Consider the following 108,271-nt stretch of genomic DNA (forward strand, 5'->3'; position numbering starts at 1 on the left):
ATCGAAGACGGCGAGGTCAAGCCGCACGTGAACGTGCTGAAAAACGGGCGCGAGGTGGTCCACCTCGAGGGGATGGCCACGACGCTCGACGACGGGGACGCCGTGAGCGTCTTCCCACCGGTCGCGGGGGGCTGACGTGGCGCGCCGACAGCGAGCGTTCCGCGGCATCTCGCCCCGACTCGCGATTCAGTACCTCGAAGGGCTCGGCGGCGAGGCCGACGGCGACGGCCGCGTGGTCGGTCCCGACTGGACCGTCGACATCGAGACCGAGGAGGTCACGATAACGAGCAGTATCCAACTCACCGAGGTGCAACTCGCGTTCGAGGGCGACGAGGAGACGCTCGACGACCTTGTCGAGCGGTTCGCCCGCAAGGCGATGCGCGCGGGGGGATGACCGTGGGTGCCGACGGCGACCGGCGGCCGGGGCGCGAACGACTCAGCGAGCGCCTCGCGCCGGACGGCGACGACGGCTCGCCCCGCGGCGGTGCCATCGACGGCACGGCCATCATGCTCGCGGCCGCGAAGGCGAGCGTCCCCGCCAGCAGCCTCCCGCTGTTGCTCGACCGAGCGCAGGCGTACCTCGACGGTCGGGCGGGCGAGTACGCACAGGGGTTCGAATGCGTCCACGAGGACGACAAGACGGCGGTGTTTCTCGTCCCGCTGGGCCACTGGGACACGAAGGGGCTCGACCTCGAGTTCTCGCATCGCGAGGTCGACGCGGTCCGCCGGGCGCACGCCGAACACCTCCGGCGCGTCGGCGCGGACGCCGACCGCCGCGACGAGTTCGAGACGGCGCTCGAAATCCGCGAGGTCGCCGTCGTCAGGCGGTAGGCCGAAGAGCCGGCAAACCGCCCGACGATAGACGGCTATTTCGGGGGCGGCGACCTGCTACCGACAGATGCCAACCGTTTCCTCCGACCTCCTCGACGGCGTCCGGGCCGCGGGGCCGCTCCAACTCGGCATCGCGCCGTTCGGCCTCGTCGCGGGCGTCGCGGCCGTCGAACAGGGGCTTTCGGTCGCGCACGCCCTCGGCTTCTCCAGTCTCGTCTTCGCCGGCGCGTCGCAACTCGCGATGATAGAACTCCTCGGCGCGGACGCGCCGCTGGCCATCGTCGTCGGCACGGCCGTCGTCATCAACCTCCGGACGATGATGTACTCGGCGTCCATCGCGCCCTACTTCCGCGACCTGACCGCCCGGTCGAAGGCGCTCGCGTCGTACCTCCTGACCGACCAGGCCTACGCGGTCTCCATCGCCCGCTACGGCCGCGACGGCGAGACCGACCGCTTCGCGTACTACGTCGGCGCGGGCGCGTCGCTGTGGCTCGTCTGGCAGGTGACGACCGTCGCCGGCGCGCTCCTCGGCTCCGGCCTCCCGCCGGAGTGGGGCTTCGACTTCGCCGCGCCGCTGGTCTTTCTCGCCCTGCTCGTCCCCACGCTGAAAGACCGCGCGTCCGGCGCGTCGTGTCTGGTCGGCGGCCTCGTCGCCACCGGCGTCGTCGTCGCGGGCGTCCCGTTCCACCTCGACATCATCGTCGCGGCCGTCGTCGGCGTCCTCGCCGGCCTCGGCGTCGAATCACTCGGAGGCGACGCCTGAATGCCGACCGGCTACGACTCGGCGACCGTCTGGCTCGTCATCGCCCTCGCGGGCGTCCTCACGTTCGCCATCCGCGGGTCGTTCATCTACCTGTTCGGCCGCATCGACGACGTGCCGCCGGCGGCCGAGTCGGCCTTGGAGTACGTCCCCGCGGCCGTGTTCGCGGCGCTCGTCTTCCCCGCGCTCCTCGCCCCCTCCGGCGACCTCGCGGTCTCCGTCGGCAACGACAAACTCGTCGCGGGCGCGCTGGCCGCGCTCGCCGCGTGGTACACAGAACGCGTGCTCGCCACCATCCTCGTCGGCATGGGTGCGCTCTGGGTCCTCCGGTTCGTCGTCTGAATCGTCGCCCCCAATGGTCCGGTCCGTCGCCTCCCCCAAGATACTCGTCTCACGGGCGACCACGACCGCACACATGCCCTCCCCGTCCCCGCGCCTCTACTCGCTCCCCCGCGACGACGAGGGTCGCGCCCTCCTGCCGACCGGGTTCGCCGCCGGCGTCGCCGCGTTCGTCGTTGGCACGCTCGCGGTCGCCGCCTGGCTCGCCCTCGCTACCGACGGCTCGTTTTCTACGCTCGATGCTGCGACCGAGATGACCGCCGGGAAGCCCGTCCCGTCAGCCTTCGTCCCCGTCTGGACGTTCGGCGGCGCGGTGGGGCTGCCCGTTCGACTCGTCGAGACGACCGGCCCCGGTCGCGCGGTCGTCCTCCGCAACCTCGTCGATGGACTCGACGGCCCGGCCGACTCGTGGTACTGGCTGGGCGCGCTGCCGGCCGCCTGCCTCTTTCTCGCCGGGGTCGTCACGGCGCGCCTCACGGCGTGGTCCCGACGCCCCGCCGAGGGATTCGTCACGGGGGCGTCTGTCGCGCTCGGCTTCGCCGCCGCAGTCGCCGTCGCTGCGGTCGTCGCCCGCGTCGGTCTCGGCGACGTGCCCCCGAACGCGGACGGGTTCGTCCGAGTCGGTTCGACGGGGTTCCGCCCGCCCGACCTCGACGGCGACTCGGTCGGACTCCCGCTTTGGGGGGCGTTCTCCGGACTGGTGTTCGGCGTCGGCTTCGGCGGCCTCGGCGGGGCCGCCGCGGCGCTCGTCGAGAGACTCGTCGCCACGACGGTTCGAAATCGGTCGAAAAACGCGTGAATCGGTGGGAGTCGAGTGCGACCGACTCGGGCGGTCGCCTCAGTCGTCGGCGGGCGCGGGCGAGTCGCCGCGGGAGACGCCCGTGCCGGGGCCGATGTCGATGCCGAGTTCGTCGAGACGCTCGTCGGGGACGACGCCGTCGACCCACTGGCGGCGGGCGTAGTACTCTTCTTTCATCTCGTCGAGTTCGCACAGCTGGCCCTCGGACGCGCCCTGTCCGGGCATCGCCTCGTCGCCCTCGACGAAGCGTCCCGGCAGCGAGTCGTCGGCACCGTCGAAGCCGACGAGGTTGTTGTAGTACCGCTCTAACGTGTAGATTCGGTCGCCGGTTTCGAGCAGTTCCTCCTCGCTCACGTCTCGGCCGGTCATGCCGTTGTACTGCAGGACGTACTCCTCGATGCCCTCCGCGAACGCGTTGAACTTGCAGATGTCGAACGAGTCCGAGATGGCGTGCATGTCCTGGAACAGCGCCACGAGTTCGCCCTTCCCGCGCCACTCGTGGGGGTCGTGTTTCTCCGGAATGCCGAGAATCTCGGCGGACGGCGTGTAGCCGCGGAGGTGACACGCGCCGCGGTTCGAGGTGGCGTAGCCGATGCCCATGCCCTTCATGCAGCGGGGGTCGTACGCCGGGATGGTCTGACCCTTGACGGCAAGCGAGTTGTCGTGGGCGTCGAAGCGCTCGGCGAGGCCGTTCGCGCCCTCCGCGAGCGCGTCGGCGAGGTCGCCGTCGCGGTTCGCGACCTCGGTGATGAGGTCGATCATGCGCTCGGTGTCGCCCCAGTCGAGCTGTTCGCTCAGTCCGTCGAGTTTGCCCTGCTCGGACATCTCCATCGCCATCGCCATCATATTGCCCATCTCGATGGTGTCGACGCCCATGTCGTTACACCGGTCGATCATGACGGCGATTTCGTCGCGCTCGGTGTGTCCGGAGTTCGGGCCCAGCGCGTAGGCTGACTCGTACTCGTAGGACTCGCCGCGGACGTTCATCTCTTCGCCTTTGTGCATCACCGACACCTCGACTTCCTTCTTACAGGCGACGGGACAGGAGTGACAGGTCGGCTCGTCGACGAGGATGTTCTCGCGGACGTTCTCGCCGGAGACGCGCTCGGAGTCGATGTCGACGCCCTCGGCGTCTCGCATCGCCGCGGTCGAGGTGTACTTCCCGTTTTTCGTCGGGAGACCGTCGAGCTCCTCGCCCGCGTTCATCAGGACGTTCGTCCCGTACAGCGACAGGCCGCCCTCGTTGGGCGCGGTGACCTCGGACTCGCGGATGAGCTGCATCGCCTGCTGGTAGCCCTGCTTGAACGTGTCGGCGTCGGCGGGCTTCGGCATCCGCGTGCCGGACTTCACGACGATTGCCTTGAGGTTCTTCGAGCCCATGACCGCGCCCGTGCCGCCACGGCCGGACGCGCGGTCGTCTTCGTTGACGATGCAGCCGAACTTGACCTCGTTTTCGCCGCCGGGGCCGATGGCCATTATCGAGAGGTTCTTGCCGAGGCTCCCGTCGACCTCGCCTTCGAGTTCCTCGATGGTGTCGTGGACGCCCCGGCCCCAGATGTGCTCGGCGTCGTGGAGCGTCAGTTCGCCGTCTTCGACGACCGCGTAGACCGGGTGTTCGGCTTTCCCTTCGAACAGCAGGCCGTCGAAGCCAGACCACTTGAGTCGCGCCCCGCTCCAGCCGCCGTGGTGCGAGTCGGTGACGGTCCCCGTGAGCGGGGATTTCGTCACGACCGCGATGCGACCGCTCATCACCGTCTGCGTGCCGGTGAGCGGGCCGGTCATGAACGTGAGGAGGTTGTCCGGTCCAAGCGGGTCCACGTCCGGTCCCTGGTCGAAGACGTACTTCACGCCGAGGCCGCGGGCCCCGATGTACTTCCGCGCGTCCTCGTCGTCGATTCCCTCGTACGCGATGTCGCCGGATGACAGGTCCACCCGAGCGACCCTGTCGTGATAACCACCGAATTCAGTCATTGTAATCCTCGTTGATTATATACGGACGCTGTCGGGTTAGTGATTCCCACCACCATGTAACCGTTCGAGGTTACCCCGTCGCGAGCCGACGCGGAACCGTCAGGGGATTGCGGCAATCCGTGCGACTTATCCCGGTTGCGGGCCGGCGACCCGCAACGAGACGGTTCCGGTGGCGTCGACGACGACGCTCGCGGGGCCGCGCGGCGGGCACGACCACCACGTTCCCGACACCGCTGCCCCGGTTTCGAGGCTCGCCGACACGGCGTGCGCTCCGGAGGTCGTCACGGGGACGAGTTCCCGGACTTCGCCGGGGGCGAGGGCGAGCACGCGGTCGAACGACTCGTCGCCGCTCGCGGCGTCGACCCGGAGCGAGAGTCGGTGGGGTTCGTCGTCGCGGTTGGCGATTGTGAGCGTCGTGTTCGACGGTCCACAGCCCGTCGCTCCGCTCGACACGTCGACGTACTTCGTCGGCTCGTCGGGTACTGGCCACCCCGTCTCGACGCGTCGCTCGTCGGTCTCGACGGCGACGCGGTAGTCCCCGCTTCGGTACGTCACCGGAATCGACAGCCGCGCCCCCGACGGGACGCGGTACGCCTGGTCGACGAGCACCGTGTTCCCGAGGTCGATGCGGAGCCGAGCGGTCGTCTCGGGGCCGGGGTTCTCCACGACGACGCCAGCGGGTGCGTACCACCGTGAGGAGCCGTCGCCGACGAGCGGGAGGTCGATTCTCGGCCCGTCGTCGGGGGTCGCCGCCGCGAGCGAGCACTCTCCCCGGGCGTCGCACGAGACGGTCCGCCAGAACTCCGCGCTCCCCCGGCCGAGGACGACCTCCAGCCCTTCGAACGCCGCGTCGACGGTCCACGTCGAGCGGGCCCGCAGGCCGGTGTCCGTCTCGACGAGCACCGCCGTCTCCCCGGTCGGGACCGCGACCGATAGCCCGGCCCGCTCGCCGGGCAGCAGGTCGCGGTTCTCGAAGAACACGTCGCGGTCGTCGCGGACGCCGACGACGGTCGTGAAAATCGGGTCCGGCGTCGGGTTCCAGAGCGTCAGCGACCGCTCCACGCGCGCTTCGGTCGTCGGCGTCTCGATCGGCGCGTCCGTCCCCTCCTCGGGGGTCGGCGTCTCCGTCTCCCCCTCGGGCGTCCCGCACCCGGCGAGGCCGGCGAGGCCGCCCGCGAGAAGCGAGAGGAGCGTGCGGCGCTCCATGGGCCACCTACGGGCGCGACGCATATGAACGTCTGTCGCTGCGGTCCCGTGTTCGGCCGCGGCGGCACGGTCGCACCCCCGACCTCCAAAACAGCTATTTCGTCGGCGGTCAGTCGTTTCCACGAACCAGATGGGACTCGACAGTTTCCTCGGCGCGATTGACACCGCGAGTCGGTCGCTTTCGGTGGTCAATCGCTCGGCTCCCGACCCCGTCCAGCGGATGCTCGAAACCACGTTCGCCGACCAGCCGGTCGGCGTCGACGAACTGTCCGACGACGCTCACGGCGACGACGTGGTCGTGCTCACCGAGCAGACGCCTGAGGGACGAGAGGTCGTCGCGACCTCGCCGCTGGAGGAAGTGATGAACGCCGTCCTCCTCGTGAACTCGGACCTCTACAAGACGGGACAGGCGAACCTCGCCGAGTTCGAACTCCCGTCGGTGCTCACGCGACTCGACGACGTGCCGTTTTCCCTCCGCGGCTACCCCGAATCAGACAAGGAGAAACTGCTGCTCGTGGCGATTTCGCGGTACATCGAGCGCCACGCGTGGCGCGCCGGCGACGGGAGACTCCGGTCGTCGTTCCAGCGGCTCTCCCGAATCGAAGACGAGCGGGGGACGCGGGCAGTCTACCAGAAGGTCGCGTCGACCGACGTGCAGACGCACATCTACGGAATTCCGGACTGGACGCCGCCGTTCAACTCCAAACTCATGAGCCACGGCGGCTACACCGATGACTTCTGCGACTCGTGGTTCGTGGTCTACACGCCGCCGGACGGTGGGTTGGACGGAACGACCGGAACCGGCGGTGCGGCCGACGGGGAGAAGGCGGGTGACGAGCGGAGTATCGACGGCGTGGCCCCGGGCCACCCCGTCGCCCTCCTCGCGCTCGAGACCGAACCGAAGCGCTGGGAGGGCTACTGGACGTTCCGCCCGTCGCTCGTCGCCGACATCGACCGGTACATCTCGCGGAACATGTGAGGGCCGGCGGCCGCTGCCGCCCGCCGCCGAAGCCAGACGAAGCCGCTTTACGCGCCCGTCCGATACGGGTATCCAATGAGTAAGCCGAGCCCCGAGGTCTACGAGCGGGGACGCGGGATGGACGCGCACAACAAGGTGATGCGCGACATCCGTTCGCGGAAGCAGAAGACCTACGACCCCCACGAGCCCACCCGGGTGTGGATAGACGAGGACAACACGCCCGACGGCGTCTACGACTCGCTGACGATTATCCTCAACACCGGCGGCTGCCGGTGGGCGCGCGCCGGCGGCTGTACCATGTGCGGCTACGTCGCCGAGTCCGTCGAGGGCGGCACCGTCGCCCACGAGGCGCTGATGGACCAGATTCGGGTCTGTCTCGACCACGAGGTCGAAGAGATGGACGACGGCGAGAAAGCGGGCCTGATCAAGATTTACACCTCCGGCTCGTTCCTCGACGAGCGCGAGGTGCCCGCTGAGACCCGCGACGCCATCGCCGAGACGTTCGCCGACCGCGACCGCATGGTCGTCGAGTCGCTCCCCGACTTCGTCACGCGCGAGAAGCTCGCGGACTTCACCGACCGCGGCCTCGAAACCGACGTGGCAGTCGGTCTCGAAACCGCCACCGACCGCGTCCGCCACGACTGCGTGAACAAGTACTTCGACTTCGCCGACTTCGAGGACGCCTGCGAGGAGGCCGCCGCGGCCGGCGGCGGCGTCAAGGCGTACCTCCTGATGAAGCCGCCGTTCCTCTCGGAGCCCGAGGCGCTCGACGACATGAAGTCGTCCATCCGCCGGTGTGCGGCGGTCGACAACTGCCACACCGTCTCGATGAACCCGACGAACGTCCAGCGCTACACGATGGTCGACGAGCTGTTCTTCAACGGCGGCTACCGCCCGCCGTGGCTCTGGTCGGTCGCCGACGCGCTCCGAGAGACGGCCGACGTGGACGCCATCGTCGTCTCCGACCCCGTCGGCGGCGGCCAAGAGCGCGGCGCGCACAACTGCGGCGACTGCGACGAACTCGTGTTCAAGGCGGTCAAGGACTTCAACCTCCGGCAGGACCCGACCGTCTTCGACCAGGTGTCCTGCGACTGCGAGGCGACGTGGGAGTTCGTCCTCGATAACGAGACGAGCTACAACATGCCGCTGGTCAAGTAGGTCGGCGCGTTCCGCGCCACCCGGACTCACGCCGCTCGCGCGGGCGAACGACCCTTCGACCCGGGCCGGGCCGTCGCCCGCCTGCATCTCCGACCGTTCGTCCAGTATCCCGGCTCGTTTTCTCCGATTCGACCGCGTTAGGTAGTGCTATCGGAGAGTAACTGCCCCCTAACCGTCGGATAGGATATTCGTATCAAAGAGGGTGTGAGTCGTTGTCATATTCGGTGGTTCGGACGTGTCCATCCGAGCCGCCCGCCATCATGACGAAACACACGTACAAGACCGTCTACTACGCGGATGGGTGGTTCGAGATTCGCGAAGAGGAGAACGCCGAGGCGTGGATCGCCACGGACGCTCCCTGCGCTCTCGCCCCATAGCACGCGGTACGCGGGTCGGAAACCTCGACACTCCAACATCGCTCATCGTGTACGCCGCTCCGTTCGCCAACCGACCCCGTGCCGCCCGCCACCGCGGCGGACGGTCTTTTTATACCCTATCCCTCGAAGCCCGCCAGTACACCCCGACCGTCGGTGTTGCCGAGCTGCGGTAGCGACGCCCGTTCGGGGTGCGGCATCAGCACCGCGATGGACTCGCTGTCGCCGAGGATACCCGCGACGTTCCCGAGCGAGCCGTTGGGGTTCGCCTCGTCGGTGACGGTGCCGTCCTCGTCGCAGTAGCGGAAGAGAATCCGGTCGTCGGCTTCGAGCTCCTCGTAGCGGTCGGCGTCGAGTTCGAAGCGTCCCTCGCCGTGGGCGATGGGGAGTTCGATGACCTCGCCTTCCTCGTACGCTGCGGTCCAGCGGGTGTCCGCGTTCTCGACGCGGAGGTAGACGTGTTCGCACTGGAAGCGGGCGCTCGCGTTCGTCGTGAACGCGCCGGGGGTGAGCCCGGACTCACAACCGATCTGCGCGCCGTTGCAGACGCCGAGGACGGGGACGCCCTCTGCGGCCGCCTCGCGGACCGACTTCATGATGGGCGAGCGGGCGGCCATCGCGCCGCCGCGCAGGTAGTCGCCGTACGAGAAGCCGCCGGGGAGGACGATGCCCGTCGTCTCCTCGGGGAGGGGGTCTTCGTGCCAGACGCGCTCGGCCTCGAAGCCGAGGTCGGACAGCGCGCGCACGGCGTCGCGGTCGCAGTTCGAGCCGCCGAACTGCACGACTGCGATCATCTCAGGCCTCGACGACCGCGACCTCGTAGTCGTGGATGGTCGGGTTCGCCAGCAAGCGTTCTGCCATCTCGTCGGCGCGGGCCTCGGCCTCGTCGGCGTCGGCCGCGTCGAGGTCGACTTCGTACCGTTCGGTAAAGCGCAGCGCGTCGAGTTCGAACCCGAGTCGTTCCAGCGCGCGCTTCGTGGTCTCCGCCTCGGGGTCGAGCACGCCACGCTTGAGGCGCACCGTCACCGTCGCGGTGTAGGTGGTCATCAGGTGGCGATGCGTGGTGATGTGCAAAAACGGTTTTGGGTCGTGTTTGTTATACACGAATGTGTCTACTGGTTATCGAACCGGCGACGACACCGGCAGAGACCACGCTCCGTCGTAGATGCGACAGTACTCACTAGCTGACGGCGCACCGCGAACGCATCTCGACAACTCATTTGATTACACGTCGAAATAGTTTATTACTTCATATAACTATATAAAAAATAATTACACATATGATATATGATAATCATTTTTATACCCCGAATGAGATGGCATCTCACGCATGGCAATCGAATTCGCACAGAGTCCGCTCTTGACGTTCGTCGTCGGACTCGCGTTGGTCGTGTTGTTACTGGTCGTCTTGGACCTCCCGGCGTTCGTCGGCTTGGCGATAGCCGCGTTCGCGGTCGGCCTCGTCAACGCGGCGTTCGTCCCCGACTTCGCGCTCGCCGATGCGGCGACGAGAACGGCGACGGCGTTCGGAAACGGGATGGCCGGTATCGGGATTCCCATCCTGATGGCCGCCATCATCGGGAAGTCGATGCTCGAAAGCGGCTCCGCCCAGCGCATCGTCCGCTCCTTCCAGTCGCTCGTCGGGAGAGAAAACAGCGACATCGCGCTGTGGGGGAGCAGTACGGTGCTCGCCATCCCCGTGTTCTTCGACAGCGTGTTCTACCTCATGGCCCCCCTCGCGCGGTCGATGCGGGCGCGGATGGGCGACAACTACGCGCTGTATCTCGTCGTCGTCGGGGCCGGTGCGGCGACGGCCCACGTGTTCATCCCGCCGACGCCCGGCCCGCTCGCGGTCGCCAGCGAAATCGGGGCCGACATCGGCACCACGATGCTCATCGGCGTCACCGTCGCCGTCCCGTCGGCCACCATGGGCGGCCTCGTCTACGGCCGCTGGATTAACCGCCGCATCGACATCCCCCTCCGCGACGCGATGGGGACGACCACGGACGAACTGCAGGAGCGCGCCCAGCGCGACGTGTCGTCGCTTCCGAGCTTCCTCGAAGCCACCGCTCCCATCGTCATCGCCGTCGCGCTCGTCGGCTCGCTCACCGTCGTCAACGCCCTCGAAGGCGTGACGGTGGCCGAACCGCTCCGGCCGTTCGTCGGGTTCGTCGTCGACAACCGCCCGTTCGTCGCGTTCATCGGCGACAAGAACGTCGCGCTCACGGTCGCCGCGCTCGCCGCGGCGTACACGTACTACCGCTGGTCCGACCTCTCGCGGTCCGAGTGGGAAGACGAACTCACCGAGGCGCTGAAAAGCGGCGGCAACATCGCGGCTATCACCTCGATGGGCGGCGCGTTCGGCGCGCTCCTCGCGGCCTCCGGAATCGGCTCGTACCTCGCCAACGGGCTCGAAGGTTTCGGCATCCCGCTTCTCGTGACCGCGTGGCTCATCGCTGCCATCGTCCGCATCGCGCAGGGCTCCGCGACCGCGGCGATGCTCACGGCCGCCGGCATCATGGCCCCGCTCACCGGCCAACTCCCGGTCCACACCGCGTATCTGGTGATGGTCATCGGCGCGGGCGGCAACATCTGCTCGTGGTACAACGACTCCGGCTTCTGGCTCGTCAAGGAAATCGGCGGCCTCACGCAGGCGGAGACGCTGAAGACGTGGACGGCGCTGACGACGATTATCTCCGTGACTGGGCTCGTCGTCGTCCTCGTCGTCTCGTCGGTGCTCCCGCTGGCGTAGCGGCCTCACGCTCACGCTGGCTTTTCCTTTTTGCGGGTGATTCACGGTCGTTCCGGAGGGATTCGCTTGCGGAGAACGACAGCGGTTTACCGCTCGCCGACGCAGGACGCTATATGTTCAGCTTCGAACAGCTGGAGGTGACGGTATGACTCGCGAACTCACCGAAATCACGGTCATCGGAGGAGACAAGACCGGACTCATCGCGAACGTGACCACCCTGCTGTTCGAGCGCGGAATCAACGTCGAGGACTTAGACCAGGCGGTCCGCGAGGGAATCTTCCGGATGACCCTCCACGCCGACACCTCGGAGATGACCTGCTCCCGCGACGAACTCCGGGAGGCGCTTTCGGACCTCGGCGACGACCTCGGCGTCGACGTGCAGGTCCGGTTCCCCTCGGACCGCGAGACCCGCGAAATCGCCGTCCTCGTGACGAAGGAGTCCCACTGCCTCGAAGCGCTGTTCGAGGCGTGGGCGAACGACGACCTCGGCGCGGAGATTTCGGTCGTCATCGGCAACCACGACACGCTCGAACCGCTGGCGAGCCACTACGACGTGCCTTTCCACGACATCGGCGACCAGAAGGGCACCGCCAACGAAGAGCGCATGCTCGACCTCCTCGAACAGTACGACGTGGACCTCATCGTCCTCGCGCGCTACATGCGCATCCTCGGCCCGAACGTCGTCTTCCGCTACGAGGACCGCATCATCAACATCCATCCATCGCTCCTCCCGTCGTTCCCCGGCGCGGCGGCCTACCGGCAGGCGAAAGAAGAGGGCGTCCGCATCGCGGGTGTCACCGCCCACTACGTGACGACCGACCTCGACCAGGGTCCCATCATCGCCCAGCGCGCCTTCGACGTGCCCGACGACGCCACCATCGACGAAATCAAAGAGCGCGGCCAGCCGCTGGAGGCCGACGCGCTCCTCGAAGCCGTGAAGCTCCATCTCAACAACGATATCTCGGTCCACCGCGGGCGCACCAGTCTCCGCGAGAGCGCCGACCCCGAGCGCTACCAACTCGGCCTCACCCGCGAGGCGCAGGCGTCGAACCCCGACCGCCCGGTCGACGGCATCATCGACGCCCTCGGCGAGCGCGAGGCGCTCGCGCCCGAACCGTCCGAGGACTGAGTCGTCTCCGAGCGGGGCGACCCCCGCCAGACCTATTTTTCCGGCGACGCGACTCGGAGCCGTGCCCGTCTCCCGCCGGTATCGCGTCGCACTCGGCTGTTACGCGCTGTGGCTCGTTGCGACGGTCCTCCTCGTCGCGCACGAACTCGGCATCATCCCGCTGCTTCCCGGCGTCGAACCGGGCGTCGTGACCGGCGCGGCGGTGTTCGTCGCGCTCGGTCTCGGGAGAATGCTCCGCCGAGGCTGGCGGTTCCTCGTCGGTGACGACGCGTCGTGAGAGGGGAACAGACGAAAAACGGGGTTCTCGCTCCGCGACCGACTACAGGTCCCGAACGCGCGCCACGGCGTCCTCGATGGCCGGCGCGTCGAACCAGTCGTGGTCGACGTAGGCGTTGGTGCCGGCGCAGTAGAGGTCAGCCAGCGCCTCGACGATGTCGGCGGGGAGGTGCTCGGGTTCGACCGCGCAGTTCTCGCGCCAGTTCGGCTCGCCCGTCTCGATGGCCTCGGCCTTCGCGTCTTTCACGGCCTCGACCCACTCGGGCTGGACGCGCTTGTAGTACTGGCGGACGACCTCCTTCGAGACCTGCTGGCCGCCGTAGGAAAACCGGTTCTCGTCGAAGGTGCCGACCACGTCGCCGACCTTGACGGTGCCGTCGTGGTACAGACACTCGATTTTGCCGTCCTCGTGGTCGAAGCCGGCCCTCTCGGCGCGCTCTGTCAGTACGTGGTTCACGGCGAGCGCCAGCTCTTCGAGGCGGTCGAGGTCGACTTTCCCGGCGATGTCGTCGGCCTCCTCGCGGGAGAGATAGCGGTCCTGTTCTTCGTACTTCGTGGAGAACTCCACGACCGGCTCGGGGAGGGAGACGGCCTCGTCGGGCCACTCGTCCAGTTCGAGGCCGTAGTCAGCGGGCTCGCCGCGCCGCCGGAGGCTCGACCCCACGGGGACGGTGTTGCGGAAGACGATTTCCAGCGGGATGAGGTAGTTGTCGCCGGCAGTCTCGTGATAGGCGTCGTAGTCGTACGCGCCGTCCTCGTGGGGGAGGTCGGGAACCTGCGTGAGTTCGATGGCCATCTCCGTCGGCGGCGACTCGCACTCGCCGAGCTCCTTGACCTCGCCGTCTTCGACGACGCCGAGGTAGTGGGTCGGGACGTGGTTCACGTCGAGCAGTTCGAAGTTGTACGCGCCCATGAGACAGAGGCTCGCGCCCTTGTTCGGGATGTGGTCGGGCATCTCGCCCCAGTCGAACACCGAGTAGCGGTCCGAGAAGACGAAGCGGCCCCGCCCGAGGTCGGTCGCCGTCGGCTCCTCCTCGACGCGGAAGTCCTTCACGCTGGTCATGGTCGTCCTCTGGACTCATCCCACTAAGAAGCTTCCACTTCCGTGCGCATCTCGGCACCCGAACAAGGGAATATATACACGAACGCGCTCACCAAACGAATCGTATCGCTTTTTCGCGGCTGTACCCTCCGTTCGGCTATGGACGCTGCCCTCGAATCAGACGCCGCGTGGGTCGCCCGGCGACTCCGCGAGGCCGACACCGCCGTCGCCTTCACCGGCGCGGGGATGAGCACGGCCTCGGGGATTCCCGACTTCCGCGGCGACGACGGCATCTGGGAGACCGAGTTCGACCCGGCGTCGTTCCACCGCGACCGCTTCGTCAACGACCCCGCGGGGTTCTGGCGGGACCGCGTCCGCCTCCAAGAGCGCATGTTTCCCGACGGCGTCGAGCCGAACCCCGGTCACGACGCGCTGGCGGCCCTCGAATCGCGGGGCGTCCTCGACGCGGTCGTGACCCAGAACACCGACGGTCTCCACCGCGAGGCGGGTTCGGACCGCGTCGTCGAACTCCACGGGAACGCCGCGGAGGTCGTCTGCGAGGACTGCGGCGCGCGAACCGACGCCGACCCCGCGTTCGAGGCGGTCCGAGCCGGCGACGCGCCGCCGACCTGCGAGGACTGCGGCGGCCTGCTCAAGCCCGGCGTCGTCCTGTTCGGCGAGCGCCTTCCCCGCGTCGCCTACAGCGAGGCGAACCGTCTCGCCGGCGACGCCGACGTGTTCCTGTCGCTCGGGTCGTCGCTGACGGTCCACCCCGCGGCTGGCCTCGCCGGCCGGGCCGCCGAGAGCGGTTCGCTGGTCGTCGTCAACTTCGACGCGACGCAGTACGACGACCGCGCCGACCGGGTCGTCCGCGGGGACCTCGCGGCGTTCCTCCCCGAAGTCGAAAAACGAGTCAAGCGAGTCTGAGCGCGACCGCGCAGCCGCCCCGTCAGGAGTCGAACGGCTCGCCGTCGCGGTGGTTATCGACGTTCTCCGTCTCGGCCGCCTCCTGTTCTCGCATCTCGTCTTCGGCGTCTGGTTCTTCCCCTTCGCTCGGACGCTCGGCATCGACCTCCTCGGACTCCTCGGGCGACGACGCGCCGGCGTCGCCGCCGCCGTCGACCGTGACGCCGTGGCCGTCGTCGTCTTCGACGCTCGGTTCGCGGTCGGTCACGTCCGCTTCGGTGTCGTCGGACATCGGGGCGCTAGCTCACGTCGCCCGCGGCAAATAGGTGGTGGCCGAGTGCACGAACGCCCACCCGGTTACACTCACCAATCAATTGATGCTCTCTCCCCGTCATGTCGGTGCATGACTCGGTCTCCCTCGCCGGGGGCGTCGGCGGGGACGGCACCGTCCGTTCTCTTCGTCGCACCCGACCGCACACGGGCGGACGCCGTCGCGGCCGCGCTCGACCGCCACGACGTGTCCGTCACCGTCGAGTTCGACCTCGGTGCCGCGCTCGACCGCATCGACGACCGGACGGTCGACTGCCTCTTGGTCCCGCGGCAGTTCGGTCAACACACCGCCGCCGACGTCGTCGCGCTCGTCCGCGACCGCCATCCCGAAGTTCCGGTCGTTCTCCTCGGCCCCGACAAGGCGGGCGACGACGGTGGTGGTGGCGGTGGCGGTGGCGACCCGCTCGCGACCGACGCCGCCGTCTACCGGTTTTCGGACGACGTCGACTCTATCTCCTACGACCGCCTCGCGGACCGCGTCCGGGCGGCGGTCGCCCGCTACCGAAGCTCGCAGGCCCAGCGCACCGAACGCGACATCGTCTCCCGACTCGAACGCCGCATTCAGCGCACCGAGCGGAAGATAACGTCGCTCCACGGCGTCGCCATGCGGCTCGCGTCGGCCTCCGACGCCGACGATATCTACGAGGAGACCGTCGAGGCGGCGGAGCGCATCCTGAACCTCGACATCTGTTTCGCCTTCGAGGCCGAGGCGGACCGGTTCGTCCCGAGGGCGCAGTCCTCGACGCCGACCGACCGCGAACTCCGGCCGGTCCCGAAGGACGCGGGCGCGATGGGCGAGACGTTCCGCACCGGCGAGTCCCACCGCACGGTCGACATGGAACTCCACGCGTTCGGCCGCCCCGAGTTCGGCGACTACCGCTCCGGGCTCAGCGTCGCCATCGGCTCCTTCGGCGTGTTTCAGGCGGTCTCCGAGCAGACCGGCGCGTTCGACGAAATCGACCTCGAACTCGCGGAACTGCTCGTCGCCCACACGAACGCGGCGCTCCAACGGCTCAGCTTCGAGCGCCGGCTTCGGGTCGAACGCGACCAGTACGCTGCCCTGTTCGAGAACAGCGCCGACTGCATCATCGACTCGGAGTTCGTCGACGGCGAGTCCGTCATCCGCGCGGTGAACCCGGCGTTCGAGGCGACGTTCGGTTACGACGAATCCGAGGTCGTCGGCCGCGCCATCGACGACGTGGTCGCGCCGGACGACCGCCGCGAGGAGGCCGCGGAACTCACCGAGATGGTCCGCGCCGGCGACTTCGTCCAGACCGAGGTGCGCAGGCGGACCGCCAACGGCGAGAGGGACTTCCTCCTCCGGTCGGTTCCGGTCGGCGAGAACACCATCTACGCGGTCTACACGGACATCACGGCTCGCCGGGACGTCGAACGCGAGGTCGAAGCCCAGAACCGCCGGCTCGACGAGTTCACGAGCGTCGTCTCCCACGACCTTCGCAACCCGCTTTCGGTCGCCACGGGTCACCTCGACATCGCTCGCGAGGAAGTCGACAACGACCACCTCGCGGCGGTGGCGCGGGCGCACGACCGGATGAACGCACTCACCGAGGAACTGCTCGTCCTCGCGCGGCAGGGAACCGACGCGTTCACCACGACGCCCGCGTCTCTCGCGGAGACCGCAGAGCGGTGCTGGGAGAACGTCGAAACCGGGGACGCGACGCTCGTCGTCGCGTCCGACCGGACCGTCGTCGCCGACGCGGGCCGGCTTCACCAACTGTTCGAGAACCTGATTCGCAATGCTGTCGAGCACGGCCCGTCGGGTGACTCCGGGGCTACCGACGGCGGCGACGAAGCCGAGGACCGCCTCACCGTCACCGTCGGCGCGCTCGACGACGGCTTCTACGTCGAGGACGACGGCGCTGGCGTCCCGCCCGAACTCCGCTCGCGCATCTTCGACAGCGGCTTTTCGACCGGCACCGCCGGCATCGGCTTCGGACTGACAATCGTCTCGAACGTCGCCGACGCGCACGGCTGGACGGTCTCGGTCGGAGAGAGCGACGCGGGCGGCGCTCGCTTCGAGTTCACCGGTGTGGAATCCGAGTCCTGAAGCCGGGTCGAAGGGGCGTGGACGTGTTCAGGCGAACTCCTCGTGGAGGTACGCGCCGAGGTAGCCGCCGAGCGCGCCGAGGCCGACGGTGTAGACGAGCAGCAAGGCGAGGCCGAACAGCGCGACGATGGCGATGCCGAGGATGCCGAGGCCGAACCCGCGCGGGTTGACGCCGATAGCGAAGATGCTGAAGAAGCCGAGGACGACGACGCCGAGGACCACGCCGACGAGACTCACGAACAGCCCGGAGACCGCGCCGGATTTCACGCCGAGTTCGCGGTCGCTTCCGGTCAGGTAGCCGGAGATTGCGCCGCCGAGGACGGTCGACCCCGGAAGCGGCGAGAGGACGATGCTGGCGACCGCGCCGACGAGCGCCGAAAACAGCAGGCTCTCGCGGTCGTCGCCGGGAGACGAGTCGGTCGTCGAAGACGGGGAGTGTTCCATGCCCGACACAACACGGCGGGGCGGCCTAACGCTTTCTCCGCCGCGGCGTCCCGCGGTCGGAGTTCCGGTACCGCCCCGTTTTTAGGACCGTGGCGCGTTTCAAACGAGCATGACCGGTGCCGCCCACGACGACTTCGGGTTCGACCACGTCCCGGAGACAGACCAGTCGTTCGAGAACGCCTTGGCGAAGGCGCGAGCGGGCGAGCGCCTCACGGTCGACGACGGCGTCGAACTCATCACGACGGGCACCGACCGCGAGGGAATCGACGCCGCGCGCAAGGAACTCGTGCTCGAAGCCGCCGACCGGCGGCGCGCCGAGATGGTCGGCGACGACGTGACGTTCGTCGCCAACCTCAACAACAACGTGACGACGGCCTGCAACACCGGCTGTCTGTTCTGTAACTTCAAGAACACCGCCCACCTGTTCGAGTCCGACTCCGACGCCGACCACGGCGGCTTCACGAAGACGCCCGCCGAGTCCCGCGACATCGTCGCCGACGCGGTCGAGATGGGCATCTACGAGGTCACGTCCGTCTCCGGGCTCCACCCCGCGCTCGTCTTAGACGAGGAACACCGCGAGATTCTCGAATCCTCCGACAACCCCGCCGCCGAGGTGAACTACAAGCCGCCCGAGGCGTACGACACCGACCCCGCGAGCTACGCCGAACAGCTCTCGGCGATGTCGGTCGACGGCGCGCACGTCCACTCGATGACGCCCGAGGAGGCCCACCACGCCAAGCGCGGCACCGACTGGAGCTACGAGGAGGTCTACCGCCGCCTCGCCGACGCCGGCCTCGACAGCGCGCCCGGCACCGCCGCGGAGATTCTCGTCCCCGAGGTGCGCGAGGTCATCTGCCCCGGCAAAATCGGGACCGACGAGTGGGTCGCCGGGATGGAGGGCGCGATGGAAGCCGGCCTCGACGTGACGGCGACCATCATGTACGGCCACGTCGAGACCGAGAAACACCGCGTGCTCCACCTCGACGTGATTCGGGACCTCCAAGACCGCTACGGCGGCATCACCGAGTTCGTCCCGCTGTCGTTCATCCACCAGAACACGCCGCTGTACGACCGCGGCCTCGTGACCGGCGGCGCGTCCGACGACGAGGACGAACTGCTGGTCGCCGTCTCGCGCCTCTATCTCGACAACGTCGAGCACATCCAGTCGTCGTGGGTGAAGTTCGGGAACGCGAAGGCGCTGAAGCTCCTCAACTGCGGCGCTGACGACCTCATGGGCACGATTCTCTCCGAGGAGATAACGAAGCGCGCCGGCGGCGGTTTCGGCGAGTTCCGCTCGTTCGACGACTACGTCGACATGATAACCGCCATCGGCCGCCGGCCGGTCGAGCGCTCGACCGACTACCGGACTCGCCGCCCCATCGACCCCGACGACGGCCCGCATGGCCCGATGCTCGGGCCCCGCGCGGACGGGACACCCCTGCTCGACGGCCGCCGCGACCCGGCGACCGCCGACGACTGAGATGATGGCGACCACCCACGCGGCCGTGGGGCTGACCCTCGCGGCCCCGCTCGTCTTGGTCGCTCCCGAACTCGCGACCGCGGCGGCCGTCGGCGCGCTCGCCGGCGGCGTCTTCCCCGACGTGGACCTCTTCGTCGGCGTCCACCGCAAGACCCTGCATTTTCCCGTCTACTACAGCGTCGCCGCCGCCGTTTTCGGCGCTGTCGCCGTCGCCTCGCCCTCGACGGTCACCGTCGGGCTCGCCTTTTTCTTCCTCTCGGCGGGGCTCCACTCCGCGTCCGACTGGTTCGGCGCGGGCGACGAACTCCGGCCGTGGGACCGCACCTCCGACCGAGCGGTGTACGTCCACCCGGCGCGGCGGTGGCTCCGTCCCCGCTACCTCGTCCGCTACGACGGCGCGCCGGAGGACCTCGCGTTGACGCTCCTGTTTTCGGTCCCCGGCTTCCTCGCCTTCTCCGGCGGCGTCCGGGTCGCCATCGCGGTCGGCGTCGTCGTCGCGCTGTTCTACACGGGCTTCAGAAAGCGGATGCCCGAGTGGTTCGGCATCTGAGACGCAGTCTCCGAGGTGGCGACCGCGCCCGCAGGCGCTCGTTCTGACCACGAAACTCATACGTCTCGGTCGCCGAGTAGGCGAAACGATGACGACTCGACGACGCCGACCGGCGCGGGGGGTGTTCGCCCCGTGATGGCCCCGACGCACGTGGCGATGAGCCTCGCGCTCGCCGCCGCCGTCGTGTTCGTCGCTCCCGCGACCGCGCCGCTCGTCGTCGCGGCGGCGCTCGTCGGCGGCGTCTGTCCCGACCTCGACATGGTCGTCGGCGTCCACCGCCGGACGCTCCATCAGGTCGAGGCGTTCGTCGTCGGCTCGGTCGGGTTCGGCGCGGCCGCGCTCCTGACGGGCGACCCGCTGGCCGCGGCCGCGGCGACGGGGTTCGGCGCGGCGGCGCTCCACTGCGCGGCCGACTACCTCGGCGGCAGCAGCGAGGCTCGCCCGTGGGAGGCGCGGACCGACCGCGGCGTCTACGTCCGCAGTCTCGGCGGCTGGGTCGAACCCCGCCGACTCGCCACCTACGACGGCTCGCCCGGCGACCTCGCGCTCGCCGCGGCGCTCTCGGTTCCGGGCCTCCTGACGCTCGGCGACGGCCCGCGCGGGATTCTCCTCGCCAGCCTCGCCGTCGGCGTCGGTTACACGCTCGTCAGAAAACGCGTGCCGCAGCTCTCGGGCCGCGCGCCCGCGGTGACCGCCGCGGTCGTCGCGCTCTACTCAGTTCTCGTTCGCCGTCGGTAGAAAACTACCCCAAACCGGCCGACGGCCGCGTCGCTCTCACCGCGGAATCGACAGCGGACCGTCGCCGCGAGCGACGTTCCGGAACCGTCGTCCGTGCACGTCGTCGGCGCTGAGCCGGTCGGTAATCGGCTCGCGGAGCCACTCGCGGTCCCGCTCGGCTCCGTGCGCACCGTCGGGCTTCTCGTCCCGGTCGCGGACGCTATCGCCGTCGGGGAGGAACCGCTCGTAGACGGGCAGTCGCTCGCGGAGCGGGACGCCCGCCTCGTCGGCGATGTCGGCGAGTTCCCGGAGCGCCGGCCACTCGTAGTCGGGGTTGACGTAGTCGTCCGTGACCGGCGAGACGCCGCCGAGGTCGTCGACACCGCAGGGGACGAGGTCGGCCGCCGCCGAGAGGTTCGGCGGCACCTGCACCGACACCTCCTCGGGGAGCGCGACCCGCGCCATCGCGACGACCCGGCGCATCGTGTCGAGCGACGGGCGCTCGTAGTCCGACCGCTCGTTGGGGACGACGTTCTGGACGATGACCTCCTGAACGTGGCCGTAGCGCTCGTGGAGCGCGCGGATGGCGAGCAGACTCTCGGCGCGGTCGCGCCAGGTCTCGCCGATGCCGACGAGGATGCCCGTCGTGAAGGGGACGCCCACTTCGCCCGCGGCGCGGATGGTGTTGAGCCGCTGGCCCGGCGTCTTCCGCCGGTTGCCCGAGTGGGCGGCCACGTCGGCGGTCGTCTCCAGCATCACGCCCATGCTGGCGTTCAGGGGCGCGAGGTCGGCGAACTCCTCGCGGGTCAGGTCGCCGGGGTTCGAGTGCGGAAGGAGTCCCTCGTCGAGGGCGACTTCGCAGGCCGCCGCGAGGTAGTCGAGGATGTCGTCGTAGCCCCACTCGTCGAGCTGGCGGTGAACCTCCGTGTAGCGCTCGTCGGGGGCGTCGCCGAAGGTAAACAGCGCCTCCGTGCAGCCCGCGTCAGCGCCCGTGCGAACCGTCTCGCGGACCTCGTCGAGGGACATGAGCGTCGCCTCGCCGGGCACGTCGTAGTAGGTGCAGTAGGTGCAGGTGTACCGACAGGCGGTCGTCAGCGGGATGAACACGTTCCGCGAGAACGAAAGCACCGCCGGCGCGTCGGCGTCATCGGGGGTGACGGCGAGCAGTCGCTCCACGTCGGCGTCGTCGATAGTCAGGTCGACTCCGTACTCGTCGGCACCCGCGAACATATCTCCCGGTGCGTGACGAGCCACTAAAAGCGTGTCACTCGCGGTCGATACGGCGGCGATTGGGGTCGCACGGAGAGACGGTAACACGGAAGTCGAGCTCGGGGCCGGATAGTTGGTGCCAGACACGTCTCCGGCCCGTCCGAGGCGCCGTCAGGCGCTCGCCCCGATTTGGTTGCGAGTGTGACTCGCGTCGTCGTCGCGACGTTCGGACTCCACTTCGACTCCCACGTCGTCTTCGCGACGCGGAAGCGCGCGGCGCACGTTGCCTCAGTTCCCGCCGGGCAGACGGACAACCGCGCCAGTCAATGTTTATCGTGGACCGTTAAGGTCTTATCGGCGCTCGCGGACGGCCTCAACTCTGCCCGACCCGCCTTCGAGGCGGACGCCGGCGTCGACCAGCCACTCGCGGGCGCGGCCCTCGCCGTGGACGAGCACTTCGACGAGGTCGGTCGGCTCGTCCACGTCGACGGCGAGTCGCATCGAATCCACCTCCGCGAACGAACAGCCGGCGTCGCGGGCGATTCGCCGGTGGTCGAGGATGGACGCGCCGTGGTAGTCGACGGAGAAGTCGGAATGGCGGACGACGAGCGCGTTCGTGCCGCCACCGAGGCCGGGCGCGGCGACCACGTCGGCGTCGGTCTCGAACAGCCGCGCGAGCGCCGTAGGCGTCGCGAGCGCGAGGTCGGCCATGACGACCGCGACCGGGTCGTCGCCGCCGAGTTCGTCGCCGACGACCTCGGTGAGCGGTCGGTCGTCCACGGTGACAGGCGCATCGACCGAAACGGGCGCGTCAGCGACGACTGTCGGGTCGCCGTCGGCCGCGCGAACGGCGTCGAGCACGTCCCGGAGCATCGCGACGGCGAACTCGCGTCGCTCGTCGGCGTCGAAAAACGGGGCGAGTCGGGTCTTCGGCGTTCGTCCCCCGAAGGGAACGACGACTCGCACTGAGAATCAGCCCAGTTTGTCGTAGGTCGTCTGCTGGGACCGCCAGTAGAGGAACCCACCGGCGATGAGCGCGACGACGAGCAGGCCGCCCGCGGCGTAGATGAGCAGTTGGGTCGTCTGACTCGACTGCTGTGCCTGGTTCGCGCTGGTCTCGGCTTCGTTGGCGAGGTTCGTCGCGAGGTTGAACTCTTCGCCGTTGAACGCTTCGACAGCGTTGTTGAACGTCTGCTGGGCTTGTTGCGTGTTGGCCCCACTCGCACTCTGAATCGCGGCCTGCGCGCTGTCGAGTTCGGCGCGCGCGGCGGCGCTGTCTTCGGTGTAGTGGTGGGCGGTCCACGTGTCGATATCGTTACTGGAGCCACCTTCGCGGGTCTGGTCGAGCGAGATAAGCGTGAACGTCTGCGCGGGGTCGTAGGAGTACGCCTCGACCTCGGGGACGGTCCCCGTCACGGAGATTTCCACTTCGCTCGTGCCGTCGCCAGCGGCGACTTGCGCGCCGCTGAAGTTCTGCCCGTCGAAGGACTGCTGGTCGACTTTCGCACCCGTCTGGTCGTAGTACGTGACGGTCCACGTCACGTCTTCCAGGTCGGTCTCGCCCGCGAGCGTCCACGATTCGAGTTGCGGATTCCTGTACAGTTCATCGAGGGTGGCCGTCGCGGTCACCTGTGAACCGACCTGCGACTCGTTGGGAACGTTCTCGGACGCGACGCTCACCGCCCCCACCGGGCCCGCGAGGGCCGACAGGAGCACGACGAGCGCGAGCGCCAGCTTAGAAAAGCGACTCCAGTTCGTCTTCGTCATCGTTTATGAGGTTCTCCAGATTCGAATCGCTCTCTTGGCGGATCTCTTCGATGTTATCCTGCGCTTCGATGGCGACCTGCTGCAGTTCCTTGATGCGCGGGACGTTCGTCACGCCCGACAGGAGGATGACACTCGCCACCTTCCCCGCGCCCGGAATCGGGTAGTCGCCGCCGCGAACTTCCATGGAACCGGTCTGCTCCTCGATCCATTTCCGCCCGCGCTCTATGCCTTTCCGGTTCAGATGCTCCGGCGGACCAGCGAGTACGAGCAGCGCGCGCTCCGCGCCTTCGATCTCACACGGGAGCGTGAGTCGACCGAGCGCGGCCTTGCGAACGAGGCTCGTGATTCGGTTGGTCGTGTGCGCGGTGTCGAGGTTGTCGTCGGGCTCGTCGCCGCCCGTCAGCCGGGACAGGAGGCCGCCGCCCTTGTTCTTCCGCGGTTCGACGCCCTCGGAGGCGTAGCCGACGGTCGAGACGCCGCCGCCGGCGAGCGTGTTGATAATCTCCGACGAGTCGACGACGGACTCCGCGACCTCCTGTCCGTCTTGGACTTCGCCGGCGCCGAAGAGCACGCCGAATCGGTTGACGATCTCCTCGTTGATCTCGTCGTATCCCCCCTGTACCGACTCGCCGGTCTTCCGCCAGGCGTCGTTGTCGAACACGAGGAGGTTGTCGACCTCGCGGACGAACGTCTGGAAGGAGCGCGCGGCGTTGAGCGTGTAGATGCCACCCTCGTCGGACCCCGGCAGGATGCCGATACCGTAGACGGGTTCGGTGTAGATGCGCTTGAGGTGTTTCGCGAGGACCGGCGCGCCGCCGGAGCCGGTGCCGCCACCGAGCCCGGACACGACGAGGAAGGCGTCGACTTCGTGGACAGGGATGCTGTCGATGGCACCCTGTACCTCGTCGATGTCCTCCTCGGCGATTTCGGCACCGAGTTCGTTGTCCGCACCGACGCCATGTCCCTTCACGCGGGACTGGCCGATGAGGACGCGCTGGTCCTTCGGTATGTTCTTCAGTCCGAGCAAGTCAGCTTTCGCGGAGTTCACCGCGACCGCAGCGCGGACGATTCCGGCGTTGCGTTCCCGGTCGTACTCGACGAACTTGTCGACTACTTTTCCCCCGGCTTGCCCGAATCCGATCATTGCGAGCTTCATAGGTTCGGTCCCCTCGCCATTGCGTGAATTGCAGTACGAACGCAGACATAAGCGTTGTGATGGGGAAGTGTATACCAATCGTCAGATTATCGGCGAAAAACGGCGACACGAAACCGGTGTTAATCGGACATTATCCCGTAAGAACGGCTAATACCGGCGAAATGAGCCGGAGTTCACAACCGATTAATTCCCGCCAAACGTCGGACGACCGTCAGTTTCGCTCGGCGAGGTACGCGCCGAGTGTCTTCATCGACGAGGTGTCGATGCCGAAGACGCCCACGTCGTTCTGGTTGGTCGTGTTGTCGAACTGGAGCGAGCGGTACTGGTCTTTCCCCATCGGGAAGCCGGGGACCGCTCCGAGGACGGTCAGGCCGACGCCCGCGAGACTCATCGGCAGCGGAACGATGGTGATAGACTTGTTCTCGGCGTCGTACACCATCTCCGTGATTTCCCGGAGCGTGAGCTTTTCGGGGCCGCCGATGCGGTAGGTCTCGCCGACGTGGTCGTCGTCCTCGACGCCGTCCGCGAGCATCGGGACGAGATCGCCGACCCAGATGGGCTGGAAGCGCGTCTTCCCGTTGCCCGGAAGCGGGTACAGCGGGACGCCGGGGGCGAACATCCCCTTGAGCCGCTTCGTGAAGGAGACGAACTCGCCGCCGTCGCCGAAGACGACCGACGGCCGGAAGATGACCCAGTCGAGGCTCGACGACTTAAGCGCCTGCTCGGCTTTCCCCTTCGAGCGGATGTAGGCGGTGTCGCCGTCGGTGTCGGCCCCGAGCGCGCTCATCTGGACGAGTCGGGGCACGTCGTTGGCCTCCGCGGCCTTCACGACGTTTTCGGTCCCCTGCCAGTGGACGATGTCGTGCATCCGGTTGCCGCCCTTCGGCTCGAACAGCGGCGAGAGCGCGACGAGGTTCACGACAGCGTCTTTCCCCTCGAACGCGCCCGCGATGGAGTCGTAGTCCGTTACGTCCCCCATCGCCTTCTCGACGCCGTCGGGGAGATCCTCGCTGTTCGGACTCCGCGACATCGCGGTCACGCTGTGTCCCCGCGACTGCAGTTCGCGGCAGAGATGGCTCCCGATGAATCCGCTTCCGCCGACGACAAGGACTTTCATGGCGTAATATTCGGCGGAATGAGGGTAAAGCTAACGGGGGATAGAGGTCGATTTCGCCGGGGAACGCTCCGATGGGAACGACGCTCCTCGAACGGGTGTGTTCGACTCTCCGACCCGCGGCGACGGTTTCCACGCGGACCCGCTCAGAAGAGAACCGAAGGCGCGACCGAGCCGTCGGTGCGCTTTACCATCCGACCGATTCGGTCGTAGACGACTATCTCCGCGGTCGCCTCGGGACACTCGTCGGGCGCGTCGCTCGGGTGGTCGACCTCGGACTGTTTCGTCGCGAACGACGTGTCAGTCGGGGGGACGCTCTCGTCGAAGCGGACGACGCTGTACGGTTTTTCCCTCGGTAGGAGGTCGTTCCACCACTCTCGGGTGGCCGTCACTGACTCACGTATCGGCTTGCGTTGACATTATCATTGCGGCGGCTCGCTTCGGCGCGCTTTTTCCGGAGCGCCGAGTTGGTAGGGTATGCTCGTCACGCTCGAAGGGCTCGACGGGAGCGGGAAGACGACCGTCTGGGAGGCGCTCCACGACGCGTACCCCGACGCCGTCTTCACGCGCGAGCCCACGTCGGACTCGTGGTACGGAGAGGCCGTCAACCGCGCTATCGCCGACGACGACGCCGACCCGCTCGCCACGCTGTTCCTCTTTACCGCCGACCACGCGGACCACCTCTCGCGGGTCGTCCGTCCGGCCCTCGCCGACGGCGACCTCGTCATCTCCGACCGCTACTCCGACTCGCGGTACGCCTATCAGGCCGCCTCGCTCCGCGACAGCGACCTCCGCCGCCCGATGGAGTACATCAGGGGCATCCACACGGCGTTCACTCGGCCGCCGGACAAGACCATCTACCTCGACGTGGACCCCGAGACGGCCGCCGCGCGCAGCGGCGCGACGAACAAGTTCGAACAGGCGGCGTACCTCGCGGACGTGCGCGCCAACTACGAGCGACTCATCGAGGCCGAACCGGAGCGGTTCGTCCGCGTCGACGCGACGCAGTCGCCCGAGGACGTGCTCAACGCCGTCGAGGCGGCGCTCGAAGAGATTCTCGCGGAGAACTAAACTAGTCACCGACCGGCTCACGCCTCACCGCGAGTTCGGGAGGTTCTCGTACTCCTCCGGCGGCGGGACGTAGAGCGTGTCGATGGTGAACCCGAGCGCGAGTGGCATCCCTATCATCACGCCGAGCGCGGCCGTGGGGCTGCCGAGGTCAACGCCGATGCCGAACACGCCGGAGAACACCAGCGTCGAGACGAACAGCACGAGCGGGATGAGAAACACGGCGTACAGGATGTAGCCCCACTGCGTCTTCAGTCGAAGGCGGAAAAAGCGGGTCATGACCGCCGCGATGAGCGTGTGGAGGGCGATGACCGCGCCCATGAGCACGAGGTTGACCACCGAGACCATAGCCGACCTACGGAGGCGGTGGTCTTTGGCCTGTCGCTCTCGGTGGCCCGCTCGTCCCGCGCCGCCGTCGGTCGAACCGCCCGCCGCGGCCGCCCCGCGGACGGGTGATATTTATCACGAAGGACCGTGACTCACCGCCATGCACCGACTCATCGCAGAGCGCGGGCTGGACGACACGGGCTTCACCGCAGACGACGCCCGCGCCGCCCTCCGCGACATGATTCGAGCGCGACGGTTCGACGAGCGTGCACTCGCCCTCCAGCGACGCGGGTGGATGAGCGGCTACCCGCCGTTCCGCGGACAGGAGGCCTCTCAAATCGGGGCCGCCCACGCCATGCGCGACGACGACGTGTTGCTGCCCACCTACCGGTCGAACGCCCTCCAACTCGCCCGCGGCGTGCCGCCGAGCGACATCCTCCTCTTTCGGCGCGGCCACGCCGAGTACGACTCGGACCACGACGTGCCCGTGTTCCCGCAGGCGGTCCCCATCGGGAGCCAGATTCCCCACGCCGCCGGCGTCGGCATGGCCGCGAACTACCGCGGCGACGACTACGGGGCGCTGGTCTGCTTCGGCGACGGCGCGACCTCCGAGGGCGACTTCCACGAGGGGCTGAACTTCGCCGGCGTCTTCGACGCGCCGGTCGTCTTCTTCTGCGAGAACAACGGCTGGGCGATTTCGCTCCCCCGCGAGCGCCAGACAGCGAGCGAGTCAATCGCGGCGAAGGCCGACGCCTACGGGATGGACGGCATGCAGGTCGACGGCAACGACCCGCTGGCGGTCAGGGAGGCCGTCGAGCGCGGCTTCGAGAAGGCCCGCGCCGGCGAACCGGTGCTCATCGAGAGCCTCACCTACCGACAGGGGCCGCACACGACCGCCGACGACCCCTCGCGCTACCGCGACGACGACCCGGGGCTCCCCGAGTGGCGGACGCGCGACCCCCTCGACCGCTTCGAGTCGTTCTGCCGCGAGCAGGAGGTCGTCGACGACGCGGCGCTCGACGCCATGCGTGACGACGCCGACGAGGAACTGCGCGAGGCCGTCGAGCGCGCCGAGGCAACGCCCGAACCGGGGACCGACGAGCTGTTCGACAACGTCTACGAGGAACTGCCGCCGGAGCTCGCCCGCCAGCGCGAGGAACACGTCGCGTTCGTCGAGCGCAACGGACCGTTCGACATCGAGCGCTGAGCGCGCGGTCCCTCAGTCGTCCAGCGAGATGTACGTCTTCGTGTCGGCGACGCCCTCTAAGCTCTGGACGCGGCTCGACGCCGTCTTCAGCACCTCGTAGACCGCGTCGGTGTCGACCTCGGCGATGATGTCGTACGCGCCCGCGACGATGTGCGCCTCCGTCACCGTCTCGAAGTCGCGGATGGGACCGAGAAGCTGTTCCGACTCGCCGGCTCCGGTCTTCACCATGATGAACGCGTGAACCATGCGTGAGATATTCTACCACGGTCGTCAAAAGCCTTGCTTCGACCGAGCGCGGCCCCTTCGGTCGAATCGGGGGAAGGTTATTTGCCTCCGCCGACATACCGTCTTATCATGCGGTTCGTTATCATTGGTGCTGGACGGGTTGGGCTGCGCACCGCTCGCGTCCTCCGCGAGGAGGGTCACGACATCGTCCTGGTGGAGTTGGACCGCGACCGGGTCAAGCGGGCCCGCGAAGCAGACTTCGAGGTGGTCGAAGGCGACGGCTCCCGCGAGGAGGTGCTCGTCGACGCCGGTATCGAGGCGGCCGACGCCCTCGGCGCGCTCACCGCCGACCTCAACGTGAACTTCGCGGCGTGCATGATCGGCAAGCACTTCGGCTGTCGGACGGTGCTCCGGGTCGACGAGGACTACCGCGAGGAGGTGTACCAGAAGTACGCGAAGGAAGTGGACGAAATCGTCTACCCCGAGCGCCTCGGCGCTATCGGCGCGAAGAACGCGCTTCTCGGCGGGTCCATCCGCGCCATCGCGGACATCGCCCAACACCTGCAGGTCATCCTCGTGACGGTGACGGAGGCGTCGCCGATGAACGGCTACAGTATCGAGGAGGTTGCGCTCCCGGCGAACGCCCGCGTCCTCGCGTTCGGGAAGAAAGACGGTCCAATGGGCATCCCGCTTTCCGACGACTCGCTGGAGACGGGTGACCGCGTGGCCGTCCTCGCGGACTTCGACGTGCTCAACGACGTGCGACAACTGCTCGTCGGCGACGAGGTCGTCACCACGGCGGGAGGTGCGTGACGATGGTCTACGCGTACATCATGGTCAAGGCCGCGCCCGTCTCCGACGGTATCGACCAGCTGAAACAGGAGCTGTTGGCCGTCTCGGACGGCATCGTCAGCGCCCACATCGTCGCCGGCGACGTGGACTTCATCGTGAAAGTCGAGGTGGACACCCCCGCCGACGTGAAGGACATCGCCGGCGGCATCCAGTCGGTTCCGGGCATCGAGGACACCCAGACGTACATCGCGATGGACTGAGTCGGAAGCGACCGCGCGGGTTCGCCGACCCGTGCTCGAACCGAGCCGACGCGTTCGTTGCCTGTTTTCAGAAGCCCGCGCCGGCGGCGTCTCGCGCGTTCTGGATGAGGCTCGTCACCGGTTCCTCGTAGTCGTAGCCCGGGATGATGCCCTCGACGAACGTGCCCTCGACGTAGTCGATGACCGCGCCGGCGTCGTCGACGCCGCGGCGCTCGTTGACGTCGGCGAAACTCGCCCGGACGACCGCTTCGTCGCCCGCCCGCGTCACGTCGGGGTCGAGGCCGTGGTCGCCGGCGACGACGCCGTTCACGTCTTCGAGGCGGAGTTCGAAGGTGTCGTACCAGCCGTCTTCGACGACGGGTGCCACGTCGTCGGCGACCGCCGAGAGCATCGGGACGCGGACCTCCACGCCGAACTCGACGTGGCCGTTGTCCCGCGCCGCGACGCTGACGGTGCCGTCGAACGGCGTCGTCACGGACTCGAAGGTGCGGTCGTCGACCCGCTCGAACGACCCGTGGTCGCCGAACGCGCGGCGGACCCGACCGGGGATGTCGTCTTCGCTCATGCCCGGACGAAGGTCCCGACAGGAGAAAAGCCCGTTGCGTCGCGAGCGCCCTCGAATCGCCCGCCTGCGCCGGATTTGGGCGAATGGCGGCACGTTTAAGTATCTCGCCGCACTCCATTCAGGTGACGCTTCGCTTTGGAGGGCCGAAGCGTCAGCGGGGACCAATCTAGGGCGGCATTTGCCGCGCGGGCCGCTCCCGTGCGGCTGCCTATCCCTTTCTCACGAAACTCACATCGAAGAGCCGACGGCTCGCGTTCGCGCGCTCGAATCGAACAACTGAATCGAGTGATATCCTCCCCAGTAAAAACCCGGCAGCGACGCGGCCGCGTCAGTTCTCGTCCGGTCCGTCGCGGGTAGGTTTGTGTTCTCTCGACTCGGTTCCGTCTCCGGACACGGTTCCGCCTCCGTCCGACTCGTCTCCGCCCGAGCCGTCGGTCGCGAGATCGGACATCGTCGGTGCCGAAATCGGCTCGGACTTCGTCTCGTCCGCCGCCGCGGTCGCATCGGCCTCGACTCCGGATTCTACCGCGTCGACGTCGCCGTCTCGCTCCGCTTTTTCGCGTACTTCGAACCGGTCCGCGAGCGCCCGCAGTTCGTCGGTCGTCGACGAAAGCTCCTGTATCTTCCCGGCGACGGTGACCATCGCGTCGTTCTGCTCGTGGGCCGCGCCGGCCACGTCGGCCGCCTCGGTTCGCGTCTCGTCGGCGATTTCGGCGGCCTCGTCCGCGAGGCGCGCGACCGACTGCGCGGCCGACGCCTGCGAGGCGGTCGCCTCGTCGATGGCGGCGACGCCGTGGTCGACTTCCGCCAGTCGGTCGACCGCCTCGTCGATGGCGGTGACGCCGGTTTCGACCGTCTCGGAGCCCTGCGAGACGCGCTCTCGGGCGGCCTTGACCGCATCGACCGTCTCGTCGGCGGTCTCTTCGACTGACTCGATTGACGACGCGATTTCGGTCGTCGCGTCGGCGGTCTCGCCCGCGAGCGATTTCACGCTGTCCGCAACGACCGCGAAGCCAGCGCCCGCCTCGCCGGCGCGGGCGGCCTCGATAGAGGCGTTGAGCGCGAGCAGGTTCGTCTGGTCGGCGATGTCCTCGATGAGGTCGACCACCTCGCCGATGTCAGCCACCTCGTCGCGGAGGGCTTCGACGCCCTCGGCCGCGGCCGCGACGCGTGCGTCGATGTTCGCCATCTCGTCGTGGACGGCAGCGCTCGCGTCTCGGCCGGCCTCGCCGCGGTCCGCGGCGTCACCCGCGAGGTCAGCGAGTTCGTCGGCGGAGGCGGCGACCTCCTCGACCGTCGCGGAGAGGTCCTGCATCTCTGAAGAGACCTCCGAGAGGAGCGACGCCTGCTCGGCCGCGCCGTCGGAGATGTCGGCGGTCGCCAGTTCGACGCGTTCGGAGGCGGCGCTGACCTCCTCGGTGCCGGCGGTGACGCGCTCGCCCGCCGCGTCGACCGTCGCCGCGAACGACGCGACCTGTCCGATGGTCGATTCGAGGTCGGCGAGCATCGCGTCGATGCCGTCGCCGACAGCCGCCATCGCCTCGTCGTCCGGTTCGACCGACGTGCGCACCGTCAGGTCGCCCGTCGCCGCGGCGTCCATCGTCTCGCGGTAGTCGTCGGCGGCACTAGCGAGGTCGCGTCGGGCGTCTTCGGCCGCTTCGATGCGCTCGCGCAGGCCGTCGCGCATCTCGGCGAACGCGTTCGTCAGCGCCCCGAACTCGTCGACTCTGCGGGTTTCGAGGTCCACGTCGAGGTCGCCGCCGGCGAGCGCCGCCGCCTTGGTCCGCAGTCGCCGGAGCGACAGCACCGTGTTGCGACCGATGACGACGCCGACCAGCGCGAGGCCGGCGAGGCCCACGCCGATGAGGACGGCGACGTCGCGCTCGACGACCTGCGCGACCGCGTAGGCGTTACGCTGCGGCGCTTCCACGAGAACCGCCCAGTTCGTTCCCGAGACGGGCGCGTAGGCGACGACTTCGTCGCCCGCGTCGCCTTCGCCCTCGCGCTCGATGACGCCGGTCTCGCCGCCGAGTGCGGCGTCGAGCGCCGGCGTCGCCGCACCCTCACGGTACGTCGTGAGGACGTTTTTGCCGTACTTGTCGAAGGCGATGACACCACCCTCAGTCACCACGCGAGTCTGCGACCCCTCGACCGGTTCGCTCAGCAGTTCGGCGTGTTTCGTCGCGTCGACGACGACCATCACCGCTCCGTCTCGACCCTCCACGGGACTGAGGAAGGCGAGGCGCTCGCTCCCGGCGTAGCGGTAGACCTCGGAGATGGCGACCGCGTCGGGGTCGTACATCGTCAGCGACCCGGTCGTCCACGACAGGCCGAGGTCGGAGACCGACTTGGCCTCTATCACGCCGTTCGTGCTGCGGACGATGTCGCGGTTCGACGGCTTCACGTAGTGGATGGCCATCACCTCGTCGGGGAGCGTGTCCTTCTCGCGTTCGAGCGTCTCGTCGATGGTGTCGGGGTCGCCCGTCTGGACGGTCTCGTACTCCGAGAGCATCCGGGTGGTCCGTGCGTAGCCGTCCATCCAACTCGACAGTCCCTCGGCCTCCAGCGCGGCGACCATCTCCAAGTCGCTGTGGGTGTCGGCTCTGACCTCGGTCCCGACCATGTCTGAGACGTACAGGCCGAACCCGCCCATCACCGCGGCCACGAGGAGAATAACGAACAGAAACTTCCGGAGGTAGCTCCGCCTGAGCACCGCCGGAACCAGCGTGGCGAGCTTCATGCCACTTGGTAGCAAGAGAGCGACGTAAAGCGTTGTCCCGCTAGATATCAGGAGTGATATTGGCGGGAGAAGCGGGGTCCTTGAGCCTCACGGAATTACGAGTTCCGAGAATCGACTACAGTTCGCTCACGGTGACGCCGAGCGCGAGGGCGGCGGCTCCGGTTGCGCCACCGCCCGCGGCGAGCGGCGTCGGCAGGGCGGACACGACGCCGACGACGGCCCCGACGAGGATGAAGACGGCCATCCCGAGGAGCGTGGCGTCGAATCGCGTGACGAGGAGTCCGGGTGACACGGTCTAATTACATGTCATTAGCCGAACTGTCAAAATGTTTGTGGGTGCGGCCCTACTCGCCTCGCTCACTGACGGCCGGGTCGTCGGACCCGTCCGCGTCGGCGACTTCGCGGGCTCCGGGTTCCACGTCACGGGCCCGGTCCGGTTCCGATTCCTCCCGCGCTTCGGGTTCAGCCTCGGTCTCGCCCTCGACGAGGTCCGCTTCGAGGAACGCCAGGGACCGGTCGCGCTCGCCCCGGACCGAGCTATCGCGCAGTCCGAGTGAGATGGCGGTGTCGAAACAGCGGAGGGCTTCCTCGTGGAGGCCGCGTTCGGCGAGGAAGAAGCCGCGGTTGTACCACGCCTGCGGGAGTCGCGGGTCGAGTTCGACGGCGCGCTCGGCGCGGTCGAGCGGCCCCGACGAGTCGCCGAGTTCCCACAGCGCGTACGCGAGGTTCGTCTCCGCGGCCGCGGCGTGTTCGCCGTCGTCGTCGATGCGGAGCGCCTCGCGGTACGCGCCGATTGCCTCGTCGTACTCGCCGAGTTGCGCGTGGGCGACACCCTTGTTCACCCACGCCTCGCACGCCGTCGGCGAGTCCTCGTCGGCGTAGGCGACCGCCCGACTGAAACTGTCGACTGCCTGTTCGTACTCCTCGATGGCGGCGTAAGCCAGTCCGACCTCGACGAGCGCCGCCGCGTCGACCGCCTCGGGGTCGATTCCGTCCTCGTCCACGAACTCGGCGAGGACGTGGTCGTCCGCCGGGTCGACGAGTCGTCCGTTCACCCGGTACGTCGGCGGGTCGAGGTCGAACCCTTCGTAGGGGTCGCCGAACCCCTGTCCATCCGAGTAGCGGTGTCTACGCGTCGAAGCCATTCCTACACGTTGGCGGGGAACCGACATAACGTGGTCGGCGGTTGTGGCGTTTGCCCACCGACTCGCCCGCCAATCCGCACGTCACTCATATCCTCTACTGGGTGCTATCTGGTAGCACTACGCTATGTCCTCGCGGGTCGTACCTCACGACGGTGTCGGCGCGCGGTCGGGCGGGTCGCCGTGGTGACTCCGGGTGGGTACGCATGTCGACACGAACGGCCACAGAGGAGAACCGCACCCTGATTCGAACCGAGTTCGACCGGGCGTGGAACCGCGACGAACTCGACGCGCTCGACGAGCTGTACGCCGACACCGTCCGCATCGCCACGATGCGAAGCGGGTCCGACGAGGCGCTCGTCACGCGCGAAGATAGCAAGGAACTGCACGGCGAGTGGGACGGCGCGTTCCCGGACGCGACGACCGAAATCAACGCTATGGTCGCCGAGGGCGACGCCGTGATGGTCTGGTGGACCCTCCGCGGCACGCATCTCGGGACGTTCCGCGGCATCGAACCGACGGGCTCGCAGATCGCCGTCGACGGGTTCAGCTACCGCCGCATCGACGAAGGAACCATCGTCGAAGTGAAAGACGCCGCGAGCATGGCGACGCTGTTCTCGCAACTCGGCGTCGAACTACCGGCGTGAACGCGCCGGCGGGAGCCATCACTGACGCAGATTTTTTGCTGTTTGTGCGACCGGGTCCGTGGTGTCTCGTCGAGAAGTAGTGCGAGACGGCTGGACGCATCGCTCCGCCCACTATCGTTCGCAGAAGCGAGTGCGGGGGACGAGATTTGAACTCGCGAACCCCTACGGGAGCGGATCTTAAGTCCGCCGCTTTTGGCCTAGCTCAGCCACCCCCGCGCACTCTCCCGTTCTCCGAGGGGGTGAAAAGTGCTTTCGCTTTACCAGTCGACCGAGAGGGTTCCGTCGCCGTGGGGGTTCGGCGATAGCTCCTCGTCTGTTCGGCGGTCGATGACGTGGATGACGCCGCGGCCCTTCTTCGCCGGGCAGACCTCCGCCGCCTCGATGTTCTCGTCGAGTTCGTCCTCACCGACGAAGTACGATTTAGCGCGGGCGAGGCCGGTTTCGAGGTCCATCTCCCAGTTGTCGGCGACCTCCGCGCACCGACCGGCCCCGAAGCACTTGTTCGCCTCGAAGATTATCTTGTAGGGCTTTTCGTCGACCGGCGGGGCGTTCTCGTCGGTTCCGAAGTCGCTCGGCTTCGGACGCTCGGACTCCTCGCTCATCGTCGGCCCTTGCGGCGCGGTGGTCTTTGCGCTGTCGGTCGCGCGGCGGGAGAAACCAAACCGAATCTCGGTGTGCGCCCGGTGATTCTTTCGCTATCGAGCCCTACTATCGGACGATGCGGCAGTCCCGTCGCTCGCGCTTCGGCGACCTGATTCGCGCCGCCAGTCCCAGCGACCGCCGCCGATTTCTCGCCGACCTCTGGACCGCCCGCGGGTGGGAGACGACCGTCGAAGACCGCCTCGTCGTCGCCCGCCGCGTCGACCGAATCGACCGAATCGCGGTCGCCGCTCGGTCTCGACGTCTCTTGTCGCCGCCGGTCCCGGACGAGACGACAGTCGTCGTCGCGCTCGGCGACCCCGAGCGGACCCGACGCGTGGCCCCTGACGACGCCCGCGTCCTCTCGGTCGACGACCTCTACGAACTCGTCCGATACGGCCTCCTCGGCGGCCGCGGCGACGAAGTCGTCGCCGACCATTTCGGCGTCCGCCTCGCCGACCTGCCGGCCGACGGTGGGGGCGGGGGTGCAGGGGGCACCGAGGGCGCAGGCGGCGCGCGGACCGGGCCATTCGCGTCCCTGCTTCCTCCCGCGCTCTCGTCGCTCCCGGTCGTGCCGCTTCTCTTCGTCGCGCTCCTTCTCGCTGCGGTCGCCGTGACCGCCGGGCCGGGCGGCGTACCGGTGCTCGGCGAGGCGCTCGGCGGCCAACAGCCGTCGGTTCCGACGCCGGCAGCGACGACGTCCGAGCCGACGCCGACGCCCGAACCGCGGACAGTCGCCCCCGGCGTGACCACCGCGGGCGTCGAGAACGCGACGCTCCTCGCGGCGGCCCACCGAAGGGCCGCGGCGAACCGGTCGTACCGGTGGACCCTCCGATACCGCGAGTCCATCGCCGGCGACGAGACGGGCCGCGAGGTGGAGGTCGTTCACGTCGAGGCCCCGCACGTCTACGTTTCTGAGGTCCAGCGCGCCGGGCGACTCAGGGCGTTCCCGCGCCCGACCGCCTCGGAGGACGCGTACGCCGACGGGACCACGCGCTACGCCCGCCGCCCCGCCGAGCCGGACGGCGTCGCCGCCCGCGTCCTCGACCCCGACGTGCGCGACGGTCCGGGGCGACAGGCCTCGCGCGCCGCCCGCTACCTCGAGTGGTACCTCTCGGCGGACGAGACGACGGTGACGCGCGTAGAGAGTGTGACGAACGCGACTGTCGAAGACGGGACCCCGCTGTACCGAATCGAGGGCCGCGACACCGACTTCCCGCGGTCGCGCGGCTATCGGGTCGAAGCAATCGTCGAAGAAAGCGGGTTCGTCCGCTCGATGCGCGTCACCTACGAGACCCGCGACGGCCTCGGCGTCGAGGTCTGGTTCGCGTACGACGCGGTCGGCGAGACGACGGTGACGCGACCGGCGTGGCTCGACCGCGCCGACGGTTCGAACGGCGGTCGGACCGTCGTCCCAGCGAACGCGAGCGGGTAGCGTCCGTCGCGCTCGGTCGCGTCTCGGTCGCGTTTCGGTGTTCGCGGCGCTTACTGCTCGACGTCGACCGATTCGAGGACCACATCGGACACCGGCTTGTCGTTGCGGTCGGTCGGGACCGAGCCGATGTCTTCGACGACGTCCATGCCGTCGGTGACTTTTCCGAAGACGGCGTGCTTGCCGTCGAGGTGGGGCTGGGCGTCGAGCGTGATGAAGAACTGCGAGCCGTTCGTGTTGGGGCCGCGGTTCGCCATCGAGAGCACGCCGGGGCCGTCGTGGCTGAGGTCCGAATGGAACTCGTCGTCGAAGGTGTAGCCGGGGCCGCCGCGGCCGGTTCCCGTCGGGTCGCCGCCCTGAATCATGAAGTTCGAGATGATGCGGTGAAAGAGGATGTCCTCGTAGAGGGGTTCGCCCTCCATCGTCTCGTCCGTCTCGGGGTGGACCCACGTCTTCTCGCCCGTCGCGAGGCCGACGAAGTTCTCGACCGTGTTCGGGACCTTGTCCTCGAAGAGTTCGACCGTGATGTCGCCCTTGTTCGTGTGGAGCGTGGCCGTTGGGTTGTCGCTCATACTCGACCCGTCGGGCGGGCGAGTGAAAACCGTGCCGCCTCGGGGTCGGCCGCGGCGCTGACACGACTCCGTTCGGCCCGCGTCTTCCGGTCGGCACCGCGGACTGTCACACCGACAGACGTTTTTCTCCCCCGCGACCGAGTGGCGTGAGATGACATCACATGTTGACGGAGGACACTCCGAATGAACGCTCGGTCGACCCTCGAACGCCTGTCGGAACTCGCGAACACCTACTTTGTCGGCCTCGTGCTCCTCGCGTCGGCCGCCGCGTTGGTCCAACCGGACCTGTTCACGTGGATTGCGCCCTACATTTCGCCGCTGCTCGGGCTCATCATGCTCGGGATGGGGCTGACGCTCCAGCCCGTTGACTTCCGCCGACTCGCGGAGCGCCCGCGAGACGTGGCCATCGGCGCGCTCGCCCAGTGGCTCATCATGCCGACCGCCGCCTACGCGCTCACGGTGGTTCTCTCGCTCCCGCCGGAGCTCGCGGTCGGCGTCATCCTCGTCGGCGCGGCCCCCGGCGGCACCGCCTCGAACGTCATGGCCTACCTCGGCAAGGGGGACGTGGCGCTCTCGGTCGCCATCACGACCGTCACCACGCTGGCCGCGCCGCTGGTCATGCCCGCGTGGGTCGTCGCGCTCGCCGGCGAACAGCTCCAGGTCGGCTTCATGGACCTGTTCGTCAACATCCTGCAAATCGTCTTCATCCCGGTCGTCCTCGGCTTCGCGCTCCGCCTCGTGCTCGACCGCAACGCGCCCGAGGTCGCCGAAGTCGGCCTCGACGTGTTCCCACTCGTCTCGGTCCTGAGCATCGTCGCCATCGTCGCGGCCGTCGTCGGCCTCAACGTCGACACCATCCTCGGCGCGGGTGCGGCCGCCATCGGGGCCGTCGTCCTCCACAACGCCATCGGCCTCGGAACCGGCTACGGCACCGGCCGCCTCGCCGGCATGTCCGAGGACCGCGTCCGGACGACGACGTTCGAAGTCGGCCTCCAGAACAGCGGGCTCGCCGCGGCCCTCGCGCTGTCGTTCTTCTCGCCCGCCGCCGCCCTCCCGCCCGCGCTGTTCAGCGTCTGGCACAACATCACCGGCCCGCTCCTCGCGAGCTACTTCTCCCGAACCGCGAGCGAACCGTCGGGTGGAACGCCCGCTGACGACTGAATCGCCCGGAGCGACCACCTTCTTTCGATACGCCCCGTCAGTCGGGAATCTGCGCTAGATTGATGTATTGTAAATTATAAGCACTACTGTATGGTACGAAACGTCGGCACGCTCGACCGGACTGTTCGCCTCGCGCTCGGCGCGCTCCTCGTCGTCGGCGGCGTCGGAAGCTACGCGGGGCTGTTCTCGCTCGGGTTCGGCTCGGTGCCCGCGGCGCTCGGGGCCGTGTTCGTCGCGGCCGTCGGCGTCATCCTGCTCGTGACCGGGTTTCGCCGGACGTGTCCGCTGTATCTGCCGTTCGGCATCGACACCTCGGACGACCGGAACTGACGCCCGGCATCGCCCCGCACCGCCCGCTTTTCTCGCTCCCCTAACTACAAGACACCCCACCGCGATGCGTCGGATATGCATACCGCGGAGACCGTGACGCTCACTCGCCTCCCCTCCGGCGTCCCGGTACAGACGACGGTTCACACCTACGAACCAGCCGACGGGTCAGACGGCCCGACGCTCTACGTGCAGGCCGCCCAGCACGGGCGCGAAATCAACGGCACCGAAGTGCTCCGCCGACTGCACGGCCGCCTCGAACGCGCGGAGCTTTCGGGGCGCGTCGTCGCCGTCCCTGTCGCCGACCCGCTGACGTTCGACCGCGTCTCTTACGTCACGCCCGAGGTGCTCGACTCCGTCAACTCCAACATGAACCGCGTCTGGCCGGGCGACGCCGACGGGTCGCTCCACCAGCGCATGGCCGCGAAGCTCTGGGAGTACATCGGCGAGGCCGACGCCATCGTCGACCTTCACACCGGGAGCCCGGACATGCTCACCCACACGGTCTACCTCCGGGGCGACGAGGCCTCCCGCGACCTCGCGCGGGCGTTCGGCGTCGACATCCTCCTCGCGGAGGCCGCGGGCGACGAGGCCGACGACGAGTGGACCGAACGGAGCTTCGACGGCAAACTCCGCGTCGCGGCCACGAACGCGGGAATCCCCTCTATCACCCCGGAACTCGCCCACAACAAACAGCTCGTCGAGCCGGCCATCGTCGCCGGCGTCGAGGGCGTCCTCAACGTCTGCCGCGACATGGGTATCCTCTCGGGCGCGGTCGAACCGTGGGACGGCCGCACCTATCGCAACCACCTCGGCCGCGTGCAGGCCGCCGCCTCGGGCCTGTTCGTCGCCCGCGAGGACGTGGAACTCGCCCGCGAGGTCCGCCCCGGCGACCACCTCGGATGGGTGTACGACCCGACCACCTACGAGGTGCTCCAAGAGGTCGAAGCCGAGCGCGCGGGCCTCGTCTACTCCATCGCCCGCGAGGCGACCGTCACCGCCGGCGAGACGCTCGTCGGCATCGCGCTCCCGCTGGACGACGGCGAGAGCGACGCCGAGGGCGGCGACCCCTTCGACGAGGCCGACGAGAGTGGCGACCTCGACATCTAGGGGAAGAAAACACTTATTCGCGCCGGCGGTCGGGTGCGGTATGGACCGCCGCGCCGCGTTCTCGCTTCTTTTGATTTTCCTCGTCGTCGCCGCGGGCACCGTCTTCGTCTTCGACAGAGAGGCCCAGCGGCGGGCGATAGCGGCGGAAGAAACGCGCCTCCAGACCGAACTGGCGGCCAGCGAGTGCGTCACGACGTACGGCACGTCGGCGACCGTCAGCGGCGAATCGGCGTCGGTCGTCGCTCGGAGCCTCGACGGCTGGACGGTTCGCGTCTCGCACCCGTACTGGTACAGCACCGACCGGTTGCACGCCGACGGGTCGTCAGAATCAGTCTACGTCGTGGACGTGGAGTCGGTCCAATACGCGGGCGGCGAGCCGGTGGGGCCGGCGTGTTGAAGGGCAAGCGTTCGAGTCGGCTGCGACTGCGACTTCAGAACTCGCGCAGGTCTTCGAGCACGGCTTCCGCGTCGCCGGAGGCGATGGTCTCGCGGGCCATCTCGAGTCCCTCGTCGATGGTTTCCGCGTCCTCGCGGGCGTAGATGCGGAGCGCCGCGTTGAGGGCGACGGCGTCGGCGAAGCGGTCCTCGCGCTCGCCGGCGAGCACGGCTTCGGTGATTTCGGCGGAGTCGCCGGCCACGTCGTCCTCGTCGACGCCGAGGTCGTCGTACTCGAAGTCCATGCCGTACTCGGCGGTCTCGATGTCGAAGTCGTCGAAGGTGGCCTCGCCGTCGTCGCCGGCGGTCCACTCGGCGACCTTCGTGTAGCCGGGGCGGATGTCGTCGTAGCCCTCCATGCCCTGGAACATGAGCACGCGGTCGAGGTCGTGGTGCTCGCTCGCCTCGAAGGTGTCGACCATCTTCTTGGCGAACGCGAGGTGGTAGAACGAGCCGAGGTGAACCGAGGCGTTCGCGGGGTTGGCGATGGTCTCGATGGTGTTGACGAACGTCCGGACGCCCATGTTGTCGCGGCGCTCCCAGAGGGCGTGGATGGCGGGGTTAAATCGCGGCTGGTAGTAGAAGCCGAAGCCGGTGTCGTCGACCATGTCGGCGGACTCGTCGGGGTCGAGTTCCGTGCGGACGCCGAGTTCGTCGAGGACGTGCTTGTAGGCGTCCTGCTTCTGGGTCGGGACGCGGTCACCGGAGTGGACGACGACGGGCGTGCCGGCCGCGGCGGCGACGACGCCGGCGGCGACGCCGAGGATGGCGGTCTTGCCCTTGCCGTCGTAGTTCGCGCCGCAGTCGACGGGGTCGACCTCGGGCTCGGCGTACTCGACGTGTTCGGCCATCACGTCGGCGTAGGCGGCGAGTTCCTCCGCGTTGTTGTGCTTCCAGCGGTTGGCGAGCCAGAACGCGCCGAGCGTCGTGTGGTCCGGTTCGCCGGCGAGGATGCGGCGCATCGCCTCGGACGCCTGCTCGCGGGTCATGTCCTCGGCGGACTTCGTGCCCGTGCCGACGACTTCCGTCATCAGACGCTTCAGCGGCCATTCCCCGAACTCGCTTTCGACTACTGCCATGCCTCTGTGTTCGGCCGAGCGGTCAAAAAACGTCCCGTTCGGTCCCGCTGGCCGGGACCGACGACGCCGTCCGAAAGCGATAGGCTTCCCGACTCCTAACGCCGGGTAATGAGCGCGTTGTCGGACGATTGGCGGGACGGCATCGACGAGGTCGATGCGGCGCTTATCGACGAATACCAAAGCGGCTTCCCGGTCGAACAGCGGCCGTTTCGCGTCGTCGCCGCGGAGTTAGGCATCGACGAGGACGACGCCCTCGACCGCGTCCGTCGGCTCCGCGAAGACGGCATCTTCCGGCGGTTCGGCCCGGTTCTCAATCCGCCCGTCATCGGCAGTTCGACGCTCGCGGCCGTCTCGGCCCCCGAGGAGCGCTTCGAGGAGATTGCCGAACTCATCAACGGCTACCGCCAAGTCAACCACAACTACCGCCGCGCCCACGAGTGGAACATGTGGTTCGTCGTCACCGCCGGTTCCCGCGAGACGCGCGACCGCATCCTCGACGAAATCGAGGAGCGAACCGGCTGTGAGGTGCTGAACCTCCCGATGCTCACCGACTACTACATCGACCTCGAGTTCCCCATCGTCAACGACGACCGCTTCGCCCGCGAGAGCCTCGGGGAGACCGACGTGAGCGCCACCCGCATCTCCGAGGACGCCACCGGCGACCTCTCGTCTCTCGAAGCCCGCCTGCTCGTGGAGATTCAGGGCGGCTTCCCGCTGTCGAAGACGCCCTACCGCGACGTGGCAGACGCCCTCGACGCCGAGGTCGACGACGTGCTCGTCGCCGTCGAGCGCCTGCTCGCCGACGGCTGTATCAAGCGCATCGGCTGCGTCGTCAACCACATCGTCACGGGCTTTCGGAACAACTGCATGGTCGTCTGGAACGTCCCCGACGAGGAACTCGACGCCCGCGGCGAGGCCGTCGGGAGCCTCCCGTACGTCACGCTCTGTTACCACCGCCCGCGCCGCCCCGGACAGGGCTGGGAGTACAACCTCTTTACCATGATTCACGGCCGGGACGCCGACGCCGTCGACGAGAAGATAGACGAACTGGCCGACGACCACCTGCCGTTCGACCACGAGCGACTCTACTCGACGGCGAAACTGAAACAGACCGGCGCGCAGTACGAGGAACTCGTGGGCTCTGACGACTGAGGACAGAACAGCACTCGTTTGTTCGACGCTCGCGCCGGCGTCCGCGTTACTGCCCGCTACCGCGAGAGCGGCGACATCCGGTAGAGCATCCGCACGGCCTGCGCGACGCCGGTCTTCGCCAGCGACCCGCTCTTGAGCGCGCCGAGTTTCGCGTAGTAGCCGGACTTGAACGCGCCCTTCTTGGCGAGGAGTGCGCTCCCGAGCGCCCCGCGTTTGGCGTAGTACGCGGACTTCCGGCCGGCCGCGCCGGCGTAGTGTTTCGTGCTCGTCGGAATCGGCGTCCGCCGGCCCTGCACCTCGGTCGAGCCGTTGCGGACGGCGTCCAAGATGTCGTCGGCGGTGAGAGAGGCGCGCGACACGTCGGGGATGTCGATTTCCGTGTAGGCGCGGCCGACGTACCCGACCTTGTGGGCGTCGCTCCCGGCGACGCCGGGGTACTGGCGCTTCGCGGCGAACCGACGGGCGCGGCGGTTCTTGTAGCCCGTGAAGAGCCACGAGTTGTACGTCTCGATGGCGTCGAAGGCGTCGCCGCCCGCGGCGTCGTGATACCGGCCGAGCCGACGGCGACCGATGCCGTGTCGGCTCCGCTGGAAGGGGTGCGGGACGATGGCGACGCCGCCGCGCTCGCGCACCCAGCGGGCCGTCTCGTCCAGCGGGCGACGCCGCGGCGGAAGCTCCTCCACGCCGAGCGCGAGGAGGTGGCCGTCGGCCGTCGAGACTTCCACGCCGGGGATGCCGACGAGGCCGTACATCGGCGCGAGTTGCGCCGCTCGGAGCGACTCGTCGATGACGTCGTGGTCGGTGACGACGACGGCGTCCAACCCGATTTCGGCGGCCTGCTCCAAGATGAGCTCCACCGGGTCGTGCGCGTCGTACGAGCCTTCCGAGTGCACGTGGGGGTCGATGCGGACGGTCAGCGCGGACACGACTCCTCGTTAGGTCTCGGCGAGGAAAAAGACACGCCCGAACCGTGCTAGCTCGCAGCACGGGATTCATCGGTCGTTGAACCCCGGATTCACCCGAAACAGGGCGTGAGGACCGCGCAGACACAGACTCTTCGAGAACACATCACGTCGCCGACGTAAATTCGCTTCAGCGAATCTTTAGGAATTATCGTGTCGAACGTGTGCACATGGCATCCGAAGACCGCTTTCACCCCGCCGTCGACCTCGCGGACCTCCGCGAGTCCGGCCGCGAACTGGTCGCGCTGGACGGACGCTCTATCGCCCTCTTCGACCACGAGGGGTCCGTCAGAGCCGTCGATAACGCCTGCCCGCACATGGGTTTCCCGCTCGTCCGCGGGTCCGTGGACGAGGGCGTTCTAACCTGTCATTGGCACCACGCCCGCTTCGAACTCTCCTGCGGCGACACCTTCGACCCGTGGGCCGACGACGTGCGGACCTACCCCGTGGAGGTGCGCGACGGGACGGTCTACGTCGACCCGAACCCCGACCCGGACGAACCGCCGGCGGTCCGCTGGTCGAATCGGCTGGAAGACGGCCTCGAACAGAACCTCCGACTGGTCGTCGCGAAGTCCGTCATCGGCCTCCTCGACGCCGGCGTCGAGCCGACGGAGCCGCTTTCGACCGGCGTCCGGTTCGGCTGTCGCTACCGGCGCGACGGTTGGGGGTCGGGTCTCACTATCCTGACCGCGATGGCGAACGTCCTCCCCGACCTCGACCCCGACGACCGAAAGCGCGCGCTCTATCAGGGACTCGTCCACGTCGCGGGCGACGCCTCCGGCGAACCGCCGCAGTTCGAACAGGACGCCCTCGGCGCGACCGACACCGATTTCGACCGCCTGCGGTCGTGGTTCCGCGAGAACGTCGAGGTCCGCGACCCCGACGGGGCGGAGCGCGTCCTCCGGACCGCAATCGCGGCCGGCCGCGACGACGCCGAACTCGCCGGCATGGTCGCCGCCGCGGCCACCGACCACCGCTACCTCGACACGGGGCACGTCCTCGACTTCGTCAACAAGGCCTGCGAGGCGCTCGACCACGTCGGCTGGGACCGCGCCGACGAGGTCCTCCCGAGCCTCGTTCGCGGACTCGCCCGCGCCGACCGCGCCGAGGAGTCCGCCGAGTGGCGTCGCCCAATCGACCTCGCGGGAACGCTCGACGACGTGTTCGCCGACCTCGACGACCACGTCGACGCCGGCGCGGGCGAGACGTGGTCCCGACCGGACGGCCTGCTCGACACCCTCCTCGGCGACGACCCGCACGCCGTCGTCGACGCGCTGACCGAGGCGATTCGAGGCGGCGCGACGCCCGCCCAGCTCGCCGCTGTCGTCGCCTTCGCCGCCGGCACGCGGGTCGCGCGGTTCTCGACCACCAACGAGTTCGGCGACTGGAACACGGTCCACCACACGTTCACCTACGCCAACGCGGTCCACCGGCTCGCCGAGCGGACGGGCGCGAGAGAACTCTACCGCGGCGCGTTCGACGCCGCCGTCAACGTCTACCTCGACCGGTTCCTGAACACGCCCCCGGCCCCGCTTCCCGACCCGACGCCCGACGCCGACCCGGCGGAAGCACTCGAAACGCTGTCCGCGGCCTTCGACGCCGAGGGGCGGGTGAACGACGCCGGACGGGCGACCGCGGGGTTCCTCGACGGCGGCGGTGACCCGGCGAGGCTCCGCCGCGAACTCGGGGGCGCGCTGCTCCGCGAGGACGCCGGCTTCCACACCTACCAAGCGCTCGAAGCCGGGTTCAGGCAGGCGGCGACGCGGCCGCCCGAGGAGGCGCGGACGCTCCTCGTCGGCGTCGCGCGCTACCTCGCGGCGCACTCGCCGACGCGCCGGGAGCGAGAACAGACGTTCAGCATCGCCGCGCGACTCCAGCGCGGCGAGTCGGTGTACGGCGAAGACGTCGACATCTGAGGCCGCGTCGGGGTCGTCGCGTCGACCTCTGACGTCGTCGCCGTCGGCTCTTTTCGACTACTGCTCGGCGATTCGCTCGCCCGCGTCGACGCCGCTCCAGAGGGCGGCGTGGACCCGGCCCTCGCCGACCGTCCAGTCGCCAGCGAAGTAGAGGCCGTGAAACTCCCCGCGGCGGAGTATCTCGCGGTCGGCGACGCCGTCGGGGAGGGCGTACCGCCAGCCCTGGTCGTCCACCCAGTCGGGGTCGCGCAGGCGCTCGTCGTCGAGGAGTTCGGCGACCATCGCGGCGACCTCGTCGGCCGCGTCGTCGAGGGGGTCGTCGTAGTGCGCCTCGGACCACTCGGGGCTCGGTTGGACGACGAGCAGGCTCTCGCCGTCGGGGACGTGGCCCTCCTTGCACTCCTCGCGGGCGACCCAGCCGACCGGGTGGGTCTTGTCGGGGTTGACGAGCGCGTACCACGGCTCCTCGCGCTCGAAGGGGTAGTGGAGGACGACGCTCCGAACCGTTCGGTACTCGACGCTCCCGATGGCCTCGCGGAGCGCGACCATGCACTGGTCGCCCCAGCCCATCTCGGTCAGAATCGCGGCCGTCTGGGGGGCCGGTGGTGTCAGAAGCACCGAGTCGAACGGGCCGTGGCGCGTCCCCGATTCGTCGACGACGGACCAGTAGCCGCTGTCGGGGTTGTGGTCGATGGCGGCGACGCGCGTCTCTCGCTCGACGGTCGCCTCCGTCTCCGCGAGCAGGCGTTTCGCCAGTTGGGTGATGCCCTCGGTCCACGTCCACTTGTGCTGGTCGCGGGCGTCACCCTCCGAGATGACGCCGTCGCCGTCGAACGTCCAGACCGGTTCGTCGATGTTGACCAGCCCGTCCGCGCCCAGTCCGCGGACGAGCTGCGCCGTTCGGCGGTCGTAGTCTTTCACGTAGTTCGCGCCGTGGTCGTACCGACAGCCGTGTCGGCGGCGCGTCGCGGCGCGACCGCACACCCCGCGGCTCTTCTCGAGAATCGTGACGTTCGCGTTCGCCTCGCGGAGCGCGTAGGCCGCGCCAGCCCCAGCGGCCCCGGCTCCGACGATGCACACGTCGCGAGTCATCTCGCCACCCCGCGTGTGAGTCCAGCCAGCATCGGATAGACCTGCGGCTTCGAGGCGCTAAAAGACTCGCAACGCGGCGGGATTGGGGACCGTGTTCGCGCTCGCGGCCGCGGCCGGAGGCGAAAACGATTCACGTCGCGCCGCCGGAGTCCGGGTATGTACGACTCGGTCATCTTCGACCACGACGGCGTGTTGACAACGCTCGTCGAACTCTCGCCCCTCCGCGACGCGACGTGGGACGCCTTCGCCGAACTCGGCGTTTCCGACCCCGACCCGGACCACGTCGAACAGGTGGTCATCCACGTCTCTCCCGAGGACGTGCGCGCCGCCGCCGAGCCCTACGACCTCGACCCCGAGACGCTGTTTCGCGTCCGCGACGAACTCCAGTCGGCCGCCCAACGGCGGGCCATCGCCGACGGCCGGAAAGTTCCCTACGACGACTTCGACGCGCTCCGCCGCATCGACGCGCCGATGGGCATCGTCTCCAGCAACCAGCAGGCCACCATCGACTTCGTCGTCGACCACCTCGACGCCGCGGACCTGTTCGGCACCGCTTACGGCCGCGAGCCCTCGATGACGAGTCTCCACCGCAAGAAGCCCGAACCCTACTACCTCGAACGCGCCATGGCCGACCTCGGTGTCGACTCGCCGCTGTTCGTCGGCGACAGCGACAGCGACATCGCCGCCGCCGAGGCCGCGGGCGTCGACTCCGCGTTCATCCGCCGGGGCCACCGCGCCGACCACACGCCGACGCCCGACCCGACCCACGAAATCGCCGGCCTCGACGACCTGCTCGAACTCGACGGCGTGCCCGTCGTTCACGGCGGGGCGGGCGCGTCGCGCGCACCGGACGGAACGGGTCCCGCGGCCGACGGCGGCCGCGAAGGCGGTGAGTCGTCTCGATGACCCGGTCGCTCCCCCGCATCGGTCTCGGGACGATGGGCCTCGACACGCCCGACGAGGCCGCCGCCGTGACGACGGCGCTGGAGTTGGGTTATCGCCACGTCGACACCGCACAGATTTACGGCAACGAGACGGTCGTCGGCGACGCGCTCGCGGCCGCCGACGTGCCCCGCGAGGACGTGACGCTCGCCACCAAGGTCTGGGCGGACAGCCTCGCGCCCGCCGACGTTCGCCGGACGACCCGCGAGAGCCTCGACCGACTCGGCGTCGACTACGTCGACCTCCTGTACGTCCACCGCCCCGTCGACACCTACGACGCCGAGGCGACGCTTTCCGCCTTCGACGAACTCGTCGACGACGGCCTCGTCCGCGGGGTCGGCGTGAGCAACTTCACCGTCGCCGAGCTAGACGAGGCGCTCGCCCTGCTCGACGCACCGCTCGTCGCCCATCAGACGGAGTATCATCCGCTGTTCCAGCGCCCCGAACTCCTCGACCACGCCGAGGAACGCGGTTACGACGTGGTCGCGTACTCGCCGCTTTCGGGAGGCCGCGTCCGCGGCGTGGACGAAGTCGTCGCGGTCGCGGAGAAACACGACGCGACGCCCGAGGCGGTGAGCCTCGCGTGGGTGGCCGAAAAGAGGCTGTGTCCCATTCCGAAGGCGTCGAGCGAGCGCCACCTCCGGGCGAACCTCGACGCCGTCTCGCTGGAACTCGACGCGGGCGACGTGACGGCCATCGATGGTATCAAATCTGAAGTCGAACTGTTTCCTGAGTGATGAATCGTCCGCTCGGCGCCGTCTCGAAGTCTCAATTTCGATACTAGTCCCGGAACGATTATAATAAGACGGGCGAGTGTCCGACCATGCGGATTCCGAGTGGGGTAAGCGGGTTCGACGAGCTCATCCAGGGTGGTTTCCTCCCGCGCCGACTGTACGTACTGAGCGGACCGCCGGGGAGCGGGAAGACGACGTTCACGGCGCAGTTCATGGCCGAGGGGCTACGCAACGGCGAGAAGTGCATGTACATCACTATGCACGAGACCGAAGACGAGCTGATAAACGACATGTCGAGTTTCGACTTCGGCTTCGAGACGCTCGCCAGTTCCGAGGGCTTTCGCTTTATCAACCTCGTGAGCCCGAAGGGGAAACACATCCTCAACCAGTTCTCCCAGACCGGGGGGTCGTCGAGCGTCCAGAGCCTCACCGACAAAATCGTCGCGTTCGTCAACTCCCGACAGGTCGACCGCCTCGTTATCGACTCGACGATGTTGCTCCGGCTGTTCTTCGCCAACGGCTCCGAGGAGATGACGCGGTTTCTGACGGCACTCAAGCAGGGCGACGCCACGACGCTTCTCATCTCCGAGATGACCGACCCCTCGTCGTACTCCGACGAGCACTTCCTCGCCCACGGCGTGGTGTTCTTCCACAACTATCTGGAGGCGACTGGCATGACACGCGGCATTCAGGTCATCAAGATGCGCGGGACGAACATCGACTGCGACATCCGGTCGCTCGACTTCACCGACAACGGACTGGTCGTCGACCCCCGGTCGAAGGTCGACCTCTGAGGTAACCACAACAATGTACGAACGGGTCTTCGGAACGGACTGGCGGACGATTTCGGACGAGGAGGCCATCCGCCGGATGTACGCCCTCGGCGTCTCCAGCGCGCTCGGCCACCCGAACCGCGGCGAGTTCGAGCGCATCCGCCGGCAGGCCGGCACGGCCTACGGCCGGAGCGTCCTCCAACTCGCCTTTGAGGAGGGGAAACAGCGGGTCGCCCGAAACGAGTCGGAGTACGACTCGAAACAGGACGTGTGGGAGGCGCTCGTCGACGAGGAGACATCGCCCTCCACGGCGGGGCGCGCCGACGTGACGATGCAGAAGCCGACGGACAAACAGGGCATTCCCAAAGCCGTCGGCCGAGCGTCCGTCCTCGACGGCGGCGGCGACGACTTCTCTCGGATTCGGCTGCCGGAGTTCCTCCGACGCGGGTAGCCGGCCGAGCTCCGACGCGAGTAGCCGACGAGCCTTTGGGCGTCCGAACCCTCTTTCGACGTATGAGCGATAGCGAATTCAGCCTCTCGGAGTCAGAGTGGCGCGAGCGACTCTCGGAGGACGCCTACCGCGTCCTCCGCGAACAGGGGACCGAGCCGCGGTTTTCCGGCGAACACGTCGACCGGAGCGACGACGGCGTCTACCGGTGTGCCGGCTGTGGGACCGAGCTGTTCGGCTCGGAGACGAAGTACGACTCCAACTGCGGGTGGCCGAGCTTCTACGCCGCCGAGGACTCGAACATCGAGCTTCGACGCGACCTGAGCCACGGCATGGACCGCACCGAGGTCGTCTGCTCGACCTGCGACGGCCACCTCGGCCACGTCTTCGACGACGGCCCGGAGCCGACCGGCAAGCGCTTCTGTATCAACTCGGTCGCGCTCGATTTCGAGGCGGACGAAGAGTAGGACCCGGAGTTCGGAGGCCGGACCGACGCACTCGCCGCCGCCCTCACGCCGACCGCCGATGTGCGGCTGTCGGGGCCTGTTCTCTGTTTTCCTCGTCGCCCGGGGACAAAAGAGCCGGTTCCGAACCCGAACACGACCACGACCACGACTTCGCGGTGCATTCGCTCGGCGTTAGGCTCGACCTAGGCCCAAAACCGCCCGACCGTCGGGGGCGACCCGACGGTGCGCGCGCCACGTCGAGAATCGCGGTATCACGGCGGTAGGCCGGGTCTAACGCTCGTTTCCCGTGAGTAGCCGACACGTACCAAATTAGCATGGCGACGTACGAGAGGTATGTCTCGCAGCTACCCGGTCCGCCGCCACCCGACTCGGCGGACTCCCCCGTTCACGCCCTACGCCCTCGTCGTCGCCGGCCTCGTAACGTTCTGTATCGCCGTCCTCGCCCCCGTCGCCGACCTCTCGGCGGGCATGTCGGTGATGAACGTCGCCGCCGGCGGAACGGCCCCGGCGTTCGACGGCGGCACGCTCGTCCTCAGCGGCGGCCTGCTTCTCATCAGCGCCGCCTCGACGTTCTTCGGCGTCCTCCTGTTGCTCCTGCGACTCTGAGTCGAGGAGTCCGGGTCCGGGTCGGACGCGCGACGAGAATCGCGGACTGGCTGGCCCCGGCGAGAATCGGGAACAGACGCGAGACACGGGACCTCGGAACCCGATTTGCGGTTGCGACGCACTCGCTCGCCCGGCGCGGGCGGGTTATCGTCGCTCGATGGGGGTGGCCAGCACGGGAATTTTCGACTGGACGACGACCGACCGCGAGACGCTTCCGAGGATGTTGTCCTCGAAGCGCGCGTGGGTGCCCATCGAGATGAGCGCCGCGTCTGTCTCCTCGGCGAACGCGAGAATCTCCTCGGCCGGATCGCCGCGGCGGAGTTCCGTGGCGGCGTCGACGCCGTACTCGGCCATCGTCTCGGCGGCCTCGGCGAGCGCGGCTTCGCCCTGCGACCTGAGTTCCTCGTACACCTCGTCGACGCGCTCGTCGGCGAGCGTCAGGAAGGCGCGTTCGTCGACGACGTAGAGCAGGGAGACGGCGGCGTCGCGCTCTGCGGCGAGTTCCGCGGCGTCTTCGACGACCGGCTGCATCGAGTCGCTCCCGTCTATCGGCACGAGGATTGTGTCGTACATCAACTGGGAGTTAGGCGGGGACAGTATCACCCTCTTCGCCAGTTCCCGCGCGATGGGAACTACGCGGGACGAGGGACGCGGGACCGACCTCGCGAGGAGACGCGATTCCGGAAACGGAAGCGGTACGGGCGGCTACTCGTCACCGGTCGCGTCGTCGGCGTCGGTTTCGTTTTCGGTGCGCGCGTCACTCTCAGGCCCGGCGTCGCGTTCCGACGCCAGTCGCTCGGCGTACCGCTCGGCCCGTCGCTTCCAGTCGGTGACCCGTCGGGCCGACACGTCCGCGGCGGCGGCGAGTTCCTCGTCCGACGCCCCACGGAGCGCCGACACGGTGTCGATGCCCGCCGCCCGGAGCCGGGCCGCGTACGCCTCGCCGATACCGCGGATGTTCCGCGGGTCCTCGGGGTGTCGCTCCGCTTCGGCGGCCGCCTCGGCATCGACGCCGCCCGCCGAGACGACCGTCGCCAACTGTTCGGTCATCGCGTCCACGCGACCGTCAAGGCCGTCTACTCGGCCTTCGACCTCGTCGATGCGCGCCGCGAGGTCTTCGTGGGTGTGTTCGTTCTTCCCGTCGGCGGCGGTCACGCCCGCGACGTCCGGGTCGACGCCAGCTTCGGTGATGGTCGGGTCAGCGTCGTCGTCGCGGTCGGCCGTCTCGCTGTCTCCGGTGTCGTGTCCGTCCCCGTCGGAATCGGCTTCCCCTTCACCCTCGTCGTCTCCGGACGCGTCGTCCGCGTCGTCGGTGTCGGCGTCTGGGTCTCCGACGCCACCTTCGGCGAGCGAGTCGCCCGGCTCCACGTCGTCGGGGAGGACGTACACCAGCGCGTCCGCCGGCACGTAGCCGACGACCTGTTTTCGCTTCTTGTCGGCGGTGAGGACGACCCCGCCGGAGTCGAGGGCCTTGTAGCCGCCGCACTCGAAGCTCGTCCCGTCCGTGAGATATACTTTCATAATCAATTATTGGCTTTGAGACAGGATGAGTGTTGTCGCTCTGCTGTCGGGGGTTTATGGCCGCTCGCCGCGGCTCACGACGCATGGACGTGTTCGTCATCGGCGGGACCGGACTGCTCGGCACGGGAATCGTTCGGCGGCTCGTCGCCGCCGGCCACGACGTGACCAGTCTCCAGCGGGGCGAGACCGACGACGACCTCCCGTCGGGCGTCGAACGGGTCGCCGGCGACCGCGACGACCCGTCGGTACTCCGCGGCGCGATTCGGGACGCGAGCCCCGAGGTCGTCGTCGACATGGCGTGTTTCGACGCCGAGACCGCCCGCGAGGCGGTCGAAATCTGCCGAACCGTCGTCGACCGCTACGTCTTCTGCAGCACCATCGACGTGTACCACCGGCCGCCGCCGATGAATCCCGTCACCGAATCGAGCCCGCGGAACCCGCCGGTCAGCGACTACGCGGCGGGAAAAATCGCCGCCGAAGACGCGTTCTTCGACGCCCACGACCCCGACGAGTTCGAGGTGATCGTCCTCCGCCCGTGGAACACCTACGGCGAGGGCGGCACGCTCGTCCACACCCTCGGCACGGACTCGTCGTACATCGATCGAATCCGCGAGGGCAAGCCCATCGTCGTCCACGGCGACGGCACCTCGCTGTGGGGGCCGTGTCACCGCGACGACGTGGCGCGGGCGTTCGTCGGCGCGGTCGAGCGTCCGGGAGTCGGCGGCCGCGCCTACAACGTCACGAGCGAGGAGACGATGACGTGGAACCAGTACCACGAGCGCGTCGCGGCCGCGCTCGACGCGCCTGAACCCGACCTCGTCCACGTCCCGACCGAGGTGCTCCGCGCGGTCGCGCCCGACCGGACACGGATGCTCCGGGACCACTTCCGGTACAGCACCGTCTTCGACAACAGCCGGGCGAGAGCCGACCTCGGGTTCCGCTACACGGTCGCGTTCGAGGACGGTGCCCGCGGGGTGGTGTCGTGGCTGGACGACCACGACGCGGTGGACTCGTGGGATGCAGACCCGCTTTCCGACGACCTCGCGGCCGCGTGGCGGGACGCGACCGACGCGTTCGTCGCGGGGTTCGAGTCGAGCGAGTGAGTCCGTCGGTCGTCGCGGCGGCAAGCCGAGAACGGGGGAGGCCATCGCTCCCGCGTCGTAGGAACGAGCGTCGCCTTTTCACCGATTCCGCCCCGATATGTGGATATGCTCCGAGCTCTGTTGGCGGCGTTCGGTCTGGTTGAACTGCTCGTTCCGGACAAACTGGTCGCCGTGATGACGCGCCTCGCTTACGAGGACGGCGGCGAGATGACGGCGAAGCCGTGGGTGGTGACGGCGGCGCGCGTCGAGGGAGCGGTGTTCCTCCTCGTCGCGCTGTTCGGCCTTCGCGGTCGGTGCGGCGGTGAGGCCGGTGAGACCGGTGAGCCAGACGAAGACGAATAACTGCGTCTCGCGGGCGTCACCGACGTCGGTGAACCGGCCCGCGAAAGAAGCGACCGCGGCGAGAGAATATGAGACTGTGCGCGGAATTCGGTCGCCGAGCGACTCGTGTTCCGCCGCGTCGGTGGGACGCGTGCGTCCGGCTCAGGCGAGTCGCGCGAACGCGAGCGACCCGCTCGTGTTCTTGATGTAGACGCGGACGGTCTGTCCTTCCTGCGCGCCGGGCACGAAGATGGTGTACTTCCCGCGCTGGGCGACGCCGTCGCCCTTGCGGCCGGTCCCGGTGATTTCGACCTCGTAGGTGCGACCCTCTTCGACGGCCTCGCGCTGGCGCTTGTTGCTCACGCTGGAGCGCTTCTGGACCGGCCGGAACGCACCACAGGCCTCACAGCGGAGCATGTCGACGCCGTCCTCGGTGACGAGGCGGGTGTCCGGCAGGCCACACTCCGAGCAGATGACGTACTCCTCGACGTAGCCGTCGATGGCCTCCTCGAAGTCGTTGATGGAGAACGACCCGCTGTAGCGGGCGCGGTCGCCCTCCAGCTGGCCGCTCGTCCCGAGCGTGCGCTGGATGGCGCTGTGGAGGTGCGCGGGCGTCCGCGAGAGCGCGTCCGCGATCTCCCCGAGATTGGTGAGGCGGGTGAACGCGCCGTCGGTCTCGCCGGACGGGTCCGGCACTGTGAGGCGTTCCTGTTCGACGTTTCGTTCCGGTAGGACGTTGAGCGCTCGGTCGAGCGCAGTCTGATACTCCATAGGGGTTCGAGTGTCTGGCGACGTATAGCCGTTCCGTGACCGTCCTCCCCGCGGCACCGACGCGTCGGCGTTCGTTTCGCCGTCCTCGACGGCGGAACCGAGCGCCACGCCTTCGCCGCTGGCTCTCCAACGCCTCTCCATGGGCTACACGTGGCAGTACTACGACCTCGTACTCCTCGGCATCCTCGGGAGCCTCGTCGCCGGCGTCGCCGCCGGTCGACTCACCCCGATGGAGCCGCAGACGACGCTCGTCGGCTTCAGCGCCCTCGCGGCCGTCGTGATGGCTCACGGTCTGTTCGTCAACGGTCCCGTGGACGAGCCGGCCGACCTCACGGACGAGGTCGAGGCGCTGAACTGAGCCGGGCTGTCTGACGACCGTCGGTCGTCCGCTCACACCTCGTCGTCTCGCCGCGCGCCTCCTTACTCGCCGTCGACGACGCTGTTCGTGAGCGTTCCGACGCCTTCGTACCAGATTTCCACGTCGTCGCCGGGCTCGACCAGTCCGGGGTTCGCCGGGCTGCCGAACGAAATCACGTCGCCCGGCCGGAAGGTGTAGCGCTCCGAGAGGAACGAGACGACCTCGGCGGGCGAAAAGAGCATCCGCTCGGTGTTCGCTTCCTGCCGGAGTTCGCCGCCGACGTGGGTCGTCATGTCGATGTTCGCGGGCTCCACGTCGGTCTCTATCCACGGGCCGAGCGGCCCGGAGCCGTCGAAGGCCTTCCGGGCGGTCCGGCCGGGCTGGTCGAGCGCGTCGAGGTCGTTGAGAATCGTGTAGCCCCGGACCACATCGGACACGTCTTCCTCGGCCACGTCCGAACATTCGCGGTCGATGACGGCCGCCAGTTCGCCGGCGTAGGTCAGTTCGTCGGTCCAGTCGGGGTACTCGATGTCCGCACCGGGGCCGAGCACCGACACCGGCGGCTTGATGAACCAGTCCGGCTGGTCGGGAATATCGTAGTCCATCTGGTCGACCGTCGCCGCGTAGTTCCGACCCACGCAGTAGAGCGCGGTCGGCTCGCAGGGCGCGAGCAACTCGGCGTCGACGCCGACTTCGTACTCCTCGCCGTCGGCCGTTACGACGCCGTCGTCGTACCGGCCCGACACCACTCCGTCGTCGGTTCGAATCCGTGCCAATCGCATCGCTCTCCCGTCGGTCGGCCACTCACTTCAAGCGACGTGTCTCCGCAAGTGAACGTAGACGGGAACGGTCACAGATGCGCCGCCGACGCACCTCAGTCGGATGCGGACTCCCGGTTCATCCGGGGCATCGACCGGTTCTCGCGGTCGACGAGGTTGTGGATGCGCTCGGTGCGCGTCGATTCGAACTGGCGCTGACACCGGGCGACGCCTGACGCGGGGTCGGTGGGGTCGGCGTCTGCGCTGGCGTCGGTCTCGGCGGTCTGCTCGCGGTCTGTTCGCAGGGTCGGTTCGTAGGTCGGGGTGGCGTTTGTGCTCACGATTTTGGATGGTTCGGGTCGGTCGGACGGCTATGCGGCGACGAGAAGAGTTAGCGAAGTACGCGTACGACCGACATTGTTGTACCCGGCAGTACAGACCAATCTATAATAAACATTAATGTTCGAACAGCGACGGCGGTTCGACCCGCGGTTGTGACTGCGTCGCGGCCGCGTGCGTTCTCACTCCCGCGAGTCGTACTCCTGATAGATGACGTGGCCACAGGACTTGCAGTGAGAGGCGTCGGCGTCGTGGTATGCGAGTCCGCAGTTCTGGCAGGTGACGGCGACCTTGTCGCGGTGGCCCCACTCCTTGACGATCTTGCTCGCCTGCCACGGGATGAGGATGATGCCCGCGAGGATAGCGGCGACCGTCACCCACCGCCCCGCCTCGGTCATCGGGACGATGTCGCCGAAACCGACCGTCGAGAGCGCGACGACGATGAAGTAGAACGCGTCGCCGAACGTCCCGATGCCGGGGTTCACTCGGTGTTCGAACGAGTAGAACATCCCCGCGGCGACGAAGAAGATGGTGAGCACCGTCAACAGCAGTTTCATCACGCGGAGCGTGCCGACCGAGACGGTGCCGAAGAAGAACTCCTCGTCGCGCGTGAAGCGGTAGAACCGGAGAACGCGGACCACACGAATCGCCCGCAGGAAGCCGATGTTGGCGGCGACCGACGAGATGGGAAGCGCGAGCACCGCCAGCGTCGGTAAGATAGCCAGCAGGTCGACGAACGAGTAGACGTTGAACAGTTCGGCGGTCCGGTCCCGCGCGCCGTAGAGTCGGAGGAGGTACTCCGCGAGGAACACGAGAGAGACGGCGGCTTCGACGGACCAGAGCATCGACTGCACCGACGCCGAGAGCGGGTAGGTCTCGGCGACGAACACCCCGACGAAAAGCAGGTTGAGTGCGAGGAGCGCGATGTCGATGGTCTTGCCGACCGCAGTCCGGTGGTCGAGAAGATAGAATCTGACCACGTCTCGCGGCGTCTCGCGGCGCGACCCCCGCGCGTGATCGTCCATGGCTCGTCTTTGGCGGTGAAATACTTATACCGTTGCTCGCAGGGCGGCAGACGGCGGCGACTCGGCGGCGACCGCCTCAGAGGACGATAGCGCCCTCGGGGAGTAGCTCACGCTCGGTGCGCCGCGCCTCCTCGCCTTCCTCGACGAGCGTCGGCTCGTCGACCGGTTCTGAAAACCGGTTCGGGTCCGGTTCGACCCGTTTGAGCATCGACGAGAACACCGGTCCCTTGCGGCCGCCGGCGGAGGTGATGCCGCCGTACTGTCGCTCCTCGAACGTGGACTCGTCGGGGCTGGGGAACTCCTCGCGAATTATCTGTGCGGTGTCTCTGATGTACTCGGCGGCCTCCTTCTGCGAGTAGAGGCTCTCGTTGTAGTAGCGCTCTGCGTACTCGTCGTCGAGCTCCTCGGTGGAGTGTTCGGGCGACTCGTAGAGGACGGACTCCGTGGTCGTGTGGCCGCTGGCGAAGCGGATGTTGACCGTAAAGCAGTCGGGATACCGCAGGATGATGGGGAAAAACAGCATGTCGGTGACGGTGATTCGCTGTTGCATCCGCCAGAGCCCCTCGAAGTAGTAGGCCGTGAGCGCGCCGACGCGGTCGTCTCGCTCCCCGCGGTTGTACGCCATCGCTATCTCCTCGTAGTCGTCGCCGGCGATGTGGTGACAGCGCCGCTTGTAGCTCTTGGCAATGCCTTCGAGTTGCGTCTCGTAGGCTTCGAGCAGAGGAATGTCGGGGTCGGCGAGCATGTCCGCCTTCCGCTCTTGGGCGTCAGCGATGTTCATCATGTTCTCGTGGAACAGTCGCTCGGCGTCCTCGTCCGGCAGGGGCGTTCTGACCGCCTGCCGGTACAGTACCCGCGTATCCCCGTTGAATGTGACCCGCTGCTCGCTCATCTCGTGAAGTGATGATGCGGCGAACAGAAATCAATTCGTCGGTAATCCGGACGGTTTCCCGACAGTCGCGAGACACGAAATATAAACCGACCACTGAAACCGGAACCGGTTATCAGCTATCCGGTGCGTGTCAGTCGTCGGTTGACGCGCGGCCGTCCGCGGCGACCGACTCGTCTGCCGCGTCGAAAAGCGGGCTCTGGTCGCCCGGCGCGAGCGTGTTGAGCACGAGCGCCGTCAGCGCGGTCACGATGACCGGCTGACTGAAGAACGTCGCGGCGGCCTGCGGGAGTCCCGAGAGCGCGTCGGGACGCGTGGCGACGCCCAGACCGAGGCCGAGAGAGGTGGCGACGACGACCATGTTCCGCCGGTCGAGATTCGTGTGGAGGAAGACGAGACGGACGCCGCTGGCGGCGACCATCCCGGCCATGAGCAGGACCGCGCCACCGAAGACGGCGCTCGGGATGGTCGCGACAGCCGCGCCGACCTTCGGGCTGAGGCCGAGGACGGCGAGAACGACGCCCGCGATGCCGACGACGTACCGGCTCATCACGCCGGTGAAGTTGACGATGCCCACGTTCTGCGAGAACGAGGTGACCGGGAACGCGCCGAACACCGACGCGATAGAGCTCATGAAGCCGTCGGTGAACAGGCCGCCGCGGAACTCCTCGTCGGTCGGGTTGCGGCCCTCGGCGGCGGTGATGCCGGACATGTCGCCGACGGTCTCCATCGCGGAGACGAGAAACAGGAACGCGAAGGTGACGATGGGGACCGGTTCGAAGCTGACGCCGAACGCGCCGGGGCGGGGAATCGCGAACCACGCCGCGTCGGCGATGGGCGAGAAGTCGACCACGCCGAGCGGGACGGCGACGGCGTAGCCGACGGCGATGCCGACGAGCGTGCTCAGGAGTCGCGTGATGCCGTCGGTAAAGAGGTTGAGTGCGATGGCGACGCCGAGGACGAGCGCCGCGAGACCGATGTTGTGGGCCGCGCCGTAGTCGGCGGCTCCGACCCCGCCGGCGGCGTAGTCCATGCCGACCGGGACGAGGTAGAGCCCGATGATGACGACGACGAGTCCGGTCACGAGCGGCGGGAAGAAGGGTTTGATGCGGTCGAACTGCCAGCCGATGAGTCCCTCGACGACGAAGCCGGTGACGAGAATCGCGCCGAACACCGCGCTCAGGCCGTAATCGACGCCGATAGTCGTCGCCGCGCCGACGAAGGTGAAGCTCGTCCCCATCACGATGGGGAGCCGCGAGCCGACCGGCCCGACGGCGTACGCCTGTACCACGGTCGCGAGCCCCGAAAACAGGAGCACCATCTGGACCACGTAGGCCGTGTCGGCGACGCCGAGGCCGACCGCGCCCGCGACGATGAACGCCACGGCGGTCGCCGGGACGATCATCACCGAGACGTGCTGTATCCCGAGGAGAATCGACTCCAGCAACGGCGGCCGGTCGTCGATTTCGTATTCGAGGCCGAGTTCACCGCTGTCGTCTGCCATCTGTACTCGCCACGAGCGACCCCCATTCAATAATAGTTTCGCGTTCGAGCGTATTTCACTGCCTCTGACACACCGTATTGAACACGAGCGTGCATACTCGGTGAGCGAGAGGGGGAAACTGACGTCGCATCGACCGCAACTGGCTCCGCTCAGTGAATCTCGACGCCGTCCTCGTCGACGCTGATGTCAACGAGGCTCGTCGCCTCGTAGTCGGTGTCGTCGAGCGCGGTCTCACCGACCTTCCGGATGGCGACGACGATGTCTGAGATGTCCGCGCCGATGTCGTCGAGCGCGCCGCAGATGGCCGCGAGCGTCCCGCCGGTCGAAAGCAGGTCGTCCACGACGAGCACGCGGTCGCCGTCTTCGATGTCGTTGATGAACATCTCCGACTCGGAGTAGCCGGTCGTCTGGTGGAGCGCGACCTCCCCGTCGAGGCCGTACTCGCGTTTGCGGATGACGACGAGCGGGATATCCGTCTGGAGGGACAGCGCGGTGGCGATGTGGATGCCCATCGCCTCGGGCGCGACGATTTTGTCCACGTCGAGGTCGGCCGCGCGGGTGATGCCGACGACGACCTCGCGCAGGAGTTGCGGATCGAGCATCGGCACGCCGTTGCTGATGGGATGGACGAGGTAGGAGTAGCCGTCCTTGTCGATGATGGGCGCTTCGTGTAGGGACTCCTCGAGTCGCTGCATGGGGTCCGTTTCACGAATCGACCCAAAAGTGGTTCGCTCTCTCCGAGGGCGGCGTCCCCCGGCGGTCGCTCAGAACACGCCGGGCGCGACGACGTAGACCAGAAGCGACCCGACGGCACCGACGAACAGCGCGAAGACGACGGTCGGCACGACCACCTTCCGGAGGATGTCGCCCTCGCGGCCCGCGATGCCGATGACGCCGGAGATGGCGGCGATGTTGAGGACGGAAATCATGTTCCCAACGCCGCCGCCGACGTTCTGGATGGCGACGACGAGCGCGCGGGAGAGTCCGACGTCGGCGGCCGCGTTGTACTGCAGGGCGTTGAACAGGATGTCCGAGGTGGTGTTGCTCCCGGTGACGAACGTCCCGAGCGCGCCGATCCACGGCGCGACGAAGGGAAGCGCCGCCCCGGCACCCTCGGCCAGCACCAATGAGAGGACGTTCATCATCCCGACGGTGTCGGTGGGGTTGATGCTCGACTGAATCATGACCTGCGTGAGCGAGACGGCGACGACGAGCGTCACCGCCGCCGTCGCGACCTGTCTCCCGGATTCGGTCCACGCGTCGGCCATCTCACCGGTGTCCATCCGGTAGAACACACCGGTCAGGACAGCGACGGGGAGAAACGGCATCGTCCCCGGCAGGTAGAGATACGCCAGCGACCACGACATCGTCTCGTACCCGAATATCTCGTAGGGACCGACGGTGTACCCCTGCAAGACGGACACGAGGTCGAACGTCGGCCAGCGCGTGACGAGCAGCACGAGCGCGACGGAGACGTACGGTGCCCACGCCATCCAGACCGGCATCCGCTTTCGCGGCTCGTCGGTGTCGAGAGAGGACGGGTCGAGGCCGCCCAGCCACTCGTCGAGCCAGCCCTCGCGGTCGGGGAACGTCCACCGCTCGGACGGGACGAGCACGTCCCGGTCGGCCATCACGACGCCGACGGCGAGGACGGCGAAGCCGGCGGCGATATCGGGGAGCGCCGGGCCGATGAACCACGCGACCGCGAGCTGAACCGCCCCGGTCAACGCCCCGAGGACGAGCGCGAACGGCGCGATGGGCGCGGCGGCACGCGCGGCCCCCAGCACCGACCGCTCGTCGTCGTCGCCGAACCAGTAGACCAGCAGAAACACGCCAAGGAGGCCCCAGAACGCGAACGTCAGTCCGGTCATGACGCCGGTCCATGCCGAGACCAACTGCCGGAACGGTCCCCCAGCCATCGCCGCCGGGAGAATCGACTCGATTTGGCTGACGCCGCCGATAATCGGCGTCCCAGCGGCACCGAACTGCGGGTTCGGCGCGTTGAAAAACAGGCCGAAGACCGCCGCCGCCAGCGGCGGGAAGCCGAGCCCGATGAAAAGCGGCGCGGCCAGCGCTCCCGGCGTCCCGAACCCCGCGACGCCCTCGATAATCGTCTCGAAGCCGAGCCCGATGAGGAGCAACTGGATGCGGCGGTCGCGCTCCAGTCGGCGGAAGTACCACCGAATCGTCTCGATGGAACCGCTGACCTCGAGATAGTTCATGAGCAGAATCGCCCCGAAGACGATGAGGACGATGTTGAGCCCCTCCAGCGCGCCGTATATCGCGGCCCCCGCCCACGCGGTCGGCTCCATGTGCCAGACCGTGAGCGCCAACGCCGTCGCCAGTACCCAGCCGACGCCCATCGACCGCGCCGCCGACCACCGAAGCCCGGCGAGGAGGACGAACGCGACGACTATCGGGACGCTCGCCGCAAGTGCTAGTATCTCGACTGATGCCATTGTTTCTTTCTGTGTGTTCTTGATTGAGTTTGTTGTATTACTCGCCCCGTTCTCTCGCGACTCGAACCGAGAGTGGGTTTAATATGCTCGGGCGGCAAATTCACCGGGTCGCGTGACGCTGGCCGAGGGGTGAGAGACTTCGCGTGAGAAAGTGGCCTCGGCACTCATAGGGCTCCGCATCACCGAGTGCCTAGTTCGGTTCGGAACGGTGCCGTCGTCATCGGCCACCTCGCTCTCGCCTCGCGACCGAGTAATCACCATCGGTCTCGCTCGCCCCGCAACCGACTCGCTCACGACTTCTCCAACACGGACACGTCGATGCGGGGGTACTGCACGCCGCCCGAAATCGAGCCCTCGCCGGCGACGACGCCCCAGAGTCGGACGCGCTCGTCGGCGAGCAGTCGAAAGCCGATGTCGCCGTCGAAAAAGCGGCCGGTGGGCCAGCGGGCGACCACATCGCCGCTCAGTCGCCCCCGGTCGTCCTCGACGGCGACGAGCGCCAGTCGGACCTCGTCGCGTTCCATCGTCTCCTCGACGCGACCGGTGTACGTGACGGTCGTTCCCGCGTACGACTCGGGATTCGTCCGGAGGTCGCCGTACGGAATCGTCGTCGCGTTCGTTGGCGTCGCCACCGCAGTCGTTCGATTCGGGAGCGTCGATTCCTCGGAGAGTGGTTGCGGCGTCGGGAGTGACCACTCGACGGTCGGGAGCGCTACGTCGGGGAGGCGGTCGTCGACCCACACCGCGTGACGGGCGACCGCGGCGCGGAGTTCCGGCGACTGCTGGACGACATCCGAGACGCGCTCGACGGCGAGGTAGGTGACGAGGCCGCCGGCGACGTAGGTGCCGGCCTTTTTGAGCGCCTCGCGTCGAGTGAGTCGGTCGGCCTCGTCGCCTTCGGCTTCGTCACGCTCGCCTTCTGTGCCGTCGTCGCCATCGCCTCCGCGGCCTTCGATTCGCTCGCCCAGCCAGTTCGTCGCCGCCGGTTCCTCTCGGGCAGCGAGGTCGCGGACGAACGATTCGACGCCGGTCTCGCGGATTTCGACGGCGAGCGCCGGCGCGTCGAGAACGACGAGGCCGCGGCGGTGGGCGTCGGGGGCGACGCGGCCGCCTCCGACCGCCGCCACGTAGGGTTCGATACCGGCGCGCTCGCATCGTCGGACGAACGCACTCGTCTTGTCCGCGGTGACGGTTCCGGTGGTCGTAATCCAGATTCGGAGTTCGCGCGTCGCGCCCTCGGGCGTCTCCCCGGCGGCTTCGACGTGCACGTCCGGGCCGCGGAACCGGACGCGCGTCTCGTAGCCCCGCGCCTCCCAGACGCGCTCGAAGACGGCGGCGAGCTCGACGTCGGTGCGGTCCGAAACGACCGACGTGAGCGGGGGCGCTGTCATTGCGTCCGAGGTACCGGGCGGGGCTGTTAGGTGTTTACGCCCGATTCTCGGAGCTGAGAACGCGCGGCCTCGGGAACGGGCACGAACGCCGAGTCAGCCGAGGTACCGAACGGCGGCGTCCGCGACGATGTCGGCCACTTGGACCACGTCGTCGGTGAAGACGAACTCACCGGCGGCGTGGATGTTCTCGCCGTCGGGACCGACGATGACCGTCGGGAGGTCGGCGCGGTCGCCGAGGTAGTTGAAGTCGCCGACGCTGGAGAAGTAGCCGTAGGCGGGGTCGGTGTCGGCGACGGCGCGGGTGGAGTTCGCGAGCGCGCCCACGAGCGGGTGGTCCTCGTCAGTCACGTAGGGGCCGTAACGGATGCCTTCGTCGGGGGCTTCGCGGAAGCCGACGTCGACCTCGCTCTCCAACCCGAGTTCCTCGACGGTGCGCTCGGCGTCGGCGCGGGCGTCTTCGAGGGTCTCGCCGACGACGACGTGGCGGTCGACCATGAGGCGAGCGCGCTCGGGGACAGAAAGCGTCTGGCTTCCGCCTTCGATTTTCAGCGGGCAGGTCGACCCCGAGCCGAGTTTCGGGTGGTCGCCCACGTCGAGGTCGTCGAGCGCGGCCGCGAGCCTGCCGGCCTCGACGACCGCGTTGACGCCGGTGTCCGGCTTCGACCCGTGGGCCGCCTCCCCGCGCACTTCGATGTCGTAGAAGTAGCGGCCGCGCGCACCGAGCAGGAGCGCCGGGTTCTCGACGTCCTCCTGCGCGAGAATCGGTCCGGGTTCGGTGACGATTGCGGCGTCGCAGTCGTCGACGACGCCGTCTCGGATGAGCCGGTCGGTGCCGAGTCCGTAGGGCCCCTCCTCGTCCACGACGGCCGTGAGGAGCACGTCGCCGGCGAGGTCGCAGTCGGCGAGGGCGTCGAAGGCGGTCATGACGGCCGCGAGACCGCCTTTCATGTCGCACGCGCCCTGCCCGTACAGTTTGCCGTCCTCGATGCGACCCGAACACGGGTCTTCGTCCCAGTCTTCGACCAGTTTCACGGTGTCCACGTGGGCGTTCAACAGGAGCGTCGGCGCGTCCGGGTCCGGCCCCGCCAGTCGGGCGACGACGTTGTCGCCTTCGTACTCCGTGATGTCCGGTTCGCTCACGTGGTGGTACTCCGGGTCGTGCCCGCGGGCGTCCAACCACCCGTAGACGAACTCGCTTATCTCGGCCTCCTCGAAGTACGGACTCGGAATCCGCACGAGTTCCTGCAAGAGGTCGATGGTCTCGTCGGGGTCGACGCGGAGGGCTGAGTCGAGGCCGAAGTCGGAGTCGTCAGAGCGGTCACCGCGCGGTGTCGCGTCGTCAGTCATCGCTCACTCCGCGAACCGAGGGGTTGTACTCGTCGGAGGGGACGCCGGGGAGCGTCCCGAGGATGGCCTCGACGTCGTGGTCCTTCTGTTGGCCGCGGTACCAGTAGACGCCGAAGACGACGAGGCCGACGGCGACCCACGGGACGTAAATCGACAGCGAACCCTTGTACGCCTCGGTCAGGAGCCCGACCGCGCCGAGCGAGCCGATGAGTCCCGTCACCGTGAGGAGCGACGGGCGGGAAAAGCCCGCCTCCGCGCGGAGGTCGGTGCGGCTGTAGAGCACGTACAGCACCGTTATCGACACCGCGGCGTAGGCGATGAGGTAGCTGAACGTCGCGATAGCGATGGCCTGACTGAGGCCGGTGCTCCAGAAGGTGAGCCCGGCGGCGACGACGTAGAGCGTCAACAGCGACCAGTGGGGCGTCCCGAAGCGGTCGGAGACCGCCGAGAACTTCTTGGGGAACACCTCGTCCCACGCCCACGAGTAGGGCATCTTGATGCCCGCGGCCATGACCGCGTGGACCGACGACGCCGTCGCGAGCAGGCCGCCGACGCCGACGATGGCCGTTCCGATGTCGCCGAGGAACACTTCGGCGGCCGTCGACAGCGGACGCGCCGAGTTCGCGAGGACCGTGTAGTCGCCGACGACGCCGTAGATGACGGCGGCGGTCAGCACGTACAGGAAGATGAGGATGGCCGTCCCGCCGGCCATCGCTAACGGGAGGTTCCGCGAGGGGTTCTTCACCTCCGCGCCCATCTGCCCGGCGACGGCGATGCCGATGTAGGCGTAGAACAGCGGGACCGCGGCGGCGACGAAGCCGTCGAAGCCGCCGGTGAAAAACGGCTGGTAGTTCGCGGCGTCGACGTTCAGCAGGCCGGGGCCGACGAGCACGAGTATCGACAGGATGAGGAAGCCGAAGATGGCGTTCTGCGAGACGCTGTAACTCTTTGACCCGACGAGGTTGACCAGAAACAGAGCCGTCAGCAGGCCGAATCCGGCCAGCGTCGGGTCGACCGAGGGATAAAACACCTGTAAGTAGCTCCCGAAGCCGATGGCGAGGACCGCGTCGGCGGCCATGTAGCCGAGCCACTTCGACCACGTCACCACGAACCCGGGGAGACGGCTGTCGAACGTCCGTGAGACGTAGGCGTACGACCCCGCCGCGCCGGGGAAGATGGTCGCCATCCAGCCGTAGTTGAGCGCGATACTCATCGCGAGCAGCCCCGAGAGGACGACGACGAGGATGACGCTCGGCCCCGTCGTCGAACTCGCCGTGCCGAGGGTGACGAACAGCCCCGCGCCGAGAGTGCCTGCCACCACGGTGCTCACCGCGCCGAACAGTCCGATGTCCCGCGAGAGGCTCCGCCCGTCGTTCACGTCTACCGATGACATACTGTCACATGGTTCGAGTATCGGGTAAAGTACCCCTCCCTCTCATGAGTGGGCCGAGCGCCGACCCGCCGGATTTCGACCCCGAGAACCCGAAGAACGGAGTCAGTAGTCGCCGAGCAGTTTCGATTCGGCTTTCCGGAGGTGTTCGAGGAGAGTCGCCTTCGAGATGTCCAATTCGGCCGCCAGCGACGCGGCGCTCACCTCGCGGGGCCACGTGTAGTAGTCGCGGCGGCGGGCCAGTTCGTACACCTCGCGCTGACGTTCGGAGAGCGCATCGGTTCGGAACATGCCGCCGCCGTCTTCGGGGGCGGTGATGAGTTCCACGTCGATGTCGGCGTTTCGCTCCGCTCGAATCTCCGCTAACCGCTCGTGGACGGTCCGTCGCGTCTCGTGGACGAGCACGGTCCAGCGCTCGCGGCCGCCCTGCATCCGAACCGGCTCGTCGGGGATGAACCCCCGGGAGACGAGGGCGTCGTTGATTGAGTTCTTGAGGTCGTAGCGAACGACGATGCCGCGGGCGGCGCTCCCCGGGACCCCGACGTCGCCGTCGTGCTCGTCGGTCTCCCACACCGACTCGGTCAGCGGGGATGCGCGGATGGCCGCGAGCAGTTCGTCGACCTCCTCGGCCGTGTCGGCGTAGGCGGTGAAACGCCCGTTGGCGAGGCCGTCGATCTCGTGGACGCCGTGGCCGAGCAAGCCGCCGCTCGTCTCCCTCGTCACCTGTAGCGTCCAGCAGTCCGGGTGCCAGATGTCGAGGCAGACGCGAACGCCCTGTGCACCCTCTCGTGCCATTCGTTGGCATGGAAGGGTGCTCGCCGGGCAAAAAGGTATCCCACCTGACGCGGTGTGACGCGACGGCCGGTGGTGCGGACTGCCGCGGCCGTCAGCGGGCCTCGTCGCGTTACTCGATTCGCTCGCGCGCCGCGGCGACGAGCAGCGGGAGCATGATGGTCGCGTCGCCGAGGACCGTCGTGTTGCGGGCGTCCTTCTCCAGTTTGCCCCACGAGCGCGCCTCGTCAAGCGTCGCGCCCGAGAGACCGCCGGTCGCGGACGGGTCCATCGTGATTTGGACGCCGTAGTCGTACGCGCCGGGCGTGACGAGCATCGTCTGGAGCGTGAAGTTCTTCGGGACGCCGCCGCCGACGAGGAGACAGCCGGCCGTGTCGGCGTCGTACGCGAGGTCGGTCAGCGGCGTCATGTCGGCCAGCGCGTCCAGGGAGAACGACGAGGTCTGCGAGTACATCCACGCCTGCAGGCCGAGGACGGAGTCCTGTACTGCGGGGCAGTAGATGGGCACGTCGGCCTCGTAGGCCGCGGCGGCGACGCCGGCGTCCTCGTCGATTCCCTCGCGGTCGTTGACCTCGCTGTTGGCGCGGCCGAGTTCGCGGCAGAGGTCCGCGATGCTGACGGTCCCCTCTTCCTCCAGCGCCGGGAACACCTCGCTTCGGAGGTGCGACTCGAACAGTGCGAAATGTTCCTGCGGGAGGTAGACGTTGTAGATGCGGTCGACCTCCTCGTCGCGGAGCGTCTCGTCGTGCTCGCGTTCGGTCTTCTCGCCGTGGTGCTCAGCACCGTGATGGTGCTTGCCGCCGATGGCCTCGATGGCGTCGTGGGTGAGGTTCGCGCCCGTCGTCACGAGGGCGTCCACGTAACCGTCGCGGATGAGGTCGGAGACGACCTTGCGCATCCCGGTCGGGACCATCGCGCCGGCCAGCGACATGAACACCGTGCAGTCGTCGTCGGCCAGCATCTCGGCGTAGATGTCGGCGGCCTCGTGCACGTCGGCCGCGCCGATGCCCGCGTGGCCGTACTGCTCGACCAGCTCGCCGACGGTCATCCCCCCGCGGACCTCGGCGTGGCCCAGCGGGTCGTGTTGGAACTCCTCGCGGTCCGGCATCTCGTAGCCGTCATCGTCGTGGTCGCTCATGCGAGGGAGTGCGTCGGCCGAGCGTTTGAACGCCCCGGTCCGACGGGACCGTGCGATGGGGTGTCGGGCGCTCGGTCGCGCCTACAGCCCGGTCGGGTGGCTGACGTACTCGGTCTCCAGTCCCCACTCGTCGGCGAGGTCCCGCAGGCTCCGCACCCCGAACGTCTCGGTCGCGTAGTGCCCCGCGAGGAACACCGAGATTCCGGCCTCGCGCGCCTCGTGGTACACCTTCTGTTTGCCCTCGCCGGTGACGAACGCGTCGACGCCACGGTCGATGGCCTCGTCCAGCCAGTCGACGCCGGAGCCGGTGACGATAGCAACCGACGAAATCTCGTCGGGGCCGAAGTCGAGGGCGGTCGTGCCCGCGCTCCCGTCCAGTTCGTCGAGCGCCGCCCGGACCTCGTCGGTCGTCTTCGGCGACGCGAGCTCCCCAGCTTGCCCGATGTGAATCGGTCCGAGCGACCCGAACGGCTCGGTGTCAGTTAGGCCGAGGTGGTCGGCGACGCCGGCGGCGTTGCCGACTTCTTGATGGCCGTCGAGCGGGAGGTGCGAGACGTAGAGCGCGAGGTCGCCGCGAATCAGCGGCTCGATGCGGTCGAAGTCGCGGTCGGTCACCCGGTCGAGACCGCCCCAGACGAGGCCGTGGTGGACGACGAGAAGGTCCGCGTCGGCGTCGAGCGCGGCGTCGATAGTCGCTTCCGCGGCGTCGACCGCGAAGGCGACCTTCTCGACCGATTTCTCCTCGGGGCCGACCTGCAGGCCGTTGGCGCTGGCGTCCACGTCGGCGAAGTCGTCGGTCGCGAGCGTCTCGTCGAGTCGGGCGACGATGTCGGAGAGCTGCATACCGGGGAGTCGTGACTCGGGGACTTGTAAGGAACGGGGTTCGCCGCGGAGTCGGTTACTCGTCTGGTTGCTTGGCGGCGTGCGAGAAGACGAACTCCCGGAGGAGCTTCGCCGCCAGCGACGCGGCCTGTCCGTCGTCGCGGTCGTTGACCTCGACCACGTCGAAGCCGTCGGCGCGGGGCGCGACCGCCCGGACGGCGTCTCGCATCTCTCGGGAGGTGAGGCCGAACGGCTCTTTGGTGCCCGTGCCGGGCGCGAACGCCGGGTCCGCGGCGTCGATGTCGACGCTCAGGTAGACGGACTGGTCCTCGTCGAACTCGGGCTCCCAGTCGGGGACGGCTTCGGGTTCGACCACGGTCACGTCGCCGGCCTCGGCGCGCTTCCACTCGCCGGGCGAGCCGGTTCGCGCACCGAGAATCACGACCTCGTCGACGCCGAGTTCGTCGAGGACGCGGCGGGTGACCGTGGCGTGGCTCCACTCGTTGCCGTCGTACTCGCGCCGGAGGTCGAGATGGGCGTCGAGACAGACGAACACGTCGGGGTCGACGCCGGTGACGCCGGCGGCGGTGACGGTGTGCTCGCCGCCGAGGACGACGGGGACGGCGTCGTCCCAGACGGCGTCGCGGACGCTCCCGGCGAGCCATTCGACGTACTCAGGTGCGTCGTCCCACGCGCGGACGTCGCCCGCGTCGTGGACGCGTAAGTCAGTGAAAAACTGGTCGGTCCGCCGGTCGTAGTCGTCGAACGACTCGGCGAACCGACGGATTCGATTCGGTCCGAAACGGGTTCCGGGTTGGAAAGACGTAGAGATGTCGAGCGGAGCGCCGAGAAGGACGTAGTCGGCGACCTCGCGGTCTGCGATTGCTCCGGGGAACATCTCTGTGACCCCCGTTTAGACGATTTTTCGCTGGCCTTCGTACTCGAGGTACTCGATCTCGTCTTCGGGGTTGAGGTCTTCCTCCTCGGGGATGCGCATCGTGAACGTCTGGTAGGTCTCGAGGTCCATGATCTGGGCGTCCTCGCCGGTGACGGAGACGACCTGGCCCTGCTTCCGCTCGATGATGGGGACCCACACCTTCGCGTCGACAGGCTGGGAGAGCGAGCGCTTCTTGCTGTCGAAGACACCGCGGGCTTCGACGCGCGCCTTCGCGCTGCCGTGCTTGCCCGGCTTGGCGGTACTGTAGGCGTTGATTTTGCACGGCTTTTCTTCCATCATGACGTAGCTCCCTTCTTGGAGTTCGCGCACCTGCTTCTGCTCTTTCGCCATGTCTCTCCGTTATCGGATGGAGGGTATAAACGGTTTGGAACCGTCTTCGCACGCGACTCCTTGCCGTGGAAATCGCGGGCGGGCGGCCCGGACAGTCACGCGTCTTCGACCGGGTCAACCTCGGCCATCTCGGGGTCGAACCACGTCCCTGCGGCGTCGCGTCTGGCGAGGCTCCCGAGCGCCCCTGACGCGACGTTCGGGAGCGAGAGCGCAAGCATGATGGCGGTCGTCAACTCGCCCGCCGTCTCGAACATCGGGATGAGGTACTGGAACGGAAAGAGAATCGGCGTCCGTTCGAGGAAGGTGAGAAGCACGGAGACCGGCATGAGCAGACAGCCCCAGACGACGCCGGCCATGAGGCCGTGCCAGCCGCCGTCGGCGGGGTCGGTGCCGACGACGTAGCCGGCGAGCGCGCTCCCCGTGACCCCACCGACGAGGGTGAACTGGCCCGTCATCGCGTAGACGAGCGATTCGGTGCACGCGGCGAGACACACCCCCACGAACACCGGTCGCCACTCCGTCATGAGCGAGAGTGTATCGGCGGGAGCCGATAAAATTACGCGCCCGATTCTCAGCTTTGATTACTCTCTGCGGCGCTCTTTGAGGTTCTGTCGGGTGAACTGCGGCGTCGCCCGGATTCCCTTCCGCGAGCGGAACGACTTCCAGAGCAGCAGGGCGACGACCCCCGTCGGCGCGCCCGCCGCGCCGACCGCGACGAGGTTCTCCGGGTTCAGCGCGTAGATGATGACCGTCGAGACGAAGCCGAACGACAGGAAGATGCCGTAGATGAGCCGCTTGGCCAGCTTGTCGAGGATGCCGCGGTTGTCCTCCAGTCGGACGTTGAGCGTCAGGTTGTCGCGGTCGGCCCGGTCGAGGACGCGTTCGAGCTTGGGCGGCACGCGGAACAGCGACTGGGCGGTCTTTTGGCCCTGCTGGCCGACGCCCTCGATGATTTTCTGGACGCTCTCCTCGCGGTAGCCCTCCTCCGTCAGGTAGTCGGTCGCCACCGAGATGAAGTCGAACTCGGGGTCGAGCGTGACGCAGACTCCCTCGACGACGCCGGCGACCCGGAGCACGAGCGCGAGGTTCCGCGGGAGCCGAAGCGGGAACTCGTAGATGGTCGATTCGACCTGTTCGAGGATCTGGTTGACACGGTACTGCTCGATGTCGTCGCCGCGGGCGTCGGCGATGGCGAGTTCCATCACGTCGCCCATCACCTGCCGGTCGACGTTCGGGCTGAGCGTCCCCATCTCGATGAGCGTGTCGAGGATGCCGTCGACGTCCTGGTTGGCGACGGCGATGTAGAACTCCACGATTTTGTCCTGGATGAACGGGTCGACCTCGCCGTGCATCCCGAAGTCGTAGAAGATGATGCGGCCGTCGTCGGTCACGGAGAGGTTCCCCGGGTGGGGGTCGGCGTGGAAGACGCCGTCCTCGACGATCATCTGGAGGTAGATTCGCTGGAGGTTCGTCGCCAGTTCGGTCCGGTCGATGCCGAGGTCGTCCAGCGCCTCGATGTTGTTTATCTTGGTCCCGGGGAGGTACTCCATCGTGAGCACCCGGTCGTCGGAGCGCTCGGGAATCGGCTCGGGGATGACGAGCGTGTCGTCGTCCGCGAAGTTCTCCTGAATCTCGACGAGCGTCTCGGCCTCCTCGTCGTAGTCCATCTCCTCGCGGATGGTCTTGGCGAACTCGTCGGCGAGGTTCTCCAGCGAGAACGCCCGGCCCTCGCCGATAAAGCGCATGAGAAGCGGCATCGACCACCGGATGACCCGGAGGTCGGCCTCGACGAGGTCCTCGATGCCGGGGCGGCGGACCTTGACGGCGACCTTCTCGCCTTCGTACTCGGCGACGTACACCTGCCCGAGGCTCGCGCCGCTTATCGGCTCGGTGTCGAACGCGTCGAACGCCTCCTCGACGGGACCGAGTTCCGATTCGAGGACGGCTTTCGACTCGTCCCACGGCGCGGGTGGCACGTCGTCTTGGAGGCTCCCGAGCACTTCGATGTACTCCGGGGGGAGGATGTCGGGGCGCGTCGACAGGAGCTGTCCGAGCTTGATGAACGTCGGCCCGAGCGTCAGTAGCGACTCCAAGAGGACGTCGGCGCGCTTGATGCGCATCTCGGTCGTGACGCGTCGGCCGCCGCCGAACAGGAGGTATTTCCGCGTGTCACGGGTGTACGCGACGATGAGCGGGAAGAACTGGTACAGGACGACGAGGAACCGCCAATAGGCGCGGAGGTTGACCAGCGTGACCACCGCCTCGTCAGGCGTCTTCGTCGCCGGTGGTAATAGGGATGGTCCGCTCGGAGGCGGCCTCGCGCTTGGGGAGCCGGATTTCCAGCGTCCCGCGTTCCATCGACGCCTCGGCCTCGTCGGCCACGGCGTCAGGCGGAAGGGGAACTTCGGCGTCGAGGAACAGCGGTCGTTCCTCGCGGACGTAGTCGAACTCGGCTGGAAGGCGTTTGTCGCGTCGCGCTTCGACGACCAATCGCCCCTTCTCGACCCGGAGCTCCGCCGTCTCGGCGGTCACGCCCGGGAGGTCGAGGACCAAGAGGTAGGACGTCTCGGACTCCAACAGGTCGGCGAACACCGCGTCCGGGAGGTCGGACAGCGCGTCGCGCAGTGCTGACATGAACGCTCATAGGGAGTCGGGGTCGAAAAACCCGGCGGTCTCGCGCGAGCGCGCGAGCGCGAAGCCGCCGATACGGCTCGGGAATCGACCGCCGCCGCGCCCGAGGCCGACGCTTTTTGCCCCCCGAACCGAAGGGTCGGTATGAACCACGACGACCGACGCACGGCCGGGTTCAAGCAACGAACGCGGCTGTCGGACGCCCGCGAGGCGCTTCTCGCGGCGGCGACGCCGCACGACCGAACCGTGCGCCGACCGCTCGCCGAGGCCGACGGCCGGGCGCTCGCGGAGGACGCGGTCGCCCCCGCCGACGTGCCGGGCTACGACCGCGCCGCCATGGACGGTTACGCCGTTCGCGCGTCGGACACCTTCGGCGCGAGCGGTCGCTCACCGAACGTCCTCCGAATCGTCGACGGCCCGGTCGAACCGGGGACCGCGGCCCGTGTCCACACCGGCAGCGACGTACCCGACGGGGCCGACGCCGTCGTGATGGTCGAACACACCGAACGACTCGGCGACGAACTCGAAGTGTTCGACGCGCTCGCCGAGGGCGAGAACGTCGGCGAGCGCGGCGAGGACGTGCGCGAGGGAACGCCGCTGTTCGAGGCCGGCCACGAGCTTCGCCCGTCGGACATCGGCCTGCTTCGCTCCGTCGGCGTCGAGGAGGTGACGGTGTTCGAACGCCCCCGCGTCGCGGTCGTCCCGACCGGCGAGGAACTCGTCGAGGCCGACCCCGGTCCTGGCGAGGTCATCGAGACCAACGGCCTGACCGTCTCCCGACTGGTCGAGCGCTGGGGCGGCGAGGCGAGCTACCGCGACATCGTCGTCGACGACGCCGACCTGCTCCGCGAGGCCGTCGAGTCCGACCTCGACCACGACGTGGTCGTCACCACGGGCGGGTCGTCGGTCGGCGAGCGCGACCTCATCCCCGAGGTCGTCGACGACATCGGCGAGGTGCTGGTCCACGGCGTCGCGCTCAAGCCCGGCCACCCGGTTGCGGTCGGCGTCGTCGAGGACACGCCAGTCGTGATGCTTCCCGGCTACCCGGTCGCCTGCGTCGTCAACGCCTTCCAGTTCCTCCGGCCGGTGCTGAAGCGCGTCGGGTCGCTCCCCGAGCGCCCGCTCCCGACGCAGGAGGCGACGCTCACCAGAAAAATCCCGAGTTCACCCGGCACGCGGACGTTCGCCCGCGTCCGACTCGACACGTCGGGCGACGAGGCGACCGCCGAGCCGACCCGGACGAGCGGGTCGGGCATCCTCTCCAGCGTCGCGCTCGCGGACGGTTGGGTCGTCGTCCCCGAGGAGATAGAGGGCTACGACGAGGGCGACACGGTCGCCGTCGAGGGCTGGGAGTGGTCCGCATGAGAAAGCAGTTCCGCGACCTCGCCTCCCCGGCGGACGCGCGCGAGACCATCGCGTCGCTCGACCTGACGCCCGACGCCGAGACGGTGGCGCTCGAAGACGCCCGCGGCCGCGTCCTCGCCGAGCGAATCGACGCCGAACTCGACGTGCCCGGCTTCGACCGCGCGAGCATGGACGGCTACGCGGTCCGCGCCCGCGACACCTTCGGCGCGGACGAGGCCGAACCGGTCGAACTCGACCTCGCCGGGGCGGTTCACGCCGGCAGCGAACCGGACGTGGCGGTCGACCCCGGAACCGCCGTCGAAATCTCCACCGGCGCGGTGATGCCGCCGGGCGCGGACGCCGTCGTCATCGTGGAGCGAACCGACGAGCGAGACGGCTCGCTCGTCGTCTACTCGGCGGTCGCGCCCGGTGATAGCGTGATGCCCGCCGGGACCGACATCGCCGCCGGCGCTCGCGCCCTCGGCCCCGGAACGCGTCTGACCCCCCGCGAAATCGGCCTGCTGTCGGCGCTCGGCGTCGACGAGGTGCCGGTCCGCGGGAAGCCCACCGTGGGCATCGTCTCGACCGGCGACGAACTCGTCCGACCGGGCGACGAACTCCGCCCGGAGGCGGGCGAAATCTACGACGTGAACTCCTACACTATCGCCGCGGGGGTCGAAGAGGCCGGCGGCGTACCGAAGCTCTACCCCCACGCGGGCGACGACTACGGGGAGTTGGAGCGCCTGCTCCGACGGGCGGCCGACGAGTGCGACCTCGTGCTCTCGTCCGGGTCCACGTCCGCGAGCGCGGTCGACGTCATCTATCGCGTGGTCGAAGAGCGCGGCGAACTCCTGCTGCACGGCGTCTCCGTCAAGCCCGGCAAACCCATGCTCGTCGGTACGCTCGGCGAGGGGAGCGCCTACGTCGGTCTGCCCGGCTACCCGGTCTCCGCGCTCACCATCTTCCGGACGTTCGTCGCGCCGGCAATCCGCGACGCCGCCGGCCTCCCGGAGCCTCGGACCGCGACGGTCGAGGGAACGATGGCCACCCGCGAGCGGTACGCCGAGGGCCGGACGCGGCTCATGCCGGTCGGACTGGTCGCCGACGGCGACGGCGAGACGCTCGTCTACCCCGTCGACAAGGGGTCGGGCGCGACGACGAGCCTCGTCGAGGCCGACGGCGTCGTCGAGGTCGCCGCCGACGTGGAGTACCTCGCGGAGGGCGAGTCGGTGACGGTCCACCTGTTCTCGCCCGACGTCCGCGCGCCGGAACTGCTCGGCGTCGGCGAGGACGACCCCGCGCTCTCGCGCCTGCTCGACCGCGTGTCGTCGCCGCGGTACCTCCCGTTCGGCTCCCGCGAGGGCCTGCGACGGCTCAGGGACGAAATTGCCGACGTGGCCGTCGTCGCGGGCGATCGGGGCGGCGCAGTCGAGGAAATCGACGCGGTCGAACTCGGCTCGTGGACGCGCGAGTGGGGCCTCGTCGTCCCCGCCGGCAACCCCGACGGGGTGTCCGGACTCGCGGACCTCGTAGACGACGACCTCAGGTTCGTCAACCGCGATTCGAACTCCGGGCTGCGGACCGACCTCGGGAACGCCGTCGCCGCCCTCGCCGACGAGCGCGGGACGACCAGACACGAACTCGTCGAGGCCATCGAGGGGTTCGACCGCGGGACGAAAGCGTTCGAGAGTCCGGCGCGAGCGGTCGCCGCCGGCCGCGCCGACGCCGGTCTCGGCCTTCGGGCGACCGCCGACTCGCTCGGGCTTGATTTCGTCTCGCTCGGGAAACAGCGGGTCGTCGTCCTCGCGAACCCCGCCCGGACCGAGAAAGCCGGCGTCGCCTCGCTTCGCGACGCACTCGCGACGAACGACGACGTGATTGCCGGCCTCGCAGGGTTCGAGAGGACCTGAACGCCGTCGTAACTCTTTAGAAAGCGGCCGTGACTCGTTTAGATATTCATCTCCCGCTGAAGTATAAAATAAGTAGAACGTTTTTATCCGCGTAGCGTGTACAACTGGTATATGAACCGCCCTCTGAAGGTCCTTCACGTCGACGACGATCCCGAGATGCTCGCCCTCTCGGAAGCCGCGTTCCGCCAACTCGACGCCGTCTCTCTTCTGACCGCCGAGTCGGCGACCGAGGCGCTCGGCGCCATCTCGGCCGAGTCGGTCGACTGCGTCGTGAGCGACTCCCTCGTGCTCCCGAACGGGGTGCCGCTCGTCAAAGCCGTTCGACAAGAACACGCCGATATCCCCATCCTCCTGTTCACGGCGAAGTCGTGGCCCGAGGTCGCCGACGTCGCCTCGACCGCCGGCGTCACCGAGTACGTCCAGAAAGCAGGCCCCGGCGACCTCGCGACGGTCCTCCAGCGGGTCCGGAGCCTCGTCGACGACGACAGCGTCGACTCCGCGCTCGCGGTCGGCGCCTCCGCGGTCACGCAGGCGCTCGAAGAACACGCCGACGCGGCCGCCGAGGCCACGTTCAGCCTCGACGACAACTGGGAGCTCGTCGGGCAGTGGCTCGGCGACGAGGAACTCGGTATCGTCGTCGTCGAGGCCGTCGAGTCCTACGGCGGGCTCTCGGCCATCGAAACCCCGCTGTACGAGTACATCGACACCGACGCGCTCGAAGAACTGCTTCGGCCCGTCGTCGAGGCCGAAGAGCGTCCCGGCATCGAAGTCCGGTTCCCCTACGAGGACATTCAGGTCGCCGTCACGAGCACCGGCGACATCTTCGCCCGGCCGTCGCCCGAGCAGACGCTGTCCTGAGCGACCTCCTCCGAGCGTCGATTTCTCTTTTCTTCCCTCTGGACTGTCGCGACCGGTGAATCACCGCTTTGGTCGGAACCGACCCGTTCAGCGGGACCGAACGAGGTCGTCGAAGCTCTCGACGCGGTACTCGCCGAGCACGCAGCGCCCGCGGTGTTCGGGTCCGTGCCGTTCGACGTGGATGCCGTCCAAGCCGGCGTTCCACGCGGCCCCGATGTCGCTTTCGCCGTCGCCTGCGAGGACGCCCGCGGTGCCGCCGTCGGTCAGGACTCGGTCGTCGAGTCCCAGTTCGCCGATAGCGCGCCGCACCGGCGCGGCGTCGGGTTTCCACCCCGTCTCCTCGGTACAGCAGACGACGGCGTCGAACCAGTCGCGCACGTCGAGGTGGTCCAACACGGGGTCGGTCAGGAACTGCTGGCAGTGCGTGACGATGCCGACCGGCCGGCCGGCGGCGTGAATCTCTCCGATGAGGCGCTCGGCGTCGTCGTGGAGGTACGTCACTTCTGCTCGCTTTGCGGGGTCTTCCTCGCGGTGGAACGCGGGCCAGAACTCGGCGGGGTCGATGCCCCACTCGCGGAGCATCGGGTCGCGCGCGCCGCCGAGACCGTGCCAGATGGTCTCGGCTTCGCGGTCCGTGAACTGACGACCCAGTCGGTCGCCGACCCGGTCGAACACGTCACGCGTGTACGACCACTCGGCGTCGACGAGGGTCCCATCGAGGTCGAACAGCCAGAAATCGTAGTCATCGGCGACCATTCGGACAACAGAGTACGTCAGGCGTGGATAAATGTCTTGCCCTGCGTCACGAATCGGCGGATTCGACGCGAATCGCGCTCCCGAAGTACTTGTGGAGCACCTCGCGGACCGACTCGGCGTTGAACGCGCCGAGGTCCGCGGCGACGGCCTCGCGGAAGGCGTCCAGCGACGCCTCGTCGGCCCGGAGTTCCGCGAACTCGCAGGAGACGACGGGCACGTCGAGCCACGACGCCGCGAGGTCGCGGGCGTGGCGCTCGTCGTTCACCGCTCCCCGCCAGAGCGCGTCGCGGAACAGTAGCCAGCCCTCCTCGCCGGGCGGGGGCGGCGTGACGCGGACCGTCGTCTCGAACTCCCGCGGGTCGGTCTCGACGCCGGCGGCCGAGTCGAGGCGGAAGCGGACCCGAAAGACGTAGGTGAGCGTCGCGGTCCCCTCGTCGCTCACAGTTCGTCGTCGAACAGGTCGGCGAGCCGGAGGTCCTTGTCGGTGATGCCACCCTCCTCGTGGCTCGTGAGGCGGACCTCGACCTCCTGGTACCGAATCGTTATCTCGGGGTGGTGGAACTCCTCTTCTGCGACCTCGCCCACGCTGGCGGCGAACGCCACGCCGTCGAGGTAGTCGTCGAACTCGTAGACGCGGACGATTTCGTCGCCGTCGCGTTCCCAGTCCGAACCGAGCTGTGCGTCGATTTCGTCGTCCGAGAGCAGCTCTGCCATGCCGAATCCGTCGGGTGGCATCCCGATAAGGATTCTGCCGGATTGTCAGGTCGCGTCCGCGCGGACGACGAACCGCGGCCCGGTCAGGAGTCGCCGCCCGCCGCGGCCGCGAGCGACTCGCCCCGTGACCGCGACCTCGTCGCCGCGGGCGACGACGCCACCCTCACCGTCGCCGCCGAACACCACGTGTCCGTCCGGCGGGACGCGGACCCGAATCTCGCCGGTGGCGTCCCGGAGGACGAACGGGCGCGTCGCGCGGCCGACGACCGTGCGCTCGCCCCCGCCTCGCTGGTCGTCGTCTGTTTGCTCGGCTCCCCTCCAGGCTTCGACGGCCGGCCCGTCGCCGGCGACTCCCGCGACCGTGCCGACGACGGTCGCCCGAGCGACGCCGTCGAGGTCGCGAATCCGCCGCTCCGGGGTCGCATCGACGAGGCGGCGACGCGCTCGCGCTCGGAGGCGGTTCACGAGGCGATGGCCGAGCGCCGGGGGCGCGCGGCCGGCGGCTTCTCGGGTGGCGGCGTCGGTACGGGAACGACGCACGAAGCCCGTCGCTGACGGTCTGGGCGGTGACATCGTCGCGGAGTGGCTCCGCGTTCGGATAAGAAGGTTCGCCGGTCGGCCGCTTCGCCCGTCAGTCGTCCGAGAGCTGTTCGAGGACGCGCCGGGGCACCTCGCCTTCGAGCGCCTCGCGGTCGAGGTCCTCCGGCGGCTCGCCGGAGAACTCGATGGACGGCCCGGACGGCTCGGCGGGGTCTGATCCACCGAGGTCGTCGAAGCCGGGGTCGAACAGCCGCATGGCGGTCTGGATGGTCGTCCAGTCGTCGTCGCCGGCGGCGTCGCGGAGGCTCTTGGTCGGTGCGGCGAGAATTTGGCCGATGAGCGCGTCCGCGAGCGACTCGACCGTCTCGCGCTGCTCGTCGGTGAGGTCGCCCTGCGCTTCGAGCTTCGACAGCGCCGTCGACACCTCGCGGCGCTTGACGTGCTCTGCGGCCTCGTACATCGAACTGATGGCCTCGTCGGCGCGTTTCCGCTTGTAAGCGGCGAGCAGGCGGTCGAACTCGTCGTCAATCATCGCCTCGACCTCGCGGGCGGCGCGCTCGCGGCGCTCCGCGGTCCGGTCGGTCACCGTCTCCAAATCGTCGATGTCGCGGACGCGAACGCCGTCGAGGTCGGCGGCGGCGGGGTCGACGTCCCGCGGCTGGGCGATGTCGATGAGCATCGTCTCGGAGCCGTCCGACAGCTCCTCCGGCGTGACGACGTACTCGGGGCTGCTCGTGGCCGTGATGACGAGGTCGGCGTCGCGGAGGCGACCGCGGAGGTCGCCCAGCCCGGCGGCCTTCGAGACGCCCGGGACCTCGCGGGCGAGGTGGCGGGCGTTCGCGACCGTCCGGTTCGCGACGACGAGGTCGCCCACGTCGACCGACGCGAGCGCCTTCGTCGCGAGCGTGCCCATCTCGCCGGCCCCGACGACGAGGGCGTCGACCTCGCCGATGGGGGCGTCGAGCTCGGCCCGGGCGAGCCTGACGGCGGCGCTCCCGAGCGAGACGGCACCCTCGTTGATGGCCGTCTCCTCGCGGGCGCGTTCGCCGACGTGGACGGCTTTCATGAGCGCGTCTTCCAGCATCGGGCCGATGGCGTCCTGCTCGCGGGCGGCCTCGATACCGGCTTTGACCTGTCCGAGAATCTGGTCCTCGCCGAGGACGAGCGATTCGAGCCCCGACGCCACCCGCATGAGGTGGCGCAGGGTCTCTTCGTGGTCCATGTAGCGGACGCTCCCGTCTCGGACGTCGGGAGCGAAGTCGTCGAGCGCGCGGCGGCCGTCGGTCGCGTCGTCGGTGACGACGTACGCCTCGGCGCGGTTACACGTCTGAAGCGAAAAGGCCTCTGAGACGCCGTCGCGGGCGAGGAGTCGCTCGACGACCGTCTGAACGTCGTCGCTCGAAGCGGCTTCTATCTCGCGAACGCTGGCCCGGTCGTGGGCGACGCTCACACCGGAGATGACGCCCGAATCTCTCATGAATCACCTCGCTGTGTGTCTCGTATCACGCGCGCTGCCTCTTGGCGGGGGTTTGCGTCGCCGGTACGTAAAGCCTTCCAAACTGACGGGTTTCGCACGACCGCGCGAATCGCATCACGGCGCTCTGTTGGCGACCGGTCGGACGCCTTGAGCTCCGCGCGAAGCTCCGCGGTCAACGCGGCCATCTCGCCTGCCCCCTCCAACTCGGCTTCGACGCGCTCTCGGAGGTGCTTCGAGAGGGCGGGGCTCGCGCCGCCGGTCGTGATGGCGACCGAGACGTCGCCGTCCTCGACGGTCGCCGGGACGACCACGCTCCCCGCGTCGCGCTCGCCGCTCCGGTCGGCTCGGTTGACCAGCGCGCCGGCGTCTCGGGCCGCCGCGACGACGGCGTCGTTCACCGCGTCGTCGTCGGTCGCCGCGACGACGAGCGCCGGGGCGAACCGTTCGACCCAGTCGGGAACCTCGTCGGGCGCGGGGGCCGCCCGAACGCGCTCCGCGTCGCCGAAGTCGCGGTCGGCGAACTCGGGACTGACGACGACGGTCCGCGCCTCGCGGGCGAACCGGTGGGCCTTCCGCGCGCCGACGGGGCCCCCGCCGAAGACGACGACCGTCTCGTCGGAGAGGTCGTGGACAAGCGGAATCATCTCACTCCGTGTTCGCCTCGGCTCGTTCGTCCAGCCTGATTCCCGTCTTCTTCAGGATGCGCGTCGAGAACAGGGTGTCCCAGTCGTCGTCGCCCACGTCCCAGTAGTCGCTCATGACCTCGCGCACCTGCTCGATGCGGGCCTCGCTCTCTTCTTCGGAGCGGCCGTGGGTCATCGCGAAGAAGTTGTACGGCCAGACGCCCTCGTGTCGCGGCCGGCGGTAACAGTGGGTGACGAAGTCCAGCGAGGCGATTTCGGGGCCGACCTCCGCAACGAGGTCGTCGGGGACGTTCCAGACGGTCATCCCGTTTTCCGAGTAGCCGAGCGCGTAGTGGTTCGGAATGACGCCGACGCGCCGGACCTTCCCCTCAAGATTGAACCGCTTGACCGTCTCGACCACCCACGCCGGCTCCTGTCCGATTGCCTCTGCCACGTCGGCGTAGGGCGTCTCGGTAATCGGCAGGCCGCCCTGAATCTCCATGACGAGGTCGCGCTCGTCGGGCGTCAGGGTGCGCGCGTCTGTCGGCTCCACGTCGGGGCCGAGGTGCGAGAGGTCGAGGTCGCCGTCCGAGATGGGTCCGTCGAGGAGGAACGTCGCGCCGACGTGGAACTCGTGGCGCTTGGGCATGTTGTACGTCGCTTGGCCCGTCTCGTCCTCGATGTCGCCGAGCACCTCGTCTACCTGCGACGCCTCGGCGACCGAGACGACGAACCACATGTTCAGGTGGGGATGCTCGCGCTCGTAGTTGTGCGCGACCTCGCGGTGGGCGTTCACCTGCTCGGCCACCTCGTCGAACCGCTCCGGCGGCGCGTGCATGGCGACGAGCGTCGCCGTGCCGCCGATTTCCTCGGCGTTGACGAGCGCGCCGAACCGCGAGAGGACGCCTTCCTCGTCGAGCGTCCGCACCCGCTCGCAGAGGTCGGTCGCCGTCACGTCCACGTCGCGCTCGCGCAGCGCGGCCGCCGCGGGCTCGAAGGGACGTTCGACGACGGGGAAGCCGCCCTGGAAGGCGTTGACGATGGCGCGGTCGAGACGAGAGAGGTCCGCGTCCGCCTGTATCATGCGCGTCACTCGGGATGCGAGGCGGATAAACGCCTCGCTTGTTCTCACTGCGATGAACCCAAGCGAACGCCCGGCGAGCCGCCGGTGAACGGCCGACGCGGGCGGAGCGAGCGCCCTCGCTCACGAAGTAAAAGAGGTGTCTCGTCGTCGGGTCGCCGCCGCGCTCAGGGGACCGGCGTGACGCGGTCGACGTCGTCGAGCGCTTCGAGGCCCTCGACGATGGCGTCGTGGTCGGCGATGGCCTCGTAGTAGAACACGAGGTCGAACGTCCCGTCGCGGACGAGCTGTTGGCACTCCCAGACGAACTCGTCGTCCTCGACGGAGAGCCCCTGGAACTGATTGGACGAGAAGTCGGTGTCGTCGTTGCCGGCGTAAATCCACGCGTCGCCCTTCCCCGCGTGTTCGGCGATAATCTCGTTGATTTCGACGGTCAGCTCCTGCATCTCCAGGTCCTCGCGGCTGGTGAGGTCGGTGTGGACGATGGCCCCGACGAGTTCGATATCGCCGGGTTCGAGCAGCGCGAGGGTCCGCTGGTAGAGGTCCTCGTCGATGGTCTCGCTCATATCCGAGTCTTCTCGGGGAGGTACAAACGGATGGCGATTCGTCGCCCGTCGTGATGACCCGCCATTTTGTGGCGATCTCCCGACCTCGGGACACCGTGCGACGGTGTAACCCACAAGACACATAGCCTCGGAAGGCAACCGACGGTACATGTTCGGGTGGGTCCAACGCGGCTTTCGGCGCGCCTACGAGCGGGTGCTCGACCGAGAGATAGACGACGGGCCGACCCACGTCGCCATCATCCAGGACGGCAACCGCCGGTACGCCCGGAAGAACGGCGACGACGCCCCCGACGGCCACAAGGCGGGCGCGCAGACGACCGAGGACGTGCTGACGTGGTGCGAGGAACTCGGCATCGAGGAACTGACGCTGTACACCTTTTCGACCGAGAACTTCGACCGCCCGGAACACGAGCGCCAGCCCCTCTTCGACCTCATCGAGGACAAGCTCTACGAGTTCGCCGACGCCGACCGCGTCCACGAGCGCGAGGTCGCCGTGCGCGCCATCGGCGAGGTCCACATGCTCCCCGACCGCGTCCGCGACGCTGTCGAGTACGCGGAGACTCGGACCGCCGACTACGACGGGTTCACGCTCAACATCGCCCTCGCGTACGGCGGCCGAGCCGAACTCCTCGGGGCCGCACGCGACGTCTGTCGCGCGGTCGAGCGCGGCGACCTCTCGCCCGACGAGGTGGACGTGTCGGCGGTCGACCGCCGCCTGTCCAGAAAGCCCGTCCGCGACGTGGACCTCATCATCCGCCCCGGCGGCGACGAGCGCACCTCGAACTTCCTGCCGTGGCACGCCAACGGCAACGAGGCCGCCGTCTACTTCTGTGCGCCCTACTGGCCGGAGTTCTCGAAAGTCGACTTTCTGCGCGGCATCCGCACCTACGAGTCCAGAGAGCAGTCGTGGCAGCGCACCCGGACCGAGCGGGCCGTCACGCTCGTCCGGGCCGTCGCCGAAGTCGAGTTAGAAGACGCCCGCACGGTCGCGGGTCGCCTCCGCGAGCAACTCCCCTCGTCGGGGGCCGACGAGGTATCTGCGGAGTTGGCCAAGCGGACCGACGAGACGGCCGACTGAGGACAATTCCCGCTGTTTTCGCGGCTACTCGTCGCCCTGCGCGGCCCCGGCGTCGACGACGCGGCCGTAGAACAGTATCGCGTCCGTCGGTCTGTCGCGGATACAGAACAGGAACGGCCGGTCGAACCGGAGTTCGCCCCAGCTCGGCGGGAGCGAGGTCGCGACGACGACGCCCGTCGCCGCCGCGGCCTCGGTTCCCTCCTCGTCCACGGAGACGAACGATTTGTGGAACACCTCGTCGATGGCGAGGGTCGCTCCGTCACCTTCGGCCATTCCGCCGAAGTCAGCATCCGAGCCGAACGCGGCGGGCATTCCGAGATTCGACAGCGCCGCGGAGAGTTGGACCTCGGTCTCGAACTCGAACCGCGGGAGCACGACATCGCCGATTCGCTTTTGCATCGCCTCGAAGACGCCGAACAGCCGGCTCGCGGTCAGACTTTGCTCGAACGACTCGAACTCGCCTTCGTCCGGGAGCAAAAGCACCATCGACACGTCCCGGCCGACGTACGGCAGTTCGACGGCCTGCGCGTTCGGGAGGTCGGCGTAGTTCGCCTTGAGTTCCTGCCGCATGAGCGGCACGGTCGATTCGCCCCCGTCCAACGCGGTGAACGTCCCGTCATCGGTGTCTTCGGGGTCGAACGTGTGCGCCCACTGCGCCATGAAGTAGATGGCGTTGGTGAGCACAAGCGCCGTCTTCGGCGTGAGAGCGCCTGCGGGAAGCAAGTCCTCGATTCGGTCTTCGGTCTGGTCAGCTACCCACCCGTTGATTCGCTCCCGCTCGCCGTCCGGGTCGCCGGCGAAGTCAGCCCGTCGGAGTCCGGCCCCGTAGTTCGATTCGAGGCGGTCGAGGAACGCGTCCGAGAACGCGAACCCCTCGCGGCCCCACAGGGCGTTCGCAACGGCCAGTCGGAAGGCGTCGGCTTCGTCGCCGTCGACCGGGTCCCGAGCGGTCTCCCGCGCTTCGAGCGCCGCCTGTAGGTCTGCGAACGCCGGGTGAACGTCCTCGCCGAGCGTGTAGTGGAGCGTCGCTTCCATCTGTTCGCGGGTCGTTCCGCGAGCGCCCGCATAGGTCATCGCCAACGCGACGGAGATGCTGTACGGAGAGAGGAACTGGTTGCCGCCCTGTTCGGACGCGACCTGTCGGTGCAGGTCGAGGGCGAACTCGGCGTTGCCGGCCGCGAGCGCGGCGAGTTGCTCGTCGTCCACGCTCGGTTCGCCGGTCGGCGGTTCGTCGTTCGGGGCCTCTGTCGGCGTGTCCGTGGTCGTGGTTGCGGTGGCCGTCGCCTCGGTCTCGGCGGGCGACTGCCCGTCGCCCGTACAGCCGGCAATCGTCGCGGCGGCGACCGCCCCCGACAACGCCAGCATCTCGCGGCGGTTCATGTCGGAACGTTCAGCGGTCTAACAATATGTCTTCTGTAAGCGCAAACAGCCGTTTGAGAGACGGCGGCGGGTCACCCTACCGGCGAACCCGCCGCTGGAACGTCCGCCAGCAGAGCCATCCCAGCAACGCGGCGCTCTGCCCGAGCACGACGGCGACGAACTCGGCTTCGTACCGAGGCCCTAATAGCAGCACTGCCCCGCCGTAGGCGACGGTCGGAACCCACGAGCGCCAGCCCTCGTAGCGCGATTCGAGGAACAGCCACAGCGGGACGACGGCGACGCCGACGAGCGCCCACGGCCAGTCCGGCGGGGCGGGCTGGTTGAGCCAGAGAACGAGTAACAGCGAGAGCGCGAGGAGGACGTGCCCGTCTTCGAGCCACTCGCTGGCCGGCGGTGGCGGCGGGAGGAGGTCTGTTCTGTTGGGCGAGGTGGAGGGCATCTGTTCGGCAACTGAGAGTCGGGAACGTGCTCCTCGACTGCTCTTGTGGACTGTAGTAACGCCGCGAGAGCGGCGGTTCTCACGGGTATCAAAACATGTTGAGGCATCAAACTTTACTATCGGTAGTCTGCTTGGTGGCAAGCGATGGACTTGTTCCTCGTCGCCGCACCCTCACTCCCCGACGGGGTCGCGAAGACGCTTGATGTGTACCCGCCACTCGTCCTGCTCGGAACCTTCTTCAGCTATACGGGACTGTTTCTCATTCTGAGCGACGACGTGGACGACTTTCTCGGCCTGTGGCTGTTCACTACGCTGGTCTATCCCGGCGTCCTCGTCTGGTACGTCGACCGAATCGACGTGACGAGCGACTTCGCGTTCGGCTACTCGTTGCGGGAGTCGACGGTAGCGTTCCCGCTTTTGTTCATGGCGCTGGCGTTCTACATCTTCACGGTCGCGTTCGTCGACCGGTACTTGGGGAAGACATGATGCAGATATCGTTCCTCTTCGAGTACGTTCCTGAGTGGCTGTCGATAGCGCTGCTGGCTGTCGGTTCGACGTTCGTGACGTGGGGGCTCCCCTTCGTCGACGCCGACGACGAGTTGAGCGTCGAAACCGGACAGGACGTTCTCGGTGTGATACTGTTAGGTATCGGTGTCGGCGTCACGGTTTGGGGGACGCGTTCGATCTCTGTCTTCGCTCCGATTGCCGTCGTCATCGTCCTACTGACGGGCTTCCTTGAGGGGGTAGCGGCGATTAGTATATACAAGAAGGTCGTCGACCTGGTCCTACGGCGTTCAGCCCCGTCTGGCGGGTCGTTCAGACGGAAGCTCCTCGGTGGACTCCTCGCGTTCTTCCTGGTCGTACTTTCCGGGTGGGCCCTCGTCGCGGCGGTCGTCTGGGGGCCCATCGAACTCGGGGTTGGCGAGTCGGTTCGCCTCTACTGGACGGTCGTCACGGTCATCGTGACCGTCATCGGCATGTCGACCAAGTTCTGGAGCACGAAAGAGCGGACCCCGACGCCGATACTGTTCGGGGGCGTCTTCCTCGTCGCCGGCGCGGAAATCGTCAACCTCCGGTTCACGACCGAACTCACGCTGTACGTCGGTACGGTCGTCGCCTACACGCTCGGGTTCTGGTTCGGCGTCGCGCTGTTGATTCGAGGCGCACAGCGAATCTCTCGGGAGCGAACTACCGGGCGCCGGTCGTGGGACTAACGGCGTTCGCTCTCCGAGAAAGCGGACCGGCGTGATTCGCCCTACCGGCCGAACTTCTGTCGCACTCTCCGAGCGCGATAGCGTTTGGACGATTCGCTGACGCTCATCGGCCATCCACCGTGCCAGCGACGCTGTCACGGGATTTGGCCTATCGACCAAATCTCCGCTGCCGGTCCTGATAGTCCCGCAACGCCCGCAGATAATCGCGCTTCCTGAAGTCCCGCCAGTTCACGTCGGTGAAGTAGAGTTCCGCGTACACGGACTGCCAAATCATGAAGTCCGACAGGCGCTCGGCGCCCGTCTTGACCACGAAGTCCGGCTCGTCGGGGAACACGAGCCGCTGTTCGATGTCCGCGGCGTCGATGTCGTCGGGGGCGAGCGCACCTTCGTCGACCTCCGCGGCCAACGACCGGACGACAGAGGCGAACTCGCGTTTCCCGCCGAGGCCGATGCTCACCTGCACCGGGGCGTCGGCGCGCTCGGTGTCGCCGGGTTCGCGGACCTCCACTCGCTGGGGGACGTCGAGGTCGCGGAGTTCGCGGGCGAGCGTCGGGACGACCGCCTCGTCGAGGACGCTCACGGAGATGGTGACGCGGTCGCTTCCGAACTCGAACGCCCAGCCGACGAAGGCTTCGAGCGTCTCGTACGCGCCCTGTTCCAGCAGGTCGCGCTCGGTGATGACGAGCGCCACGTGCTCGGGGGCGTCGGCGTCGTCGAGGCGGAATCGGAGGGCGAGATAGGAGTCGTACAGTCCCACGGGAGTCGTTCTCGCGGCGATTCTCCTAACGCTTCGGGTTCGGTGTCGGCACCGAGGTTCGGTCCGTCCGACACCGGGCCGCAGACCCGCGGTTGTGCGGTCGTCGGTGATGTCGGGAGGGTTAAGTGCGCGTCGGGGATACCGAATGGTGTGACTTCCACGGTACGGCGAGCGGGCGGATTCGCGGTCGTCGGGACGTTGGCCCTCGCGGCCCCCAGTCTCGGCGCGGCCGCGTTCGCGCCCTTCGCCGCAGTCGCGCTCCTGGCGGCCTTCGTCGTCGACGACGGCCCCCTCTTCGAGCTGTTCGCGCGGCCCGGCGACCGGCAGGACGGCCGGCTCAACGGGCTCGCCGGGTTCGCACTGGCCGCGACCGGCCTCGCCCTCTTGGCGACGGTCCCGCGCGTCACGATGCCGCTTTCGGTGTTCGCCGCCGCGGTGTTGACACTCGCCTACGGCAACCTCGGCGCGCGACTGGTGGATTCGAGAACGTCCGACGAGTCGCTTCGCGCGGCGGGCTTCGTCGTGGCCGCGGTCTTCGCCGGTACCGCGGGACAGGCGGCAATCGCGTCGCTGACCGGCGATGCGATGCTGCTCGCCCGATTCACCCTCCTCGCGGCCGTCGGCGGTCTCGTCGGCGCGGTGCTCCGGACGGCCCTCTACGAGCGCGACGACCCGCTCGTCATGCTCTCTATCGGCCTCGTCCTGTGGGGCGTCGAGGTGCTCGCGGGGCCGGTGTCGCCGACGCAGACCGGCGTCGCGCTCGCCCTCACGGTCGCGCTCGGCTACGCCGCCTACGCCCTCGGCACGGCCTCAGTCGCCGGCATGATTACCGGCGTCCTCCTGCTCCTCTTCGCGGTCGTCTTCGGCGGCTTCGGCTGGGCGCTCGTGCTCGTCTCCTTCTTCGGCGTCGGCGCGCTCGCCACCAAGTTCCGGTACGACAGCAAGGCCGAACGCGGCGTCGCCGAGGACAACGACGGCGCTCGCGGCACCGGCAACGTCCTCGGCAACTCGGGCGTCTCGCTCGTCGCCGTCGTCGGCTACGCCGCGGCGCAAACGCTCGGCTACCCGTTCGTCAGCGACCTACTCGTCCTCGCATTCGCCGGGTCGGCCGCCGCCGCGATGAGCGACACGCTCTCCAGCGAAATCGGCGGGCTGTTCGACCAGCCGCGGCTCATCACCTCGCTCAAACCGGTTCCCGCCGGGACCGACGGCGCGGTCACGTGGCAAGGCGAAGTCGCCGGCGCGCTGGGCGCGGCCTTCGTGGCCGGCGTGAGCGTGCTGGTGCTTCCCCTGCCGGCGCAGACGGCCGCTATCGCCATTCTCGCCGGCGGACTCGTCGGAATGACGGTCGACAGTCTGCTCGGTGCGACGGTCGAGGGAGCCGGCCTCGGCAACCAGGCGGTCAACTTCCTCGCCACGTTCGCCGGCGCGCTGGGCGCGGTCCTCGTCTGGATTCCGCTGTGACGGGGGTGACTCGGCCGTGACGGGCGTTCGCCCCGCCCGCGACACCGACGTGCCGGCCGTCGAATCGCTCCAACGGCTCGTCTCGCATCCCTCGCCCGACCTCTTGGGCGCGTGGCCCGCCGTCGGGACGCTTCTCGTCGCCGTCGACGCCGACGACCGGCCGGTCGGCTACCTTCTCGCCGTCGGCGCGCATCTGACCGAACTCGCGGTTTCCCCCGACCACCGCCGCGAGGGCCGCGCCACCGCGCTCGTGGAAGCGTACCGGGACTCTCGTCCAGCGTCAGACGCGCCGCTCACGTTGCTGGTCCATCCGGAGAACGACGGCGCGCGTGCCTGTTACGAGGCGCTCGGATTCCGACGGGACGCCCGCATTCCGGACGCGTTCGACGGCGACGACGGGCTACGGTTCGTCCTCGAATCGAGCGAGGGCTGACCGTCTCGGCCGGCGTCGGGCCACGTTCCGTCCTCAGTCGAGGAGCTGGTCCGCGGTTCTGACGCGGACGCTGACGGGCTTTTTGACGTACTCGCCGGCCGAGCGCGCCACGACGTGTTCGACGCCGCGCTGGGCCGCGATGTCGACGAGTTTCTGGCTCGCCTCGCCGTCGACGACGACGAGCGCCGGGGCGGGGTCGGCGTACTCGACGGCGTCGTACACCTTCTCGACCGCGACCTCGTCGTCGATGCCGAGGTCGTCGTCCAGGAGCCGGGCCATGCCGCTCTCGTCGGCGATGACCTCGCGCACGTGGTCGGCGAGCGAGGGACGCTGGTCGGTCGGTTCGACCGCCTCGGCGACGGCTTCGACCTCGGACTCGGTGACCACCCCGCCGTTTGCGTCGGCGTCGGCGTCGGTGCTCGCGGGGCCGGTGGGCTTTCCGACCGTGACGGTACCGCCGGTGCCGGCCTCGGCGGGTGGCTCGCTGACCGCGTCGGCGGGCCCGTTCGCGTGGCCGTCTGCGGGTGGAGTCGACGACGCGTCAGTCGTCGGCGACTCCGTGCGAGGGTCCGTCGGAACGTCTCCTGTCCCGTTGGCGGCGGCGACGGCGGCCCGGAAGTCACCGTCGCCGTCGTCCGGAAGCGACGAGAGCGGGACCTTGTTCCTGAGGGCGCGGACGACCGACGCGCGGTCGAGGTCCTCGACCGACCGGCCGTCGGGCGCAAAGGCGACGTAGTCCACGTCGCCGACCTGCGAGAGTTCGCGCAGGATGAGTTCGCCGCCGCGGTCGCCGTCGAGGAACGCCGTGACGGTCCGCTCTTGGGTCAGTCCGGCGACCGCGTCGGGGACGTTCGTCCCCTCGACGGCGACGGCGTTTTTGATGCCGTAGCGGAGGAGCGTGAGCACGTCGGCGCGCCCCTCGACGACGATGATGGCGTCCGAGTCGGCGACGCGGGGGCCGGCCGGGAGACCCTGATACTCGGTGATGTCCTCGACGCGGACGCTCTCTTTGACCGCTTCGAGGATTTCGGTCGAGCTCATCACGGTGTCGTCGAACGACTCCGAGAGGAGTTCCTTGGCGCGCTCGACGACCATCCGTCGCTTGGCCTCGCGCACGTCCTCGATGTTCGTGACCTCGATGACGGCCTGACAGGGACCGACGCGGGTCAGCGTCTCCAGCGAGGCCGCGAGGATGGCCGTCTCGACCTTGTCGAGGCTGCTGGCGATGGTCATCTGGCCGAACGAGTGGCCGTTTTCCGAGTCTATCTGTACGTCTATCCGACCGACCTTGGAGGACTGTTGGAGGTCGCGGAGGTCGAGTTCGTCGCCGAGGAGGCCCTCGGTCTGGCCGAAGACGGCCCCGACGACGTCGCTCCGTTCGACGACCCCGTCGGCGGAGATGGAAGCGTGAATGAGATATTTTGCAGTGTCGTCCATTGGTGAAGTCACCCCGTTGGGGGTGGTGATGTGATGATTGTGATGATGTCATGGGCCGGACCCACGAACGTCATTATATAAGTTGCGCCCGAGGGAAATATCTATCGTGGCCGACGATTCGAACGCTCGCGGGGCGTTCGACTCCGACTCCGTGTCCCGCGAAACGCCGGCGAACCGTCGCTCTCCCGCCGTTTCGACCGACCACGTAATTTGTCACGCTTCCTCGTCGGTTCGGTGCGCGCCGACGAACTCGCCCGCGTCCCGGCAGAACGCCGCCGGGTCCTCGGGGAAGTCGTGTTCGGCGACGGCCCACTCGACGAACCCCTCTCGCGCGGCCGCGAGACAGCGGTCGATGTCGAGTTCTCCCTCGCCGAGCGACACGGGTCGACCGCCGCGCTCCGCGTCGGCGTCGCGGACGACGTCCTTCAGGTGGACGACCGGGGTCCGGTCGGCGTAGCGGTCGAGGTACGCGACGGGGTCGTAGCCGGCGGCGAGAATCCACGCGAGGTCGAGTTCGAAACCGACGCCGGACTCCTCGGCCAATCGGTCGAGCGCGGGTTCGCCCTCGACCGCGGCGAGTTCGTGGTCGTGGTTGTGGTAGAGCAGTCTGACGCCCCGCTCGTCGCACTTCGCGGTCAGGTCGTCCAGTCGGTGTGCGGTCTCGTCCACCGCGTCGGCGTCGGCGAACGCCTCGGGCGGGAGATACGGAACCACGAGGGTCTCGACGCCGAGCGCGCCGTATCGCTCGCAGACCGCGTCGAGGTCGGCTTCGAGGTCCTCGATGGGGACGTGGGCCGCGGGGACGCCGAGTCCGGTCTCGTCGAGGGCCGCGCGGACCGCCGCCGCGTCGTCGACGCCCGCGAACTCCACGCCGTCGAAGCCGGCGTCCGCGGCGCGTCGGACGAGCGCCGACGTCGGTTCGTCGAGCTCGCGAAGCGAGTACAGCTGAATACCGAAGTCCATGTGTCTCCGGTCGCACGCGCCGCTGGAAACTGTTCCGGCGGCCGATTCTCCGGCGGCCGATTCGCCCGCGGACGACCCCGCCTTTCGCGTCGGCTCTGTCGCGTGCGCGTCCGTGGATGGTTCCTGTCGTTCGACCGTCCCTGTTGAAGAAAATAGTTCTTCAATGTGGGGCAGCGTAGGTCGATAGAGTAAGATTTACGCCTCATTGTCGATTATCGTTCCTACGAATGACGCGAGTGCGCATCGACTACCGCTGGGTTGCCGTCTTCGCAATCCTCGTGACGTTCGCCGTTCCGTGGTTCCTCTGGGGCGACAGCAGGGTCTTCGCCGGCCTGCCGCTGTGGCTCTGGTGGCACATCGGCTGGATGGGGCTGACCGCAGTCGTCTTCCACCTGTTCACCCGGACGGCGTGGGACCGCGGCATCGTCGGGGAGGGTCGCTGATGGTCTCGGCGCTCGGTATCCAACTCGGCGTCGTCGGCGCGTACCTCGTGGTCGCGCTCGCGGTCGGCTTACTCGCCTACCGCCTGACCAGCCGCGACGCCGAGGACTACTATCTCGCCGGTCGCTCCATCGGGACCGTCGTCCTCCTGTTTACCACCTTCGCGACGCTCCTCTCTGCCTTCACGTTCTTCGGCGGCCCCGACCTCGCCTACCGTGCCGGCCCCGAGTGGATTCTCGTGATGGGCGTCATGGACGGCGTGCTGTTCGCCATCCTCTGGTACGTCGTCGGCTACAAACAGTGGCTCGTCGGTCGCGCCCACGGCTACGTCACCCTCGGCGAGATGCTCGGCGACCGCTTCGGCTCGACCCGCCTGCGTGCCGTCGTCGCCGGCATCAGCCTGTTTTGGCTGTTCCCGTACGTGATGCTCCAGCAGATGGGCGCGGGCGAGGCCATCGTCGGTCTGACGAACGGGATAGTCCCGTACTGGGCCGGCGCGGCCGGTATCACGGTGTTCATGATCGCCTACGTCGTCATCGCGGGGCTCCGCGGCGTCGCGTGGACCGACACCCTCCAAGGGCTGTTCATGCTCGGCGTCGTCTGGCTCGCGGTCGGCTGGGTGGCCACCGCGGCCGGCGGCCCCACGGCGCTCTCGAACGCCCTCGCGACGAACAACCCCGAGTTCCTCGCGCTCGGCGGCGGCCTCTACTCGCCGCAGTTCATCATCTCGTCGGCCGTCACCATCGCCTTCGGCGTGGCGATGTTCCCGCAGATAAACCAGCGCTTTTTCGTCGCCAAGTCGAGCGCCGTCCTCAAGCGCTCGTTCGCCCTGTGGCCCGTCCTCGTCGTCCTGCTTTTCGTGCCCGCGTTCATCCTCGGCACGTGGGCCGCCGGCCTCGGCATCTCCGTGCCCGAGGGCGCGAACGTCCTCCCCGTGCTCCTCAACGAGTACACGCCGGTGTGGTTCGCCGCGCTCGTCATCGCCGGCGCGATGGCCGCGATGATGTCGTCGTCGGACTCGATGCTCCTCTCCGGGTCGTCGTACTTCACCCGCGACCTCTACCGCCCCTTCGTCAACCCCGACGCGAGCGAAGCCCGCGAGGCGTGGCTCGCCCGCATCGGCGTCGCGCTGTTCGCCACGCTCACCTTCGTCGCCAGCCTGTTCCGCCCCGGCACGCTCGTCTCGGTCGGCGACACCGCCTTCGGCGGGTTCGCCCAGATGGCCCTGCCGGTCATCGTCGCGCTCTACTGGGCGAGGACGACCCGAACGGGTATGTTCGCCGGCATCCTCGGCTCGCAGGCGTTCTACCTCGCCCACGTGTTCGTCCCCGCGGTAGAGGTCGGGTCGATGACGCTGTTCGGCGCGACCTACCTCACGTGGGACTACGCCCTCTGGGGCATGGCGCTGTCGGCGCTTCTGACCGTCGGCGTCTCCGCGATGACCGCTGCCGCGCCCGAGGAGAACCAGTCCCGCTTCACCGACGGCCTCCGGGCCGACTGACCCGTCGGCGCACCTCTCCCCATCGATTTTCGTCACCGCAACGAAGCTTAACCCCCTGCGGGTGTAACCTACGGTCCATGCCCGAAGAAGTGCTCTTCAAATCCGAGAACCGACAGGCGCGAGCGGAAATCGCGTCGTATCTCCGAACCGTCGCCGACAAGCTCGACGCGGGCGAGCCGATTACGCTGAAGTCCGGCGACCAGACTGTCACGATGGAGCCGCCCGCGTCGCCGACGTTCGAGGTGAAAGCGGAACGCGAGGGCCCCGCTGGCGGTCCCTACGAACTGAGCATCGAGTTCGAACTGGAGTGGGACGAGGGCGCGGACGACGGAGCCGACGCCGGCGGCCTCGAAATCGAGTGAGGCGGGCGCGCCGGTCGTGCACCGATTCGAGTGTGGCCGGCGCGACGAATCGTCCCGAACGCTCAACACAGTTACCCTTTTGACATTCCCACGAGTCGTCGGTGACTCATGCAGATTCGACCGCTTCAGGCCGACGAGGTGGACGCGCTGGTTGACGACCTGTGGCTCCCGTTCGCCGAGGAGATGGGCGACATCGACGACTACGACGCGCTGGCCGAGGACGTGGACGTGCGGGCCGAGGCGCTCGACTACCGGTCCGAGCAGGTGGAAGCCGAGAACACCCGGACGTTCGTCGCCGTCGCGGCCGCGGAGGAGTCGGACTCCGCCGAGCGGTCGCTCCGGGGCTACGTCACGGTCGCGGACGCCGACTCCCCGCCGGTGTTCGCCCGCGGGTCGGTCGCCAAGGTGAAAGACCTCTACGTCGCGCCCGCGGCGCGGGGCGAGGGCGTCGGCACGGAACTCCTCGAACGGGCCCACGAGTGGGGCCGCGACCGCGGGTGCGAACGGGCCGCGCTGAGCGTCCACGCCGACAACGACGCCGCCCGGTCGTGTTACGAGTCGATGGGATACGAGACGCGGTACCTGAAACTCGACCGCCCGCTCTGAGGGCGGAGACGACGGCGGCTTCGCGGATGGCGACAAGGGTCGTCACCCGCGGTTTCGAGGGTCGTGTTCGCCCCCCGAACCCGAACCCTCAAAGCCGCTGAATCCAATTGGCGCGCATGAACGAGTCGGGCCACCAAGTGCTCATGGAGCAGGACGTGCTCCGCCGCCGCCTCGACGACGGCGACCTCCCCGACTGGGCGAGAAAACACTACGAGACGTTCCGCGAGACGATGCTCGGCGACCGCGACGGCGCGCCGTTCCCGTGTTACTTCGGCATCGAGTCCGAGCGCAACGGCGACGCCCTCTACACCTTCGTGGATTCGATGACCGACAAGGACGCGCTGTTGGCGCTCCGCGACACGCTCCTCGAATACCTCGACGTGTACCCGGACTACTCCGAGGCGTGCTCGCTCGTCGCGTTCTTCAAGCCGCCGGCGGAGGACCTCACCGAGGCCGACTACCACGAACACCTCTGGCACGTCCTCCAGTTCCTCCACGTCAACGACCCCGAGCCGTGGCCGGCGGACATCCCGACCGACCCCGACGACCCGAAATGGGAGTTCTCCTTCGGCGGCGAACCGATGTTCCCGACGACCCGCGCGCCGTTCTACGACGAGCGCGTCAGCCGCTACTGCCCGTGGGGCCTCGAAATCACCTTCCAGCCGCGCGCGCTGTTCGACGGCATCACCGCCGACACCGAGGCCGGCCAGAAGGCCCGCGAGGTCATCCAGAACCGCATCGAGGAGTACGACGGGGTCTGCCCCCACGCCGACCTCGGCGACTGGGGCGTCGAGGGCGACCGTGAGTGGCCGCAGTACATGTTCTCTTCCGACGAGTCGCAAGCGCCCGACGAGTGCCCGATTCGCATCACGCGCGAGCACCCGAAGGTGCCGATGGCCCCGGCGGACGACTGATGACGGCCGCTAATTCGAGGGCCGGCCGATGACCGCCGCCGACCTCCCCGACGACGCCGTTCTCGTCTGTATCGACATGCAGGTCGGCTTCGACGACCCGGCGTGGGGCGACCGCAACAACCCGGAGATGGAAGCGCGCGTCGCCGACCTGCTCGCGGCGTGGCGCGCGGCCGACCGCCCGGTCGTCCACGTCCGCCACGACTCCACCGAACCCGACTCGCCGCTCCGGCGCGACGGCGAGGGCTTCGCGTGGAAGCCCGAGGCCGAACCCGACGACGGCGAACCGGTGTTCACGAAGCGCGTCAACAGCGGCTTCATCGGCACCGACCTCGAAGCGTGGCTCCGCGAGCGCGACCGCTCGACGCTCGTCGTCTGCGGTCTCACGACCGACCACTGCGTCTCGACGACGACGCGGATGGCCGAGAACCTCGGCTTCGACGTGTACCTCCCCGCGGACGCGACCGCGACGTTCGACCGAGAAGGCCACGACGGCGAGCGCTTTTCGGCCGACGAGATGCACCGTACCGCGCTGGCGCACCTGAACCGGGAGTTCGCAACCGTCGTCGAGTCGGCCGACCTGTCGGCGACGCGGTGAGTGGTCGTCGCGTTCGCCGCCGGCCGTCCACGAAGCTGTAGTCAGATTTTCATATCCCCGCCGAGACGGTGGCACATGGACCGCCGATTTCTCGCCGTCGTCGGGGTGTTCGACCTGCTCATCGCCGTCGGCCTCGTGCTTCTCGGCGCGCCCGCTCACCCGGTTTCGTTCGCCCGGTTCGCGCTGTTTACCGCCGCCGGCGTGCTGTTGGTCGTCGCCGGCATCCGCGAATCGGTCGCTCTCGGGTCGACGACGCTCCGGTGGCACGTCGTCGCGGGCGCGGGCTACGTCTGCTTCGGGTTGGCCGTGCTCGCCAACGGCCTGTCGTCCGTCCTCGACGCCCGCGGCGACCCCTACTTCGGCGGGCTGTCCGCGCTCCTGCTCGCCCCCGTGATGCTGTTCATGGGCATCGATTACCTCCGCGGCGGCGTCCACTTCGACCTCTCGACGTTCGAGTGAGCGTCGGGGTCGACGCCTGCGGGAATCGACGTGACTTATTTCAGTTTCGCTGACCGATGACGGTTCCGGCTTACGATTACGCAAATACATTTCCCCGTCGGCGCGGAATCACCCTCCGATGGGTGTTTCGTTCCCGTACGGCGACGAGCTCGCGGTGGACTTCTCGTGGCACGAGTTCACCGGCGCGGTGGGAGATTCGGTTACGGTCCTCCCTATCGTCGTCGCCGTCGCCCGCCTGACCGACCTCTCGCTGGCCGTCGTGCTCGTCTGGTTCGGCGTGTTTCAAGTCGTCTGGGGGCTGTACTACGCGGCCCCGCTGTCGGTCGAACCGATGAAGGCGCTGGCCGCGCTCGTCCTCGCCGAGACGGTTACGACCGGCGAGGCGCTCCTCGCCGGGTTCGGCCTCGGCGTCGTTCTCCTCGCTATCGGTCGGACTCGCTCGCTCGACCGCGTAAGCCGCTACATCGGCGCGCCGGTCGTCCGCGGCGTCCAGTTCGGCGTCGCGCTCGTCCTCCTGTCGACCGGGCTCGAACTCGGCGCGGGCGACCTCCCGCTCGCCGGCCTCGCGGTCGCCGTCGCCGCCGTCGCCCTCCTCACCAAGCGCTCGAACCTGAGCGCCCTCGCCGTCCTCGCGGTCGGCGGCGCGGTCGCCGTCGTCGACGTGGGACACCTGTCGCTCGCGGTCCCGTCGGTCGGCGACGCCCGGCTGCTCTCGCTCGACAACCTTTCGTTCTCCGTCGCGGAGGCCGCAGTCGCCCAGTTGGCGATGACCGTCGGCAACGCCGCGCTCGCCACGTCGGTCCTGCTCGCGGACTACTTCGACCGCGACGTCTCCGCCGACGAACTCGCCACCAGCATGGGCGCGATGAACCTCCTCGCGGTCCCTCTCGGCGGCTTTCCGATGTGCCACGGCAGCGGCGGCGTCGCCGGCAAGTACGCCTTCGGCGCGCGGACCGCCGGCGCGAACGTGATTCTCGGCGTCGGCTACGTCCTCGTCGCCCTGTTCGCCGTGGACGTGGTCGCCGCCTACCCCGTCGCCATGCTCGGCGTTGTCTTGGCGATTATCGGCCTGCAACTGGCGCGGACGAGCCTGACCAGCCTGACCCGCGCGGACGGCTACGCCCTCGTGGTCGCTATCGGCCTCGTGGGCGTCGTCGTGAATCTGGGTGTCGCGTTCGTCGGTGGGGTTGCGGCGTGGCTGGTGTGGGAGCGGTGGGGCCGAGCGGTGTGGGACGGGGAGTGACAGTCGGGTCAGTTGGTCGGATTCATAACCAACCCCGCCCACGTACCACGTATGCAGACGCACATCGTTCCCGTCGGCTTCGACTACGACCGACTCATCGCGCCACCCCTCGCTGCGCTCGGGTTTCGGAGAACACAATGTCCGAACTCGAACCACTATCTCCGAACGAAGGTGTCCAGTTGTACCTCACCGATAGGCAAGCCGAATTAGCAGAACAGACGCTCGACTCGTACCGCTACAAACTGACTCGATTCGCCAACTGGTGTGCGTCAGAAGGAATCGAGAACCTCAACGAACTCTCCGGTCGGAATCTTCTCCAATTCAAGCAGTACCGTGCTGAAGACCTCAATCCTGTTTCCCTGAAAGCCCAACTCGATACGCTCAGGACGTTCATACGATTTTGCGAATCCATTGACGCCGTCTCTCCCGACCTCCACAACAAGATTCTCTCCCCGAGTTTGGGGCAAGGCGACAGAGAACGTGATGTGTTGGTCGACCCCGAACAGTCTCAGGCCGTTCTTGACCACGTTTCCCGGTTCCAATACGCCTCACTCCACCACACGATTCTGACGCTTCTGTGGCGAACTGGTGCGCGTTCAGGGACAATCAGGGCACTCGACGTCGACGACTACGACCGAGGGAATCAACGTATTCGTGCAAAGCACCGTGACGGTACTCCGCTGAAGAATCAGGAGAAGGGAGAACGCCTCATCGCGTTGAGTCCCGACACGTGCCAAGTACTGAATGACTATATCGACTTCAACCGCGAGAAGGAAACCGAAGAGGCAGGGAGACGCCCGCTTCTCACTACGAAGTTTGGGCGAGTTTCGAAGTCGACTATTCGGGAGACGTGCTATCGGTGGACCCATCCTTGTCAGTACAACGGGGGACACTGCCCCCACGGTCGTAGCACCGATTCGTGTAAAGCACTCTGTGGCCCCGAGAAAGCGCCGTCAGTCTGTCCATCATCCCGTAGCCCGCACGCATGGCGACGGGGTGCAATCACTCATCACCTCACCAACGACGTCCCTGTGGAGGTTGTCAGCGACCGTATGAACGTCAGTCCCGACGTGTTGGAAGCGCACTACGACCGACGCTCAGAAGAAGTGAAAGTCGAACAACGGAGGGCATACCTCGAAGGGTTGTAATCAGCGAAGAGTACGCTGTGTTGAAACCATCAACCGAGGACTGTTTTTTACCATGCTGAATACAGCACACGAATGCAGGAAGGTACGAACCACTTGTCGTTCACCATCAGATACATAACAACTGGAATAATTGGCTGCTACAATGGGTTCGTGGTTTGGCAGAAAGAATATTGCTACATGGGTAATGGTACTGTTGGCTGGAATTCCAGCAGCTGCAAAGTTTTATCCCCCGATTTTTGTATCGGTATTTGCGACCCTGCCAAACGCTATTCAAGATGTTATAGAACTTCTACCACTTGGGCTGCTTACTGAGGTTTTCTATCTGGTGGGACTGCTATCCGTTGGCTTTTTGATTGGTAGATTCACGTCAGGAGATGACGGTGGTTCAAAAAATTGGACTACAAACATTTCTGATATAACCGGGTGTATCAAAAAAAAGGGCGTTGCATGGCGTTGTGAGGCAACTGTCTCTAACGGGGGATTCACAGTAGACATCGATAGAACACCCCGTTGTCCAAAATGCCAAACTGAGATGACTGGTAAAAATAAACGCAACCTCCGTCGAACGAGCAAATGGTCCTGTCCGAATTCGGACTGCCTCCACGAAGTTGATTACTCAGATGATATTGAGGCAGAGAAGATTTTCACACGCCACATAGAACGGATATTGAATGATACTGAGGAGCAATACTTCATTGACAATATAGTTAGTGAGAGTGACGATATATCGTCCGGAACCGAGATATGGGAAGCATATGTGGACATGGTTGGGGATGAGTACTCTGATGTTTCAACTGCTTGCTTTACCTGATATCTGGTTTCACGCGGAAATGATTCACATACAGACTCCGGTCTGTGCGATGTTGAGATAGTACAACTGACCTTAGGGAGAAGTAATGCTGTTCAGACTGCTAAATGCAACCCCCAATATTCAGCACGCCACTTTTGTCATCTAAATGGACTTTTGACAGACCCAATTCATAATCCGGAGAGGCTCTGGACTCTGCCTCAAAATCCAGAGAAATTTGTGCAAGCATTGAGACGGAGTTACCATAAGTTACGATTGAAGACCGACTTCGTGTACTAACTGTTGTCCGATAATATTCGTCAACCATCCATCAACCTGAATTTGGGTATTCCAGTGAATCGCTATTTTCAGAGACAGAGTTGCGTCCGAGATTGCACCTTCACCATGGTTGGCCAATATTGAAAAGTTATGAGCCATCAGGAGAAAATAGCGAGATTGTCAAATTCTGGTTAGTCTGGAATATCAAAAACACCCGCTCCTTCTGAACTGCCTCAGTTGCGCCACATCCGATTTATTTAACCAAAACGTCCCAAACCACATACAGGGATTAAAAACGCGACAGCGGATAAATATGGGCCTCTGGTTAGATTCTAAACAGAGACTTGTGACCGAGAAAATCAGTTGGTCTCTATTCGTCGATTTCTCACGGCCTGCATGGGGTAAATCGAAGTATGGGCCCACAGCAGAAGCACTTCAGGGATTCTTAATCCGAAGAGGGGCTTACTCAGCAGGTTTAGAATAGAATAGTAGAGTAGTAGAATAGAGTAGTAGTAGTAGTATACAGTAGTAATAGAGTAGTATACAGTAGTAGTAGTAGAGTAGTATACAGTAGTAGTAGTAGTAGTAGTATACTATGGTGGACGTCACAATCCTCATCTCCAGAGTAGACAGAAACGTCGATAACGGCTCGATTTTTCTTGGAGCCGTGTTTTATAATCACACAATTATATCGCCAAAAAGTCCACTATCAACAAAATCGTTTTGTAGTGTTGACTGGAGTACTCCGCTAAGTGGACGGCATTATCGCGGACCTCGGTAGCCAAGCCGTCCCCGGAACAGAAATCGCGTTTCGTTCAGTAGTTTGGGGACGTCATAACCTGGCCATTGATGACCACCAACTCTTTTCATACTCGTGAACTGTCTGTCAACCAATGATTACAATTCAGGGAAGCACACTGGTTCTCGCCACCGCCACGCTCACTGGGGCGGTTCTTGGTGCTACTGCTAACATCCTATGGGAGAGTTGGAATAAGCGAAAGAAACGTGACAATCTTCGTCGAGCGATATGGGCCGAGATGATGACTGTTCGGCCATATCTCGCTGGAACATTCGGTCCAGAAGGTCAGTTCTTACGAAAGACCATCTACGAGAACAATGCTGACGACCTCACGATACTCTCTGATGATGAAGTAGAGGCAATCGTGGCTTTCTATGGTCACATAATCAATCTGCAGGCCGCTGTGAACCAATCAGGAGATGAAACCTTCGACCGAAACAACACCTTCGCAGAAGCGTATATGCAGTCTGATGTGAGGGTCTGGTTCAATCACGCGGTCGAACAACTCTATCCTCACGTCGACATCGACGACGGGCTTGACGAAGTCAAAATCCCCGGTCCTGTATCTTTGTAGGTGCTAAATGCAGTTCTCAGTCTGATTTCTGTTCATAGTACTCACCCAACAAGTCTCTCCTGTTCCACCATTTCTGGACCTCATCTTGGTTTGACTGGCATATGAATACGAAATTGACGTCACAGTCTGCTTGTTCGAGTTCCCATCCATCCGATACTTCGCGTAACATCTGGTCGTTGACGTCACGAAGTTGGATAATTCCGTCCAGTGGATACGGAATGTCGTTGTTGACCGCAAAGAGCGTATCACTCAGTGAACTCCAATTTTCCAAAGATGTGACACCTCTGAATTTGATGTCCCCCTCTTTCCCAACTACCTCAACTAACTTTGAATCGCTAAACTCGTCTTCTTCGCTCGGTAAGATTTGGCACTCACAAGAAAACCGGTACAGAGGAGAGACGTCATCCAAATCTAAACCCTTGATTCGCGGGATGCTTTCGTCTTGAAGTAGGTCATTGACGACCTTCTTGGTCTGTATGTGTTCCTCGCTTTGGTTGACTGACTTCATGACGTTTTTTCGTGTCTGGTGCTTCCCTTCGACGCTTCCGTTCAGAAACACGTTCAGGCCAGCCACCAGTCTTTGGGAAAACCGTGTCTCTGTTTCCTCCACGACCTCTGTCTCTTCGCCAATCCTGTCGACAAATAGTTGCTCGATATGCGACGGTGAATAGTACAGAATGTGTCGATATTGTTGACCGTCCATCTTTCGTATGTCTGTTGCCACGACCTCTTGGATTAAAAACACATTCCCCCCAACACCTCTTTCTGCTGTACCATCCCCCTTTTCGCCAGCGTCCTCGGTTTCATAATTGGCCTATGGCCCTCGGCACACCAACTATATCATAGGAGAGTTCACGCAAATAATTTCGCAGAAGGGGTTGTTAAATACGTGTTTCATTAAATTGGAGAATATTTCAACCACTTAGTGGAATAAGGCAATGCCTCAATGGATTTCGTTTCTCGGGTCAATCTTCATTAATCTGCTTTAGTTTCACGGACTACCTTTGACAGTTCAGGCCCCACTTCATTGTCTGTGGTAATGTTGACGCGCGGGTGGGCTTCGTCGCCGGTGATGAGCGTTATACTCTGTCCAACCACCTTTTTATCCAAATTGAACGTCTCTACGAAGCCACCTGCGAGTTTCATTGCGTATAGCGTAACACATACACCCAAAATCAACAGAGAAATTCCGAATACCGGGTTGAACAGAAAGCCACCAATACTAAATGAGGCGAGGCCTACGCCAGCCATTCCTAACAGTTGTTGTTTGTTCGGGTCGTTCCGGGTTTTTGGTTTAGATTCTACGGAACTAATGTGCTGATAATCAATATCTTTGAATCCACCTTCTCTGTCAAGATAGATTATCCGTTGATTTGTGGCCGCAAAACTCACTCCACTTGACTTTTTAGCGGCCTTAATTTTGTCTTGACCTTCAAGTTCACCATCTGGTTTAATTCCCCCGGTCCATTCTATAATAATTTCCTCGCCGTCAACAAGATATTCACTAAGGTTTCCAGACATTCAGGTTCATCTTTCTAATCAAGAGTATGAAACTACCGGACTGACGCCATTCTCGCAACCTATCCCACACCTCAATGAATTGACTCATTCGAACGCAACTACTATGTGATACTCCCCCGTCGTTTCTCACGAAATCCGAGACGGCTGGGGGACGCACATCCTCGATGTGTGGTTCAACGGTAAGGGAACTGGTGCTTTTTATAAGCACCGTACCCACGTACCACGTATGCAGACGCACATCGTTCCCGTCGGGTTCGACTACGACCGACTCATCGCGCCGCTCATCCGCGATCAGTTGGACGTGGACCGCGTCATCCTCCTCGAGGGGGCCGTCGGGAGCGAGGCGAACGTCGAGTACTCGCGGAACCTCTCGGGCAAACTCGGCAAGGACTTCGAGAACCTCCTCGGCGCGGAGACCGAGCGCGTCATCGTCGACGACGTGTACGACTACGACGCGGCGTTCGAGCAGGCGTACGACCTCATCAACGCCGAACTCGACGCCGACGACGAACTCCGCGGCGACGACGACGAACCCGGCGAGGTCTGGGTCAACGTGAGCGCGATGCCTCGGCCGGTCTCCTTCGCGTTCGCCACCGCGGCCCACTCCATCATGGTCGAGCGACAGGCCGACCGCGAGCGCATCCACACCTACTACACGGCCCCCGAGAAGTACCTCGAAACCGAACTCGCAGAGGAGTTACGGACCGAGCGCGCGCTCCTTTCGGACCTCCTCGAATCGGGCGAAATCGACGCCGACCGCATCCGCGAGCGCCTCGACGCCACCTCCGACCTGCTGTCGGAGTTCGACGAGCGCGGGACGACCATCGGTGCGAAGCAGATAGACGGCCGCCACATCGTCGAACTCCCGGTGGCCTCCTTCTCTAACGTCAAGCCGTTCGAGGAGGTCATCCTGTTCAAACTCGGCGAACACGGCGAGTTCGGCTCGGTCTCCGAACTCGCGGAGGCGCTCGCCCGCGAGATGAACGAGGAGTACACCGACTCCTTCCGGTCGAAGGTCATCTACAACGTCGACCGCCTCGGCCCCGGCGGCAAGGGCTACATCGAACAGGAAGAACGCGGGAAGTCCTACCGGACGCGCCTCTCCCGAATCGGCCAGTTGTGGGTCCGTGCCCACGCCGACAGCGACGAGTGAGCCGTCGGTGAAGCGGGCTACGGGAGAGAACCGATTCAGCCCGGCCCGCACGGATGCGGCGTTCGTCACGGCGTCGCGCATCTGACGATTATCTGATCACACTTCGCGTGGTTCGAACCGGGGAATACTCGACTAAGTTGGCGTCTGATACTTGTGTCAGTACATTCTGGTAAATAGTGAAGAACGATTATCAGCGCTGGCGTGCTATATACTAGCAACCATGCCGCTATACATGGACGTACACCGGAACGTAGAGGGAAGTGCGAAAGACGTCGCTGAGGCCCACCGCGCCGACATCGAGACGCAGGGCAAGTACGGGGTGAACTACAAGCACTACTGGGTCGACGAGAAGGACGGCGCGGTCTTCTGTCTCTTCGAGGCACCGAACAAGGAGGCGGGGGCGAAAGTCCACGAAGAGGCCCACGGCCTCGTCGCCGACGAGATATTCGAAGTACAGCAAGGCGAGTAACGCGGCCAGCGCACCCCTCGACGCGTCTCTCTGGAACGGCCGGGTTTCGGTTCTTAGAACTCCAGCCCCGACGGGTCGTCGCCCGGTTCGAGCGGGCTCGTCGGCAGTCCCGCCGGCGGCTCGGGAAGGTTGTACTCGCCGGGAGCCACGTCGTTCGGACCGTCGGGGTAGAACACCGACGCGAGCAGTTGGATGTGGTCCCGCCCCACGTCGAGTTCGAACTGGCCGCCGCCGTACAGCGACATTCCACGTTCGTGGGCGTACTCGATGGTGTCGAACAGCGACTCGACCGTGCCGAACCGCGAGGGTTTGATATTCAGCCACGACGGCTCGAACGGCAGGCTCTCGACGGATGCGACGCCGGTAATCGGCGCGTCCCACGAGACGCGGCCCTCGTGCCCGTCGAACAGCGGGCGCGTCTCGTCGGTGAACGCTGGGTCCTCGACGACCGCGTCGGGGAAGCCCGACAGGATGCGCTCGTAGAGTTCCGGGTCGGGCGCTTGGTCCACGTCGGTCCCCTCGTACTGACCCTTGAGGTCGAGGATGCGAACGCAGTCGTGGGCGGCGAGCGACGACACAAGCTCATCGTGCCAGTCAGTTGTCGGGTCGAGTTTGAACTCACAGTCGGGGTCGCGGTCGAGGAGCATCTCGACGCGGTCGGCCGACGGCGGGTCGCCGAGGCGGGTGCTCACGACGAAGCGAAGCGGGGTACGCTCGCGGTCGACGGCGGACGCGAGGTCGGTTCCGGCCTGCCGGAGCGTGAGGTCGAGCCCGGCGGATTCGAGCGCCCAGCGCCGGTAGTGTTCGGCCGTCTCGCGCTCGGGCTCCTTCGTCGGAAACAGGTCGACCCCGTCGAGCGCCGCGGAGAAGTCGGCGAACGAGTCGTAGCTTCCGGCGAGGTCGAAGGCGTCCTCGGGGGCGTCGGCGAGGGCGTCGTGGTCCTCCGTGTCGTAGGTCACGTCCTCGCCGCGGCCGACCGCGCCGTCGCCGGCGAGCGAGAACACCGTCGTCTTGCGGAGGAAGCCGCTCGACGTGTCGCTCTCGAAGCGGTCGCGGGAGACGGACTCGACGGTCAGCGGCAGGTCGGCCACGTGGTCGAAGAGGCGCATGGCTCGCCCGTTAGGGGCGGCGGGACAAAAGGCTACGTCCGGGTCGGCCGACGCGCCGTCGGTTCTCGGTCAGTCGATGCCGCCCCGTTCGAGTTTCGCGACCCGCGTCGCGAGCGCGAGGAACGTCGCCGCGACCGTCAGGAGGACCGCGCCCGCCGCGGCGTACTCGTGGGCGGGCGAAACGTGCTGCACGACGCCGTCGACGATTGGTTCGGCCGGGATGAGCGTGTGGTGGGGCGTGCCCACGATGGGAACGAAGTAGTCCACGAGGTCGTTGAGGCCGTACCAGCCGACCGCGACGAGGACGGCGAGAGACGGGAACTCGGCGTACCGCTGGATGAGGAAGGCCTCGACGACCATGGCGAGGTGACTCCAGAAGAGGAAGTTGTACATCGCCCAGTGGAGGTACGAGAAGTCGCTTTTGAACACGAGGAGGACGTACGGCGTCCACAGCCCGAGTTTGAGACAGCCGAAGAAGGCGAGGGCGTTGACGTACTCGTTGGACCGCCCGAGTTTCCAGAGCGCGAGCGACAGCGCGATGAACAGCGTGGCGACGGGGCTGTCGGGGACGAGCGGCCACATCGCGGTCGGTTCGATGCTAAACTGGTAGCCGTAGTACCAGAAGCCGAAGGCGGTCCCGACGAGGTTGATGACGACCACGAGCCACGCGATGTTGAGGCCGAAGTTCTCCAGCCACTCCGGCAGGGGTGCGAGCCACCGCGGGAGGTCGGTTCCCGCCGGCAGGTCGTCGTCGTCGAGCAGTCGGCGCAGTCGGGTCGCCGCGTCCATACCCACGCCGAAGCGGGGGGATGCAAAAGTGATGCCGGTCTCGGTGACTGCGGCCGGTGTTGGCGGCCCAGAAACACATCCTGTGCGGAATGCGAACGGTTGACGGATGGAAGCGACCGCTTAAGTAAACCCAGTCGCAAGCGACGGATATGCCAGAGGAGACCGACCTGGAGGAGCTTCGGCGCGGGACCGAACTCGTCAAGCGCGGGTTCGCCCAGATGCAGAAGGGCGGCGTCATCATGGACGTCGTCGACGCAGAGCAAGCGAAAATCGCGGAGGAAGCCGGCGCAGTCGCCGTTATGGCGCTCGAAGCCGTCCCGGCGGACATCCGCAAGCGCGGCGGGGTCTCCCGGATGGCCGACCCCGAGACGGTCAAGGAGATTATCGACGCCGTCTCCATTCCGGTGATGGGCAAGGCCCGCATCGGCCACTACACCGAGGCGCAGATTCTCGAGTCCATCGGCGTCGACATGATAGACGAGAGCGAGGTGCTCACCCCGGCGGACAACGACTACCACATCGACAAGCGCGAGTTCACCTCGCCGTTCGTCTGCGGCGCGCGCAACCTCCCCGAGGCGCTCCGCCGCATCAACGAGGGCGCGGCGATGATTCGAACCAAGGGCGAGGCCGGCACGGGCGACGTGAACCAGGCCGTCACGCACCAGCGCACCATCAAACACCAGATTCGGACGCTGACCGGTCTCAACTTCGACGAGCGCGAGAAGTGGGCCCGCGAGCACGAAGCGCCCGCCGAACTCGTCCACGAGACGGCCGAGATGGGTCGCCTGCCGGTCGTCAACTTCGCGGCCGGCGGCATCGCCACGCCCGCCGACGCCGCGCTCATGATGTACCACGAGTGCGACGGCATCTTCGTGGGCTCCGGCATCTTCGGCGCGGAGGACCCGGAACAGATGGGTGAGGCCATCGTCGAGGCCGTCAACAACTGGGACGACCCCGACACACTCGCCGACATCGCGTCGGGCATCGGCAAGGGCATGAAAGGCGAGGCGAACGTCGGCATGGCCGACGAGGACAAGCTGCAGGGCCGCGGCGTCTAACGCGGCGACACCCGCCGACGACCGGCCGTCTTGGTTTTCGATTCGATTTTTCTTCCGACTCGGCGCGCCGCCCGCTTCAGGCGAGGAGTCCCGACTTCCCCTTGGCGTCGTCCGACGACTCCTCGCCGAGGAGGACGGTGACCGGGCCGTCGAAGTTGAGCATGACCGACTGCGTCAGGTCCCGGGAGATGAGCTTGCCGGCGGGCGAGCGGCGGCGACCGGAGATGAAGAGGTGGTCGCAGCCCTCCCAGCGGGCCGTTTCGAGGATGGTGTCGGCCTCGGGGCCGATGTCGGCGACGATGCGATAATCGAGGTCCAGTCCCTCGAACGCCTCGCGGGCGACGCGCTTGGCGCGACGGGTGGCCGACTCGATGGCCTGGTCGATGCCGTAGACGACGTCCGAGGAGCCGACGCTGGCGAGCGCCGAGCGGGTCCGTTCGAACTCCTCGTCCGGGAGAACCGTGAGGACGACGAGTTCCGCACCGCTGCCGGCGGCCAGTTCGCCGGCCTCGCGGAGGATTCGGTGCGACCGTTCTTCGGGGGAGACGACGACGAGTGCTCGTTCCATGGTCGAATATATCGTGATAGTGAGAAAAGTCTTCTCGGAATCGTGTTACCAACGACCGCGTCAACGCGTTGCAGTAGCTCAGACGCGGGAAGAGACGAGAATCGTGCGTGCGAGTGGTTCTCTCTGTACCACTCAGAGTTCGAATACTTCTGCCCCGCGACCGACCCGCGTCTTGTAGGCGCGGGCGTCCACGTCTGCCTCGTCGAACGCTTCGAGCATCGCGCCGGCGACGCGGGTGCGGTCGGCCGCTTGGCAGACGCCGAGGACCGAGGGACCGGCACCGGAGACGGTGACGCCGGACGCGCCCGCGTCGAGGGCGGCCTCGCGGACCCCGTGGTAGCCGTTGATGAGTTCTGCTCGCGCGGGCGTGACGACGCGGTCGTCCATCCCCGCGCCGACGAGGTCGGGGTCGCGGCGGCACATCCCGACCGCGAGGGTCGCCGCCCGGCCGACCGTGTGGACCATGTCCTCGATGCTAGCGTCGCTCGGGACGACTCGTCGGGCGTCGCGGGTCGAGACGGCGATTTCGGGGAGGCAGGCGACGAGCGGGATGTCGGCGTCGACGGTCGTGACGCCCTCGTCGGTCGCGACGGTGAAGCCGCCGAGGAGCGCGGGCGCGACGTTGTCGGCGTGGGCCTCGCCGGAGACGACGGCCTCGCCCTCGGCGGCGACGGGGACGAGCTCCTCGCGGGAGAGCCCGCGGTCGTACAGCTCGTTCAGCGCGACGGCGGCGGCGGCCGAGCTCGCCGCCGACGAGCCGAGTCCGGACGACGGGCGGACGCCCTTGTCGATGCGGATGTGCGCGGGGGCGTCGAGCGCCTCCGCGACCGCGCCGACG

123 protein-coding genes and 1 tRNA gene (2 of these 124 only partly in view) are annotated in these 108,271 nt (G+C 67.2%); 59 read left to right on the top strand and 65 right to left on the bottom strand.

The features are described 5' to 3' along the window. The 6 genes from samp3 to C5B91_RS09520 form a co-directional block, all read left to right on the top strand. Positions 1–135 carry the 3' portion of a ubiquitin-like modifier protein SAMP3 gene (gene samp3, locus C5B91_RS09495; RefSeq protein WP_004975684.1) on the top strand. 144 nt of this gene lie to the left of the window's left edge, so the window shows 135 of its 279 coding nt (coding positions 145–279); its start codon lies beyond the left edge, outside the window; its stop codon occupies positions 133–135. 1 nt (position 136) lies between these two features. Further along, a complete protein-coding gene (locus tag C5B91_RS09500; protein ID WP_004975681.1) occupies positions 137–394 on the top strand; it encodes a hypothetical protein in 258 nt (85 codons plus the stop codon). Next, positions 391–831: a hypothetical protein gene (locus C5B91_RS09505; RefSeq protein WP_049967574.1), complete on the top strand. Its 441-nt coding sequence runs from the start codon at positions 391–393 to the stop codon at positions 829–831. Before C5B91_RS09500 ends, C5B91_RS09505 begins: the two co-directional genes overlap by 4 nt. Positions 832–898: 67 nt before the next feature. Next, the gene (locus C5B91_RS09510; RefSeq protein WP_008095896.1) at positions 899–1,594 is read left to right on the top strand and encodes an AzlC family ABC transporter permease; all 696 of its coding nucleotides are present in this window, start codon (positions 899–901) and stop codon (positions 1,592–1,594) included. Further along, positions 1,595–1,933 carry an AzlD domain-containing protein gene (locus C5B91_RS09515; RefSeq protein ID WP_115819611.1) on the top strand — a complete coding sequence of 113 codons (339 nt, stop codon included), beginning with the start codon at positions 1,595–1,597 and terminating at the stop codon, positions 1,931–1,933. Between the two features lie 73 nt (positions 1,934–2,006). Beyond that, on the top strand, positions 2,007–2,729 hold the full coding sequence (locus C5B91_RS09520; protein ID WP_049968573.1) for a hypothetical protein: 723 nt from the start codon (positions 2,007–2,009) through the stop codon (positions 2,727–2,729). A 39-nt stretch (positions 2,730–2,768) separates the two neighbouring features. Here the strand turns inward: C5B91_RS09520 and C5B91_RS09525 are convergent, their stop codons facing one another. Further along, on the bottom strand, positions 2,769–4,700 hold the full coding sequence (locus tag C5B91_RS09525) for an aldehyde ferredoxin oxidoreductase family protein (RefSeq protein WP_008095892.1): 1,932 nt from the start codon (positions 4,698–4,700) through the stop codon (positions 2,769–2,771). Between the two features lie 126 nt (positions 4,701–4,826). Further along, on the bottom strand, positions 4,827–5,906 hold the full coding sequence (locus C5B91_RS09530; protein WP_049967575.1) for a hypothetical protein: 1,080 nt from the start codon (positions 5,904–5,906) through the stop codon (positions 4,827–4,829). Between the two features lie 130 nt (positions 5,907–6,036). On the opposite strand from C5B91_RS09530, the gene C5B91_RS09535 reads away from it, so the two are divergent. After that, on the top strand, positions 6,037–6,885 hold the full coding sequence (locus C5B91_RS09535) for a histidine kinase (RefSeq protein ID WP_049967576.1): 849 nt from the start codon (positions 6,037–6,039) through the stop codon (positions 6,883–6,885). 75 nt (positions 6,886–6,960) lie between these two features. Next, positions 6,961–8,043 carry an archaeosine biosynthesis radical SAM protein RaSEA gene (locus C5B91_RS09540; RefSeq protein ID WP_008095889.1) on the top strand — a complete coding sequence of 361 codons (1,083 nt, stop codon included), beginning with the start codon at positions 6,961–6,963 and terminating at the stop codon, positions 8,041–8,043. 493 nt (positions 8,044–8,536) lie between these two features. On the opposite strand, the gene purQ is transcribed toward C5B91_RS09540, so the two are convergent. Together purQ and purS are read right to left on the bottom strand one after the other, a co-directional pair. After that, positions 8,537–9,211 carry a phosphoribosylformylglycinamidine synthase I gene (purQ, locus tag C5B91_RS09545; protein WP_049967577.1) on the bottom strand — a complete coding sequence of 225 codons (675 nt, stop codon included), beginning with the start codon at positions 9,209–9,211 and terminating at the stop codon, positions 8,537–8,539. Between the two features lies 1 nt (position 9,212). Next, complete coding sequence (gene purS / locus C5B91_RS09550) at positions 9,213–9,464, bottom strand: phosphoribosylformylglycinamidine synthase subunit PurS (RefSeq protein ID WP_004975657.1); 252 nt, start codon at positions 9,462–9,464, stop codon at positions 9,213–9,215. Between the two features lie 283 nt (positions 9,465–9,747). Between purS and C5B91_RS09555 the strand changes: the two genes are divergently transcribed. The 3 genes from C5B91_RS09555 (at position 9,748) to C5B91_RS09565 (ending at position 12,575) form a co-directional block, all read left to right on the top strand. After that, a complete protein-coding gene (locus tag C5B91_RS09555) occupies positions 9,748–11,169 on the top strand; it encodes a GntP family permease (RefSeq protein ID WP_115819610.1) in 1,422 nt (473 codons plus the stop codon). A 145-nt stretch (positions 11,170–11,314) separates the two neighbouring features. Next, positions 11,315–12,298 (top strand): formyltetrahydrofolate deformylase, encoded by a 984-nt coding sequence (locus C5B91_RS09560; protein WP_049967579.1) that lies wholly within the window; start codon positions 11,315–11,317, stop codon positions 12,296–12,298. A gap of 61 nt (positions 12,299–12,359) precedes the next feature. After that, positions 12,360–12,575: a hypothetical protein gene (locus tag C5B91_RS09565; RefSeq protein ID WP_049967580.1), complete on the top strand. Its 216-nt coding sequence runs from the start codon at positions 12,360–12,362 to the stop codon at positions 12,573–12,575. A gap of 42 nt (positions 12,576–12,617) precedes the next feature. Here the strand turns inward: C5B91_RS09565 and C5B91_RS09570 are convergent, their stop codons facing one another. Further along, the gene (locus C5B91_RS09570) at positions 12,618–13,637 is read right to left on the bottom strand and encodes a phosphoribosylaminoimidazolesuccinocarboxamide synthase (protein ID WP_115819609.1); all 1,020 of its coding nucleotides are present in this window, start codon (positions 13,635–13,637) and stop codon (positions 12,618–12,620) included. A gap of 138 nt (positions 13,638–13,775) precedes the next feature. Between C5B91_RS09570 and C5B91_RS09575 the strand changes: the two genes are divergently transcribed. Beyond that, positions 13,776–14,543, top strand: coding sequence for a Sir2 family NAD-dependent protein deacetylase (locus tag C5B91_RS09575; RefSeq protein WP_008095878.1), 768 nt, complete (start codon positions 13,776–13,778; stop codon positions 14,541–14,543). Between the two features lie 22 nt (positions 14,544–14,565). Here the strand turns inward: C5B91_RS09575 and C5B91_RS09580 are convergent, their stop codons facing one another. After that, the gene (locus C5B91_RS09580; protein ID WP_049967582.1) at positions 14,566–14,814 is read right to left on the bottom strand and encodes a hypothetical protein; all 249 of its coding nucleotides are present in this window, start codon (positions 14,812–14,814) and stop codon (positions 14,566–14,568) included. A gap of 111 nt (positions 14,815–14,925) precedes the next feature. On the opposite strand from C5B91_RS09580, the gene C5B91_RS09585 reads away from it, so the two are divergent. Then, positions 14,926–16,920: an ATP-binding protein gene (locus C5B91_RS09585; RefSeq protein ID WP_115819608.1), complete on the top strand. Its 1,995-nt coding sequence runs from the start codon at positions 14,926–14,928 to the stop codon at positions 16,918–16,920. Between the two features lie 27 nt (positions 16,921–16,947). Here C5B91_RS09585 and C5B91_RS09590 read toward each other — a convergent pair whose 3' ends face one another. Further along, positions 16,948–17,364, bottom strand: a complete 417-nt coding sequence (locus tag C5B91_RS09590; protein ID WP_008095873.1) for a DUF5518 domain-containing protein — start codon at positions 17,362–17,364, stop codon at positions 16,948–16,950. 109 nt (positions 17,365–17,473) lie between these two features. On the opposite strand from C5B91_RS09590, the gene cofH reads away from it, so the two are divergent. The 3 genes from cofH to C5B91_RS09605 all read left to right on the top strand — a co-directional run bounded on the left by cofH (position 17,474) and on the right by C5B91_RS09605 (position 20,132). After that, positions 17,474–18,844 carry a 7,8-didemethyl-8-hydroxy-5-deazariboflavin synthase subunit CofH gene (gene cofH / locus C5B91_RS09595; protein ID WP_115819607.1) on the top strand — a complete coding sequence of 457 codons (1,371 nt, stop codon included), beginning with the start codon at positions 17,474–17,476 and terminating at the stop codon, positions 18,842–18,844. A 1-nt stretch (position 18,845) separates the two neighbouring features. Beyond that, positions 18,846–19,394, top strand: coding sequence for a hypothetical protein (locus C5B91_RS09600; RefSeq protein WP_008095871.1), 549 nt, complete (start codon positions 18,846–18,848; stop codon positions 19,392–19,394). 135 nt (positions 19,395–19,529) lie between these two features. Continuing rightward, positions 19,530–20,132, top strand: a complete 603-nt coding sequence (locus C5B91_RS09605) for a hypothetical protein (protein ID WP_115819606.1) — start codon at positions 19,530–19,532, stop codon at positions 20,130–20,132. Between the two features lie 36 nt (positions 20,133–20,168). On the opposite strand, the gene cofG is transcribed toward C5B91_RS09605, so the two are convergent. From cofG to C5B91_RS09635, 6 genes are all read right to left on the bottom strand, one after another. Further along, positions 20,169–21,341 carry a 7,8-didemethyl-8-hydroxy-5-deazariboflavin synthase subunit CofG gene (gene cofG / locus C5B91_RS09610; RefSeq protein ID WP_115819605.1) on the bottom strand — a complete coding sequence of 391 codons (1,173 nt, stop codon included), beginning with the start codon at positions 21,339–21,341 and terminating at the stop codon, positions 20,169–20,171. Between the two features lie 330 nt (positions 21,342–21,671). Beyond that, on the bottom strand, positions 21,672–22,286 hold the full coding sequence (gene cofC, locus C5B91_RS09615; RefSeq protein WP_049967586.1) for a 2-phospho-L-lactate guanylyltransferase: 615 nt from the start codon (positions 22,284–22,286) through the stop codon (positions 21,672–21,674). Between the two features lie 6 nt (positions 22,287–22,292). Next, positions 22,293–23,087: a hypothetical protein gene (locus C5B91_RS09620; protein ID WP_115819604.1), complete on the bottom strand. Its 795-nt coding sequence runs from the start codon at positions 23,085–23,087 to the stop codon at positions 22,293–22,295. Continuing rightward, positions 23,056–24,243, bottom strand: a complete 1,188-nt coding sequence (locus tag C5B91_RS09625) for a tubulin/FtsZ family protein (RefSeq protein WP_004975628.1) — start codon at positions 24,241–24,243, stop codon at positions 23,056–23,058. Before C5B91_RS09625 ends, C5B91_RS09620 begins: the two co-directional genes overlap by 32 nt. 211 nt (positions 24,244–24,454) lie before the next feature. Next, positions 24,455–25,360 (bottom strand): complex I NDUFA9 subunit family protein, encoded by a 906-nt coding sequence (locus tag C5B91_RS09630; RefSeq protein WP_049967587.1) that lies wholly within the window; start codon positions 25,358–25,360, stop codon positions 24,455–24,457. 143 nt (positions 25,361–25,503) lie between these two features. Next, the gene (locus C5B91_RS09635; protein WP_008095863.1) at positions 25,504–25,749 is read right to left on the bottom strand and encodes a hypothetical protein; all 246 of its coding nucleotides are present in this window, start codon (positions 25,747–25,749) and stop codon (positions 25,504–25,506) included. Positions 25,750–25,834: 85 nt separating this feature from the next. On the opposite strand from C5B91_RS09635, the gene tmk reads away from it, so the two are divergent. Beyond that, complete coding sequence (gene tmk, locus C5B91_RS09640; RefSeq protein WP_115819603.1) at positions 25,835–26,428, top strand: dTMP kinase; 594 nt, start codon at positions 25,835–25,837, stop codon at positions 26,426–26,428. A gap of 24 nt (positions 26,429–26,452) precedes the next feature. Here tmk and C5B91_RS09645 read toward each other — a convergent pair whose 3' ends face one another. Beyond that, positions 26,453–26,773 (bottom strand): hypothetical protein, encoded by a 321-nt coding sequence (locus tag C5B91_RS09645; protein WP_004975623.1) that lies wholly within the window; start codon positions 26,771–26,773, stop codon positions 26,453–26,455. A gap of 139 nt (positions 26,774–26,912) precedes the next feature. Between C5B91_RS09645 and C5B91_RS09650 the strand changes: the two genes are divergently transcribed. Then, entirely contained in the window at positions 26,913–27,959 is a 1,047-nt protein-coding gene (locus C5B91_RS09650) for a thiamine pyrophosphate-dependent dehydrogenase E1 component subunit alpha (RefSeq protein ID WP_115819602.1), read from the top strand. 12 nt (positions 27,960–27,971) lie between these two features. Here C5B91_RS09650 and C5B91_RS09655 read toward each other — a convergent pair whose 3' ends face one another. Beyond that, positions 27,972–28,205 carry an Lrp/AsnC ligand binding domain-containing protein gene (locus tag C5B91_RS09655; RefSeq protein WP_004975609.1) on the bottom strand — a complete coding sequence of 78 codons (234 nt, stop codon included), beginning with the start codon at positions 28,203–28,205 and terminating at the stop codon, positions 27,972–27,974. A 108-nt stretch (positions 28,206–28,313) separates the two neighbouring features. On the opposite strand from C5B91_RS09655, the gene C5B91_RS09660 reads away from it, so the two are divergent. Together C5B91_RS09660 and C5B91_RS09665 are read left to right on the top strand one after the other, a co-directional pair. Next, complete coding sequence (locus C5B91_RS09660) at positions 28,314–28,997, top strand: TrkA family potassium uptake protein (protein WP_008095855.1); 684 nt, start codon at positions 28,314–28,316, stop codon at positions 28,995–28,997. 2 nt (positions 28,998–28,999) lie between these two features. Further along, positions 29,000–29,236, top strand: a complete 237-nt coding sequence (locus C5B91_RS09665; RefSeq protein WP_004975606.1) for an Lrp/AsnC ligand binding domain-containing protein — start codon at positions 29,000–29,002, stop codon at positions 29,234–29,236. Positions 29,237–29,303: 67 nt separating this feature from the next. Here the strand turns inward: C5B91_RS09665 and C5B91_RS09670 are convergent, their stop codons facing one another. The 4 genes from C5B91_RS09670 to C5B91_RS09680 form a co-directional block, all read right to left on the bottom strand. Beyond that, entirely contained in the window at positions 29,304–29,801 is a 498-nt protein-coding gene (locus tag C5B91_RS09670) for a DUF5813 family protein (protein ID WP_115819601.1), read from the bottom strand. 328 nt (positions 29,802–30,129) lie between these two features. After that, entirely contained in the window at positions 30,130–32,541 is a 2,412-nt protein-coding gene (locus tag C5B91_RS09675) for a methyl-accepting chemotaxis protein (protein WP_115819600.1), read from the bottom strand. A gap of 115 nt (positions 32,542–32,656) precedes the next feature. Further along, complete coding sequence (locus C5B91_RS22410) at positions 32,657–32,833, bottom strand: hypothetical protein (RefSeq protein WP_008095848.1); 177 nt, start codon at positions 32,831–32,833, stop codon at positions 32,657–32,659. A gap of 52 nt (positions 32,834–32,885) precedes the next feature. Then, complete coding sequence (locus tag C5B91_RS09680) at positions 32,886–33,686, bottom strand: tetratricopeptide repeat protein (protein ID WP_115819599.1); 801 nt, start codon at positions 33,684–33,686, stop codon at positions 32,886–32,888. 203 nt (positions 33,687–33,889) lie between these two features. On the opposite strand from C5B91_RS09680, the gene C5B91_RS09685 reads away from it, so the two are divergent. Continuing rightward, the gene (locus tag C5B91_RS09685; RefSeq protein WP_115819598.1) at positions 33,890–34,330 is read left to right on the top strand and encodes an ester cyclase; all 441 of its coding nucleotides are present in this window, start codon (positions 33,890–33,892) and stop codon (positions 34,328–34,330) included. A 131-nt stretch (positions 34,331–34,461) separates the two neighbouring features. Here C5B91_RS09685 and C5B91_RS09690 read toward each other — a convergent pair. Together C5B91_RS09690 and C5B91_RS09695 are read right to left on the bottom strand one after the other, a co-directional pair. Then, a tRNA-Leu gene (locus C5B91_RS09690) sits at positions 34,462–34,546 on the bottom strand. A 41-nt stretch (positions 34,547–34,587) separates the two neighbouring features. Continuing rightward, on the bottom strand, positions 34,588–34,932 hold the full coding sequence (locus C5B91_RS09695; protein WP_008095842.1) for a ferredoxin: 345 nt from the start codon (positions 34,930–34,932) through the stop codon (positions 34,588–34,590). A 116-nt stretch (positions 34,933–35,048) separates the two neighbouring features. Here C5B91_RS09695 and C5B91_RS09700 point away from each other — a divergent pair, with 116 nt between their 5' ends. After that, positions 35,049–36,404, top strand: a complete 1,356-nt coding sequence (locus tag C5B91_RS09700) for a hypothetical protein (protein ID WP_115819597.1) — start codon at positions 35,049–35,051, stop codon at positions 36,402–36,404. Positions 36,405–36,454: 50 nt separating this feature from the next. Here the strand turns inward: C5B91_RS09700 and C5B91_RS09705 are convergent, their stop codons facing one another. Next, positions 36,455–36,973: a peptidylprolyl isomerase gene (locus C5B91_RS09705; RefSeq protein ID WP_004975597.1), complete on the bottom strand. Its 519-nt coding sequence runs from the start codon at positions 36,971–36,973 to the stop codon at positions 36,455–36,457. A 183-nt stretch (positions 36,974–37,156) separates the two neighbouring features. Here C5B91_RS09705 and C5B91_RS09710 point away from each other — a divergent pair, with 183 nt between their 5' ends. From C5B91_RS09710 to C5B91_RS09725, 4 genes are all read left to right on the top strand, one after another. Beyond that, positions 37,157–38,134 (top strand): bile acid:sodium symporter family protein, encoded by a 978-nt coding sequence (locus C5B91_RS09710; RefSeq protein ID WP_115819596.1) that lies wholly within the window; start codon positions 37,157–37,159, stop codon positions 38,132–38,134. 90 nt (positions 38,135–38,224) lie between these two features. Beyond that, complete coding sequence (locus tag C5B91_RS09715; RefSeq protein WP_008095839.1) at positions 38,225–38,464, top strand: DUF2892 domain-containing protein; 240 nt, start codon at positions 38,225–38,227, stop codon at positions 38,462–38,464. A 75-nt stretch (positions 38,465–38,539) separates the two neighbouring features. Further along, the gene (locus C5B91_RS09720; RefSeq protein ID WP_049967594.1) at positions 38,540–39,571 is read left to right on the top strand and encodes a succinylglutamate desuccinylase/aspartoacylase family protein; all 1,032 of its coding nucleotides are present in this window, start codon (positions 38,540–38,542) and stop codon (positions 39,569–39,571) included. A 40-nt stretch (positions 39,572–39,611) separates the two neighbouring features. After that, complete coding sequence (locus tag C5B91_RS09725; protein WP_008095837.1) at positions 39,612–39,968, top strand: hypothetical protein; 357 nt, start codon at positions 39,612–39,614, stop codon at positions 39,966–39,968. Positions 39,969–40,002: 34 nt separating this feature from the next. On the opposite strand, the gene C5B91_RS09730 is transcribed toward C5B91_RS09725, so the two are convergent. After that, on the bottom strand, positions 40,003–41,085 hold the full coding sequence (locus C5B91_RS09730; protein ID WP_008095836.1) for an anthranilate phosphoribosyltransferase: 1,083 nt from the start codon (positions 41,083–41,085) through the stop codon (positions 40,003–40,005). Between the two features lie 108 nt (positions 41,086–41,193). Between C5B91_RS09730 and C5B91_RS09735 the strand changes: the two genes are divergently transcribed. After that, positions 41,194–42,237, top strand: coding sequence for an Lrp/AsnC family transcriptional regulator (locus tag C5B91_RS09735; protein ID WP_049967597.1), 1,044 nt, complete (start codon positions 41,194–41,196; stop codon positions 42,235–42,237). 56 nt (positions 42,238–42,293) lie between these two features. Here C5B91_RS09735 and C5B91_RS09740 read toward each other — a convergent pair whose 3' ends face one another. Continuing rightward, a complete protein-coding gene (locus C5B91_RS09740; RefSeq protein ID WP_049967598.1) occupies positions 42,294–43,163 on the bottom strand; it encodes a PHP domain-containing protein in 870 nt (289 codons plus the stop codon). Between the two features lie 206 nt (positions 43,164–43,369). Between C5B91_RS09740 and C5B91_RS09745 the strand changes: the two genes are divergently transcribed. Continuing rightward, the gene (locus C5B91_RS09745) at positions 43,370–45,115 is read left to right on the top strand and encodes a Rieske (2Fe-2S) protein (RefSeq protein WP_115819595.1); all 1,746 of its coding nucleotides are present in this window, start codon (positions 43,370–43,372) and stop codon (positions 45,113–45,115) included. 57 nt (positions 45,116–45,172) lie between these two features. Here C5B91_RS09745 and C5B91_RS09750 read toward each other — a convergent pair whose 3' ends face one another. After that, on the bottom strand, positions 45,173–46,207 hold the full coding sequence (locus C5B91_RS09750) for an NAD(P)/FAD-dependent oxidoreductase (RefSeq protein ID WP_115819594.1): 1,035 nt from the start codon (positions 46,205–46,207) through the stop codon (positions 45,173–45,175). 156 nt (positions 46,208–46,363) lie between these two features. On the opposite strand from C5B91_RS09750, the gene C5B91_RS09755 reads away from it, so the two are divergent. From C5B91_RS09755 to C5B91_RS09780, 6 genes are all read left to right on the top strand, one after another. Next, a complete protein-coding gene (locus tag C5B91_RS09755) occupies positions 46,364–47,113 on the top strand; it encodes an HAD family hydrolase (protein WP_008095828.1) in 750 nt (249 codons plus the stop codon). Then, positions 47,110–47,886: an aldo/keto reductase gene (locus C5B91_RS09760; protein WP_115819593.1), complete on the top strand. Its 777-nt coding sequence runs from the start codon at positions 47,110–47,112 to the stop codon at positions 47,884–47,886. Before C5B91_RS09755 ends, C5B91_RS09760 begins: the two co-directional genes overlap by 4 nt. An 86-nt stretch (positions 47,887–47,972) precedes the next feature. Next, on the top strand, positions 47,973–48,677 hold the full coding sequence (locus tag C5B91_RS09765; protein ID WP_004975581.1) for an ATPase domain-containing protein: 705 nt from the start codon (positions 47,973–47,975) through the stop codon (positions 48,675–48,677). Between the two features lie 13 nt (positions 48,678–48,690). Then, on the top strand, positions 48,691–49,107 hold the full coding sequence (locus C5B91_RS09770; RefSeq protein WP_004975580.1) for a hypothetical protein: 417 nt from the start codon (positions 48,691–48,693) through the stop codon (positions 49,105–49,107). 62 nt (positions 49,108–49,169) lie between these two features. Next, positions 49,170–49,571 (top strand): peptide-methionine (R)-S-oxide reductase MsrB, encoded by a 402-nt coding sequence (msrB, locus tag C5B91_RS09775; RefSeq protein WP_008095822.1) that lies wholly within the window; start codon positions 49,170–49,172, stop codon positions 49,569–49,571. A 333-nt stretch (positions 49,572–49,904) separates the two neighbouring features. Next, on the top strand, positions 49,905–50,177 hold the full coding sequence (locus C5B91_RS09780; RefSeq protein ID WP_008095821.1) for a hypothetical protein: 273 nt from the start codon (positions 49,905–49,907) through the stop codon (positions 50,175–50,177). A 144-nt stretch (positions 50,178–50,321) separates the two neighbouring features. Here the strand turns inward: C5B91_RS09780 and C5B91_RS09785 are convergent, their stop codons facing one another. Continuing rightward, the gene (locus C5B91_RS09785; RefSeq protein ID WP_008095820.1) at positions 50,322–50,750 is read right to left on the bottom strand and encodes a universal stress protein; all 429 of its coding nucleotides are present in this window, start codon (positions 50,748–50,750) and stop codon (positions 50,322–50,324) included. A 132-nt stretch (positions 50,751–50,882) separates the two neighbouring features. Beyond that, complete coding sequence (locus C5B91_RS09790) at positions 50,883–51,698, bottom strand: helix-hairpin-helix domain-containing protein (protein WP_008095819.1); 816 nt, start codon at positions 51,696–51,698, stop codon at positions 50,883–50,885. Positions 51,699–51,781: 83 nt separating this feature from the next. On the opposite strand from C5B91_RS09790, the gene C5B91_RS09795 reads away from it, so the two are divergent. Next, entirely contained in the window at positions 51,782–52,801 is a 1,020-nt protein-coding gene (locus C5B91_RS09795; protein WP_115819592.1) for an NAD-dependent epimerase/dehydratase family protein, read from the top strand. Positions 52,802–52,906: 105 nt separating this feature from the next. After that, positions 52,907–53,143 (top strand): hypothetical protein, encoded by a 237-nt coding sequence (locus C5B91_RS09800; protein ID WP_115819591.1) that lies wholly within the window; start codon positions 52,907–52,909, stop codon positions 53,141–53,143. A gap of 141 nt (positions 53,144–53,284) precedes the next feature. Here C5B91_RS09800 and C5B91_RS09805 read toward each other — a convergent pair whose 3' ends face one another. Then, the gene (locus C5B91_RS09805) at positions 53,285–53,893 is read right to left on the bottom strand and encodes a translation initiation factor IF-2 subunit beta (protein WP_004062666.1); all 609 of its coding nucleotides are present in this window, start codon (positions 53,891–53,893) and stop codon (positions 53,285–53,287) included. A 139-nt stretch (positions 53,894–54,032) separates the two neighbouring features. On the opposite strand from C5B91_RS09805, the gene C5B91_RS09810 reads away from it, so the two are divergent. Further along, a complete protein-coding gene (locus C5B91_RS09810) occupies positions 54,033–54,251 on the top strand; it encodes a hypothetical protein (RefSeq protein ID WP_008095813.1) in 219 nt (72 codons plus the stop codon). Positions 54,252–54,313: 62 nt separating this feature from the next. Here C5B91_RS09810 and C5B91_RS09815 read toward each other — a convergent pair whose 3' ends face one another. From C5B91_RS09815 to C5B91_RS09900, 18 genes are all read right to left on the bottom strand, one after another. Continuing rightward, a complete protein-coding gene (locus C5B91_RS09815) occupies positions 54,314–55,033 on the bottom strand; it encodes a fumarylacetoacetate hydrolase family protein (protein WP_115819590.1) in 720 nt (239 codons plus the stop codon). A 92-nt stretch (positions 55,034–55,125) separates the two neighbouring features. After that, positions 55,126–55,350, bottom strand: coding sequence for a hypothetical protein (locus C5B91_RS09820; protein WP_049967606.1), 225 nt, complete (start codon positions 55,348–55,350; stop codon positions 55,126–55,128). Between the two features lie 180 nt (positions 55,351–55,530). Beyond that, positions 55,531–56,373 (bottom strand): ion transporter, encoded by an 843-nt coding sequence (locus tag C5B91_RS09825; RefSeq protein WP_049967607.1) that lies wholly within the window; start codon positions 56,371–56,373, stop codon positions 55,531–55,533. Positions 56,374–56,449: 76 nt separating this feature from the next. After that, the gene (locus tag C5B91_RS09830; RefSeq protein WP_049967608.1) at positions 56,450–57,265 is read right to left on the bottom strand and encodes a hypothetical protein; all 816 of its coding nucleotides are present in this window, start codon (positions 57,263–57,265) and stop codon (positions 56,450–56,452) included. A 130-nt stretch (positions 57,266–57,395) separates the two neighbouring features. Next, the gene (locus tag C5B91_RS09835) at positions 57,396–58,766 is read right to left on the bottom strand and encodes a uracil-xanthine permease family protein (RefSeq protein ID WP_008095805.1); all 1,371 of its coding nucleotides are present in this window, start codon (positions 58,764–58,766) and stop codon (positions 57,396–57,398) included. A gap of 149 nt (positions 58,767–58,915) precedes the next feature. Continuing rightward, entirely contained in the window at positions 58,916–59,461 is a 546-nt protein-coding gene (hpt, locus tag C5B91_RS09840; protein WP_008095802.1) for a hypoxanthine/guanine phosphoribosyltransferase, read from the bottom strand. A 69-nt stretch (positions 59,462–59,530) separates the two neighbouring features. Then, the gene (locus C5B91_RS09845) at positions 59,531–61,225 is read right to left on the bottom strand and encodes an L-lactate permease (protein WP_008095797.1); all 1,695 of its coding nucleotides are present in this window, start codon (positions 61,223–61,225) and stop codon (positions 59,531–59,533) included. Positions 61,226–61,515: 290 nt separating this feature from the next. Then, positions 61,516–62,616: a hypothetical protein gene (locus tag C5B91_RS09850; RefSeq protein WP_115819589.1), complete on the bottom strand. Its 1,101-nt coding sequence runs from the start codon at positions 62,614–62,616 to the stop codon at positions 61,516–61,518. A gap of 93 nt (positions 62,617–62,709) precedes the next feature. After that, positions 62,710–63,963, bottom strand: coding sequence for a M20 family metallopeptidase (locus C5B91_RS09855; RefSeq protein WP_115819588.1), 1,254 nt, complete (start codon positions 63,961–63,963; stop codon positions 62,710–62,712). Beyond that, complete coding sequence (locus C5B91_RS09860; protein ID WP_008095785.1) at positions 63,956–65,356, bottom strand: APC family permease; 1,401 nt, start codon at positions 65,354–65,356, stop codon at positions 63,956–63,958. Before C5B91_RS09860 ends, C5B91_RS09855 begins: the two co-directional genes overlap by 8 nt. A gap of 102 nt (positions 65,357–65,458) precedes the next feature. Next, entirely contained in the window at positions 65,459–66,148 is a 690-nt protein-coding gene (locus C5B91_RS09865; protein WP_049967612.1) for a helix-turn-helix domain-containing protein, read from the bottom strand. A 109-nt stretch (positions 66,149–66,257) separates the two neighbouring features. Continuing rightward, positions 66,258–67,283 (bottom strand): deoxyhypusine synthase, encoded by a 1,026-nt coding sequence (locus C5B91_RS09870; RefSeq protein WP_049967613.1) that lies wholly within the window; start codon positions 67,281–67,283, stop codon positions 66,258–66,260. Between the two features lie 81 nt (positions 67,284–67,364). Then, entirely contained in the window at positions 67,365–68,126 is a 762-nt protein-coding gene (locus C5B91_RS09875; RefSeq protein ID WP_008095772.1) for a Nif3-like dinuclear metal center hexameric protein, read from the bottom strand. A gap of 55 nt (positions 68,127–68,181) precedes the next feature. Next, a complete protein-coding gene (gene speB, locus C5B91_RS09880; protein WP_115819587.1) occupies positions 68,182–69,003 on the bottom strand; it encodes an agmatinase in 822 nt (273 codons plus the stop codon). A 15-nt stretch (positions 69,004–69,018) separates the two neighbouring features. Continuing rightward, positions 69,019–69,393: a translation initiation factor IF-5A gene (locus C5B91_RS09885; protein ID WP_004062652.1), complete on the bottom strand. Its 375-nt coding sequence runs from the start codon at positions 69,391–69,393 to the stop codon at positions 69,019–69,021. A 95-nt stretch (positions 69,394–69,488) separates the two neighbouring features. Beyond that, the gene (locus C5B91_RS09890) at positions 69,489–69,917 is read right to left on the bottom strand and encodes a DUF5518 domain-containing protein (protein ID WP_004975521.1); all 429 of its coding nucleotides are present in this window, start codon (positions 69,915–69,917) and stop codon (positions 69,489–69,491) included. A gap of 57 nt (positions 69,918–69,974) precedes the next feature. Then, a complete protein-coding gene (locus C5B91_RS09895; protein WP_115819586.1) occupies positions 69,975–71,651 on the bottom strand; it encodes an AarF/ABC1/UbiB kinase family protein in 1,677 nt (558 codons plus the stop codon). Positions 71,652–71,658: 7 nt separating this feature from the next. After that, on the bottom strand, positions 71,659–72,027 hold the full coding sequence (locus tag C5B91_RS09900) for an Hsp20/alpha crystallin family protein (protein WP_004975518.1): 369 nt from the start codon (positions 72,025–72,027) through the stop codon (positions 71,659–71,661). Positions 72,028–72,168: 141 nt separating this feature from the next. On the opposite strand from C5B91_RS09900, the gene glp reads away from it, so the two are divergent. From glp to C5B91_RS09915, 3 genes are all read left to right on the top strand, one after another. Beyond that, a complete protein-coding gene (glp, locus tag C5B91_RS09905; RefSeq protein WP_008095764.1) occupies positions 72,169–73,389 on the top strand; it encodes a gephyrin-like molybdotransferase Glp in 1,221 nt (406 codons plus the stop codon). Next, positions 73,386–75,278, top strand: coding sequence for a molybdopterin biosynthesis protein (locus C5B91_RS09910; RefSeq protein WP_115819585.1), 1,893 nt, complete (start codon positions 73,386–73,388; stop codon positions 75,276–75,278). The genes glp and C5B91_RS09910 overlap by 4 nt, the downstream gene beginning before the upstream one ends. A gap of 111 nt (positions 75,279–75,389) precedes the next feature. After that, positions 75,390–76,136, top strand: coding sequence for a response regulator (locus C5B91_RS09915; protein WP_115819584.1), 747 nt, complete (start codon positions 75,390–75,392; stop codon positions 76,134–76,136). 87 nt (positions 76,137–76,223) lie between these two features. Here C5B91_RS09915 and C5B91_RS09920 read toward each other — a convergent pair whose 3' ends face one another. The 8 genes from C5B91_RS09920 to C5B91_RS09955 form a co-directional block, all read right to left on the bottom strand. Continuing rightward, positions 76,224–76,892: an HAD family hydrolase gene (locus C5B91_RS09920; protein ID WP_049967616.1), complete on the bottom strand. Its 669-nt coding sequence runs from the start codon at positions 76,890–76,892 to the stop codon at positions 76,224–76,226. A gap of 46 nt (positions 76,893–76,938) precedes the next feature. Next, positions 76,939–77,334 carry an LWR-salt protein gene (lwrS, locus tag C5B91_RS09925; RefSeq protein WP_008095748.1) on the bottom strand — a complete coding sequence of 132 codons (396 nt, stop codon included), beginning with the start codon at positions 77,332–77,334 and terminating at the stop codon, positions 76,939–76,941. Next, positions 77,331–77,606 (bottom strand): 4a-hydroxytetrahydrobiopterin dehydratase, encoded by a 276-nt coding sequence (locus C5B91_RS09930; RefSeq protein ID WP_004042202.1) that lies wholly within the window; start codon positions 77,604–77,606, stop codon positions 77,331–77,333. Before C5B91_RS09930 ends, lwrS begins: the two co-directional genes overlap by 4 nt. A 45-nt stretch (positions 77,607–77,651) precedes the next feature. Further along, on the bottom strand, positions 77,652–78,179 hold the full coding sequence (locus tag C5B91_RS09935; RefSeq protein ID WP_233514221.1) for a hypothetical protein: 528 nt from the start codon (positions 78,177–78,179) through the stop codon (positions 77,652–77,654). Between the two features lie 58 nt (positions 78,180–78,237). Further along, positions 78,238–79,623 (bottom strand): glutamyl-tRNA reductase, encoded by a 1,386-nt coding sequence (gene hemA / locus C5B91_RS09940; protein WP_049967618.1) that lies wholly within the window; start codon positions 79,621–79,623, stop codon positions 78,238–78,240. After that, positions 79,620–80,267: a bifunctional precorrin-2 dehydrogenase/sirohydrochlorin ferrochelatase gene (locus tag C5B91_RS09945; protein WP_004042204.1), complete on the bottom strand. Its 648-nt coding sequence runs from the start codon at positions 80,265–80,267 to the stop codon at positions 79,620–79,622. The genes hemA and C5B91_RS09945 overlap by 4 nt, the downstream gene beginning before the upstream one ends. A gap of 1 nt (position 80,268) precedes the next feature. Further along, entirely contained in the window at positions 80,269–81,330 is a 1,062-nt protein-coding gene (locus C5B91_RS09950) for an Lrp/AsnC family transcriptional regulator (protein WP_008095743.1), read from the bottom strand. 164 nt (positions 81,331–81,494) lie between these two features. After that, entirely contained in the window at positions 81,495–81,893 is a 399-nt protein-coding gene (locus C5B91_RS09955; protein WP_004975483.1) for a DUF5778 family protein, read from the bottom strand. A 148-nt stretch (positions 81,894–82,041) separates the two neighbouring features. On the opposite strand from C5B91_RS09955, the gene uppS reads away from it, so the two are divergent. After that, entirely contained in the window at positions 82,042–82,971 is a 930-nt protein-coding gene (gene uppS, locus C5B91_RS09960) for a polyprenyl diphosphate synthase (RefSeq protein WP_008095739.1), read from the top strand. Between the two features lie 24 nt (positions 82,972–82,995). On the opposite strand, the gene C5B91_RS09965 is transcribed toward uppS, so the two are convergent. Beyond that, on the bottom strand, positions 82,996–84,351 hold the full coding sequence (locus C5B91_RS09965; protein ID WP_115819583.1) for a serpin family protein: 1,356 nt from the start codon (positions 84,349–84,351) through the stop codon (positions 82,996–82,998). Between the two features lie 76 nt (positions 84,352–84,427). Next, a complete protein-coding gene (locus tag C5B91_RS09970; RefSeq protein WP_115819582.1) occupies positions 84,428–84,790 on the bottom strand; it encodes an Rz1 protein precursor-related protein in 363 nt (120 codons plus the stop codon). 144 nt (positions 84,791–84,934) lie between these two features. Between C5B91_RS09970 and C5B91_RS09975 the strand changes: the two genes are divergently transcribed. Beyond that, positions 84,935–85,276, top strand: coding sequence for a hypothetical protein (locus C5B91_RS09975; RefSeq protein WP_115819581.1), 342 nt, complete (start codon positions 84,935–84,937; stop codon positions 85,274–85,276). Continuing rightward, entirely contained in the window at positions 85,273–86,004 is a 732-nt protein-coding gene (locus tag C5B91_RS09980; protein ID WP_233514220.1) for a hypothetical protein, read from the top strand. Before C5B91_RS09975 ends, C5B91_RS09980 begins: the two co-directional genes overlap by 4 nt. Before the next feature lie 148 nt (positions 86,005–86,152). On the opposite strand, the gene C5B91_RS09985 is transcribed toward C5B91_RS09980, so the two are convergent. Further along, on the bottom strand, positions 86,153–86,761 hold the full coding sequence (locus C5B91_RS09985; RefSeq protein ID WP_115819580.1) for an undecaprenyl diphosphate synthase family protein: 609 nt from the start codon (positions 86,759–86,761) through the stop codon (positions 86,153–86,155). A gap of 150 nt (positions 86,762–86,911) precedes the next feature. Here C5B91_RS09985 and C5B91_RS09990 point away from each other — a divergent pair, with 150 nt between their 5' ends. Beyond that, positions 86,912–88,225: a DUF92 domain-containing protein gene (locus C5B91_RS09990; RefSeq protein ID WP_115819579.1), complete on the top strand. Its 1,314-nt coding sequence runs from the start codon at positions 86,912–86,914 to the stop codon at positions 88,223–88,225. A gap of 16 nt (positions 88,226–88,241) precedes the next feature. Further along, on the top strand, positions 88,242–88,658 hold the full coding sequence (locus C5B91_RS09995) for a GNAT family N-acetyltransferase (RefSeq protein WP_008095727.1): 417 nt from the start codon (positions 88,242–88,244) through the stop codon (positions 88,656–88,658). A gap of 33 nt (positions 88,659–88,691) precedes the next feature. Here the strand turns inward: C5B91_RS09995 and dnaG are convergent, their stop codons facing one another. Then, positions 88,692–90,095 carry a DNA primase DnaG gene (dnaG, locus tag C5B91_RS10000; RefSeq protein WP_008095726.1) on the bottom strand — a complete coding sequence of 468 codons (1,404 nt, stop codon included), beginning with the start codon at positions 90,093–90,095 and terminating at the stop codon, positions 88,692–88,694. Between the two features lie 213 nt (positions 90,096–90,308). Next, the gene (locus C5B91_RS10005) at positions 90,309–91,058 is read right to left on the bottom strand and encodes a sugar phosphate isomerase/epimerase (protein ID WP_115819578.1); all 750 of its coding nucleotides are present in this window, start codon (positions 91,056–91,058) and stop codon (positions 90,309–90,311) included. Between the two features lie 227 nt (positions 91,059–91,285). Here C5B91_RS10005 and C5B91_RS10010 point away from each other — a divergent pair, with 227 nt between their 5' ends. From C5B91_RS10010 to C5B91_RS10055, 11 genes are all read left to right on the top strand, one after another. Continuing rightward, positions 91,286–91,501 carry a DUF3311 domain-containing protein gene (locus C5B91_RS10010; protein WP_004042215.1) on the top strand — a complete coding sequence of 72 codons (216 nt, stop codon included), beginning with the start codon at positions 91,286–91,288 and terminating at the stop codon, positions 91,499–91,501. After that, on the top strand, positions 91,501–93,000 hold the full coding sequence (locus C5B91_RS10015) for a sodium:solute symporter (protein ID WP_008095724.1): 1,500 nt from the start codon (positions 91,501–91,503) through the stop codon (positions 92,998–93,000). The genes C5B91_RS10010 and C5B91_RS10015 overlap by 1 nt, the downstream gene beginning before the upstream one ends. Before the next feature lie 77 nt (positions 93,001–93,077). Next, positions 93,078–93,362 carry an amphi-Trp domain-containing protein gene (locus C5B91_RS10020; protein ID WP_004975456.1) on the top strand — a complete coding sequence of 95 codons (285 nt, stop codon included), beginning with the start codon at positions 93,078–93,080 and terminating at the stop codon, positions 93,360–93,362. Positions 93,363–93,470: 108 nt separating this feature from the next. Beyond that, on the top strand, positions 93,471–93,968 hold the full coding sequence (locus C5B91_RS10025) for a GNAT family N-acetyltransferase (RefSeq protein WP_008095723.1): 498 nt from the start codon (positions 93,471–93,473) through the stop codon (positions 93,966–93,968). Positions 93,969–94,084: 116 nt separating this feature from the next. Then, a complete protein-coding gene (locus tag C5B91_RS10030; RefSeq protein ID WP_008095721.1) occupies positions 94,085–94,882 on the top strand; it encodes a YqcI/YcgG family protein in 798 nt (265 codons plus the stop codon). Positions 94,883–94,910: 28 nt separating this feature from the next. Then, positions 94,911–95,477 carry a cysteine hydrolase family protein gene (locus tag C5B91_RS10035; protein WP_008095719.1) on the top strand — a complete coding sequence of 189 codons (567 nt, stop codon included), beginning with the start codon at positions 94,911–94,913 and terminating at the stop codon, positions 95,475–95,477. A gap of 75 nt (positions 95,478–95,552) precedes the next feature. After that, positions 95,553–95,936 (top strand): hypothetical protein, encoded by a 384-nt coding sequence (locus tag C5B91_RS10040; protein ID WP_004042221.1) that lies wholly within the window; start codon positions 95,553–95,555, stop codon positions 95,934–95,936. Between the two features lie 118 nt (positions 95,937–96,054). Then, positions 96,055–97,179 (top strand): putative sulfate/molybdate transporter, encoded by a 1,125-nt coding sequence (locus tag C5B91_RS10045; protein WP_008095716.1) that lies wholly within the window; start codon positions 96,055–96,057, stop codon positions 97,177–97,179. Positions 97,180–97,316: 137 nt separating this feature from the next. Beyond that, positions 97,317–98,327 carry a site-specific integrase gene (locus C5B91_RS10050; protein ID WP_115819577.1) on the top strand — a complete coding sequence of 337 codons (1,011 nt, stop codon included), beginning with the start codon at positions 97,317–97,319 and terminating at the stop codon, positions 98,325–98,327. 142 nt (positions 98,328–98,469) lie between these two features. After that, positions 98,470–99,138 carry a hypothetical protein gene (locus tag C5B91_RS21925; protein WP_147298783.1) on the top strand — a complete coding sequence of 223 codons (669 nt, stop codon included), beginning with the start codon at positions 98,470–98,472 and terminating at the stop codon, positions 99,136–99,138. Positions 99,139–100,286: 1,148 nt separating this feature from the next. Further along, complete coding sequence (locus tag C5B91_RS10055; protein ID WP_115819576.1) at positions 100,287–100,766, top strand: hypothetical protein; 480 nt, start codon at positions 100,287–100,289, stop codon at positions 100,764–100,766. A 16-nt stretch (positions 100,767–100,782) separates the two neighbouring features. On the opposite strand, the gene C5B91_RS10060 is transcribed toward C5B91_RS10055, so the two are convergent. Further along, entirely contained in the window at positions 100,783–101,376 is a 594-nt protein-coding gene (locus C5B91_RS10060; RefSeq protein ID WP_147298782.1) for a hypothetical protein, read from the bottom strand. A gap of 365 nt (positions 101,377–101,741) precedes the next feature. Then, positions 101,742–102,287: a PH domain-containing protein gene (locus C5B91_RS10065; RefSeq protein ID WP_115819574.1), complete on the bottom strand. Its 546-nt coding sequence runs from the start codon at positions 102,285–102,287 to the stop codon at positions 101,742–101,744. A 226-nt stretch (positions 102,288–102,513) separates the two neighbouring features. Here C5B91_RS10065 and C5B91_RS10070 point away from each other — a divergent pair, with 226 nt between their 5' ends. Both C5B91_RS10070 and C5B91_RS10075 read left to right on the top strand, forming a co-directional pair. Next, positions 102,514–103,440: a DUF6293 family protein gene (locus tag C5B91_RS10070; RefSeq protein ID WP_004975440.1), complete on the top strand. Its 927-nt coding sequence runs from the start codon at positions 102,514–102,516 to the stop codon at positions 103,438–103,440. 220 nt (positions 103,441–103,660) lie between these two features. Next, entirely contained in the window at positions 103,661–103,909 is a 249-nt protein-coding gene (locus C5B91_RS10075; protein ID WP_147298781.1) for a DUF4242 domain-containing protein, read from the top strand. 53 nt (positions 103,910–103,962) lie between these two features. Here C5B91_RS10075 and C5B91_RS10080 read toward each other — a convergent pair whose 3' ends face one another. Both C5B91_RS10080 and C5B91_RS10085 read right to left on the bottom strand, forming a co-directional pair. Next, entirely contained in the window at positions 103,963–105,018 is a 1,056-nt protein-coding gene (locus tag C5B91_RS10080; RefSeq protein ID WP_115819573.1) for a hypothetical protein, read from the bottom strand. A 69-nt stretch (positions 105,019–105,087) separates the two neighbouring features. Continuing rightward, positions 105,088–105,807 carry a DUF1405 domain-containing protein gene (locus tag C5B91_RS10085; RefSeq protein ID WP_008095703.1) on the bottom strand — a complete coding sequence of 240 codons (720 nt, stop codon included), beginning with the start codon at positions 105,805–105,807 and terminating at the stop codon, positions 105,088–105,090. Between the two features lie 149 nt (positions 105,808–105,956). Between C5B91_RS10085 and pdxS the strand changes: the two genes are divergently transcribed. Then, entirely contained in the window at positions 105,957–106,865 is a 909-nt protein-coding gene (gene pdxS / locus C5B91_RS10090; RefSeq protein ID WP_008095702.1) for a pyridoxal 5'-phosphate synthase lyase subunit PdxS, read from the top strand. Positions 106,866–106,941: 76 nt separating this feature from the next. Here the strand turns inward: pdxS and C5B91_RS10095 are convergent, their stop codons facing one another. After that, complete coding sequence (locus C5B91_RS10095; protein ID WP_008095701.1) at positions 106,942–107,433, bottom strand: universal stress protein; 492 nt, start codon at positions 107,431–107,433, stop codon at positions 106,942–106,944. Between the two features lie 132 nt (positions 107,434–107,565). Next, positions 107,566–108,271 carry the 3' portion of a homoserine kinase gene (locus C5B91_RS10100; RefSeq protein WP_008095700.1) on the bottom strand. The gene runs 176 nt beyond the window's last position, so the window shows 706 of its 882 coding nt (coding positions 177–882); the start codon falls outside the window, past its right edge — the gene reads right to left on this strand; its stop codon occupies positions 107,566–107,568.

The organism is Haloferax sp. Atlit-10N, assembly GCF_003586325.1.
Lineage (GTDB): Archaea > Halobacteriota > Halobacteria > Halobacteriales > Haloferacaceae > Haloferax > Haloferax prahovense.

Bases quoted from the DNA above. Each gene is read 5' to 3' on its own strand.
- C5B91_RS09505 (WP_049967574.1), top strand. From the start codon at position 391: ATGACCGTGGGTGCCGACGGCGACCGGCGGCCGGGGCGCGAACGACTC.
- C5B91_RS09510 (WP_008095896.1), top strand. From the start codon at position 899: ATGCCAACCGTTTCCTCCGACCTCCTCGACGGCGTCCGGGCCGCGGGG.
- C5B91_RS09515 (WP_115819611.1), top strand. From the start codon at position 1,595: ATGCCGACCGGCTACGACTCGGCGACCGTCTGGCTCGTCATCGCCCTC.
- C5B91_RS09520 (WP_049968573.1), top strand. From the start codon at position 2,007: ATGCCCTCCCCGTCCCCGCGCCTCTACTCGCTCCCCCGCGACGACGAG.
- C5B91_RS09525 (WP_008095892.1), bottom strand. From the start codon at position 4,700: ATGACTGAATTCGGTGGTTATCACGACAGGGTCGCTCGGGTGGACCTG.
- C5B91_RS09530 (WP_049967575.1), bottom strand. From the start codon at position 5,906: ATGGAGCGCCGCACGCTCCTCTCGCTTCTCGCGGGCGGCCTCGCCGGC.
- C5B91_RS09535 (WP_049967576.1), top strand. From the start codon at position 6,037: ATGGGACTCGACAGTTTCCTCGGCGCGATTGACACCGCGAGTCGGTCG.
- C5B91_RS09540 (WP_008095889.1), top strand. From the start codon at position 6,961: ATGAGTAAGCCGAGCCCCGAGGTCTACGAGCGGGGACGCGGGATGGAC.
- purQ (WP_049967577.1), bottom strand. From the start codon at position 9,211: ATGATCGCAGTCGTGCAGTTCGGCGGCTCGAACTGCGACCGCGACGCC.
- purS (WP_004975657.1), bottom strand. From the start codon at position 9,464: ATGACCACCTACACCGCGACGGTGACGGTGCGCCTCAAGCGTGGCGTG.
- C5B91_RS09555 (WP_115819610.1), top strand. From the start codon at position 9,748: ATGGCAATCGAATTCGCACAGAGTCCGCTCTTGACGTTCGTCGTCGGA.
- C5B91_RS09560 (WP_049967579.1), top strand. From the start codon at position 11,315: ATGACTCGCGAACTCACCGAAATCACGGTCATCGGAGGAGACAAGACC.
- C5B91_RS09570 (WP_115819609.1), bottom strand. From the start codon at position 13,637: ATGACCAGCGTGAAGGACTTCCGCGTCGAGGAGGAGCCGACGGCGACC.
- C5B91_RS09575 (WP_008095878.1), top strand. From the start codon at position 13,776: ATGGACGCTGCCCTCGAATCAGACGCCGCGTGGGTCGCCCGGCGACTC.
- C5B91_RS09580 (WP_049967582.1), bottom strand. From the start codon at position 14,814: ATGTCCGACGACACCGAAGCGGACGTGACCGACCGCGAACCGAGCGTC.
- C5B91_RS09585 (WP_115819608.1), top strand. From the start codon at position 14,926: ATGACTCGGTCTCCCTCGCCGGGGGCGTCGGCGGGGACGGCACCGTCC.
- C5B91_RS09590 (WP_008095873.1), bottom strand. From the start codon at position 17,364: ATGGAACACTCCCCGTCTTCGACGACCGACTCGTCTCCCGGCGACGAC.
- cofH (WP_115819607.1), top strand. From the start codon at position 17,474: ATGACCGGTGCCGCCCACGACGACTTCGGGTTCGACCACGTCCCGGAG.
- C5B91_RS09600 (WP_008095871.1), top strand. From the start codon at position 18,846: ATGATGGCGACCACCCACGCGGCCGTGGGGCTGACCCTCGCGGCCCCG.
- C5B91_RS09605 (WP_115819606.1), top strand. From the start codon at position 19,530: ATGGCCCCGACGCACGTGGCGATGAGCCTCGCGCTCGCCGCCGCCGTC.
- cofG (WP_115819605.1), bottom strand. From the start codon at position 21,341: ATGTTCGCGGGTGCCGACGAGTACGGAGTCGACCTGACTATCGACGAC.
- C5B91_RS09620 (WP_115819604.1), bottom strand. From the start codon at position 23,087: ATGACGAAGACGAACTGGAGTCGCTTTTCTAAGCTGGCGCTCGCGCTC.
- C5B91_RS09625 (WP_004975628.1), bottom strand. From the start codon at position 24,243: ATGAAGCTCGCAATGATCGGATTCGGGCAAGCCGGGGGAAAAGTAGTC.
- C5B91_RS09630 (WP_049967587.1), bottom strand. From the start codon at position 25,360: ATGAAAGTCCTTGTCGTCGGCGGAAGCGGATTCATCGGGAGCCATCTC.
- tmk (WP_115819603.1), top strand. From the start codon at position 25,835: ATGCTCGTCACGCTCGAAGGGCTCGACGGGAGCGGGAAGACGACCGTC.
- C5B91_RS09645 (WP_004975623.1), bottom strand. From the start codon at position 26,773: ATGGTCTCGGTGGTCAACCTCGTGCTCATGGGCGCGGTCATCGCCCTC.
- C5B91_RS09650 (WP_115819602.1), top strand. From the start codon at position 26,913: ATGCACCGACTCATCGCAGAGCGCGGGCTGGACGACACGGGCTTCACC.
- C5B91_RS09655 (WP_004975609.1), bottom strand. From the start codon at position 28,205: ATGGTTCACGCGTTCATCATGGTGAAGACCGGAGCCGGCGAGTCGGAA.
- C5B91_RS09660 (WP_008095855.1), top strand. From the start codon at position 28,314: ATGCGGTTCGTTATCATTGGTGCTGGACGGGTTGGGCTGCGCACCGCT.
- C5B91_RS09665 (WP_004975606.1), top strand. From the start codon at position 29,000: ATGGTCTACGCGTACATCATGGTCAAGGCCGCGCCCGTCTCCGACGGT.
- C5B91_RS09670 (WP_115819601.1), bottom strand. From the start codon at position 29,801: ATGAGCGAAGACGACATCCCCGGTCGGGTCCGCCGCGCGTTCGGCGAC.
- C5B91_RS09675 (WP_115819600.1), bottom strand. From the start codon at position 32,541: ATGAAGCTCGCCACGCTGGTTCCGGCGGTGCTCAGGCGGAGCTACCTC.
- C5B91_RS09680 (WP_115819599.1), bottom strand. From the start codon at position 33,686: ATGGCTTCGACGCGTAGACACCGCTACTCGGATGGACAGGGGTTCGGC.
- C5B91_RS09685 (WP_115819598.1), top strand. From the start codon at position 33,890: ATGTCGACACGAACGGCCACAGAGGAGAACCGCACCCTGATTCGAACC.
- C5B91_RS09695 (WP_008095842.1), bottom strand. From the start codon at position 34,932: ATGAGCGAGGAGTCCGAGCGTCCGAAGCCGAGCGACTTCGGAACCGAC.
- C5B91_RS09700 (WP_115819597.1), top strand. From the start codon at position 35,049: ATGCGGCAGTCCCGTCGCTCGCGCTTCGGCGACCTGATTCGCGCCGCC.
- C5B91_RS09705 (WP_004975597.1), bottom strand. From the start codon at position 36,973: ATGAGCGACAACCCAACGGCCACGCTCCACACGAACAAGGGCGACATC.
- C5B91_RS09710 (WP_115819596.1), top strand. From the start codon at position 37,157: ATGAACGCTCGGTCGACCCTCGAACGCCTGTCGGAACTCGCGAACACC.
- C5B91_RS09715 (WP_008095839.1), top strand. From the start codon at position 38,225: ATGGTACGAAACGTCGGCACGCTCGACCGGACTGTTCGCCTCGCGCTC.
- C5B91_RS09720 (WP_049967594.1), top strand. From the start codon at position 38,540: ATGCATACCGCGGAGACCGTGACGCTCACTCGCCTCCCCTCCGGCGTC.
- C5B91_RS09725 (WP_008095837.1), top strand. From the start codon at position 39,612: ATGGACCGCCGCGCCGCGTTCTCGCTTCTTTTGATTTTCCTCGTCGTC.
- C5B91_RS09730 (WP_008095836.1), bottom strand. From the start codon at position 41,085: ATGGCAGTAGTCGAAAGCGAGTTCGGGGAATGGCCGCTGAAGCGTCTG.
- C5B91_RS09735 (WP_049967597.1), top strand. From the start codon at position 41,194: ATGAGCGCGTTGTCGGACGATTGGCGGGACGGCATCGACGAGGTCGAT.
- C5B91_RS09745 (WP_115819595.1), top strand. From the start codon at position 43,370: ATGGCATCCGAAGACCGCTTTCACCCCGCCGTCGACCTCGCGGACCTC.
- C5B91_RS09750 (WP_115819594.1), bottom strand. From the start codon at position 46,207: ATGACTCGCGACGTGTGCATCGTCGGAGCCGGGGCCGCTGGGGCTGGC.
- C5B91_RS09755 (WP_008095828.1), top strand. From the start codon at position 46,364: ATGTACGACTCGGTCATCTTCGACCACGACGGCGTGTTGACAACGCTC.
- C5B91_RS09760 (WP_115819593.1), top strand. From the start codon at position 47,110: ATGACCCGGTCGCTCCCCCGCATCGGTCTCGGGACGATGGGCCTCGAC.
- C5B91_RS09765 (WP_004975581.1), top strand. From the start codon at position 47,973: ATGCGGATTCCGAGTGGGGTAAGCGGGTTCGACGAGCTCATCCAGGGT.
- C5B91_RS09770 (WP_004975580.1), top strand. From the start codon at position 48,691: ATGTACGAACGGGTCTTCGGAACGGACTGGCGGACGATTTCGGACGAG.
- msrB (WP_008095822.1), top strand. From the start codon at position 49,170: ATGAGCGATAGCGAATTCAGCCTCTCGGAGTCAGAGTGGCGCGAGCGA.
- C5B91_RS09780 (WP_008095821.1), top strand. From the start codon at position 49,905: ATGTCTCGCAGCTACCCGGTCCGCCGCCACCCGACTCGGCGGACTCCC.
- C5B91_RS09785 (WP_008095820.1), bottom strand. From the start codon at position 50,750: ATGTACGACACAATCCTCGTGCCGATAGACGGGAGCGACTCGATGCAG.
- C5B91_RS09790 (WP_008095819.1), bottom strand. From the start codon at position 51,698: ATGAAAGTATATCTCACGGACGGGACGAGCTTCGAGTGCGGCGGCTAC.
- C5B91_RS09795 (WP_115819592.1), top strand. From the start codon at position 51,782: ATGGACGTGTTCGTCATCGGCGGGACCGGACTGCTCGGCACGGGAATC.
- C5B91_RS09800 (WP_115819591.1), top strand. From the start codon at position 52,907: ATGCTCCGAGCTCTGTTGGCGGCGTTCGGTCTGGTTGAACTGCTCGTT.
- C5B91_RS09805 (WP_004062666.1), bottom strand. From the start codon at position 53,893: ATGGAGTATCAGACTGCGCTCGACCGAGCGCTCAACGTCCTACCGGAA.
- C5B91_RS09810 (WP_008095813.1), top strand. From the start codon at position 54,033: ATGGGCTACACGTGGCAGTACTACGACCTCGTACTCCTCGGCATCCTC.
- C5B91_RS09815 (WP_115819590.1), bottom strand. From the start codon at position 55,033: ATGCGATTGGCACGGATTCGAACCGACGACGGAGTGGTGTCGGGCCGG.
- C5B91_RS09825 (WP_049967607.1), bottom strand. From the start codon at position 56,373: ATGGACGATCACGCGCGGGGGTCGCGCCGCGAGACGCCGCGAGACGTG.
- C5B91_RS09830 (WP_049967608.1), bottom strand. From the start codon at position 57,265: ATGAGCGAGCAGCGGGTCACATTCAACGGGGATACGCGGGTACTGTAC.
- C5B91_RS09835 (WP_008095805.1), bottom strand. From the start codon at position 58,766: ATGGCAGACGACAGCGGTGAACTCGGCCTCGAATACGAAATCGACGAC.
- hpt (WP_008095802.1), bottom strand. From the start codon at position 59,461: ATGCAGCGACTCGAGGAGTCCCTACACGAAGCGCCCATCATCGACAAG.
- C5B91_RS09845 (WP_008095797.1), bottom strand. From the start codon at position 61,225: ATGGCATCAGTCGAGATACTAGCACTTGCGGCGAGCGTCCCGATAGTC.
- C5B91_RS09850 (WP_115819589.1), bottom strand. From the start codon at position 62,616: ATGACAGCGCCCCCGCTCACGTCGGTCGTTTCGGACCGCACCGACGTC.
- C5B91_RS09855 (WP_115819588.1), bottom strand. From the start codon at position 63,963: ATGACTGACGACGCGACACCGCGCGGTGACCGCTCTGACGACTCCGAC.
- C5B91_RS09860 (WP_008095785.1), bottom strand. From the start codon at position 65,356: ATGTCATCGGTAGACGTGAACGACGGGCGGAGCCTCTCGCGGGACATC.
- C5B91_RS09865 (WP_049967612.1), bottom strand. From the start codon at position 66,148: ATGGCACGAGAGGGTGCACAGGGCGTTCGCGTCTGCCTCGACATCTGG.
- C5B91_RS09870 (WP_049967613.1), bottom strand. From the start codon at position 67,283: ATGAGCGACCACGACGATGACGGCTACGAGATGCCGGACCGCGAGGAG.
- C5B91_RS09875 (WP_008095772.1), bottom strand. From the start codon at position 68,126: ATGCAGCTCTCCGACATCGTCGCCCGACTCGACGAGACGCTCGCGACC.
- speB (WP_115819587.1), bottom strand. From the start codon at position 69,003: ATGTTCCCCGGAGCAATCGCAGACCGCGAGGTCGCCGACTACGTCCTT.
- C5B91_RS09885 (WP_004062652.1), bottom strand. From the start codon at position 69,393: ATGGCGAAAGAGCAGAAGCAGGTGCGCGAACTCCAAGAAGGGAGCTAC.
- C5B91_RS09890 (WP_004975521.1), bottom strand. From the start codon at position 69,917: ATGACGGAGTGGCGACCGGTGTTCGTGGGGGTGTGTCTCGCCGCGTGC.
- C5B91_RS09900 (WP_004975518.1), bottom strand. From the start codon at position 72,027: ATGTCAGCACTGCGCGACGCGCTGTCCGACCTCCCGGACGCGGTGTTC.
- glp (WP_008095764.1), top strand. From the start codon at position 72,169: ATGAACCACGACGACCGACGCACGGCCGGGTTCAAGCAACGAACGCGG.
- C5B91_RS09910 (WP_115819585.1), top strand. From the start codon at position 73,386: ATGAGAAAGCAGTTCCGCGACCTCGCCTCCCCGGCGGACGCGCGCGAG.
- C5B91_RS09915 (WP_115819584.1), top strand. From the start codon at position 75,390: ATGAACCGCCCTCTGAAGGTCCTTCACGTCGACGACGATCCCGAGATG.
- C5B91_RS09920 (WP_049967616.1), bottom strand. From the start codon at position 76,892: ATGGTCGCCGATGACTACGATTTCTGGCTGTTCGACCTCGATGGGACC.
- C5B91_RS09930 (WP_004042202.1), bottom strand. From the start codon at position 77,606: ATGGCAGAGCTGCTCTCGGACGACGAAATCGACGCACAGCTCGGTTCG.
- C5B91_RS09935 (WP_233514221.1), bottom strand. From the start codon at position 78,179: ATGTCACCGCCCAGACCGTCAGCGACGGGCTTCGTGCGTCGTTCCCGT.
- hemA (WP_049967618.1), bottom strand. From the start codon at position 79,623: ATGAGAGATTCGGGCGTCATCTCCGGTGTGAGCGTCGCCCACGACCGG.
- C5B91_RS09945 (WP_004042204.1), bottom strand. From the start codon at position 80,267: ATGATTCCGCTTGTCCACGACCTCTCCGACGAGACGGTCGTCGTCTTC.
- C5B91_RS09950 (WP_008095743.1), bottom strand. From the start codon at position 81,330: ATGATACAGGCGGACGCGGACCTCTCTCGTCTCGACCGCGCCATCGTC.
- C5B91_RS09955 (WP_004975483.1), bottom strand. From the start codon at position 81,893: ATGAGCGAGACCATCGACGAGGACCTCTACCAGCGGACCCTCGCGCTG.
- uppS (WP_008095739.1), top strand. From the start codon at position 82,042: ATGTTCGGGTGGGTCCAACGCGGCTTTCGGCGCGCCTACGAGCGGGTG.
- C5B91_RS09965 (WP_115819583.1), bottom strand. From the start codon at position 84,351: ATGAACCGCCGCGAGATGCTGGCGTTGTCGGGGGCGGTCGCCGCCGCG.
- C5B91_RS09970 (WP_115819582.1), bottom strand. From the start codon at position 84,790: ATGCCCTCCACCTCGCCCAACAGAACAGACCTCCTCCCGCCGCCACCG.
- C5B91_RS09975 (WP_115819581.1), top strand. From the start codon at position 84,935: ATGGACTTGTTCCTCGTCGCCGCACCCTCACTCCCCGACGGGGTCGCG.
- C5B91_RS09980 (WP_233514220.1), top strand. From the start codon at position 85,273: ATGATGCAGATATCGTTCCTCTTCGAGTACGTTCCTGAGTGGCTGTCG.
- dnaG (WP_008095726.1), bottom strand. From the start codon at position 90,095: ATGGACGACACTGCAAAATATCTCATTCACGCTTCCATCTCCGCCGAC.
- C5B91_RS10005 (WP_115819578.1), bottom strand. From the start codon at position 91,058: ATGGACTTCGGTATTCAGCTGTACTCGCTTCGCGAGCTCGACGAACCG.
- C5B91_RS10010 (WP_004042215.1), top strand. From the start codon at position 91,286: ATGACGCGAGTGCGCATCGACTACCGCTGGGTTGCCGTCTTCGCAATC.
- C5B91_RS10015 (WP_008095724.1), top strand. From the start codon at position 91,501: ATGGTCTCGGCGCTCGGTATCCAACTCGGCGTCGTCGGCGCGTACCTC.
- C5B91_RS10020 (WP_004975456.1), top strand. From the start codon at position 93,078: ATGCCCGAAGAAGTGCTCTTCAAATCCGAGAACCGACAGGCGCGAGCG.
- C5B91_RS10025 (WP_008095723.1), top strand. From the start codon at position 93,471: ATGCAGATTCGACCGCTTCAGGCCGACGAGGTGGACGCGCTGGTTGAC.
- C5B91_RS10030 (WP_008095721.1), top strand. From the start codon at position 94,085: ATGAACGAGTCGGGCCACCAAGTGCTCATGGAGCAGGACGTGCTCCGC.
- C5B91_RS10035 (WP_008095719.1), top strand. From the start codon at position 94,911: ATGACCGCCGCCGACCTCCCCGACGACGCCGTTCTCGTCTGTATCGAC.
- C5B91_RS10040 (WP_004042221.1), top strand. From the start codon at position 95,553: ATGGACCGCCGATTTCTCGCCGTCGTCGGGGTGTTCGACCTGCTCATC.
- C5B91_RS10045 (WP_008095716.1), top strand. From the start codon at position 96,055: ATGGGTGTTTCGTTCCCGTACGGCGACGAGCTCGCGGTGGACTTCTCG.
- C5B91_RS10050 (WP_115819577.1), top strand. From the start codon at position 97,317: ATGTCCGAACTCGAACCACTATCTCCGAACGAAGGTGTCCAGTTGTAC.
- C5B91_RS21925 (WP_147298783.1), top strand. From the start codon at position 98,470: ATGGGTTCGTGGTTTGGCAGAAAGAATATTGCTACATGGGTAATGGTA.
- C5B91_RS10055 (WP_115819576.1), top strand. From the start codon at position 100,287: ATGATTACAATTCAGGGAAGCACACTGGTTCTCGCCACCGCCACGCTC.
- C5B91_RS10065 (WP_115819574.1), bottom strand. From the start codon at position 102,287: ATGTCTGGAAACCTTAGTGAATATCTTGTTGACGGCGAGGAAATTATT.
- C5B91_RS10070 (WP_004975440.1), top strand. From the start codon at position 102,514: ATGCAGACGCACATCGTTCCCGTCGGGTTCGACTACGACCGACTCATC.
- C5B91_RS10075 (WP_147298781.1), top strand. From the start codon at position 103,661: ATGCCGCTATACATGGACGTACACCGGAACGTAGAGGGAAGTGCGAAA.
- C5B91_RS10080 (WP_115819573.1), bottom strand. From the start codon at position 105,018: ATGCGCCTCTTCGACCACGTGGCCGACCTGCCGCTGACCGTCGAGTCC.
- C5B91_RS10085 (WP_008095703.1), bottom strand. From the start codon at position 105,807: ATGGACGCGGCGACCCGACTGCGCCGACTGCTCGACGACGACGACCTG.
- pdxS (WP_008095702.1), top strand. From the start codon at position 105,957: ATGCCAGAGGAGACCGACCTGGAGGAGCTTCGGCGCGGGACCGAACTC.
- C5B91_RS10095 (WP_008095701.1), bottom strand. From the start codon at position 107,433: ATGGAACGAGCACTCGTCGTCGTCTCCCCCGAAGAACGGTCGCACCGA.